The sequence below is a fragment of the Paracoccus sp. MC1862 genome, from assembly GCF_016617715.1.
In the GTDB taxonomy this organism is placed as follows: domain Bacteria; phylum Pseudomonadota; class Alphaproteobacteria; order Rhodobacterales; family Rhodobacteraceae; genus Paracoccus.
Genome location: NZ_CP067225.1, coordinates 2,122,678 through 2,235,794, shown reverse-complemented (window position 1 = coordinate 2,235,794; position 113,117 = coordinate 2,122,678). Strand labels below are relative to the sequence as shown.

Here is a 113,117-nt window from a genome sequence, read left to right as displayed (position 1 = left end):
GCCAGGGCCCGTGGAAGTTCGAGACCAGATACTGCGGCACCGCGAAGGAGACGCCGGCGACCAGGATCGGGGGCCAGACCTCGGCCATGCGGCGGAAGCCGACCATGGCCCAGATCAGCCAGAAGGGCACGATGAGCGAGAAGAAGGGAAGCTGGCGGCCGATCATCCCCGACAGTTCATAAAGGTCCAGCCCGGTCACGGCCGACAGCGCGATCACGGGCGTGCCGAGCGCGCCGAAGGCGACGGGGGCAGTGTTGGCGATCAGGCACAGGCCCGCGGCGGAGAGCGGCGAGAAGCCGAGGCCCATCAGCATGGCGGCGGTCACCGCCACCGGCGTGCCGAAGCCTGCCGCGCCCTCGAAGAAGGCGCCGAAGCAGAAGGCGATGAACAGCACCTGCATCCGCCGGTCGTCCGAGATGCTGCGGATCGAGCGCCGCAGGACGTCGAACTCGCCCTTCTCGTTGGTGAGCTGGTAAAGGAAGATGACGTTGAGGATGATCCAGCCGATCGGCATCAGGCCGAAGCCCGCGCCGTAGACGGCGGACATCGCCGCGAGGTCCGCCGGCATGCCGAAGCCGATGATGGCGACCAGCAGCGCCGTCACGAGGCCCAGCAGGGCCGCGATATGCGCCTTGACCTCGAAGATGCCGATGGCGCCGAGCAGGACCAGCACCGGCAGGGCGGCGAACAGGCTGGACAGCCAGATGTTTCCGAGTGGGTCGTAGACTTGCGACCAGACCATGAAGCGTTCCTTCGCTTGGGGTTGAGGGTAGGGGGCTGATGGGCGCGGCGGGTCACGACCGTCGCTTCGGCAGGTTCAGGTCGGCGGCCGCGTCCCCGGACGTTCCGGCGGCGGGGTTGACCGTCTCGCCCGGCGGCGAGCGGGGGTGGATGCTGCAGCCCGGCTTCGCCGCGTCCGCGCCGGTCCCGATCGCTCGCGCCGCCGCGGCGATCAGGTCGCCCGCGCTCGGCCCCACCATCGAGGCGCCGATCGCCCGGTCATCGGCTTCGTCGAAGATGACCCTGGCGATCCCTTCCGACCGGCCCGGCGACGTCGAGCGGCCCAAGGCGGCCAGGGGGAGCACGCCCCTGCCGATCCTGCGGCCCCCGGCCCCGGACGGGGTTTCGACCGCGCCGACCCGGGCGGCTTTGGGGTCAGAAGTCCGGTCCTCCATCATGTTTCCCGTGGCTGAAGGATTGTCAGGCGGATGCAGGGGATGGCGCAGGAGGGGACAGGGCCTGCCGTGCGGAGGCGCAGCGGTGGCGGCTTCCCAAAGGCCCCCGCCAGGTGGCGGGGCCGCCGGGGCAGTGACGGTCGTGGTCATTCTGCGCCGTCCTTTTGCCGAGACATGACCTGAGCCTACGCGGAGCCTTTCCGCGCGCAAACGATTTCGTGATAGTCTGTCCTCTTGATCTGCCCTTTGCTCAACCATGAAACGCAGAGGCGGCGATCCCTCCTGCTCAACGGAGCGGGCAGTGCGGTCGGGGGCCGTGCGCGGCCAGCCTCAGGGCTTCTTTGCAAGCGAACCCCCTGAAGCCGCGCTTGCAAGGCACAGGTATCCTGCTGGGTATGATCGGCATCCCCCCGCTCCCTTTGACCGCCCCTCCCGGCGTGCAACAGTGAACTTGTCATGAGAGGTCCATATTATTTTCCTCTCGGTCCGGTCAAATGTTTTGTCCGCTCTCCCGCATCAATGAGCGAGCTTTTGAGTGTGCTGAAGCTGCTCTGGAGCCTTGATACAAAGATCATCATTCCAAAATCATTCCATAACAGATGGTTGTTAAAATTTTTCTGCCGCTTGAACCTGACATTCCTGAGGTTAATATTATTGCCAGGCATTACCCTCGGAACAGCCTGAGAGGGCAGACCGATGATCGCAGTGGATGTTTTCGAACCCATCGACCACGAATCGGTGGTCCAGGTGGTCGTGGGAAAGATCGAGACGATGATCGTGGACGGGGTGCTGAAGGGCGGCGCCCGCCTGCCGTCCGAGCGCGAGATGGCCGAGGCCTTCCACGTCTCGCGCCCGAAGCTGCGCGAGGCCCTGCAGGTTCTCGAAAGCCGCAATCTCGTGACGGTCCGCCACGGCGACGGCACCTATATCGCCGAGCTTACCGGGCGGGCGATGTCGCCCGCGATGCTGGCGCTTTATGCGCGCCACGGCGAGGCGTTCCACGACTACCTGGAATATCGTCGCGAGCAGGAGGCCTTCGCCGCCCGTCTTGCCGCCCGGCGCGCAACGGCGGCCGACAAGGAACGCCTGTCCGCGATCCGGGACGAGCTTCGGGCCGCCTGGGACGCCCAGGACTGCGAGGCCGAGCAGGAGGCCGATTTCCGGCTGCACGGCGCGGTCGTGGACGCCAGCCACAACACCACGCTGATCCACATGATGGCCTCGGTCTTCGACCTGACCCGGCGGGGTATCTTCTACAACCGCGACCTGCTGCGCAGCATCGACGGCACCGGACGCAAGCTGCTGGACCAGCACCTCGGGATCATCTCGGCGATCGAGGCGGGCGATGCAGTCCTAGCCGACAAAGCCGCCCGCGATCACTTGGACTTCGTCGGGCAGTCGATCCGCCTTGGCCGGAAAGCGCAACGCCGCGAGCGCCGCGCCCGGATGCGGCTCAACTCGGCGGAGTGATCGCGGGCGGCCCGGTCCCACCTGGATGTTGCGGGTTCGGGCGAATGGCCCTGACAGCTTTCCTGCAGCAGTGCACCACAGGAACGCGCGGATGAAAAGATGCCGAAGGCGGGGGTGACCCTGCCTGAGGCAACCGTGATCGGGGGGATTCTTTTCCGAACCGAGGGCCTATGGCATGCCGCCATTCATCCCGCACTTGTGTGTGGCGGAAAGCTCAAGTCCGGCCTGTCCACGTAACCTTCTTGGCTTGCGAATGACATGACGGTCTCGATCGGTCGGCGGCCCATGTTGCGGTAGCCGAGATGCGGTCGTCCGATGCTGCAGTGGACAAGCCAGGCATCGAGATCGGCCTGGAGTGCTTCGACCCTATCGTAGAAGTTGTCGCGCATGGCTACGCGGAAGAACTCGTCGAGGATGGCTGTTGAATCGCTCGACGAAGCAGTTGGTGCGGGGTGTCCGGAGCTTGGTACTGCGATGCTCGATGCTGTTGATGTCGAGATGGAATTCGTAAGGATGCCGCTCAGTCCTGCAGAACTCGCGGCGATTGTCGGTGCGCACCGCCCCGACCGGCAGATCCAGATTGCGACAGAATGGCAGCACGTCATCGTGCAGCACCGCCACGGCGGCCTCAGGCTGCTTGGAAACATGAAGGAAGCCGAAGGCGCAAGAGCCATGGTCGTCAACGACTGCGTGCAGATAGATGCGGCCGATCCCCTTGATGTTGCCGAGAAAAAATGTCCCGGCTGACAGTAACTCGCCCGGCGCGCGGAACTTTCGACATGGCGCTCGCGGAACCAAGGATTGAGCTTCTCGATAAAGGCGGCTTGCTCCGGGGTCAGGCCGACTGCCTTCTCGGCATTGGCCTGCTCCAAGGCCAGCCAGCGATCGGAGGTTTTGCCCAGCCAATTCTTGTTGAGGATCTTCTGGATAGTGATTGCCGAGACCCGGATGCCCTCCAGCGCCAGCCGATTATCGGGAAAACAGTCCACCGGACTGTTTTCTGATCCTCCTCATACCTCGAACCGGTTGCAGCCATGAGCCGGATGCGCCAGTGCCAGGGTCCGGATACGCTCCATCGTCTCCGGCGGCGTGGTCTGCGGGTGGTTCTTGTGGAGCGGCGGCAGGTCCTTCAGCCCCTCGACGCCCTGCGTCGGGAACCGCCATTTCCATTCGTAGGAGCTGGTCCGATCAAGACCTGCTGCCGACAGCCCTCGGCGACGTTCCCCACTGCTTCGCCAGTTCCAGCACACTCAGACGGTGCTGCGCCAGCTTCGTGTCAGCATCCTGCTTCCGCGGCAACAGAGCCTTTGTCGGCTGATACATGACCCTTCCCCCTTCCCAAAAAAGTAGGGAAGAAGGTTAAGTGGACAGACCCGAAGCTGACCTTGGGGGCAGGCAAGGGATAGCACGCCGCCGCGTTCGTTGCGGCCCTGCGTGCGGACGCTCGCGAGGCCCAGATCGCCTTTGTGCTGAAGCACGCGGAGGGCTGCACGGCCGTCGACGAGGTTTGCCGCAGTCCGCGCATTGCACAGACGGGAAGCAGCCAGGCGACCTTTTCTACCTAGCGCAAGAAATACGCCGGGTTGATGCTGTCAGGAGATCCGGCTCGGGCAATCTGTACAGGGGGGTTGAGTGGATCATCCGGGCGACCTCGGCATGATGCCGGGGGCGGGCAGAGGCCATGAGCAGACGACCGGGCCGGAACCACCGCCCGGCTTTCAAGGCGCAGGCAGCGCTGGCCGCCATCAGGGGCAGGAAGACGCTGGCCGGACTGGCCGGGCAGTTCGACGTGCATCCGGACCCAGGCCACGCAGTAGCGCAGGCAGCGCCTGGACGGCGCCTCCGGGGTGTCCGGGGCGCGGGGGGGCGGCCGCGGTGGATCCGGCATCGGCGGTGGAGGTGAGCACGCTGCACGCGAAGAGCGGCGAGCTGACGCCGGGGAAGGATTTCTTGTCCGGCGCGCTCGGGCCGGGGCCGGTCTGCTGCCGGGCGCAGGACGATGATCGACCGCGACCATGGGCTGGGCGTCAGCCGCAAGGCGAAGGTGCCCGGGATCAGCCGGGGGCCGCGCCTGCTACCTGCCGCGGCCTGCCTCGGCCGCCGATCCCGCGCTCATGCGCCGGATCGACGCACTTCATCCTGAGCATCCCTTCGCGGGCAGCCGGATGCTGAAGGGCCTGTTGCGGGCGGAGGAACACGAACCGGGCCGGCTTCACGTCTGCCCGCTGAGGAAGGGGATGGCGAGCCCGGCGCTCTGCCGCCCGAACACGTCAAAGCCGGTGCCGGGCCACAAGATCTCTCCTTGTCTGGTGCGCCATCCGGCAGTGACGGGGCCAGGCCAGGCCTGGGCAATGGACAATCACCTCCATTCCGATGGCGAGGGCTTTGTCCACCTGACCGCCGTCCTCGGCTGGTTCAGCCGCAAGGTCCTCGCCCGGCGGCTGGCGATCACGCGGTCACCGGACTTCTGCATCGAGACCCTGAAGGACGCGCTCGGCCGCTCCGGCCGACCGGAGATCTTCAACAGCGACCAGGGCTCGCAGTTCACCGGTGTGGCGTTCATCACGGCGCTGAAGAACGCCAGGGTCGCCATCAGCATGGACGGCAGGGGGTCGGCCCATACGCCGAGGGCGCGGCAACGCCTTCGTCGAGCGGCGCTGGCGGACGGTGAACCGAAGGACCGCGCAGCGAAATACAGAGGAGGTGTCCCGGCGCCCCTGCGGCAGCGTCTCCGGGACCGGGGCCTCGATCGGCCGCTATGTGGGCTTCTGCAACAGCACCAGGCCGCATTCGTCGCCCGGCGGGCAGACGCCTGATCAGGCCTGTCTCAGGCAGACGATGCCAATCCCGGCGGCGGCGCTACCAGGACGGAGATCCACTTGGCAGCACACCCGACACTGGTCAGACGAAGCAAAACAGATCTGACTTGCGCGGTGCTCCGGGCGAAGCGGTCGAGCTATCACTACAAGGGTCGGCGCCGTCCGCAGGCCGCTTTGACAAAGCGGATCAAGGAATGAGGAGGATCAGGAAATGATCCGGTGGATCATTCCCCGACGAATGCCGAGACACAGACACGGGTGCGTTACGGCTACCGCCGGATCAATGTGCTGCTGCGACGCGAGGGTTGGGAGATCAACGCCAAGCGTGTCTACCGGCTCTACAAGGAGTTGGGCCTTCAGCTGAGGAACAAGGTGCCGAAACGGCGGGTGAAGGCGTAGCTCCGGGATGACCGCTGTCCGCCGGTCCGGGCCAACGAAACCTGGGCCATGGACTTTGTTCATGACCAACTTGCGACCGGAACCAGGATCCGGATCCTGACAATCGTCGACACCTTCTCGCGCTTCTCCCCGGCCATCGTGCCGCGGCCCGGATTCCGTGCCCCGGACGTGATCGCCGTCCTGGAACAGGTCGGCCGGGAGATCGGCCTGCCCAGGACCATCCGGGTCGATCAGGGCAGCGAGTTCATCTCCCGCGACCTGGACCTCTGGGCCTATCAGCGCGATGTGACATTCGACTTCAGCCGGCCCGGCAAGCCTACAGACAACGCGTTCATCGAGAGCCTGAACGGCAAGACCAGCTCTCCTATCTCTCCTACCTCTCCGCCATCCGCTTCGGAACGGCCGGGGCGCTGCGGGGTTGACCGTGTGGCTGCCCTTGTGCGACCCGCGGGGGGCGGCCATTGCCGAAACGCCCGTCCAGCCGAAAGACCACGCCCATGTCCCGTCCCGCCGCCCAGCGCCTGTCCTTCTTTCTTCTGATGGGGGTGACGCTTTACGCCTCGCTCTTCGGCGCGGGCTGAGGGCGGGGCGATGGCGAAACGGTTCGGCGGCAAGTTTTCCCCGGGCGCGGGGCGCGGCGGTGACGGCGTGCCCGCGAGGCCCGCGCCGGGCGAGGTGCGCCATCCGCATGAAGGGCGGACCAAGTGGATCACTGCCATGGCCTCGCCCTTCCTGCTGACGGCTTTCTTCCAGGGCGATCCGGTAGTGATGGCGACCAGCCTTGCGGGGTTCGGCATCACCGCGGGGGCAATGTGGATGACGCGGGAAGGGCTGCAGGCCGAGGCCGCCTATGACGCCCGCCGCGTGGCCCGCAGGCCCGCGATCCCGCGCAAGCTTTTTGGCGGCATCCTGACGGGGCTGGGTCTGGCGGTCGGTTCGGCCGAGCCGGGGGCGCTGGGGGGCGCGCTGGCAATCGGCTTCACCGGCTCGATCCTGCACTGGCTGACCTTCGGCACCGACCCGATGGCCGACAAGGGGATGGAGGGCGTGGACAGCTTCCAGCAGGACCGCGCCGCCCGCATGGTGGACGAGGCCGAAAAGCATCTGGCCGGCATCACCGACGCCATCAAGCTGGTGGGCGACCGGCGGCTAGAGGCCCGGGTGGGTATGTTCGCCGCGACCGCGCGGAACCTGTTCGACCGGGTGGAACAGGACCCCGGCGCACTGGCTGCGGCGCGGCGCTATCTCGGCGTCTACCTGATCGGCGCCCGCGACGCGACGGTGAAGTTCGCCGATCTCTACCAGCGCACCCGCGACGAGGGCGCCCGCCGGCAATACGAGGCGCTGCTGACCGACCTCGAAGCCAGCTTCCAAGCGCTGCAGCAGCGGTTGCACCAGGGTGGGCGCACCGACATGGACATCGAGATCCAGGTGCTGCGCGACCGCCTTGCCCGCGAGGGCGTCCGTCCGCCGGAAACCGCGGCGCTGGAGGACCGCAGCGATCCGACCCTGGACGACCTGTTCCGCATCCCCGAGAAACAGCCGCGCCGGTAAGGCCATGCCGCGCTTTGCGCTGAAGATCGAATATGACGGCGGACCCTTTGCCGGCTGGCAGGCGCAGGCCGACCGCGCCTCGGTTCAGGGTGAGGTTGAACGCGCCTTGGCGGCGCTGGATCCCGGCTTCCGGGCGGGCGCGCGGATTGCCGCGGCGGGACGGACGGACGCCGGGGTTCACGCGACCGGGCAGGTTGCCCATGCCGACCTGTCGCGCGACTGGGACCCCTTCCGGCTGGCCGAGGCGCTGAACTGGCACCTCAAGCCCGCGCCGGTCGCGGTGCTGGCCGCGGCGCGCGTTGCCGACGATTTTCACGCCCGCTTCTCGGCGCAGGGGCGGCGCTACCTGTTCCGGCTGCTGTCGCGCCGGGCGCCCGTAACGCATGACCGGGGACAGGTCTGGCAGGTCGCCCATCTGCTGGATGCCGGGGCGATGCGGCAGGGCGCGGCGCATCTGCTCGGCAACCACGACTTCACCACCTTCCGTTCGACCATGTGCCAGGCGGCAAGCCCGGTGAAGACGCTGGACCGCATCGAGATCGAGGAGATCGTGCTGCCCCATGGCGCCGAATACCGTTTCCACCTGTCGGCGCGCTCCTTTCTGCACAACCAGGTCCGGTCCATCGTCGGCACGCTGGAACGGGTGGGCGCGGGGGCATGGGAACCCGGCAGGGTGCGCGAGGCGCTGGACGCCCGCGACCGCGCCGCCTGCGGTCCGGTCTGCCCGCCGCAGGGCCTGTATCTGGTGGGGGTGGATTATCCGGCAGAGCCGTTTTCCAATCCTTCGGACCCCTCCTCCCGCTGACAAGGCATTGCGAATGATCGCCGGCTGGCCGAACTGCAGGACGGCGCCTACTTGCGCCCCCGCCGCCGCGGCCTTTCGTCCTTGTAGAGGATGATGAGGACCGTGCGCCAGATGATCCACAGATCCAGTGCCAAGGTCTGGTTCCGCTGATAGATCAGGTCGATCTTCAGCTTGGTCGGCAAGCAGCGGCGGGCATAGGCCCTCTCGGTTTCCTCGGCGCTCTTGCAGCGGCCGAGAATGCGGTCCTCGTGCCGGTGATAGATTAGCGTCGCCAGGCCGGTGACGCCCGGACGGCTTTTCAGCACTTGCCCATAGGCGGCCGGATAGCGATCAACATATTCCCCGATCGTCGGGCGCGGGCCGACAAAGCTTATGTCGCCCCGAAGGATATTGAACAGCTGCGGCAGTTCGTCGATCCGCGTCCGGCGCAGGAAATGCCCGAATGGCGTGATCCGCCAGTTCTTGTGCGCCCCAGTCACGCCGAAATCGTCGTCTTGGCACAGCATGGTGCGGAACTTGATCAGCCGGAACGGCTGCCCCGGCGCCCGCATCCGTTCCGAGACATAGAAGACCGGCCGCCCTTCGAAGGCCAGCAGCAGCCCGGCGACCAGCAGCATCAGCACCGACAGCGGCACCAGCAGCAGAAGCGCCAGCCCGACATCGAACAGCCGCTTGCCCGGCGTCATCCCGATGCCGGGCAGGCGCGGGATGCCGGCCGAGGCGATCGCGCCGGCATTGCCCAGCGGGTCCGGCCCGTGGAACGGGGCAAGCCCGATCTTTTCGCTGTTCCAGTCGGGTTGGATCGTCACTCGCTCGGTCACCCTCGATCGGTCACGGCCGGGACTCTTTCCCGGCGTTAGCATAGTGGGGGTCCGATGCAAGTGCAGCGCCCGCCCTTTTCCTGGGGGGTTGAGAAGCTGATGCAGTTTTGCGACTCTGGTTCGGCGGAATCTGGCCGAGCTACCGAAGGAACGGGCGATGAGAAAGTTTCTGGTCGTGCTGGATGACAGCAAGGAATGCCTGAATGCGATCCGCTATGCCGCGCTGAGGGCTGCGAACACCGGGGGCGCGGTGCAGGTGCTGTCGGTGATCCCCGCCGAGGAAATCCAGCACGGCTTCGGGGTGGCCGATGTCATGCGGGCCGAAGCGCGCGAGCGGATCGAGGCGCAGTTCGAGGTCTTCGCCAAGTGGATGCGCGACCGCCCGGGGGTCGAGCCGGAACTGGTGGTCCGCGAGGGCGATCCCGGGGCCGAACTGATCGCCCAGATCAGCGACGACGCCGCGATCGCCATTGTCGTGCTGGCCGCCGCCGCGGGCGGCAGCGGGCCGGGGCCGCTGGTCACGCGGCTGATGCGTGAGATGGCCTCGCTGCCCTGTCCGCTGACCATCGTGCCCGGCGACATCTCGCGCGAGCGGCTGGAGCAGATCACCTGAGCCGTCGGTCCCCCCGGCCTTGACTTGGCCGGTCCCGGGACCATATCGGACGGGACCGAGGAGCACCCGATGTTCATTCAGACCGAAACCACCCCGAACCCCGCCACGCTGAAGTTCCTGCCCGGCGAAACCGTGCTGGGCAGCGGCACCGCAGACTTCCCCGACGCGGGTCGTGCGGCGGCAAGCCCGCTGGCGCAGCGCATCTTCGCGGTGCCGGGCGTTGCCGGCGTCTTCCTGGGCTCGGATTTCGTGACCGTCACCAAGTCCGACGCGGCGATCTGGGACCAGATCAAGCCCTCGATCCTGGGCGCGATCATGGACCATTACCAGTCGGGCGACGCCGTGCTGGCGCAGTCCCAGGTTGCGGCCTCGGGCGGCCATGCCGCCCATGACGGCCCCGACGCCGAGATCGTGGGCCAGATCAAGGAACTGCTGGACACCCGCGTGCGCCCTGCCGTGGCGCAGGACGGCGGCGACATCACCTTCCACGGCTTCGACCGTGGCGTGGTCTACCTGCACATGCAGGGGGCCTGCGCGGGCTGCCCGTCCTCGACCCTGACGCTGAAGATGGGGATCGAGAACCTCCTGCGCCATTACATCCCCGAGGTCACCGAGGTTCGCCCCGTTGCCTGACGGCCTTCGGGTTCTAGGCTTCGACACGTCGGCCGCGCATTGCGCGGCCGCTGTCATTTGCGGCGACCGCGTACTGGCTCAGGGCGTCGAGCCGATGACCAAGGGCCAGGCCGAACGCCTGTTTCCGCTGCTCGAAGAGCTTCTGGCCGAAGCCGGCCTGTCCTGGTCCGACCTGGATGCCATCGGGGTGGGCGTCGGTCCGGGCAACTTCACCGGCATCCGCATCTCGGTCGCGGCGGCGCGCGGGCTGGCGCTGTCGCTGAACATCCCCGCGGTGGGCGTCTCGGCGACCGAGGCCGTCGCCTGCGATGCGCCACGCCCCTGCCGGGCCGTGGTGCCGCTGCGGGGGGAGGAGGTGGTCTGGCAGGATTTCGGTCTATGCCCCAATGTTCCGGCAAAAGGGGATGCGGCGGATCCGCCTGTCGCGGCCGACGGCCTGCCGGCTGGTGCCGCCTGGGCCGAGGACAGTGCCCGGACAGGGGCTTCAAGCGGCATGGATCATGCAGGCTCCTCCGAAGCGGCTGCCGAGGTCATGCGCGAGGCCTCGGACCATGGACATTCCGAAAAGCCCGCCCTGCCGCCGCACCACTCAGTCATGGCGCGATCATCAGGAACCCCGCACCGTGATTCCCCGATGCGCGATGATGGCCTGCCGGATGGCGCTTCAGGCTTCGCCCCTGCGGAACTAGGTGAGGAGCCGCCGCTGGCGGGATCTGTCGCGCCTGACCAGCCCGGGAGGGCGCCTTCCACGCCCCATCCCAGCAGCGACCCCCATGGCCCGGTGCTTTCCGGAAGGGACCGGCTTCCGCCCGGCCCGCCTGTCTGCCTGCCGCGTCATCCGGTCGCGGTCGCCATCGCGCGGGTGGCGCTCGGGCGTGTGGCAGCGACCGGCGGGACTATGGCCCAGCGTCATGTTCCCAGACCGGCGCCGCTGTATCTTCGCCCTGCCGATGCGGCCCCGCCCCGGGACCCTCCGCCCGTGATCCTGCGATGACTCCCGGCGAGCTTGCCGAGCTTCACGCACGCTGCTTTGTCACGCCGCGACCTTGGACCGAAGCCGAGTTCACCGCGCTGCTCTCATCCGCCGCCTGCGTGCTGCATGAGACGGCGGGCGGCTTCCTTCTGGGCCGGATCGCAGGAGGCGAGGCCGAGCTTCTGACGCTTGCCGTCGATCCCGCCGCCCGCCGGGCCGGACGCGGGCGCGACCTTGTCCGCCGCTTTCAAGCGGCCTGCGCCGCGGCAGGCGCAGAGGCCGCGTTCCTCGAGGTTGCGTCCGACAATGCCGCAGCGCTTGCGCTCTACCGGGCCTGCGGCTGGTCGCCGGCAGGCCTGCGGCGGAACTATTATGCGCCCGGCGTCGATGCGGTGGTCATGCGGCATGCGCTTTCAGGCTGACGGCCTGCTCGTCACCGGCAACCATGCCTGATCCGTCGTCGGCCATTCTGTCCAGGCGTTCGTGTCACAGGAAACCTCGGGCAAATGCCTGCACGAAGCGGGCCGAGGTCGCTGAACCGCCGCTTGTTCGGCGTAACCAGCACAGTGCCGAGATTCCGCGACGCCATGGGGGGCGTGCTTTCCCGTTTACAGCGATGATGCCTGTCGGTCTGGAACCTCCAGCCGTTACGGTCGGCAGGCCGGGCGCTGCGGGAATGCAGTCCAGCGGACTCCCCCGGCCCTGAATGAATCGCATGAGCCGGGAAGTGGACCGGGCAACAGCCGAAAAGAAGAAGAATGCGAGGATTCCTGCGTTCTCCTGCGCGAAGGTCCACAGATGAGCGGCAGTTCTGCTCGATGTCCTGACCGGACCTGTCCGACGGGGGGACAGAGTGTCGATGCAAGCTACTGGAAGAAGTCACGGCGGACCGCCGCCTGACCCTGTCATTGCCATCACGAGCATGACTGCGCTGCACCCGGCTTCTGCCGGGATGCCCTGACCGGGTTCCGGGACTCGCCGCATCAGCAAGATCCCTTGTCGATGATGCAACCCGGCATGTCAGCGAACACCTGACGGACCGGGCCTCCCCTTGCAGTCGGCAGTAATGGTTCCCGAAGGTCGCCCAGCAGATGGTCCGATCAGGTCTGGAAGCCGCCCGGATGGCAGTCCCCCGCTTTGACGGGAATACACGCCGGTGCTGGACGTGCGCCCTGTCATTCGGGTGCGGCAGAGGTCTTCCCCAGTCGGCAGTTGTTGCCCCTGCCGGGACCGGGTTTCAGGGCATGGCGGAGGGAGGCATCCGCAGCGGGAGCCTTCCCGGGATGCTGCGAGTCTCGGACCCCGTGTTGCCACTACCTGAGCCCGTCAATTTCTCCGCTCCGCCTTCCTGCGTTCCTGATCCTCCTTCAGTTGCTGCAGGCGCGACAGTGCCTCGGCGCGACCAAAGGCGAGCGTGGCGGCACGTTGAGCGGCCGCAAGACCGGGCTTCATTCGTGCCAGCGCGATCTCGGCACGTTGCGCCTGGCCGGTGCGGTAAGCCACCACCGCCGTCGTCAGCCGCCACTGGTCCAGCCTGTCCGCACCAGGCGTAGCGATCGCCTCGGCCAGATCGGTGCGAAGGGCATCGATCTGACGCTGCATGGCCTCGGCATGAACGCGATAGGCGGCATAGCGGCGCAGGTCCGCGTCCGCCTTGATGCGCGCCAGACGCGCGAGCGCCTCGAGTTGTCCGCTCTTCCCGCTCATGACGGGTCCGACCGGATCACCGGCGATCGCCTTGCATCAGCACCAGCCTGGCCAGCAGTGCCGCACCCTTTGGTCAGGCTGCCGCAGCAGCCGTGTGCGGGCAGGAACCGGCCATGCGCCGGGTCGCGCGGGCGGCTGGCACGGACCCGGACCTGCTCCATGCCCTGCACCGTAGGGAACAAAGACAGGGCCGGTGCTGACGAAATGCCGTCAGTGATCCGCGAGGCCCGCATGGGCGCGGCGTTGTGCCTGCAGCGCGGCACAGGGCGGTGCCATGCGGCAAGGCCAGTCATGTCGCGGCCCCTTCCAGATCGCCCTCGTATCCCCGGCGCGCCTTGGCGCGCATCGCTTCGGCAAAACGGATGGCCGCGGCGACGGCGCCGAACTGGACATGGGTGATCTCGTCCCCGATCCCGAGCGTCGCGTGCAGCGCGCGCGCGCAGGGGGGATCGGACCAGACGGGGACCTTGTGGTCGCGGGCACGCTGGCGGATGCGGGCGGCGACTTCGTCCACGCCCTTGGCAAGACAGACAGGCGCCCGGCCGCTGCCCCGTTTCCATTCCAGCGCGACCGCATAATGGGTGGGGTTCACGATCACCACATCCGCCCGCTCAACATCCGCCAGCATCGAGCCGAGCGCGAGATCGACTGCCTTCTGCCGCCGCGCCGCCTTGAGATGGGGGTCGCCCTCGCTGTCCTTGTGCTCGTCCTCGACCTCTTTCCGGGTCATCCGGTTGCGGCGGCGAAAATCGAAATGCTTCCACAGAAGGTCGACGCCCGCGAAGACCAGCGCCACCGCCAGCGCCAGGATCAGCACCTGCCGGATCAGGATCGGCAACGCCTGGGTCCAGGCGGTCGCGCCCATGCGGGCGGCCTGCGCGATCGTCTCGCCCAGCGTGGCAAACAGCAGCGCGCCCCCTGCGGCGACGCCGCCCAGCTTGGCAAGCGAAATTGCAAAGGTCACAAGCCCGTTCCTGCCGAACTTCTGGGCCGCATTCCTGAATGGGTCCACGCGCTTGAGATCGGGGGCCAGCCGCAAGGGCGTGAAGACCAGCCCGCGCTGGATCACCAGCCCCGCCAGGACCAGCGCCGCCGGGACCAGCACCGTGCCGAGAACGGCGGCGACAGACAGAAGCCCCAGTGACCGGGCCAGGGCGTCGGCACTTTCGGGCAGGGGTTCCCCACCCAGGGTCCGCTGGGCCAGGCCGAGCCATGCGGGGATGACGGTCGCACCGGCCAGAATGAAGGCGCCAAGAAAGCCCAGATAGGCCAGCGCGGTCGTCGCCTCGGCCGAGCGCGGAATGTCGCCCTTTTCGCGCGCGCGGCGAAGCTTCTGCTCGCTCGGCTCGTGCTGGCGGTCGTCCTTGTCCTCGTCACCGCTCATCGCAGGTCCGGCAGTTCAAGCGACAGCACGTCCCCGGCCCAGATCGACAGCAGGCCCGGCATCAGCAGCGCCAGCGCCGCAAGCGCCAGCAGGATCGCGGCAGGGGCGGCCACGAAGACCACCGGCATCGCGGGCATCACGCGGGCAACCACGCCCGAGAGCAACTGGAACAGCAGGCCGCCGAGGATGAAGGGCGAGGCGAGCAGCAGCGCCAGCGTGAAGCTGTGGACAACCAGCATCGGGAACGCGGGCCAGAGCGCCCCGATCTCGGGCCAGAGTCCCGGCGGCTTCACCGCGAAGCTGTCAGTCAGAACCTGGCAGATCATCACCGGCAGGCCCATGGCCATCAGGACCGCCAGCCCCGCCATGTGCATGAGGTTGCCGACCGGATGCGGCGGCATGTCGTCCGAGATCCCCAGCAGCGCCGACATCGAGGCGCTTTGGGCCAGCGCCGTCGAGGCCACGTCCAGTGCCATCGCCACCACCCGGACCATCAGGCCCAGAACCAGCCCCGACACGATCTCGGCGGCCATGAGCGCCGCGAGTTGCAGGGGCGCAGGCGGCGGCATGGGCCGGGCGGCGCCGGCGTAAAGCGGCGTCAGTGCCATCGCCGCGGCGACCCGGACCCGAATCGGCAGGAACCGTTCTCCGATGCCCGGCATCGCCAGCAGGCAAGCCTGGATGCGGGCATAGACCAGCAGAAGCGGCGTCAGCCAGAGAAGGAGGTCAGGCATCACGGCTCGATCGTGCCGACCAGCCGGATGCGGGCCTGCGGATCGACCTCGTCGATGCCGAGAACCGGCCAGGACAGCCCCGCGCTCTTCGCCATCGCGCGGATCAACCGGCGGCGGTGGTCAGGGACGACCAGCGCAGGCTGCGCCTCGGGCGGCAGGCCGGATGCGGGAAGGCGCAGCTTTTCCGTCAGGCGCTGGATCAGCGGCGGCGTGATCGCCCCGGCGGTGCGGCCGGGTTCTGACTCGGCGCGCAGGAACTCGGATTCCCAGCCCGGATGCAACTGCATGACGTCAAGCTGCCCATCCGGGTCGGCCAGCGCCCCGGTGATCTGGCCGCGCAGGCGGCGGCGGACGAACTCGGCCGCGATCTCGGGGTCGGGCGAGCGGCTTTCGTGGATGCCTTCCACGATCAGCGCGAGGTTGCGGATCGAGATGCGGTCATCGAGCAGCAGGCGCAGCACTGCGAGCAGTTGCTCGGGGGCGACCTTGTCGGGGATCATGCTGTCGAAGACGCGCTGGTAGGCCTGTGCCCGCGTTTCATCCGACAGCGAGCGCAGTTCCTGCATCAGCCGCTGCAGCGAACCGAGCGTCAGCAGCGCCGGCATCTGCGACTTGACGGTTTCCATCAAGTGGGTGGACAGCACCTCCATTGGCGTCACCACGCTGGCACCGGAAATGGCGGCCTCGTCCTGGCGGGCGGGGTCGATCCAGCGGGCGGGGCTGTCATAGACAGGCTCGCGCGTGCGTTCGCCGGGAATATGGGCCAGCAGTTCCTCGGACCCCAGAGCGAGGATCTGGTGGGGGTTCAGCCGCCCGCGCGCCCGCACGACGCCGTGGATGCGGATGACATATTCGCCCGGCGCGCTGCTGAGGGCGTCGGTGATCCGCACCTCGGGCAGGATGATGCCGAAGCTGCGGGCAATGTGGATGCGCAGGTTGTTGATGCGCCCGCTGAGGCCCCGCGTCGGGTCCAGCGCCGCCGCGATCAGGTCGGCGCCGATTTCCACGCAGATCTCGTCGGTATCCAGCACGTCGCCGATGCGCGGCCGGGCCGCCGCCGCAGGGGCCGTGTCCTTCGCCTCCTCTGACGCGGCGGATGGGCGGGTGGCGTTGCGCCAAGCGAACCATGCGGCCACCCCGGCGATGGCCAGGAAGATCAGCGTCGGCATCCCCGGCACGAAGGCCAGCACCGCCATGCCTCCGGCGGCGATCGCGGGCGCGTGCCAGCCTTGCGCGATCTGTTGCGATAGAAGATCCGCCGTCGACTCGGTTGAGCCGCCGCGCGACAACAGCAGCGCCGCCGCCATCGAGGTGATGAGCGCCGGAACCTGCGTCACCAGCCCGTCGCCGATGGTCAGTTGTGAATAGGTGGACAGCGCTTCGCCCGCCGGCATCCCGTGAGAGATCAGCCCGACGCCAAGGCCCACGAAGAAGTTGACGGCGGTGATCAGCAGCCCGGCGATGGCATCGCCCTTGACGAACTTCGACGCGCCGTCGAGCGAGCCGTAGAAGCTGATTTCCCGCTGGTCCTGCGCCCGGCGGCGCTTGGCTTCGTCATGGGTGATCGCGCCCGAGTTCAGGTCGCCGTCGATCGCAAGCTGCTTGCCGGGCAGCGAATCGAGCGCGAAGCGGGCGGAGACCTCGGCCATCCGCCCCGAGCCCTTGGTGATGACCATGAAGTTCACGATCGAGATGACGGCGAAGACCGTGATCCCGACCATCAGCGAGCCGCCTGCGACGAATTGCGCGAATCCGCTGATGACCTCGCCCGCCGCATCCGGGCCGGTGTGGCCTTCGGTCAGGATCAGCCGGGTCGAGGAGACGTTCAAGGACAGCCGGATCAGAAGCGAGATCAGCAGCATCACCGGGAAGGCCTGGAAGTCGGTGGGCTTGTGGACGACACTCGCCATCACGAGGATCAGCATCGAGGTGGCGATTGACAGCGCGATGCCCACGTCCAAGAGCGCGGCCGGGATAGGGATGACCATCGACATCACCACCAGCACCAGCGCGCCAGTGATGATGAGCGGCCTTGCCGAGGCCGACAGGCTCTCGCTTGCCGGCGCGACCGCGGTCATGGCTTGTCCCCGGCCGGGCCTGCGGGGGCGATGACCCAGTCCACCGGCATCACCACGTCGGCCAGAAATCCCGCCCGGCGCAGATGGACGATGACCAGCAGCCGCTGGTCTGGCGGCAGGGCCTGCAGATGGACGGGGAAGTCCGGCGCAAGCTCCTCTCCGGCCAGCAGCCGTCCGGTGGCGTCGTCGATGAAGGCGCTCGCGGCGGGGCTGAGCGCTTGGGCGGCGGCAAGGGCAAGGGCCACCAGCATCACGCCGCCTTCCTCATCTCGCGCAGGGCGGTCTCGACCTCGGTGAAGCTGGGGCGCAGATGCTCTGGCGCGGCCTGGCGGCCGACCTCGACGCAAAGGTTGGTGGCATGCTGGTGCAGGCCCGCGATCAGGACCGACTTGATGACCTCGTAGAAGGCGAGGTCCTGCTTCATCACCGCCGCCAGCCGCTGCGCCAAAGGCGCGACCAGCCCGTAGGCGAGGAACACGCCGAGGAAGGTGCCGACCAGCGCGCCGCCGATCATGCCCCCCAGCACCTCGGGCGGCTGGTCGATCGAGGACATGGTCTTGATGACCCCCAGCACCGCCGCGACGATCCCCAGCGCGGGCAGGGCGTCGGCCATGTTCTGCAGCGCGTGGGGGACATGCATCGCCTCTTCCTTCATCAGGTTGAGCCGCCGCGTCAGCATGTCCTCGACCTGGTAGGGGTCGTCGTAGTTGAGGCTGGCCGAACGCATCGTGTCGGCGATCAGCGAGACGGCATCCTCGTCCTTCAGGATGTTCGGATAGGCCTGGAAGATCGGGGAGTCCTCGGGCGCCTCGATGTGCTGTTCCAGTTCGACCGGGTTGGCGCGGGCGATCTTCAGCAGTTGGAACAGCAGGCACAGCATTTGCGTGTTGTCCGCTTCGTGCCAGCGCGCCCCCTTGAAGGCGCGGATGATGCCGGGGACCGTGTGCTTGAGGACGGCGCTATCGTTCGACAGCAGGTACGACCCCACCGCCGCGCCGCCGATCATCATCATCTCGAAGGGCAGCGAATGGGTGATGACCGCCATCTTGCCGCCGGCGAGGATATAGCCGCCGAAGACCATGGCGAAGGTCAGGACAATGCCGATGATGCCGAACATGGGCTTCAGTCTCCGGTCGGGCGGGGGGCGCCCATGTGGGCGGTCAGGATCGCGGCATGGCCGGGGTCGATCTGGGCGATGATGCGCGCGCCGGCGTCGGGCTGGACGCGCGTCAGGATCTCGGCCGCGAAATCGGGGGGGAGGGCCGCGAGGATCGTCGCCGCCTCGGCGGGCTTCATCGCGTCATAGACGGCGATCAGCCGCTCGATCCCTTCGGTCCGGCCTGCCTCCTGCCCGGCGCGCGCATTGCCCAGCGCGCCCTTGGCCTTCTTCAGCGCGGCCAGGCGCGTGGTGATCTGTGCCTCGGCCGCCGCCAGTTCCCGCTTGCGGCGTTCCAGATCGGCAAGCGCCCGGTCCACCGCGATCCCCCGCAACCGCAGCGTTTCAGCCAGCGCCACCGCCTCGGGCACGTCGGTGCAGCCGTCGAGCAGCGGCGTAGCGGCCGCCTCGGCGGAAAGCGCGCGGGCGAGCCGGTCCCCTTGCGCGATGGCGAGGCCGGCGACAAGGGCGACCGCGCCGCCCATCCAGAACAGGCGATCAGGCATCCTCGGCCTCCTTCATGCGGCGGCGCCGGACAGGTCGGCGCGGCGCCAGCGGCGGCATGAACTGCTGCTGCAGCGCCCAGTAGGCGCGTTCGGACCTGGCCTTCTCGATCTCGCGCGCGAGCCCGTCCGAGGCGGTGGTCGCCCCCACCTGCGCCGCCGCCAGTGCCGCTTCCAGCCGGGCGATCTCAGCCGCCATCACGGCGATGGCGCCGCCGAGGCCGGTTTCGAGGTCGTTGAGCTTGCGCAGCCGCCGCGCGAGCAGGTGGCAGTAGCCCGCCACCGCCAGCGCGGCCATGACCAGCGCGGCCTGAAGGATCATGGGAATCGTCATTGGATGCGGAACTCGGTGATGAGAAGGTCGCGGACCGCGGCCTCGCCCAGGATGAAGCCGGTGCGGGTGGCGAGTTCGCCGCGCACGATTTCCAGGATGCCGCGGCGGCTGAAGGCACTGGCGTCGATCTGCGACAGGAAGCCGTTATAGCTGTCCAAGATGCGCGGCATCAGCAGCCGCGCCTGATCCAGCCCGGTCGGCTCGACCTCGATGATGACCGACAGCGCCAGCGTCTGCGTGCGCTCGCCGGGGATGGTCAGCACGATCCGCGGCACGTCGAGGAAGGTGGCCGCAGGGGCGGCGGATGCGGCTTCGGTCGCAGGCTCGGCAGGTCCCAGCAGCGATAGCGGCGACCAGAGGCCGGTGAGTGTCGTCCCCAGTCCGGCCGCGAGCGCCAGCATCGGCAGCGCCAACGGCAGCAGCCGGCGCAACAGCGGCCTGGCCGGGGTCTCGGGCGATGCGCTGATGTCGGTCATCTGATTCTCCGTCCTGTGGGACCGGATTAACAGCCATGGGCTAACCGATTCTTAATGGCCGCCATGCCATGACGATTGCCGTCGGACCGAGAACGATTCGAAAGGGTATCGCGGGATGCAGAAGCTTGCCGAATACTGGGGCGAACGCAGCAGCAGCCAGAAGCAGCTGATCGCGGCGGCGTTCCTGCTGACCTTCCTTGCCGTCGGGGCCTTCGCCTTGCTGGCCAACCGGACGCCGATGGCGCTGCTTTATTCCGGCCTCGACCCGGCGCGGGCGGGCGAGGTGATGGCGGAACTCGACAAGACCGGGGTGCCGTCCGAGATCCGGGGCGACGCGATCTGGGTTGATGCGGGCGAACGCGACCGGGTGCGCTTGGTGCTGGCGGGGATGGGGCTGCCCTCGGCAGGCGGGGCGGGCTACGAGATTCTGGACGGAATGTCGGGCTTCGGCACGACCTCGCAGATGTTCGACGCCGCCTACTGGCGGGCGAAGGAAGGTGAGCTGGCCCGCACGATCCTGACCGTGCCCGGCGTCAAGGCGGCGCGGGTCCATATCGCGGCCCCCGCCACGCGCGGCTATCGCCGCGACGCGGGCGGAGCGGCCTCGGTGACGGTGACGATGGGCGTAGGCAGCTTGGACGCCAAGCAGGCGCGATCCTTGCAGTTTCTGCTGTCCTCGGCGGTGCCGGGGCTTGACCCCGAGCGGGTGAAGGTCATCGACAGTGCCCGAGGCATCGTCTCGACCGGAGAGGAAACCGTCGCCGCCGACCGTGCCGCCGAGATGAAGCGCAACGTGGAACGCATCCTCGAACCGCATGTCGGCCCCGGAAACGCCATCGTGGAATTGAATCTCGACCTCGTGACCGAGACCGAGCAGCTTTCGGAACAGACCTTCGATCCGAACGGCCGCGCCCTTGTCTCGCAGGAGAACGAGGAGACCACCGACCAGTCCACCAACAGCGAACAGGGGGCGGTCACGGCCTCGTCGAACCTGCCGGAAGGCACGGGCGCGCAGGGCGAGCAGAGCCGCTCTACAAGCTCGGAGACGCGGCAGCGGCAGAACTATGAGGTGAGTCGGGTCACGCGCGAGATCCTGCGCGAGCCCGGCGCCACCCGGCGGCTGACGGTGGCGGTGCTGGTGAACGGCACGCCACAGCGCGTGGCCGACGGGAGCGAAGCCATCCTGCCCCGCAGCGAGGTCGAGCTTGAGGCGCTGCGCGAACTCGTGGCCTCGGCGGTGGGCTTTGACGAGGAACGGGGCGACGTCATCACCGTCAAGTCGCTGCCCTTCTCGGTCATGGGAACAGACGGCACGCTGGCCGAGCCGGGCGGCATCATTTCGCGGCTGGCGCTGAACGATCTCGCACGGCTGGCCCTGATCGGGTTCTTCGCGCTGGCGGTCGCGATGGTGGTGATGCGGCCGATCCTGCGGTCGCGGGCGGTGCAAGCGCAACTGGACAACTCGGGCGCGGCCTCGGGCGAGATCCTGCCCCCTGCATCTGCGGCACTGGCGGCCGAAGCCGTGCCGGCCCTTGTCCCGGTATCCGCCGATCTTGACGTGATGCCGCCTGCGGCCCTTGCCGATCCTGTGGCACGCCTGCGCGAACTGATGCGCGAGCGGCGCGAGGAAAGCGTCCGCATCCTGTCCGGCTGGATCGCCCAGAAGGAAGAGACATGATGGGCGCGGTGCTGCAACTCGAGCGTTTCGACCGCGAGCCGGTCGAGCCTTTGCCCGCCGTCTTTGCGCAAACCGATCTGGACGCTGCCTTTGCACGCGGGCTGGACGAGGGCCGAGGGCTGACCGAGGCCCGGCAGGTGGCTGCGCTGTGTGACGCAGTTGATGGTCTTTCCCGGCGGCTTGACGCCGAGCAGGCGGCGCGCGGCGCGGCCGGCGCAAGCGACGTGAGAAGGATCGCGCCGCTGATCGAGGCACTGCTGGACGCAGTCGTCCCGGCCGTCGCGCGCGCCCGGCTGCAGGGCGCGCTGCTGGAGGAGATGCTGAAGCTTTCCTCGGCCGTTCCGTCCCTGACTGCCCGCATCCGCTGCGGTCCCGATCTTGCGGCTTTCGCGGCCGCCTGCCTTTCCGCGACGGGGGCGGCGGGGATCGAGATCGACCCCACGGCGCCTGAAGGAACCGCCGAGGTTGAACTGCTGGGCGGCCGCATCGCCTGGGACATGGCGCAGATTGCCGCCGAGCTGCGCAAGCTCGTCAACGAAGTGACGGAGGTGGAGTGAGATGGAACCCGAACACAGCCTGATCCCGACCGAGCAGATCCAGATCGAGATCGCCATCCGCATCGGCCGCACCCGGCTGTCGGTGGCCGATCTGGCGCGACTGCAGGCCGACGACGTGCTGCCGCTTGAACAGGACACGGCGGATGGCGTCGAGATCTGCATCGGCGAGAAGGTGGTCGCGCGTGGCGAGTTGGTCGAACATGGCGGCGAGGGCCGCCTGGCCGTCCGCATCCTGGGTCCGGCGGCATGAGGCGAGGGCCTGGTCCGGGCATCGGCCGCGCTCGGCCTGCCGCAGACCGGCCGAGCGCAGGGCGGGAATGTCGCGCGCACCCGGCATGGCGGCGCCTTGGCGGGCAACTCCGGGCGCTGCGTCCTGCCATCGTCCATCTGCCGCTCTCCGCCCGCCGCCACTCTCTGCCACAGTCGAGCGGTCCGGGAACCGGACACCTCTGCCCTTCGCTTGCGGGCTGTGGCTGGCGAGTGCCGGCCCCTCGCCCTGTCCTTCGGCCCGAGGCAATGCTCTTTCGCTTGTGCCGACAGCCATGCGGGCGCGATCCGGATTTGCAGGCAGGCAAGACATGCAATGTCCTTCGCTGCTGTGGAGCGGCGCACGGGAACCTCCCGACACCGGGGGATGCTGCCGCCCCTCGTCGTCCGTGCGCGCCTGTTCCGGTGGCCTCCGGGTCGGGCAGCGTTGCCGGGCGTCCGCGTCGAGGCTCGGACATGGTGGATCGGCTGCAATCCACGCGGCCGGTGCAGCCACGTCGTCGCGGTTTATCCGCGCGCGTTCGGCCCTTTGTCGGAGCTCTCGGGCTTGCAGTCCTTCCCGGCGCGGTGATGGCGCAGGGCCTGTCGGACCTTGCCGCCGGTGCCGCAAGCGGGGTCGGGCAGAACGCGGTGATCCTTGTCCTCGGACTCACGCTGTTGTCGCTCGCACCCGGCATCGCGATCATGGTGACCTGCTTTCCCTTCATCGTCACGGTGCTGTCGATCATGCGGCAGGCGATCGGGCTGCAGCAGTCGCCGCCCAACATGCTGATCGTCAGCCTCGCCATCTTTCTCAGCTGGTATGTCATGGACCCCGTGCTGCGGGATGCCTGGACCGCCGCCGGGGCGCCCCTGCAGCGGGGCGAGATCACGCTCGACACCGCCTTCGAGCGCGGGATCGAGCCGTTCCGCCGCTTCATGTCGGACCGCATCGACCCCGACACCATGGCCGCGCTTGCCGAGGTCGCGCCGCAACCCGAAGGCGCCCCGCCCTTGCCCGAGGCGTTTGACCCGCAGGTGGCGCCGCTGTCGCTGCTGGTGCCGTCCTTCATGCTGACCGAGATTCAGCGCGCCTTTGCGATCGGCTTCCTTGTCTCGCTGCCCTTTCTGATCATCGACCTGGTGGTGTCGGCGATCCTTATGTCGATGGGCATGATGATGGTGCCGCCCACGGTCGTGGCGCTGCCCTTCAAGCTGGCGTTTTTCGTGGCCGTGGACGGCTGGAGCCTGATTGCGGCGGCGCTGGTCCGGGGCTATCAGGGAGGATAAGCGTTTTCCCGAAGGCACGAGCCGACTTGCGCCTTCAAAAAGGGCATCCGGGGCGGAAAAAGGCCGCGCGAGTGCGCCCGGCAGGTCGTTGGCAGCTGCCGGGGCGCAGGATGTCAGGGAATCCGGATCTCAAGGGTGGATCGGGAACGCCGCCTGCCCGCGAAGCAGGGTACTCAGGGGATCGGCGGCGGTTAAAGGATAATGGCTCAGGCGAGCAAGGAGGCCCGTGCATGGCTGGGGAACGCAGTTCGCTATCCGCCAGACGCGCGAAACGGCCCGACAAGCGGCTACGGTAGAAGGTGACTTTCCTGTGGGGGTAGCCGCATCCGCGAGGAAAATCGGAAAAGCCTCGTCATCCGGCTGGATCATATGTGCCCCTGCCGTTCGCTCGACGCCGCCGGGGAAGCGTCGGCCGCTGTTGCAGGGATGCAGCCACAGGACGCCCGCGTTTGTTCTGGTCCGATGGCCTTTTGCAGCGGGCACTGGACATCCCGCCCCGGTCCTGGTGTGCCGCCGACGTCGTCGCCACTGTCGCAGTTGCAGGCGCAGTCCCCGGGCCGGGACCTTGCGGCTCAGGCCGCCAGACCCCGCGATCCCATGTCGAGGAATTTCTGCCGGCGGTCGCGGATCAGGTCGGCGGGCGACTTGCCCTGCAGGTCGCGCAGCAGGCGGGCGATCTCGTCGCCGACGGAACGGATCGTCTCGTCGGGTTCGCGCTGGGCGCCGCCCAAGGGTTCCGGGATGACGGCGTCAATCACGCCCAGCTTCTTGAGGTCCTGCGCGGTCAGCTTCAGCGCCTCGGCCGCCTCGCGCATCTTGTCGGCGTCCTTCCACAGGATCGAGGCGCAGCCCTCGGGCGAGATTACCGAATAGATGGAATGTTCCAGCATCGCCACCCGGTCCGCCGTGGCGAACGCCACCGCGCCGCCCGAGCCGCCCTCGCCGATCACCACGGAAACCAGCGGCACGCCGATCTGCAGGCATTTCTCGGTCGAACGCGCGATGGCCTCGGACTGCCCGCGTTCCTCGGCGCCCTTGCCGGGATAGGCGCCGGGGGTGTCCACCAGCGTGATGACCGGCAGGCGGAAGCGGTCGGCCATGTCCATCAGCCGGATCGCCTTGCGATAGCCCTCGGGCCGGGCCATGCCGAAGTTGCGGTGGATGCGCGAGCGGGTGTCGTTGCCCTTCTCGTGCCCGATCACCACCACCGCCTGATCGCGGAATCGTGCCAGGCCCCCCATCACCGCATGGTCGTCGCCAAAGGTGCGGTCGCCCGCCAGCGGCGTCCATTCGGTCAACAGCGCCTCGATGTAGTCGATGCAATGCGGCCGGTCGGGATGGCGCGCGACCAGCGTCTTCCGCCAGGGATCGAGGCTGCGGTAAAGTTCGCGCAGCAGGTCCTGCGCCTTGCGGTCCAGCGCTGCCGCCTCTTTCTCCAGATCGACGCCTTCGCCCTTGCGCGCGAGCGCCCTCAGCTCCTCGGCCTTGCCTTCCAGGTCGGATAGCGGCTTTTCGAACTCGAGATAGGTCATGCGCGGGCCTTTCGCTGATCGCCGCCTATATGCGGGGCAGGCCCGCAAATTGCAACGAAGCGCGGCCTTCCCGCGCTTGCCAGCAGGGCGTGTCAGGCGCGTCCTTGGAAAGCAGCCCGAGGTGCCCATGCCCGCGATCCTTCCGCGCCTGCATCCGCCCCGTCCCGATTTCCCCAACGCCGCAACCGCCGCCGAGGAGCAGGCGATGACGCGCCATGCCGCCTGGTGGCAGGAGCGGGCGGACGCAGGGCAGGCGGTCGCGGTCGGGCCGGTGCTGGACCCGGCCGGCGTCTGGGGCCTTGCCATCATCCGGGCCGAAAGCGAGGCGGTTGCCCTGAAGCTGGCCGAGGACGATCCGGCGATCGCCGCCGGTTTGGGCTTCCGCTATGCGGGGATGCAGATGGGCGGTCTGATCCTGCCGGGGATCTAGACCTGCCAGCGATCCAGAGCGGCCTCGTCCTCGTCCTTCGCGGCGACCCAGCCGCGTGAGCCGTCCGGGCCGATCTCGCGCTTCCAGAAGGGAGCGCGGGATTTCAGCCAGTCCATCAGGAAATCGGCGGCGTCGAAGGCCGCGCGCCGGTGAGGGGCGGCGGTGGCGACCATCATGATCGGCTCGCCAATGTGGATGCGGCCATGGCGGTGGACGACCAGAACGTCGGTCAGGGCGAAGCGGTCTGCGGCCGCCTGCGCGTGGTCGGACAGGGCGCGCTCGGTCATGCCGGGGTAATGCTCGATTTCCAGCGCCGTCAATCCGTTGTCGGCGCGCACGAGGCCGGTGAAGGTCACGACCGCGCCCGCACCCGCGCCGAAGCCGTCCGTCAGGGCGGCGGCGTCGAAGGGCTCCGCCTGGAGGAGGACGCGCATCAGCCGCCCGTCATCGGCGGGAAGAAGGCGACCTCGCGCGCATTGCCCAAGGGCGCGTCCAGATTGGTCAGCGTCTGGTCCACCGCGACCCGCACGGCGCCGAGGTCGGACAGCGCCGCCGCGTGGCGGTCGCCGCGGGCGATCAGTTCCGCCACCAGCTCGCGCACGGTGGCGGCCGAGGTTTCCACCCGCTCGCGCGGCGCCCCGATGCGCTCGCGCAGCCAAGCGAAGTAAAGGACATCCAGCGTCATCGCACATCCCTCAGCCAGGGCCGGGCCTTCTGGAAATAGTCCCAGCCGGTGATCGCGGTCAGGATCGCGGCGATCCACATCAGGACCAGCCCCAGATGCGTCGCCAAGTCGGACCAGTCGCCGCGCCAGACCCGCCCTACGCCTACCCGTGGGGACAGGCCTCTTTCATAATAGTCGATGCCCGTTCCCAGGAACATGACGGCAATGGCGATCATCTGGGCTGTGGTCTTCCACTTGGCAAGGGGCGTGACCTTCAGCCGGCCGGCGTCCGCCCCCAGGAACTCGCGCAGGCCGGCGACGAAGACCTCGCGGAAGAGGATCACGGTCGCGGGCAGGATCAGCCAGGGGTTCATGCCGGAATAGCCGGTGATGACCACCAGCGCGATCACCACCATGGCCTTGTCCGCGATCGGGTCCATGGCCGCGCCGAAGCGGCTTTCCTGCTGCCAGCTTCGGGCGAGATGGCCGTCGATCCAGTCCGTCAGCGCCGCCAGGACGAACAGCGCCAGCGCCGCGAAATCGGCGAAGGGCCGGCTGAGGAACAGGAACATCAGCGGCACGGCCGGAGCCGCGAGCAGCCGCATCAGCGTCAGCAGGTTGGGCAGGTTCCATCTCATGGCGCGCAGGCTAGTGGCTTGCCGAGGCGGGCGGAAGAGCCTGCGGTCACTTCTTCGTTTTCCCGTCCGCCGAGTCCTCGCCGAACAGCCCCTTGAGGCCGCGGGCCATGAGGTTGCCGACCTTGGGCCTGCGCGCCTGGATGAAGGGCAGGGGGCGGCAGACCTCCATCGCGGCGATGCCGACGCGGGCAGTCAGCGCGCCGTTGACGACACCCTCGCCGAAGCGGCGGCTGAGCTTGGCAAGGATGCCGCCGCCCGCGACCGTGTGGATGAGGTCGTCGCCCGCCGCGACCGCGCCGGTGGCGATCAGGTGGGTGACGACGGTGCGGGCGAGCCGCCAGCCGCCCACGGCGCCTGCGCGGCCGCCATAGATCTCGGCCATGCGCCGGATCATCCGCAGGTTCGCGGCCAGCGCCGTCAGCACATCGGCCAGCGCCAGCGGGATCAGCGCGGTCGCGGCGGCGACAGTGCGCGAGGCGGCCTCGATCTCGCGCCGGGCAAGCTGGTCGAGAGGGGACAGCAGTTCGGCTTCGGCCATCGCCAGCAGCACCTCGGCGTCGAAGCTGTCGTTGCGGCGGCGGGTAACGTTCTGCCGCGCCCGCGCCATTTCGGGGCGGCGGGCATAAAGCGCATCGAGCTTGTCCAGCACCTTCTGCGCCTCTGCCAAGTCGCGGGCGGCAAGTGCCCGGCCTGAATCGCGGTGGATCTCGTCGATGCGGCCCAGCCGCGCCCAGGCGGCGTATTCGCGGATTGCCAAGGCCAGCGTCGCCAGCGTGAAGGCGGCAAACAGGCCCACGCCGATCCAGCCCAGCACCGGCGAGCGGGCCATCAGGTTGTCGAAGAACTCCAGCGCCGCCATGGACAGAAGGAATGTCAGCAGCGCCGCAAGCGTGTTCAGGAAGAAGCCTGTCACGCGGGAAGGCCGGCGGCCGACGATCCGCGTCACCAGTTCCATCGTGCGCGGGCGGGGCAGGGGAACGGTCAGCCCGTCGTCGATGGGCGGCGCATCGGCAGGCGAGGGGTCGGGAGGAGCGTCCTTGAGGCGAGGGGCACGGGCATCGCGGGGCGGCTCGCGCCGGGCGGAGGCGGGGGACTCTCTGGGCGACGCGAGGGCGGGACCGGGGTCCGGGGCCGGTTCGGTCCGCTCAGGGCGGGGCGCGGGTTCGTTGGGGGCGGATGATGCCGCGGGACCGTATTCGATCAGAACCGGGCCACGGCGCGGGGGCTGCGGGGCGTCAGCCATGGTGCTGCCTCCGCAGGGTCGGCATGGGTATCCGGGCCAGAAAGAAGCTCACAGCCGGTCTCCGATCAGAAATTCGGCGGCGCGGTCCAGCCGGATATGGGGCGGGCCGTCGCCGGGGCGGAGCGTGTCCGGGGCGGGGGCGAAGTTCATCACGGCATAGTCGGCGTCAAGCCAGCGATGCGCCCCCTCGGCGGCAGGGCGAAGGAGATCGGCGGGGTTGTCGGGCAGCTCACCGGGGTAGAAGGCGGCCTTGCGGCCGTCCATCAGGGTGCCGCGGACGGCGGGCAGGTCCTGGCCGTCCTGGCGGATGATCTCCTCGGTCGTGGTGCGAAGGGCGGCGATGGCCAGCGAATCGGTACGGGCACCCTGGAAGTCGGCGCGGTCGCGCGCCTCGCGCAGCATCGCGGTCAGGATGTTCGACAGCCGCGCGTGCTGCAGATGGTGCAGGTGGTCGGCCTTGGTCGCGGCGAAGAGGATGCGTTCGACCCGACGCGTGCCCAGCAATTGCGACAGCCAGCCGATGCGACCGGGGCGGAAGGCCGAGAGGATGTCGGCCATGGCGCGGCGGGTGTCCTCGACGGCGCGGGGGCCGGCGTGGATCGCGCCGAGCACATCCACCAGCACCACCTGCCGGTCGATGCGGGCAAAATGGTCGCGGAAGAAGGGCTTCACCACGCGCGACTTGTAGGCGTCGAAGCGGCGGCGGAATTCCTTGTAGAGCGGCGAGGACGCCAGCGTCTCGGGCAGGGGGGCGAAGGTCAGGGCGGGCGAGCCCTCCATTTCCCCCGGCAGCAGGAAGCGGCCCGGCGTGGTGTCGGAAAAGCCTGCGTCGCGGGCGGCGGCGAGATGGGTCGTGTAGGCGGCAGCCAGCCGCTGGGCCAAGGGCTCGGCAAAGCGCGCCTGCGCGTCGATGCCCGCAAGCTCGGCGCGGTAATCCTCGGCGCCGGGACGGCCCTGCATCCGGTCGAGCGTTTCGGCCGACCACTGGGCGAAGCTGCGCTCCATCAGGCGCAGGTCCAGAAGCCACTCGCCCGGATAATCCACGATATCCAGATGGATATTCTGCATCCCCCGAAGGCCCGACAGCAGCCCGCGCGGCTGGACCCGCAGCGACAGGCGCAACTGGCTGACAGCGCGGGTGCCCTCGGGCCAATGCGGATCGGGGCCGGTCAGCGCCGCAAGGTGGCGTTCGTAGTCGAAGCGCGGCACCGTGTCGTCGGGCTGCGGCTGCAGCCAGGCGGCGCGGATGGTGCCGTCAGCCGCGGCACGCAGGCCCGGCATCCGGCCCCGGTCCAGCAGGTTCGCCACCAGCGAGGTGATGAAAACGGTCTTCCCCGCCCGGCTGAGACCCGTGACGCCCAACCGGATGACCGGATCGGCCAGCCCCAGCCCGCGCATCAGGCTGCCAGTGGTGTCGGACAAGGCCATGCGGTCCCCCGTGGAATCAACGGCCTGTCAGATAGGCAGTCGCCGTCTCAACGACCAGAGCGGGCGTTGGGTTCAGGCAGGGGCGAAGGCGGCGCCCCTTCAGGCGGCCTGCGCCGGTTCCATATCCTCGCTGCTTTCCACGATCGCGGCCAGCAGCTCGGCGGTGCGGTCGAGCCTTTCGCGCGGGTCCTCGATCGCCTCGCGCAGAACGAGGCAGTCCTCCTGGCGCTCAAGGCCTTCCGCGTCCGGCGCCACTCCTTCGCGCGGGTAAAGGACGATGCCCGCCGGACCGGCGACGACGCGGGCAATGCCTGCCGCATGGGCGGCCTCGCGCAGGCGGACGATCTGCAGGAGGGTGCGGGCCTCGGGAGGGATATCGCCGAAGCGGTCCTCGAGTTCCGCTTCCAGCAGGTCCACGGCTTCCGAGGAATCCATGCGGGCAAGGCGCATATAGATTTCCAGCCGCGTATCCGGGTCGGCGATCCAGTTTTCCGGCAGCCGCCCCTGCAGGCCCGGTTGCAGGTTGGGAATCCATCGCTGGTCTGCGCCGCCCCGCGCCGACAGGGCGTCGGCCAGAAGCTGCTGGTAAAGCTCGATCCCGATCAGCTTCATGTGGCCCGCCTGTTCCTCGCCCAGCAGGTCGCCCGCCCCGCGCAGGTCGAGGTCGCGGGCGCTGATCTCGAAGCCCGCGCCCAGCCGGTTCAGCGTTTCCAGTGTCCGCAGCCGCTTGAGCCTCAGGTCCGGGATCGTCTTGCCGGCCTCGGTGAAGATCAGCATGTGGGCGCGCTGGTTGCCGCGCCCTACACGGCCGCGCAACTGGTGCAGTTGCGACAGGCCGAAGCGGTCGGCCTTGCAGACGACCATGGTGTTGGCCTGCGGCACGTCCAGCCCCGCCTCGATGATGTTGGTGGCCAGAAGCACGTCGCCTTCGCCGCGGGAAAAGCGGATCATGGCCTCGTCGATCTCGGCCGCGGGCAGCTTGCCATGGGCCTGCAGGATCTCGAAGCCGGGCAGAAGCTCGCGCAACTCGGCGGCCATCAGCTCCATGTCCTCGATCCGGGGGACGACGACGAAGCTTTGCCCGCGCCGGGCGCGTTCGCGCAGCAGGGCCGCGCGCAGGCTGGCCGCGTCGAAGGGCGCGACGGAGGTGCGGATCGGCTGACGCCGCGCGGGCGGCGTGGCGATGACCGACAGCTGCTGCAGGCCCACCAGCGCCGATTGCAGCGTGCGCGGGATGGGCGTCGCGGTCAGGGTCAGGACATGGCCTGCGGACAGGTCGCGCAGCTTCTGCTTGTCGGCGGTGCCGAAGCGCTGCTCCTCGTCGATGATGACGAGGCCGAGGTCCTTGTAGGCCACCCCCTTGCCCGCGACCGCGCCTGTCCCGATCACGATGTCGATGGAGCCGTCCGCCAACCCTTCCTTCACCGCTTTCTTCTCGGCGGCGGTGGACAGGCGATGCAGGGCGCCGACCCTTTTGCCCAAAGGGGCGAAGCGGCGCCCGAACGTCTCGACATGCTGGCGGGCCAGCACGGTCGTCGGGGCGGCGACGGCCACCTGCCGGCCTTCCAGCACCGCGACGGCGGCGGCGCGCAGCGCGACCTCGGTCTTGCCATAGCCCACGTCGCCGATCACCAGCCGGTCCATCGGCTTACCCGAGGCAAGGTCGTCGCGCACCGCGTCGATCGCGCGGGCCTGGTCGGGCGTTTCCGTGAAGGCGAAGCCCGCGGCGAAGCGTTCGTAATCCGCCGGCTCGCCTTCCAGCACCGGGGCCTGCTGCCCCTTGCGCGCCTCGGCCAGTTCGGCAAGTCCTTTCGCGGTTTCCGCCACCGCAGCCTCGACCTCGTCCTTGCGCTTGCGCCAGCTCGACCCGTCCAGCCGGTCGAGCGTCACCGCCTCGGGCTCGGCCCCATAGCGCCAGATGCGGTGCGCCTGAAGGACCGGGACCAGCCGCACGCCGTCCGCCGCATAGGTCAGGCGGATCGCCTCGCCGGGGTCGCCCTCGCCCAGGTCGGGCAGGGGCTCGATGCCCGCGACCACGCCGATGCCGTGGTCCTCATGCACCACCACGTCGCCGATGCGGATGCCGACCTGGTCCAGCAGCGTCTGGCCCGTGGCGACGGCATCCTCGCGCAGGGCGCGGCTGCCCAGCAGGTCGGCGGCGGCGACGGCCAGTACGCCCTGACGCCGGAAGCCGCGCTCTGCGGGCATGGGAAGGGAAAGCAGGCTGCCCGGATCGGCCTGTATGACCTCCTCCCACGAATCGGCGGCGCGGATCGTGCGTTCCAGAAGCCTCGCCGCGCGGCGGGACAGGAAGCGCAGGTCGCGCTCGCTGCCCAACAGGACCAGCCGCTCGCCCGCATCGAAGGCGGCGTGGGCGGCGCGGGTGAAGGCGCGTTCGGGCGCGCGGCTTTCGACGAAGCGCGGGGCTGGGTCGCCCGCGCGGTCCAGGTCCAAGGTCTCGCCGCCCTCAATGGAAGCGGCCCAGGCGTCGTCGGGCAGCACGCGGCGCAGGGCTGCCGCACCGCCGATCTCGGCGGCCAGCTTCAGCACGTTGCGGCGGCGCTTGTCGGCGGCCGGCGAAAGCACCAGCCGCGCGCCGGGCAGGTGGTCGGGCAGGGCGCAGCGTGCGTCGCCCAGGGGCGGCTCGATCGCGGGCGCAATGGCGCAGGAGTCGACTTCGGACAGCGTTCTCTGATCGACGAGATCGTAAAGACTGATCCAGGCGACCTTGCCCTCGGCGACCTCGATCCGCACCGGATTTTCCGATTGCGCGGGGAAGACATCCAGCACCTGACCGCGCAAGGCAGTCTCGCCCGGCTCGTCCACGCGGTCGTCCTCGGCATAGCCCAAGGCCAGGATGGAATCGCGCAAGGAAGGCAGGTCGATGGCGGTGCCCACCGTCACCCTCAGCAGTTCGGCGGGAACCTCGGACGGCGCCGGCCAGGACAGCGCCAAAGCGTCTGCCGTCGTGATCAGGGCGGCGGGCCCGCCCTCGTGGCCGCGCAGCCGCGACAGCCCCGCGTTGCGCAGGCCGATATTGGCGGGCGAGGCGGGCGAGCTGTCCCCCGGCAGCGCGTCGCTTTCTGGCAGCAGGATCACCTGCGCGTCAGGCGCGGCGACGGCCAGCGCGCGGGCGACGGCGAGGGCATCGGTTTCCGTTTCGGCGGCGAAGATGATGTCGCCCTGCGGCAGCTGCTCGGCAAGGGCTGCAGCGCATTCGGCGTTTCCAAGGCGGCCGTCCGCGCGGCCGGTCTTTGGGGATCTGGGCATGATGGCTTTCGGGCGAAGGGTCGGAGGTCGGGCGTCCGGGACCTGGCCCGTCCGCGCCAGCGTCAACCAGCGGCGCGCATCCGGGTTCCCCGCGGGTTTGCACCGCCGCACGTTTTGCGCCACCACACGCGCCATGACCGACGCCCTTCCCATTGATGACGCAATTCCCGCTCTGCGCGAGGCGCTTGCGGACCATGGCCGCGCGGTGCTGGTGGCCCCGCCCGGCGCGGGCAAGACGACGCGGGTGCCGCTGGCGCTGCTCGATCTGTTCCCCGGCCGCATCGTGATGCTGGAACCCCGCCGCCTTGCCGCTCGCGCCGCGGCCGAGCGGATGGCCATGAGCTTGGGCGAGGCCGTGGGCGCGACCATCGGCTACCGCATCCGGGGAGAGTCGGTGCCCGGCGCGCGGATCGAGGTCGTGACCGAGGGCATCCTGACCCGCATGATCCAGTCCGATCCCGACCTGCCCGGCATCGGCTGCGTGATCTTCGACGAGTTCCACGAGCGCAGCCTGAACGCCGACCTCGGGTTGGCGCTGGTCTGGGAAAGCCGCGCGGCTTTGCGGCCCGATCTTTCCGTGCTGGTCATGTCCGCCACGCTGGAGGCGGAACCTGTCGCGGCGCTGCTGGACGCAGCACCTGTGGTGCGGTCACTGGGCCGGGCCTTTCCGGTGGAAACCCGCTGGCTCGGCCGGCCGCTGCCTGCGGGCGCCAGGCTGGTCCCCGAGGCCGCCCGGCTGATCGCCGAGGCCGAGGCCGAGACGCGCGACAGCGGCGGCACGATCCTGTGCTTCCTGCCCGGCGAGGGCGAGATCCGCCGCGTGGCCGCGATGCTGGACGGCCCTGCCGAGATCGTGCCGCTTTTCGGCGCGATGGAGTTGTCGGCCCAACGTGCCGCCCTCGCGCCTCCCGGCGACAGGCGGCGGATCGTGCTGGCGACCTCCATCGCGGAAACCTCGCTGACGATTCCGGGGGTGCGGGTGGTGGTGGATGCGGGGCGCGCGCGGCGGGCGCGCTTCGATCCCGGTTCCGGTATGACGCGGCTGGTGACGGAACGCGTGAGCCGCGCCGAGGCTGAGCAGCGCCGGGGCCGCGCAGGCCGGGTGGCGCCGGGCATCTGCTACCGGATGTGGACGCGGGCCGAGGAGGGCGCGCTGCCCGCCTTCGCCCCGCCCGAGATCGCCACCGCCGATCTGGCCGGGCTTGCCTTGGAATTGGCGGCATGGGGGTCCGGGGAGGGGCTCGCGTTCCTGACCCCTCCCCCCGCCGCCGCGCTCGCCGAGGCGCAGGCGCTGCTGAAGGATCTGGGCGCGCTGCGGGTGGGCCGCATCACCCCGCATGGCCGGGCGCTGGCCGCGCTTCCCTTGCATCCCCGGCTGGGTCACATGCTGCTGACGGCCGGGCGCGAGGCGGCGGAGCTTGCCGCGCTGATGGCCGAGCACGACCCGGTCCGGGGCGCCCCCGCCGACCTTGCCCTGCGGCTTCAGGCCATCCGCGATCCCCGCGCCTATGCCGAGCGCCACCCTTGGCCCGCCGACCGCGGCGCGGTCGAGCGCATCCGCGCGGAAGGCCGCCGCCTGCGTCGCCTTGCGCCCAAGGTCCCGGTGATGAGCCTCGGCAAGATGGCGGCGCTTGCATACCCTGATCGGATCGGCTTGCGCCGCAAGGGGGATGCGCAGCGCTATGTGCTGTCAGGAGGCAAGGGAGCGGTGCTGGCCGAGAACGATCCGCTGGGGGCGAACCAGTTGATCGTGGCAACCGACCTCAACGGCGACGCCCGCGAGGCGCGAGTGCGGATGGCGGCCGCGCTGGACGAGGCGGACCTGCGGGCGCTTTACGGCGACCGGATCGAGGCGGTGGAACTGGTCGAATGGTCCCGCCGCGAGGGCCGGGTGCTGGCCCGCCGGCAGGAGCGGCTGGGGGCGCTGGTCCTCTCCGACCGGGCGCTGGATGACCCCGATCCCGAGGCAGTGGCGCTTGCGGCATGGGAGGGGCTGCGCGACCTCGGCCTGCCCTGGACGCCCTCGGCGCGCCGGCTGCGGGCGCGGATCGCGCTGGTGGCGGATATGCCCGAGATCAGCGACGCGGCGCTGCTGTCCGACCCCGGCTGGCTGCTGCCGTGGCTGGGCAAGGCGCGCACGGCGTCCGACTTGCGGGCGCTGGACCTGACCGAGCCGCTGAAGGCGCTGATCGGCTGGGGCGGCCAGCGGCGGCTGGACGAGGCCGCGCCGGCGGCGTTTACCACGCCGCTGGGCCGCCGCATTCCCATCGACTACGACGCCGAGACGCCGACCATCGAGGCGCGGCTGCAGGAACTGTTTGGAGTCACCCGCCACCCTATGGCGGGCGGCCGCCCCCTGCGCATCCAGATGCTGTCGCCGGGCGGCAAGCCCATCGCGGTGACGACCGACCTGCCGGGCTTCTGGGCTGGGGGCTATGCCGATGTCCGCAAGGATATGCGCGGCCGCTATCCGCGCCATCCCTGGCCCGAGGACCCCATGACGGCCGACCCGACGGTGCGCGCCAAGCCGAGGGGGACGTGAAAGAGGGGGCTTTGCCCCCGCCGCACTGCGCGCGGCTCCCCCAGGATATTTGGGCAAAGAAGAAAGACCATCCGAGTGGCTCATGGCCTGATCTCGACCTCGATGCCGAGGGAGCTATGGGCGAAAAGCTCGCGAATTTCCGGGTTGGTGACGGCGATGCAGCCGGCGGTCCAGTCGCCCTTGACCCTGAAGCCTTCCTCCACCTGATTCGGCTGGCCGTGGATCATGATGTCGCCGCCCGGATCGACGCCTTGCGCTTGGGCGCGGGTGCGGTCCTCGGGGCGGGGGTAGTCCAGCCCCAGCGACAGGGTGAAGCTGCTGCGGTCGTTCAGGCGGTCCACCTTGAAAATACCCTCGGGGGTCTTGCCGTCGCCTTGTTTCACCTTGTCGCCCGTGGGCGCGAAGCCGAGGGCGATGGGCATCACGCGCGGGTTGCCATCGCGCTGGAAGATGGTCATGCGGCGGGCGGATTTCTCGACCAGAATGCGCTGAACCGGGCTGGTGATCGCCGGCGCGGGTTGGGGGATGCGGATGTCCGGCAATCGCGGCGGGCGCGGGATCGGGATGTTCGTGGTCGGCGGCGGCACTGGCAGCGGCAGGGTTGGCGGCAACGGCACCGGCAGGGGGATCCCGCCGGTCCAGGCGAGCCACCCGGCCAGAGCCACCGCCCCCAGCGCGGCCATGCGCAGCGGCCTCATTGCAGGTCGGCGAAGGCCTCGCGCAGGCGGGATGCCGCCTCGGCCACCCGCGCGCGGGGCGTGGCGAGGTTGAAGCGCATGTGACCCGCGCCGCCCAGGCCGAAGCTTTCGCCGTGGTTGGCTGCGATCCGCGCGCCCTGTTCAACGCGGCGGTGGATTTCCGCGGGCTCCATCCCGGTGCCGGTGAAGTCCACCCAAGCGAGATAGGTCGCCTGCAGGGGCATGGACCGGATGCCGGGAATGGCGTTCACGGCCTCGTCGAAGATGCGGCCGTTGCCGGCGATGTAGTCCACCACCGAGTCCACCCAGGCCGTGCCCTCGGGCGAGTAGGCCGCCGTCACCATCTGTAGGCCGAAAAGCCCGGGCGAGATGCCCAGTGCCATCATCCGCGCCTTGTAGCGGTCCCGCAGCGTCTCATCGGCGATGATGGCATTGCCCAGATGCGCGCCTGCGATGTTGAAGGTCTTGGTTGCCGCCGTCAGCGTCACCAGGCGGTCGGCGATCTCGGGAGCGGCCAAGGCCGTGACCGTGTGGCGTGGAGTGCCGGGCAGGACGAGGTCGTGGTGGATCTCGTCCGACACGAGGATCAGGTCGCGGGCGCGGCAGAATTCGGCGATCTCGCGCAGTTCCTCGGGCGACCAGACCCGGCCGCCGGGGTTGTGGGGCGAGCAGAGGATCAGCATCCGCTCGCGGCCGGTCAGAATTGCCTTCCAGCCATCCCAGTCCAGCGCATACTGGCCGTCGCGGACAGCCAGCGGCAGTTCCGTCACCGTGCGCCCGGCAGCTTTGATGACGCGGGCGAAGGCGTGGTAGACGGGCGTCATCAGCACCACCGCATCGCCTGTTTCGGTGAAGGCATCCACCGCCAGCGCCGTGCCGTTGACGAGGCCGTGGACGGAGAGAATATGATCCCGTTCCACCTGCCAGCCGTGGCGGGTCCGCATCCACCAGCGGATCGCGTCGAGATAGGGCTGGTTCACGCCGGGATAGCCGTAGACGCCGTGGGCGACGGTTTCTTCCAGCGCCCGGCGGACGCCGGCAGGCGCGGCGAAGTCCATGTCGGCGACCCACATCGGCAGGGCGTCGGGCGCGTCCAGCCCGAAGACCGTGCCCATGTCGTCCCACTTGTTGCACATCGTCCCCCGCCGCTCGATGGGCGTGTCGAAGTCGGGGGCGAAGTCGGGGTCGGCGAAGCGGTCGGGTCTGTTCATGGGGGTCTCCTGTCACGCGCGCCCGACCATAGCGGCTTGTTGCGCGGCGGGAAGCCTTGTCCTATGTGCGAATGCCATGACGCGCCCCATCCTTCTGTTCCCCGATCCCCGGCTGAAGAAGCCCTGCGACCCCGTGGGCCTGATCACGCCCGAGATCGAGGCCCTGGCCGGTGACATGCTGGCCACCATGTATGCCGCGCCGGGCGTGGGCCTGGCCGCGCCGCAGGTGGGCGTGCTGAGCCGCCTGTTCGTCATGGACTGCACCAAGGACGCGCAGGCGCCCCGCGCGCCGCTGGTGATGGTGGACCCCGAGATCGTTTTCACCTCGGAAGCGCTGAACACCTATGAGGAGGGCTGCCTGTCCTTCCCCGAGCAATATGCCGATGTCACGCGCCCGGCCGAGGTGCGGATGCGCTGGACGGGCCTGGACGGAAAAAGCCACGAGCGGGACTTCGACGGGCTCTGGGCGACCTGCGCGCAGCACGAGTTGGATCATCTGAACGGCAAGCTCTTCATCGACCATATCGGCCCGATGAAGCGGCAGATGATCTCGCGCCGCATGACCAAGATGAAGCGCGAGATGGCGCGGGCCTGAATGGCGGTCCGGTCCTTCGTCCCCTATGCCGACCGGCGGCTGCATACCGCCGCCGCGCCCGTCGAGGCGGTCACGGACGAGATCCGGGCGATCTGGGACGACATGATCGACACGATGGAGGCGATGCCGGGCCTGGGCCTTGCGGCGCCGCAGGTGGGCGTGATGCTGCGGCTGGCGGTCGTGGATGCCTCGGAGGGGCGGGGGCAGGCGGTGCGGATGGCGAATCCGCAGATCCTGCACGCCTCGGTGAAGCTGCGGTCGCACGAGGAGGCCTCGCCCAACCTGCCCGGCGTCTCGGCGGTGATCGAACGGCCGCGGGCGGTGACGGTGCGGTTTCTCAACGAAGGCGGAGAGGTCGAGGAGCGGGACTTCGTGGGCCTGTGGGCGACAAGCGTGCAGCACCAGATCGACCATCTGGACGGGCGGGTCTATGTGGACCGCCTGTCGGCGCTGAAGCGGCGGATGCTGGTGGCGAAATCGGCGAAGCTGGCGCGCAGGTAGAGGCGCCGGACCGGGGCGCTGTCCCACTCGCCGCTGCCTTTTTCGCTGACAACAGTCTGCCGGACTGTTTTCCGGGCGCTCAAAAGCTCAGGATATTTCACGAAGAAGAAAGAGGGGAGCGGGTGATGCGCGTCGTGTTCATGGGGACACCCGATTTCTCGGTTCCTGCGCTGCAGGCGATCGCCGCGCGGCACGAGGTGGTCTGCGTTTACTCTCAGCCGCCGCGGGCGGCGGGGCGGGGGCAGAAGCCCCGGCCCTCGCCGGTGCAGGCAGCGGCCGACGCCTTGGGCATCCCGGTGCGGAGTCCGGTGCGGCTGAAGGGGACCGAGGAGCAGGCGGAGTTCGCGGCGCTGGGCGCGGATGTGGCGGTGGTGGTGGCCTATGGGCTGATCCTGCCGCAGCCGCTGCTGGATGCGCCACGGCTCGGGTGCCTGAACATTCATGCCTCGCTGCTGCCGCGCTGGCGGGGGGCGGCGCCGATACATCGGGCAGTGATGGCGGGGGATGCGGAAACCGGCGTCGCTATCATGCAGATGGAGGCGGGGCTGGATACCGGCCCGGTGCTGGCCGAGGCGAAGACGCCCATCGGACCTGAGGAGACCACGGCCGACCTGCACGACCGGCTCTCGCAGATGGGCGCGGCGCTGATCGTCGATGTGCTGGACCGCCTGCCGCTGCCCGCCGTGCCACAGGCCGAGGATGGCGTGACCTACGCCGCCAAGATCGACAAGGCCGAGGCGCGGATCGACTGGACCCGGCCTGCGGCTCAGGTGGACCGGCTGATCCGGGGCCTGTCGCCCTTTCCCGGCGCCTGGTGCATGGCAGGCGGCGAGCGGCTGAAGCTGCTGCGCGCGCGGCTAGCCGAGGGGCAGGGCCCGCCGGGCAAGGTGCTGGGTGGGTTCACCATCGCCTGCGGCACAGGCGCGGTCGAGATCACCGAACTCCAGCGCGAGGGCAAGCGGCCGATGCCCGCCGCCGAGGCGCTGCGGGGGATGGTGCTGCCGGCGCGGCTGGAATGAAGGTCGGCGCCCGATCGGAGGTCCGCCGATGGAACCTTGCTCGGCAGCCCGGACCTGCGACGAGGGAACAAGGCTTCCGGCCTCGGACTTGATGGCAGGTTTCCGTTCCGGTGGGAACGCTGCCTGGCTATGCGCCCATGGTCCTTTGACAAGTCGGGCATGACTTTCACCCTGTGTCCAGCGCAGGGCCTTGCGCCCATGAGGGACAGCCCGCCCTGTCGCATCGCTTGAGCCGACGAGCCCCTGTCTTGCCGAGAGGAAAGGCCCGAGGCCGCTCGTTCGGGCGATGATGTCTCCTTTTGCCAGCAGGCCGGGCAGGGTTGCAGATGATCGTGAAGGCCCGGCACTTGCCTGGGCGCAGCGCCACGTTCCGCGGCCGCCGGGACGGGCGGAATGCGGAATGCGGCAACAGGCACAAGAGGACAGCGCGCCCTTGTCGCCGCGGCTGCGGTCCGCCTTCGGGTCGGTGGGCTTCCCGTGAAGCCCGAATGCGGATAACGGGCGAGGCATGAGCCTGCGCCCGCATCTGACCGCCACCTTCCTTCTCGGCCTGCCGCTGGTGGGCACCCATGTCAGCCGGATGCTGATCGGGGTGACGGACACCGTGCTGATCGGCCGCTACGGCGTCGATGAGCTGGCGGCGCTGGTGCTGGCGACCTCGTATTTCTTCATCCTGACGATGCTCGGGTCGGGCTATGCCTTGGGCGTCATGGGGGTGATCGCCAGCGCGCGCGCTCGCGGCGACGCGGTCGAGGTGCGGCGGGCCACGCGGATGGCGCTGTGGCTGTCGGTCCTCCATTCCCTGCTGATCGTGCCGCTTCTGTGGTGGTCGGGGCCGATCCTCTCTGCCTTGGGGCAGGAGCCTCGGATCGCTGCGCTGGGGCAGGAATGGCTGCGGGCGATGATCCCCGCGATGCCCGCGGTGCTGGCGGGGATGGTGCTGAACAGCTATCTCGCGGCGCTGGGGCGACCGAACCTGGCGCTTGTCGTCAACCTGATCGGGCTGCCGATCAATGCGCTGTTCAACTGGCTGCTGATCTTCGGGGAATGGGGGCTGCCGGAACTGGGCGTGCGCGGCTCGGGGATCGCCAGCCTTTCGGTCAACTGGATGCAGCTTGCCGCGCTGGCGGCTTGTGCCGCCTGGGTGCCCGAGGGGCGACCCTATCACCTGTTCCAGCGGTTGTGGCGGCCGGACTGGGCGGCGTTCCGGTCCGTCTTCGCGCTGGGCCTGCCGATCGGGCTGACGCTGGTGGCGGAAACGGGGATGTTCACCGGCGCCAACGTCCTGATGGGCTGGTTCGGGGCCGAGCCACTGGCCGCCCATGGCATCGCCCTGCAGATCGCGGGTCTGACCTTCATGGTGCATCTGGGCATTTCCAATGCGGCGACGATCCGGGTGGGATCGGCGCACGGGGCGGGGGACCCGCAGGGGCTGCGCCTGGCGGCGCTGGCGGCGATCCTGCTGTCGGCGGGCTTTGCGCTGGTCCCGATGGCCGCTTTCCTGACGATCCCCGAGGCGCTGACCGGGCTTTACCTCAACCCCGCCGACCCGAGGGCGCCGGTGATCGTGGCGCTGGCGGCCTCGCTGATGCTTTACGCGGGGCTGTTCCAGCTGGCCGACGCCATGCAGGCCATCGCGCTGGGGCTGCTGCGCGGGGTGCAGGACACGCGTGTGCCGATGGTGCTGGCGGTTGTCAGCTACTGGCTGATCGGCCTGCCTGCCGGCTGGCTGCTGGCCTTTCCGCTGGGGATGGGGCCGCCGGGGCTGTGGCTGGGACTGCTGGTCGGGCTGACCGCCGCGGCCGCGCTGCTGATGACGCGGTTCTGGCGCTGGGCGGGGGCACAGGGCGCCGCTCTGGCCCGCGCGCCGCAAGCCCGCTAGACTGGCCCGCGCCCCTGCCTTCGAGAGGTTCCCATGCGTCCCGTCTTCGTCCAGTTCCGCTGCACCCCCGGCAAGACCTACGAGGTCGCCGACGCCATCTACGACCGGGAGGTGGTGAGCGAGCTTTACTCGACCTCGGGCGAATACGACCTGCTGGCCAAGGTCTATGTCCCCGAGGATGAGGACGTGGGCCATTACCTGTCCGAACGGCTGTTCGACATTCCCGGCATCAACCGGACGCTGACGACGATGACCTTCCGCGCCTTCTGAGGCTCAGCCGATCATCCAGGCAAGGGTCGCGGCCAAGACCCCGGCAGCGGGCAGCGTCACGACCCAGGCGGCCAGCGTCCGCAGGACGGCGGCGCGGCGCACCAGTTGAAGGCGGCGCAGTTCCTCGGGTGGCAGCGGCTTGCGGGCGCGGGTCCGGGCGCTGCGGAAGCGGCGCTCCTCCCATTCGCGGTAGAAGCCGACGCCGAAGACGCCGCCCACCGCGACATGGGTGGTGGACACCGGCATTCCCAGCCGCGTCGCGGCCAGCACCGTCAGCGAGGTCGCCAACGATACGCAAAGCGCGCGGGCGGTGTTCAGCCGGGTAATCCGGCTGCCGACCATGTGGACGAGCCGCCGGCCGAACAGCAGCGCGCCCACCGCGATCCCGGCGCCGCCCAGCGCCAGCAGCCGGATCGAGGTCGGCTCGGCCTGCGGCCACAGCTCGGTGGACCGCCCCAGCACTGCAAGCGGCGCCACGATGTTGGCCACGTCGTTCGAGCCGTGGCTGAATCCCATCAGGATCGCCCCCAGCACCAGCGGCGGTCCGAGCATCCGGTCGAGCATCTGCCGGCCGGGATGCCCGGCCGCGATCTCGTCCGCCATGCGGATGCGGGCGAAGACGACGGACGCGGCGCTGACCGCGAAGGTCGCGCCAAGGACGACGGGTGCGCCGACGCCGCTGAGCGAAAGGGCGTTGAGGGTCAGCACGGCGGCGATGCAGCCCACGACCCATGGCAGCAGGCGCGCGGCCGCGCGGGCGCGGTCCGGCGCGCGGTGGATCGCCCGGCGCAGCACGGCCAGCAGCGCCGCCCCCGCCAGCGCCGCGACGATGGGCGCGGCAATCCATGCGGTCGCGATCCCGGCCAGCCCGCGCCATTGCAGCGCCCCCGGTCCGAAGACGACCAGCCCCGCGCCCGAGATGCCCCCGACAATAGCGTGGGTGGTGCTGACCGGCGCCCCCGCCCAGGTCGCCAGCGTGATCCAGATGGCGGCGGCCAGCATCGCGGCCAGCATGACGGTGGCAGGCTCGGTTCCCTGATGCATCAGGTCGGCGGGCAGGATGCCCGTGGTCAGTGTTTCGGTGACACGTCCTCCGGCCAGCATGGCGCCCGCGATCTCGGCCAGCGCCACGAGGATGAGGCCCGCGCTCATCGAGATCGCGCCCGCGCCGACCGGCGGGCCCAGCGCGTTCGCCACGTCATTGGCCCCGATGGACAGCGCCAGGAAGGTCGCCACGAGCATCCCCGCGACCAGCATGCCCGACAGGGCGGCGCCCGCCAGCGTCCCGACGATCGCGACCACCGCCGCAAAGGTCAGCGCAAGGCCCAGCCGGAAAACGGCGCGCGTCGAGTGAAGCCCTGCGCTTTCGGCATTCGCGACCCGGTCCAGATCCTTGTCGAGAATTCGGAACTCGGCCATCCGCGCCCTCAGGCGCGCGTGGAAAAGGGCGCGGCCGGGCGGCGGGGCGCAAGCGTGGACAGCAAGGCGGCAAGCTCGGCCTCGGACACCAGCCCGGCCGCCTTTTCAGGGGCGAACCAGCGCCGGGTGCGCTGCGGCTGTTCGGGCCAGCAATCAGCCAGCGCCTCGACGGGGACAAGAAACACCCTGACCTCGACCGGGATGGCGAAACCCCGGTCATGCGTCTTGTCGTAGTGATAGATGCCCAGATCCTCGGCCGCATGGGCGTGGACGCCCGCTTCCTCCCACGCCTCCTGCAGGGCGGCCTGCGCCAGGGTGCGGCCGGGCATGGGCCATCCCTTGGGGATGATCCAGCGGCCGGTGTCGCGGCTGGTGATCAGCAGCACCTTGCCCGTCGCCGGATCGCGGCAGATCGCGCCGGCCTGTAGCCGGGGCGTGCGGGCGCCGAGAAACCGGGCGAGCCTGCGGCGCAGGTCCTTCATCCGTCCTCCGCCGTGCCTGCAGGGCCGCGCAGCGCCTTGATGGTGCCCCGCTGGGCCTTGGCGGCAAGCCTGCGGCGCTGGCTGCCCAGCGTCGGGCGGGTGGCGATGCGGGGGCGGGGCGCGGCCAGGGCCGAGCGGATCAGGTCGGCCAGCCGTTCGCGCGCGATTTCGCGGTTGCGGGCCTGGCTGCGGGTGTCCTGCACCTGGATAAGGATGGCGCCATCCCCGGTCCAGCGCCGGCCCGCAAGCCGCCGCAGCCGCGTCTTGACGGGAGCGGGCAGGTGAGGCGAGCGCTCGGCCTCGAAGCGAAGCTCGACGGCGGTCGAGACCTTGTTGACGTTCTGTCCCCCGGGTCCCTGTGCGCGCGTGAACTGCTCGAACAGTTCCCAATCGGCGATGGTGATGGTGTCGTTGATCCGCAGCATGGATGAAAGATGCAAATCCGGGACCGGGATGAAAAGGGGCGAAAGGGTGATTCAGGCGAACTTCCGTGACCTTGCGGGGCGAATCGGCAGCCTGCGGGGGCACCGGGCGGGGTTTCTTCTTGCAGGGTGATCGCGGCTTTCTCTATTCCTTGTCGTGACTGTCAGGCTTGCAGGCGCCGGAAATGGAACCCTTGCGGGAGGCTGCGCCAGCGTGGAAGCAGGCCCTCAGCCCCGATCATGCTGCCTGCGAAGCCGACGCGCTTCCGCCCTTGACCGCCCGTGCCAGCACCGCGACCGACACCGGCCCCGCGCCCGCCGCCGCAAGCGCCGAGGCGGCTGCCCCCAGCGTCGCGCCCGAGGCCATCACGTCGTCGATCAGCAGCACCGGCCTGCCTTCCAGCCGCAGCCGGACCCGCGCCGCCACCTCAACCGCGCCCTCGACATTGGCGAAGCGGTCGGCGACCGAGCCGTGGTCCTGCATCGGCGTGTGCCGGGTGCGGCGCAGCGCCGCAGCCTCAAGCCGCAGCCCGTGCGCCCGCGCCACCGCCGCCGCCAGCAGCGCCGACTGGTTGTATTTTCGCGCCATCATCCGGCGCGGATGCAGCGGCACCGGCACCACCAGCATGTCCGGCCGCAGCAGAGGCCCCGCTGCCGCAGCCAGCCACCGCCCCAGCGAGGGCGCCAGGTCGGGCCGGTCGCCATGCTTCAGGGCCAGCACCAGCCTGCGCCCGCTGCCCGCATAGACCACCGCCGCGCGGCCCCTGTCCCATGGCCGGGCCACGGACAGGCATTCGTCGCAGGCAAGTCCCGCCTCCTCGCCGCCGTCGCCGGGCAGGGGGATGCCGCAGCGCTCGCAATGGCAGGCGCCGATGAACTCGGCCTCGCGCCAGCAATCGGGGCAGAGCGCCCCGTCCTCGGCCACGCCCGCCCCGCAGTCGAGGCACTGCGGCGGGAACAGAATCGCCCGCCCCGCTTTCATCACCGAGCCGAACGACCTAAGTTGCAGTCCCATGTCCGCTTCTCCCCCTGACTTCGACGGCCCGCCGCGCCTGACCGACCGCACCGCGCTTTCGCGCAACCGCGCCCGCGCGGCCCGCATCGGGCGCGAGGACTGGCTGCATGCGCTGGTCCGTGACGAGATCGAGGATAGGCTGTCAGAGATTAACAGGACGTTTACGGCACCTGCCGTGGTGACCGGAAATCCCGCTTTCTGGACCGCCGCCATGCCTGCGGCCCGCGTCGTGGGGGACGAGCCGGTGCTGGCGCTTCAGCCCGGTCAGCATGATCTCGTGATCCACGCGCTGGCGCTGCACTGGGCCGACGATCCGGTGGGCCAGTTGATCCAGTCGGCCCGCGCGCTGGTTCCAGATGGCCTTTTTATCGCCGTGCTGCCGGGGGCTGGGACGCTTGCCCCCCTGCGCGCCGCCTTGGCGCAGGCCGAGGTCGAGGTGACCGGCGGCCTTTCCCCCCGCATCGCCCCTTTCGGCGAAATCCGCGACCTCGGCGCACTGGTGACGCGGGCGGGGCTGGCCCTGCCGGTGGCCGACCAGATCACGCAAGCCGTCAGCTACCGCGACTTTCTCCACCTTGCCCGCGACCTGCGCGCGATGGGGGAAACCAACGCGCTCGACCGCCGCCTGCGCCATCCGACCCGCCGCACGATCCTGCGGCGCGCGGCGCAGATCCTTGCCGAAACCGCCCCCGACCCGCAGGATCCCGGCCGCATCCGGCTGGGGCTGGACCTGATCTTCCTGACCGGATGGGCGCCTGCCGACAACCAGCCGAAACCATTGCGCCCCGGCTCGGCCCGAACCAGCCTTGCCGCGGCGCTGAGCCAGAGGACCCCATGAACCAGCACGCCCGCCCCCAGGACCCGAGCCAGCCGCGCCACGCCCCCGCAGACCATCCCGCCTTGCCGCAGCCGAAGATCGGCATCCTCGTCGCCAACCTTGGCACCCCCGACGGCCACGACTACTGGTCGATGCGCCGCTATCTCAGCGAGTTCCTGTCGGACCAGCGGGTGATCGACTATCCGAAATGGAAATGGCAGCCGCTGCTGCAGGGGATCATCCTCAGCAAGCGGCCCTTCACCTCGGGGGCGAACTACCGGTCCATCTGGAACAACGAGGCCAACGAAAGTCCGCTGCTGACGATCACCAAGGCCAAGGTGGCCAAGCTGCGCCAGACCTGCGCCGAACGCTGGGGCGACCGCGTGATCGTCGATTTCTGCATGCGCTACGGCAATCCCTCGACCCGGTCGGTGGTGGACGGGATGGTCAGTGCGGGCTGCGACCGCATCGTCTTCCTGCCGATGTATCCGCAATATGCGGGCTCGACTTGGGCCTCGGCGAACGACCAGTTCTTCCGCGCGCTGATGACGCAGAAATGGCAGCCCTCGGCTCGCATCTGCCCGCCCTATTTCGACCGTCCCGACTATATCGACGCACTCGCGCAGTCGGTCGAGCGCACGCTTCAGGGCCGACGCCCGCAGAAGCTGGTGGCTTCGTATCACGGGATGCCGAAGCGCTACCTGCTGGAAGGCGACCCCTATCATTGCCAGTGCCAGAAGACCTCGCGCCTGCTGCGCGAGCGGCTCGGCTGGCCCGAGGACTCCATCGACACCACCTTCCAGTCGGTCTTCGGGTCCGAGGAATGGCTGCGGCCCTATACTGTCGAGCATGTGGCGGACTTGGCTAAACGCGGCATCGCCGACATCGCGGTGATCTCTCCGGCCTTCAGCGCCGACTGCATCGAGACGCTGGAGGAGATCAACGGCGAGATCCGCGAGGCCTTCGAGCACGCGGGCGGCAAGGGCTTTACCTACATCCCCTGCCTGAACGATGACGACGCCCATATCGCCGTGCTGACCGAGGTGATCGCCGAGAACATGGCCGGCTGGGCCTGACCTTGGGTTGCGGCGCGGGCCTGCCTATATCGGCAAGCAACGCCGCGCCGCACCTTTGGCGCGCAGATTTCCGAAAGGCCACCATGACCACCATCAACCAGATCGCCTGGGACGATACCGTTCTGCCCTTCCAGCTTGACCGCTCCGGCGTGCGTGGCCGCGTGGCCCGTCTGGACGGTGTGCTGGAACATATCCTGTCGCGCCACAATTACCCTGCGCCGGTCGCGGCGCTGGTGGCCGAGGTTGCGCTGCTGGCCGCGCTGATCGGGCCGACCATCAAGCTGCGCTGGAAGCTGTCGATCCAGGTGCGCGGCAACGGCGCCGTCCGCACCATCGCCGCCGACTACTACGCGCCGTCGTCCGATGGCGGTCCCGCGCGCATCCGCGCCTGGGCCAGCTTCGACGCGGAGCGGCTGGACGACCGCCCCGCCTTCGAGCAGATCGGAGAGGGCTATTTCGCCATCCTGATCGACCAGGGGGCGGGCAACCTGCCCTATCAGGGGATCACGCCGCTGTCGGGCGGGTCGCTCTCGTCCTGCGCAGGGACCTATTTCGCCCAGTCCGAGCAGATTCCGTCCAGCTTCACCCTGTCCTACGGGAAAAGCCGGATGGCGGGGGATGCGGAACGCTGGCGCGCGGGCGGGGTCATGCTGCAGACCCTGCCGGCGCAGCCGATGGACGCGGGCAAGGGCGGCTCGGGCGAGCATGGGCTGATCGAGGCCGCCGACATCCTGCAGGGCGTAGAATCCGAGGACTGGAACCGCGCCAACCACCTTTTGTCCACGGTGGAACCGATCGAGTTGATCGGGCCGTCCGTCGCGCCCACGGACCTGTTGGTGCGCCTGTTCCACGAGGAAACGCCGCGCGTCTTCGACCCCCAGCGGGTCGAGTTCGGCTGTTCCTGCTCGGCCGACCGGGTGCGGGGGACGCTGTCGATCTATTCGGCCAAGGACATCCGCCACATGACGACGGACGAGGGCACCGTCACCGCCGACTGCCAGTTCTGCGGCGCGCATTACGAATTCGACCCCGCCTCGCTGGGCTTCGAGGCCACGGTGGACGCCGAGGGCAATGTCCTGCCCGCCGAGGCGTCGGAGGAAGGCCGCTGATGCTGCAGGCGGCCGAGGTGCGTGAAAGACTCAAGCGGGCGCTCGATGTGCCCGCCGGGGCGACCTCGGACTTCGACCAGAACGGCTCTGTCCCGCCGGGGCTTGAGGCGCGGCCTGCGGGCGTGCTGGCCGCCTTCCACGAGGACGGACGCCTGCTGCTGACCAAGCGGGCGAGCGGGCTGCGCCACCATCCCGGCCAGATCGCCCTGCCGGGCGGCAAGGTCGATCCGGGCGACGCGGATGAGATCGCCGCCGCGTTGCGCGAGGCGCGCGAGGAGGTGGGGCTGGACCCCGCGCAGGTGGAGGTGCTGGGGGTGCTGCCGCCACATCGCACCGTCACCGGCTTTGCCATGACGCCCGTTCTGGCAATGATCCGGGGGCCTTTTACCCCGGTGCCCGAGGCAGGCGAGGTCGAGGAGGCCTTTACCGTCCCCTTCGCCCACATCGCCGATCCGACGAACTACCGGCTGGAGCGGCGGCTTTGGCGTGGCGGCTGGCGGTCCTATCACGTCGCGCCCTGCGGTCCCTATTACATCTGGGGCGCAACGGCGCGGGTGCTGCTGGCGCTGGCGAAAAGGCTCTCCGCATGAGGCTGCCCGAGGCGATCACGGCGGACCCCTCGCTGCGGCGCGTGCTGGCGGCGCTGGCCCCGCACCGGGCGCTGGTTGTCGGCGGCGCGGTCCGCAACGCGCTGCTGGACGAGCCGGTGGACGACATCGACATCGCCACCGATGCGCGACCTGAAAGGGTGATGGACTTGGCGAGGGCCGCGGGGCTGAAACCCGTGCCCACGGGGATCGAGCATGGCACGATCACCGTGGTCGCCGACGGGCGCGGCTTCGAGGTCACGACCTTCCGCCGCGACGTGGAAACGGACGGACGGCGCGCGATCGTCGCCTTCTCGGACCGGATCGAGGAGGACGCGGCGCGGCGCGATTTCACCATGAACGCGCTTTACGCCGAGGCTTCGGGCGAGGTGCTGGACCCTGTCGGCGGACTGCCCGACCTTGCTGCCCGGCGCGTCCGCTTCGTGGGCGACCCGGACGAGCGCATCACCGAGGATTATCTTCGCATCCTGCGCTTCTTCCGCTTCCATGCCCGTTACGGTCGCCCCGGTGCGGCGGACCCCGAGGCGCTGGCGGCCTGCGCGCGCCATGCCGGCGGGCTTGCCCGCATTTCGCGCGAGCGGATCGGGGCCGAGATGCGGAAGCTCCTGTCCGCTGCCGATCCGCTGGAGGCCGTGCGGCTGATGGAGCAGGCCGGTGTTCTTGCGCAGGTCCTGCCGGGCGCAGGGTCCGAGGGGCTTGCTGCAATGATCGCCGTCGAAGCGGGGACTGTCTGCCCCCGCACCCCCGAGGGTATTTCAACCAGAAAGAAGGACTGGGAGCTGCGGCTTGCGGCTCTTGCAGCGGCTGACGCGGTGGATGCGCTGCGTCTTTCACGCGCTGAGGCAAGGGTGCAGGAGGAGTTGCGCTCTGATCTGCCGCTGGCCGAGGCGGCCTATCGGCTGGGGGCCGGGCGTGCGGAGCAGTTGGCGGTGCTGCGGGCTTCGCGGAACGAGGAATTGCGCCAGGACTGGCGCGAGCAGATCGCCTTCGCCGCGGGGCAGGTGCTGCCGATTTCCGCCGCCGACCTGTCGGATCGGCTGTCGGGGCCGGCGCTGGGACGCGGGCTGCGCGCGGCCGAGGCCGCATGGATCGAGGGTGGTTTCCTGATGCCTGCGCCCGCGCTGGTGGACATCGCGCTTCTGGCAGGAGAAGGCCCATGATGCTGCACCAGACCTTCGAGCGGCTGATCGACGCATTCCGGCCGGCCGACGGGCCGCCGCCGCGCACACTGCTGGCCTTCTTCCGCTGGGCGCTGTCGGGCGCCTGGGGGGGCTTGGGGGTCGCGGCCTTCGCCTCGGCTCTGTCGGGCGCGGCCGAGGTCGCCTCGGCCACGCTGCTGGGACTGGTCGTGGATGCGGTGGCGCAGTCGGGGGGGCGGACGCTGGTCGATCACGGCTGGCTGATCGCCGCTTTCGCCGGGTTCTTCCTGGTCCTGCGGCCTGCCATCATGGGCCTGTCGGCGGCGTCGTCGAACGTCATCATCGGCCCGAACATCCTGCCGCTGGTGCTGTCGCGCCTGCACCGCTGGACGATGGGCCATGCCGTCACCTTCTTCGACAACGACTTCGCCGGCCGCATCGCGCAGAAGCAGATGCAGACCGCCCGGGCCGTCACCGATGTGGCCAGTGAGATGGTCAACACCGGCACCTTCGCCCTGTCGGCGGTGCTGGGCTCGGCCATCTTCCTGGTGACGATCGACGCCTGGGCCGCGCTTGCGCTGGTCGTCTGGCTCGGGGTCTATCTGGCGCTGATCCGCTTTTTCCTGCCGCGCGTGCGGGCGCAGTCCAAGGGACGCGCCAGCGCGCGGGCCATGATCACCGGGCAGGTCGTCGATACGATCACCAACATCAAGACCGTCAAGCTGTTCGCCAGCGCCGAATACGAGGACCAAGCGGCCCTTGGCGCGATGGAGACCTTTCGCGACCGCGCCATCGACTTCGGCCGGCTGAACACCTGGTTCCGGCTGTCGTTGACCATCGTGTCAGGCATCCTGCCGGTGGTGCTGGTCGGCGGAGCCGTCATGATGTGGCAACAGGGGCAGGCCACGCCCGGCGACGTGGCGGCATCCGGCGCCATCGCCATGCGGCTGGCGCAGATGACCGGCTGGGTCAGCATGGCGCTGATGGGCATCTGGGGATCCATCGGCGAGGTCGAGGACGGGATGCAGACGCTGTCGCCGCCGCACAGCCTGGTCGATGCGCCCGACGCGGTGGACCTGGGCCGGCTGCGCGGGGAGGTCGTCTTCGACGGGATCAGCTTCGCCTATGGCCGCGAGGAAGGGGGCATCGGGGATCTGTCGCTGCGGATCGCGCCGGGCGAGCGGATCGGCATCGTCGGGGCCTCGGGCGCGGGCAAGTCCACGCTGGTTTCGCTGCTGTTGCGGCTTTACGACGTCGAGAAGGGTGCGGTCCTGGTGGACGGCCAGGACGTGCGCCGCGTCACCCAGCAGTCCCTGCGCCAGAACATCGGCATGGTCACTCAGGATACGGCGCTGTTCAACCGCTCGGCGCGCGACAACATCCTTTATGGCCGACCGGGCGCCTCGGAGGAGGAGATGGTCGCCGCCGCCAGGGCCGCCGAGGCGCATGACTTCATCCTGGGCCTGCAGGATTCTGCAGGCCGCAAGGGCTATGACGCGCATCTGGGCGAGCGGGGGGTGAAGCTCTCGGGCGGGCAGCGGCAGCGGATCGCGCTGGCCCGCGCCTTCGTCAAGGACGCACCGATCCTGGTGCTGGACGAGGCCACCAGCGCACTTGACAGCGAGGTCGAGGCGCAGGTGCAGGAATCGCTGCACCGGATCATGCAGGGCAAGACCGTGCTGGCCATCGCGCACCGCCTGTCCACCATCGCCGAGATGGACCGGATCGTGGTCATGGACGATGGCCGCATCGTCGAGCAGGGGCGACACGCCGAACTGCTGGCGAGGGGCGGCCTTTATGCCCGCTACTGGAACCGCCAGTCGGGCGGCTTCCTGGGGACCGAGCCCGAGGAGGCGCAGGCCGCCGAATGACCCACTGGACGGTCGAGCGGCTGGGGCGGCGCGGCGACGGCGTGGCGCTGCGCGGGGACGAACGCGCGCTCGCGCCCCTGACGCTGCCGGGCGAGCAGATCGAGGGCGAGGCCAAGGCGGGGCGCATTGCCCGGCCGCGGATCGTGACGCCCTCGGCGGATCGCGTGAAAGCGCCGTGCCCGCATTACAAGGTCTGCGGCGGCTGTTCGCTGATGCACGCGAGCGACGGCTTCGTGGCCGGATGGAAGGCGCAGGTGGTGCGGAATGCGCTGGCCGCGCAGGGGATCACGGCCGAGATCGCGGAGGTGCACACCTCTCCGCCGCGGTCGCGCCGCCGGGCGGTGCTGTCGGGGCGGCGGACGAAGGCGGGGGCGCTGATCGGGTTCCACCAGCGCGCCTCGGACGTGATCGTGGATGTGGCCGAGTGCCTCGTGGTCCGGCCCGCGATCCTGGCCGCGCTGCCCGACCTGCGGCGGCTGGTGAGCCTTGGCGGCTCGCGCACCCGTGAGCTGTCGCTGGTGGTGACCGAGTCTGCGGCGGGGCTGGACGTCGCGGTGGCGGGCGGCAAACCGATGACACCGGGGCTGTTGTCGGATCTCGCGGCGCTGATGAACGCGGCGGCTTGGGCGCGGCTCGACTGGGATGGCGAGGCGATCGTGGCGCGGCCTCCGGCGATCTCCTTCGGGCGGGCACAGGTGGTGCCGCCGCCGGGCGGGTTCCTGCAGGCGACGGCGGAAGGCGAAGCCGCGCTGCTGACCGCTGCGCGCCGGATCGTCGGCCCGGCGCCGCGGATCGCCGACCTGTTCGCCGGCGCGGGAACCTTCACCCTGCCGCTGGCCGAAACCGCCGAGGTCCATGCGGTCGAGGGACTCGCCGCGCCCCTGGCCGCGCTGGACGCGGGCTGGAGGGCCGCGCCGGGGCTGCGCCGCGTGACGACCGAGGTTCGCGACCTCGCCCGCAGGCCGCTGCTGCCGGATGAACTTGCGCGATTCGACGCCGCCGTGATCGATCCGCCGCGTGCAGGGGCGGCGGCGCAGGCCGCCGCGCTGGCCCAGTCGCAGGTGCCGGCCGTGGCCTGGATCAGCTGCGATCCCGTGAGTTTCGCCCGCGACGCCCGGACCATGGTCGAGGGCGGCTACAGCCTGGGCCGGATCGAGGTCGTGGACCAGTTCCGCTGGTCGCCCCATGTCGAACTGATTGCGACTTTTACGCAATAGCGCGAAGAAAAATGCCGAGGATCGTCATTGCTGGCAGTTGGCGGAAAACCGCCGGTTGTGGTAACTCTGGATCAAGAAAACGCAAATAAGCGATTCTGGGGCAGTGATGATCTCGACTATCCGCAATTTTGTTGCGCTGACCGCGCTTGTCTTGCTGACAGCCTGCGGTGGCGGCGCCAAGCAACCTGTCAGCAAGTTCCGCAGCTACAGCGGCCCGCCCGTGACCCAGATCGTGGTCGAAAAGGGCGACCGGCAGATGTTCCTGCTCAGCGGCAGCACGGTGCTGAAGGCTTATGACATCGGGCTGGGCTTCCAGCCCATCGGCCACAAGATGTACGAAGGCGACGGCCGCACACCCGAGGGCATCTACTACATCAACCGTCAGAACCCCAACAGCGCCTATCACCTGTCGCTGGGGATTTCCTATCCTGACCCGACCGACAAGGCGCGGGCGATGATGCTGGGTCAGCAGCCCGGAGGGGATATCATGATCCATGGCCGCGGACCTAATGGCAACAAGGCCACGGCGCGTGACTGGACCGCAGGCTGCATCGCGGTGAACGATCGGGAGATCGAGGAAATCTTCTCGATGGTCCGCCCCGGCGTTCCGGTCGTGATCTATCCTTGACGATCGCGTGGCCGGGGCAGGTCGCGCCAAGGCCCTTGCCAGACTGCCGGGTCGGCTGCTACCAAAGTCGCGGACGACGGGAGACGCTGGCGCAGGCCAGGGCCGAAGGAGCAACCGCCCCGGTAAACTCTCAGGCAGAAAGACCGCGTCCGCATAAAACTCTGAAGAGTGGCTGTCCGCAGGGATGGCCCGCCGAAGGATAACGATCTCAGGCGCCCCGGCGGGGCAGGGACAGAGGGGGCATCGACACGCGGCCGCACGCCGCCAAGGGGAGATGCCATGACCGAACTGCGCCGCACGCCGCTTTACGACCTGCATACCGAACTCGGTGCCCGGATGGTGCCTTACGCCGGATGGGAGATGCCGGTCCAGTATCCCATGGGGGTGATGGGCGAGCACCTGCACACCCGCAAGGCCGCCGGGCTGTTCGACGTCAGCCACATGGGGCAGGTGATCCTGCGCGGCGAGGGCGCGGCGAAGGCGCTGGAACGCTTGGTGCCTGCCGACATCATCGGCCTTGCGCCGGGGCGGCAGCGTTACGGACTGTTCACCAGTGAGGACGGCGGCATCCTTGACGACCTGATGATCGCGGGCAAGGGCGACCACCTGCTGCTGGTCGTCAACGCATCCCGTGCGGAAGCTGACATCGCCCACATGACCGAGGCCGGGCTGGCGCCCGAGGTCGTGACCGACCGCGCCCTTCTGGCGCTGCAGGGACCGGGGGCCGAGCGGGCGCTGGCCGCGCTGGTGCCGGGCGCGGCCGATTTGCGCTTCATGGATTCGGTCGATCTGCCCTGGGAGGGCGAGGTGCTGTGGGTCAGCCGCTCGGGCTATACCGGCGAGGACGGGTTCGAGATCAGCATCCGCGCCGAACGCGCCCTGGACTTCGCCCGCGCCCTGCTGGCGCAGGAAGGCGTGGCCCCTATCGGCCTCGGCGCCCGCGATTCGCTGCGGCTTGAGGCGGGGTTGCCGCTTTACGGCAACGACATGGATGCCACGGTGTCGCCCGCGCAGGCGGGCCTCGGCTGGTCGATCCCCAAGGTCCGCCGCGCGGGCGGAGCGCGCGCGGGCGGCTTTCCGGGCGCCGACAAGATCCTGCCCGAACTGGGAAAGGCCGCGCATATCCGCCGCGGGTTGCGCCCCGAAGGCCGCGCGCCCATGCGCGAGGGCACCCCGATCTACGCCGGTCCCGAAGGCGGCGAACCTGTAGGGCGCATCACCTCGGGTGGCTTCGGCCCCTCGGCCGGGGTGCCCATTGCGATGGCGACGCTGGCCGCCGGGATTGCCGAGGGCACCACCGTTTACGCCGAACTGCGCGGCAAGCGCCTGCCGGCAACGGTCGCGCCCATGCCATTCGTTCAACCCACCTACAAACGCTGAGGCGCTCATGCTGAAATACACCCCCGAACACGAATGGCTGCGCGCCGAGGGCGATGAGCTTGTCATCGGCATCACCGCCCATGCCAGCGAGCAACTGGGCGACGTGGTCTTCATCGAGCTGCCCGAGGTCGGCCGCGAGGTCGAGGCCGGCGAGGAGATCGTGGTGATCGAATCGGTCAAGGCGGCGTCCGACATCGTGTCCCCGGTCGCGGGCACCATCACCGCCGTCAACGAGGCGCTGGCCGATGCGCCGGGCGACGTGAACTCGGACGCGATGGCGGCCTGGTTTTTCCGCGTCAAGCCGGCGGACGGCACGTCGCTGGACGGCTTCATGGACGAGGCCGCCTATCAGGAACTGATCGGCTGAAATGTATAAACGCGCTCGGATATTAGGTCGGCGCGGTGGCTGGACGGCTGAAGTAGAAGGACGCGAACTCGCCGTCCTGCATAACTCAATCTGGCAGCGCTCACGTCCCTATTATCGTGACTCCTACGATCCTAAGTGTCTCGGCGGGAAAGAATATATGCGCCTCACAGCCGCATTGCGGACCCACGATGCTGTAGTGATTCAACATGACGTCAGCGCGTCGGATCTAACGCGTGACGGCTATGTGGGAGTGTTTCGCTTTCAGGATCTCGCCATAACAGACGCTGGTGAGATTTCTTTGTTGGTCACCGAGCGTCTAGGATGAAACAGAACGCATGACCCGCTGGAACCCGACCTCCTACAACCCCGATGATTTCGCCAACCGCCGTCATATCGGCCCTTCGCCCGCCGAGATGGAGGAGATGCTGAAGGTGGTGGGCGTGGACAGTCTTGACCAACTGATCGAGCAGACCGTGCCGGAAGCGATCCGGCAGGACGGATCGCTGGACTGGCCGGCGCTGTCCGAGCGCGAGCTGCTGGCGATGATGCGCGAGGTCGCGAGCCAGAACAAAGTGATGACCAGTCTGATCGGGCAGGGCTATTACGGGACCGTCACGCCTCCTGCGATCCAGCGCAACATCCTGGAAAACCCGGCCTGGTACACCGCCTACACGCCCTATCAGCCCGAGATCTCGCAGGGGCGGCTCGAGGCGTTGCTGAACTACCAGACGATGGTGGCCGACCTGACGGGGCTGCCGGTGGCGAACGCCTCGCTGCTGGACGAGGCGACGGCCGCCGCCGAGGCGATGGCCATGGCGCAGCGGCTTGCCAAGTCGAAGGCCAAGGCTTTCTTCGTCAGCGAGAACCTGCATCCTCAGACGATCAGCGTGATCGAGACGCGGGCCGAGCCGCTGGGGATCGAGATCATCCGCGGCAAGCCCGATGACTGCGATCCGGCGCAGGTTTTCGGCGCGATCTTCCAGTATCCCGGCACCTTCGGCCATGTCCGCGACCTCACCCCGCACTGCAAGGCGCTGCACAAGGCGGGCGCGGTTGCGGTGGCTGCAACCGACCTGCTGGCGCTGTGCCTGCTTAAGGAACCCGCCGCAATGGGCGCGGATATCTGCGTGGGCTCGGCCCAGCGTTTCGGCGTGCCGATGGGCTATGGCGGCCCGCACGCGGGCTTCATGTCCTGCCGCGACGAGATGAAGCGGGCGATGCCGGGCCGCATCGTCGGCGTTTCCATCGACGCGGCGGGGCGGCAGGCTTACCGTCTGGCCCTGCAGACGCGCGAACAGCATATCCGGCGCGAGAAGGCCACGTCCAACGTCTGCACAGCGCAGGCGCTGCTGGCTGTGATGGCGTCCTTCTATGCGGTGTTTCACGGGCCGGTGGGCCTCAAGGCGATCGCGCAACGGGTGCACCTGAACGCGGTCACGCTGGCGAATGCCCTAAGGTCGGCCGGGGCCGAGGTCGAGACGGACGCCTTCTTCGACACCTTCACCGTGCGGGTGGGTGTCGGCCAGATGGGCATCCTCGCCGCCGCCGAGCAGCGCGGGATCAACCTGCGCCGCGTCGGCCGCGACCGCGTCGGCATCAGCGTGGACGAGACGACGGATGCGGGCGTGATCGCGCGGGTGCTGGATGCCTTCGGGATCACCGAAATGGCCGAGCCCGCAACGGGACCGGCCATCCCCGACGACCTGCTGCGGGAAAGCGACTACCTGACCCATCCGGTCTTCCACATGAACCGGGCAGAATCCGAGATGATGCGCTACATGCGCCGCCTGTCGGACCGCGACCTGGCGCTTGACCGGGCGATGATCCCGCTGGGGTCCTGCACGATGAAGCTGAACGCGGCGGCCGAGATGATGCCGCTGACTTGGCCCGAGTTCGGGATGCTGCACCCCTTCGCCCCCGAGGCGCAGGCCGCCGGCTATCACCGGATGTTCGCCGACCTGACCAACAAGCTGTGCGAGATCACCGGCTATGACGCCTTCTCGCTGCAGCCGAACTCGGGCGCGCAAGGGGAATATGCGGGGCTGCTGACCATCGCCGCCTATCACAAGGCGAACGGAGAGGACCGCGACATCTGCCTGATCCCGGTGTCGGCGCATGGCACCAACCCGGCCAGCGCGCAGATGTGCGGGATGAAGGTTGTGGTGGTGAAATCGGCGCCCAATGGCGACATCGACCTTGAGGATTTCGCCGACAAGGCTGCGAAGGCCGGCAACAAGCTGGCAGCGGTGATGATCACCTATCCGTCCACGCATGGCGTCTTCGAGGACACCGTGCGTGACGTCTGCCGCATCACCCATGAACATGGCGGGCAGGTCTATATCGACGGCGCCAACCTGAACGCGCTGGTGGGGCTGGTGAAGCCCGGCGAGATCGGCGGCGACGTGAGCCACCTGAACCTGCACAAGACCTTCGCCATCCCGCATGGCGGCGGTGGCCCCGGCATGGGGCCCATCGGCGTCAAGGAGCATCTGGCGCCCTACCTGCCGGCCGATCCGCGCGAGGGGGCGGGGGCGGTCTCGGCCGCGCCCTGGGGGTCGGCCTCGATCTTGCTGATCTCGTGGGCCTATATCCGCATGATGGGGGGCGCGGGGCTGACGCAGGCGACCCGCGTGGCGATCCTGAACGCGAACTACATCGCCTCGCGGCTGGCGGGGGCCTACCCGATCCTGTTCATGGGCAACCGTGGCCGCGTCGCGCATGAATGCATCGTGGACACCCGCGTCTTCGCCGAGCATGGCGTGACCGTGGACGACATCGCCAAGCGTCTGATCGACAACGGCTTCCATGCGCCGACCATGAGTTGGCCCGTGGCAGGCACGCTGATGGTGGAACCGACCGAGTCCGAGACCAAGGCCGAGATCGACCGCTTCATCACCGCCATGCTGGCGATCCGGGACGAGATCACCGAGGTCGCCGAGAGCCGTATCAGCGCTGAAGCCAGCCCCCTGCGCCACGCCCCCCACACGGTCGAGGACCTGGTCGCCGAATGGGACCGCGCCTATTCGCGCGAGCAGGGCTGCTTCCCGCCCGGCGCCTTCCGGGTGGACAAATACTGGCCTCCGGTCGGGCGGGTGGACAACGCCTATGGTGACCGCAACCTGATCTGCACCTGCCCGCCCTTGGAAGCCTATGCCGAAGCAGCGGAATAGGCCGGTCCGATCCTCTGATCGCAGAAGCCGCGCCTGCATGGCGCGGCTTTCTTCTGCCGGGATGGCCGGTGCCATCACCCCGCAGGAACCGCATCCCTGTCGGGACGTTTGCCCAGAGTCATGAACCGAAAGGAAAATACCTCATGAAGGGCATCATCGCCTGGTTTCTCGGCATCCCTGTCGTGGTCATCATCCTGCTTTATGTCGTCGGCATCTTCTGATCGCCCATGGCGCTGAAGCTGACATGCCTGAGCTGCGGTCAGGTCAACCGCACCCCGCGCGAGCGGCTGTCTGCCGCTCCCAAATGCGGCGTCTGCGGGGCGGGCCTGCTGCCGGCCAAGCCAGTTTCGCTCGACTTCGCCATGCTTGAAAAGGCCGCCCGCACCGACGACCTGCCGCTGCTGGTGGATTGCTGGGCGCCGTGGTGCGGCCCCTGCAGGATGATGGCGCCCGAGTTCGAGAAGGCGGCAGTCCTGCTGCAGGGCACCGCGCGGCTGGCCAAGATCGACACCCAGTCCCATCCCGACGCCACGGCGCGCTGGAACATCCGCAGCATCCCGGCCTTCATCCTGTTCCAGAACGGGCGAGAGCGGGCGCGGCTGGCCGGCGCAAGGCCGGCGGCGCAACTGACGGAATGGGTCCGGGAACAGATTGCGGCGGGGTGAACGCGGGCGCTTGACAACCCCCGGACGACCCGTCAAATAGCCCGCCTGTGGGGCCGTAGCTCAGTTGGTAGAGCGCGTCGTTCGCAATGACGAGGCCAGGGGTTCGATTCCCCTCGGCTCCACCAATCTTCTATGAAGTTTTGTAAATAAACCAAGCCACTAGGCTGTGCCTAGATGCGTGACATCCCACAATTTATCCCACACCACGCGCCGGATGGTAGCGGATTTTGCTGCATCTTGCCGGACGATAACCCGCCCAGGTTTAAGCGCCCCTGCCCCTTCCGTGACCGGCGGTATCGATCCGTTTTCACCGAAAGCTGCTCGGGAAGGTGGGTAGGCCTTGCACAAGGGACCGCAGGACTGCTTGTCCGCGGCCAGGGTGAAAAAAGGTCAGATTCGCTTGCCGGAAACCCGTGCCGACCTCATGCGCGGATTATCTTTCCCGCCTTTGATTTTCTCACGGCCAAGCGGCCACTCCGGCACCAGAACGCCCCGCCCTGGCTGAGGTGAGGCATCCCACTCGCCAGAGTGCCGCCAACATGCAGCGTGGCAAGTCAGGTTTTGTCAGGTTTGTGGGATGCTGCGCGGGTCTGGTTCAGGGCGAACAGGCGGGCAAGGATTTCGTCGTCGGTCAGCTTGCCCTCACGCCAGTCATTGCCCCAGCCGTAGGCTTCGGCCACGGCGGCATCCAGATCCTTGTGCGCGTGGTCCAGCCACGCCGGGCGGACGTTGTAGAGGTTGGTCAGGGTGCGCTTCTTCAGTTCCCGTTCCGCCTTGTCATCCACGGGCAGGATGCGGTCGGGATAGCCGGGGACCACCTCGGGGACGCGCCGTACCAGGTCGGGCGGGTTGAGCCAGTTTCCCCGCAACTCGTTCAAGCGCGTGGCTGCGGCGGCGATGGCCTGCGCGCGCGGATCGGAGGCATAGTTGGCCGCGGGAATGTCGGGGGCCAGCCCCTCTGGGAAGGGGAAGGTTTCGAAGGTGGTTGAGGAAGTATAGCGAGGGCGGTCCTCAAGCGAGGTGCCCATCCGCAGCGACCAGAGTTCGTGAAAGCGGGAATGCAGTATGCCAAAAGTGGTGTCGTCATCGCGGGCTACGGCAATAATCGCGGAATCGGGTATAGTGCGGACGTCAAGCCAAACGAACAGCCGGTGCTTGGCAACACGAGGTGTTATGATAATACGCGCAAGCCCTGCCGATGCCGCCCAGAAGTCTTGTCGCGGTCGCTCATGCACCCACCAACGGGCTGCATAACCCCTGTCCTGCCTAGCTACTCGCTCCGCTTTGACGTGGGCTTCGGCAAATGAAAACGGCGCTTCGTAGAGCGCTGCATCGGCTTCGGTCATCGTCCAGCCGAAGTCTATAATCCACTTCCCAGATGAGCGCCGAGTTACGTCCATGCCGTTTATCCAGGGTCTGAGCACTTCCGCATTCGGCTTCCCATTGGGATTAAGAGGCCGGCTCAACCACTTGCGCGCTAGTTCGCCAGGCACGTCGAACGCGCCCCCTTTGGTGTCGCCCATGAACGCCACACCCGCGTTCTCGCTAAGCTGAGTGGCCGCCGTCAGGTCCACCGCCGCTATCCCTTTGCGGTGAGGCGTAAGGTCAGAGTGGATTGCCTCCACCTCCTCGCCGTTGTGATGGATTGGGCCTTCCCCGCCTCCATCGAAGCAGATCATCGATACGCGAACCGCCGCACCGTCCAGAACCCAAGGCTCATCCTCCCATGCATTGAAGATGCGTCCTCCAACGATTGCTTTCTCTAGCGTCGCCCGGTTTGCGCCGCCCCGGATCGAGTTGGTAGCCACCAATCCGGCGCGAGACAGACGCCCTTCCCGGATCAACGCACCAGCCTTGGCGACCCAGTAAAGTACGAGGTCGGCCTCGGGGCGCACCTTTCCCGCGTAAGCCGCAAAAAGCCGCTCCACCTCGTTATCACCTAGGTTTGCCCGCAGGCGCTTGCCCCCTAGGAATGGTGGGTTGCCCACGACGACATCGGCCGTGGGCCAGTCGGCAGCGCCGTCAGGTCCCAGCACCGCGTCGCGGTTCTCAATGGTCGCAAGCGGGCGCAAGATCGGGTTGCGCGCGGCTTCGAAGCCATTGCGGCGCATCCACTGGATTTCCCCAATCCAGACGGATACCCGCGCCAGCTCGGCCGCATAAGGATTCAGCTCGATCCCGAACACGCACTCCGGTCCGACGCGGGGAAAGCCGCGCGGCAGACCCAGCGCCTCGGCGTCCAGGTTGACCCGGTGTTCCAGGTCCTTGAGCGACAGCAGCGCCAGATACAGGAAGTTGCCCGATCCGCAGGCGGGGTCCAGCACCCGAAAATTCGCCAGCCGTTCAAGGAAGGCTTCCTTGATGCCTTCGGCCTCCTTGTGGGCGCGGGTGCGGGCGGCGGGGCTGCGCGCCGCGGCCGCCTTGTCCAGCGCGGCGCGGATTTGTGCCTGCGCGGTTTGCCATTCCGCCAGCAGGGGGCGGATGATGACCGGCTCGACAATCTGCATGATCTTGTCGCGGTCTGTGTAATGCGCGCCAAGCTGGCTGCGCTTGTCCGGGTCAAGGCCGCGCTCGAACAGTGTGCCCATGATCGAGGGGTCGATTTCCGACCAGTCCAACCGGGACGCAGCCAGCAGTTCGTTCACGTCCTCGGCTTCCAGCGGCAGGGCCTCGGCATGGTCGAACAAGCCGCCGTTGAACCATTCCACCTGTTCAAAGCCGATCATGCCGCCAGACTGCATCGCAGCAAACAGGGTCGCGGCATGGGTCTGGAACATCTGCGACTGGCGCTGGGCGTGTTCGATCATCCGCTGGAACATGCGGTCGGGCAGTAGGTTCACGTCCTCGGCAAACAGGCAGAAGATCACCCGGTTGACGAAATGTGCAACCTCATGGGCCTCGTGCCCCCGGCGGCGCAGGTTCATAGCAAGGGCGGCAAAGCGGCCAGCGGCTTCCTCGGTCAGTCCTTGCCGGGTTTTGGCGGGCCGCAGGCGGTCCGGGTCGGTGAAGGCGGCTTTCAGCAGGTCGCGCTTGGCCGCGTCGGCCAGTTCGTCCAGGGCGATGTCATGGACCTCCTGGACCGTGTTCGTCCAGTTGGTGTGCACCTGGATGCGGTCCATGTCCGACACGATCAGCAGCGGCGGGTTCTCCAGCGCCACGGCATATTGCTGAAGCTGGGCAAAGGCGGCTTTCAGGTCTTTCCGCTTGCCCTTGTATTCCCAGGCAAAGCAGCCGCGTCGCCACACGTCCGCCCAGCCTTCCCCGCCGCTTGTCTTGGTTGCTCCCTTCTCGAAGGTGAACCAGTCGCCCTTGGGGTCGGCCGTCACCGGATCGTCAATGTCCAGCAGGCGGCAGAGGTCCAGGAAATGCGCCTGCGATGCGCTGCGCTCCTTCAGTTCGACATTGCGCCACTTGGCGATGAAGGCGTGCGGCGTCATGGCGTCCCCTTGGTTGGCCGGGGTATATGACCGGGCACAAACGGGCGCTGCAAGGAGGGGTTGCATGGTGACAGAATGGGACGCGCTTGCCGCCTATAACGAGCGGGTGAAGCTGTTTGCCGGGTTCATGAACGCGCTGGGCATCGGCATGATCGGCTTTGCCGTCCTGCGCCCGCTGGCGGACAGCCTCACCAATGCGTCATGGGCAACGGCCTGGTGGACGGGAACCGGACTCGCAATGCACGGCGTTCCACACTACATTCTAGGCAGGCTGCGTAGAGAGGTGAAGGAATGACACTCTTTGAGTTCATCGTCCCCGTCATCGCGCTTGCGGTCGCAGGCATCGGCGTCCTTGTGCTGCGCCGGGAAGAAAAATCGCTCGACAAGCCCAGCACGCGGCATCACCCGGCCGAATGACGGCAACCACGTCAGGGACTTGCAAGAGGGGGCTTCGGCCCCCTTATCGTGCAATGCGCCCTGTCAGGTTTAAGCCCCCGGCCCTGTCCCTCTGACCGGCGACCCAGCTGCGTTTTCACCGAAAGCTGCTCGGCAAAGTGGGTAGGGCTTGCACAAATGGCCCAGCCTGGGGGTTCTGAAAGTCTGGCGCCCTCCTAGCCCTGACCGGCTGCGTCCTGCACCATGAACGCTAACACAGGTTTTCCACTTACGCGCGCGCAAGGCGGGCTGCGGCGATGCCGAACCGGGGATACCCCCCTTTCAGGGCTGCTTTCAGTGTAGAGGGAAGGGGCGCGCGGGCGAACCGATTTGGCCCCCTCTCTTTTTATGGGGGGCGCTCTCGCCTGCCTCCATCCGGCGGGGGCGGCTGAAAGTCAGCCGCTCTTGCAGCCCTGACCGGCGGCATCCTGCGCCTGCGCTAAACCGCGATAAAAAAGGTGCGCGATTCTGCCGGGCGCAGCCCCTTGAAGGCGCCCGGAAATCAAGCCCCAGGGCATCACCCCATGCGCTTGATTTCCTTTTGTTTGTTTATCAGGCGGCCCGCCCTGCGCCTCTAAATCGCCCTATTTTACCGTGCAACTTATACCGGCTCTGATGATGTGACCGCCCCCCGACGGCATCTGATGTGCCAAGGTGGGTCTGCAACGATCCACAAAGGGGAGCGGTCATGTCGGAGATTATCACGGTCGGGCTCGATCTGGCGAAGAATGTATTCCAGGTGCATGGAACTGACGGCGCAGGACGAGCCGTTCTGCGCAAGAAGATACGGCGAGGGCAGGTGCTGGAGTTTTTCAGCCAGCTGCCCTCTTGCGTCGTGGCGATGGAAGCCTGTGGCGGCGCTCACTTCTGGGGCCGGGAAATTGGCAAGCTGGGGCATGAGGTGCGGCTGATCCCGCCGGCCTATGTGAAGCCGTTTGTGAAGCGCCAGAAGAATGACATGGCGGACGCCGAGGCCATCTGCGAGGCGGCTATGCGACCCACCATGCGCTTTGTTCCGGTCAAGAGCGAAGAGACGCAGGGCGCGGCAATGGTCTTCCGGGTCCGGGAGTTGCTGATCCGGCAGCGCACGCAGGCGATCAACGCATTGCGCGGCCATCTGACCGAGTTCGGTCAGATCGTGCCACAGGGAGCGGCCAACGCTGCGCGGCTGATCGCGATCGTGGAGGATCCGGATGGCGCTCTCCCTGCTGATGCCGTCCCCACGCTGAAGGCTTTGATCGCGGCACTCACGCATCTGGAGGCAGAGATCAGGAAGCTCGATGCCGAGATCGCCCGGCGCGCCAAGGAGAATGACGTCGCCCGGCGACTGATGACGGTGCCGGGCATCGGGCCGCTGATTGCCACGGCCATCGCTGTTCTGGCGCCGCCACCCGAGACGTTCCGCAAGGCACGCGACTTTGCCGCCTGGCTTGGTCTTGTGCCTCGGCAGCATTCGACCGGCGGCAAGCAACGTCTCGGAGCAACGACCAGAATGGGCGAACGATCCCTGCGACGCCTGCTGATCATTGGCGCCAACAGCGTGGTGATCAAACGTAACGTTCACAAGGAAGCGCAGCCCGGAACATGGCTGGGCAGCCTGCTGTTGCGCAAGCCACCGATGCTGGTGCGGGTGGCTTTGGCGAACAAGATGGCGCGGATCGTCTGGGCCTTGATGGCTCGGGGTGGCATCTACCAATCTCCGGTCGCAGCGGCGTAAGCCGCCGCAGATCGCGAGGACGTCGGAGCGGAAGAGGGCAAGGAGCAGTTTGGCGCAACAGTTGTGAGACGGGATCGGGAAAACCAGTGTGCAACAGAGTGCCTATGAGCACGCGGCTTTGATCTGGACCCGACCTTCGAACACCATACGGGCCCTGCGGCATGGATCGCGCCGCATCATGAGGCCGGACACATGTCAGCACCCGACAACGCGCCAAGATCAGCTTCAAAATCCCTCTTGCGCTTGGGGCGGTTACACATGTTGCACAAATGGTCTGATGGCCGTTGTTCCCCCTTTCCCCGGACAGACTCATTCCACAGCTTCAGTGACGGGTATGCCGAGCGCGGTGTAGCCGTTCAGGACGGCAATCCGGACCTGAAGTTCGGCGACCTGACGATCGAAGTCCCGCGCCATGAGGCGTTGCCCCAGAAGTTTCACGCAATGCATCTTCGTCTCGACGCGGCTCCGGCGGTGGTATCCACTCCATCTTCGCCAAAGCGTGCGGCCCAGGTATTTCGCAGATCGCAGAGCCTCGTTGCGCGCCGCGGCCCCGGCCGTGACAGCCTTCCATGGCTTTGCGTTCCTGCGGGGCGGGATCACGGCGTGAGCGCCGCGGTCGGCGATCGCATCGTGGCACTTGCGGGTGTCGTAGGCACCGTCAGCCGTAACGCTGCCGATCTCCTCGTCCGCCGGGATCTGGTTGAGCAGATCTGGCAGGACCGGGGCGTCACCGATGTGGCTCCCGGTGATCTCGATGGCCCGGACTTCTAGCGTTTCCTCGTCGATCCCAATGTGAATCTTGCGCCAGATACGCCGCTTCGGGCCGCCATGCTTGCGGGCGTGCCACTCGCCTTCGCCTTCGACCTTGATCCCGGTGCTGTCGACCAGCAGGTGCAGAGGTCCCTTGGAGCCCCGATACGGGATGTTGACGGCCAGGGTCTTCTGGCGCCGCGACAGCGTGCTGAAGTCAGGCACCGTCCAGTCGAGGCCGATCAGGCGAAGCAGGCTCTCGACGAACCCTGCCGTCTGCCGCAATGCCATGCCGAACAGCACCTTCATGGAAAGGCAAGTCTGGATGGCGGCATCGCTGTAGGTCTGCTGTCGGCCACGTCGACCTGTCGCAGCCGCCTCCCAGCTCATCTCGGGGTCGAACCAGATCGTCAGCGAGCCACGGCGCTTGAGCGCTTCATTGTAGGCCGGCCAGTTCCTGGTCTTGTAGGTCAGGCGTGTGGGTTTGCTCATGTCGACCAGCTACCATGCTGACTCACGACATGAGTCACTGAAGGGATTTGTGCAACATGTGTAACCGCCCCAAGCGCAAGAGGGATTTTGAAGCTGATCTTGGCGCGTTGTCGGGTGCTGACATGTGTCCGGCCTCATGATGCGGCGCGATCCATGCCGCAGGGCCCGTATGGTGTTCGAAGGTCGGGTCCAGATCAAAGCCGCGTGCTCATAGGCACTCTGTTGCACACTGGTTTTCCCGATCCCGTCTCACAACTGTTGCGCCAAACTGCTCCTTGCCCTCTTCCGCTCCGACGTCCTCGCGATCTGCGGCGGCTTAGAGCGCCTAACAAAACCTTCTGATCTGGTTGAGGCAGATGAGGGCGCAGCCGAGGATTACGAAGGCCTCGTGAATGTCGGCGCGTCGCTCATAGCGGATAGTCAGACGGCGGAAGCGGTTGAGCCAGGCAAGCGTTCGTTCGACGACCCAGCGGTGGCAGCCCAACCTCTCGCTGCTGTCCACTGTCCGCCGAGCAATGCGGGGCATGATCGCGCGGGCGCGGCATTCGGACCGGCAACGATGGTTATCGTAAGCCTTGTCGGCGTGGAGCTTGTCGGGGCGCTTGCGCGGGCGGCCGCGACCGTGGCGCACGCCCGGCACGGCATCGAGGGTGGGCGCCAGCATCAGGCTGTCATGCCGGTTGGCTGGACTCAGGCGCACCCCGAGCGGGGTGCCTCTCCGGTCGACCACAAGATGGCGCTTCGTGCCTGGTTTGCCGCGATCCGTCGGGTTCGGGCCGATCTCGGTGCCCCCCTTTTGGCCGCCACGGCGGCGCTGTCGAGGGAGGCCCGGCTCCAGTCCAGATGTCCGGCATCCGATAGGCGCTCCAGCAGCATGCGGTGGAGCCCAGCCCAGATGCCGGCCGCTTGCCAGTCCCGCAGCCGGCGCCAGCAGGTCATGCCGGAGCAGCCGAACTCGCGCGGCAACATCTCCCAAGGGATGCCGGAGCGGAGCACGAAGAGGATGCCGGCCAAGGCCAGCCGGTCATCGCAGCGGGGACGGCCGCCCTGGGGCTTGGGCCGCGGCCTCGGCAGCAACGGCTCCAGCGCCGCCCACAGATCATCGGATACAAGGGGCTTGCTCATGTCCCCTAACGCACGAGAGGCGGTTTTGTTAGGCGCTCTTACGCCGCTGCGACCGGAGATTGGTAGATGCCACCCCGAGCCATCAAGGCCCAGACGATCCGCGCCATCTTGTTCGCCAAAGCCACCCGCACCAGCATCGGTGGCTTGCGCAACAGCAGGCTGCCCAGCCATGTTCCGGGCTGCGCTTCCTTGTGAACGTTACGTTTGATCACCACGCTGTTGGCGCCAATGATCAGCAGGCGTCGCAGGGATCGTTCGCCCATTCTGGTCGTTGCTCCGAGACGTTGCTTGCCGCCGGTCGAATGCTGCCGAGGCACAAGACCAAGCCAGGCGGCAAAGTCGCGTGCCTTGCGGAACGTCTCGGGTGGCGGCGCCAGAACAGCGATGGCCGTGGCAATCAGCGGCCCGATGCCCGGCACCGTCATCAGTCGCCGGGCGACGTCATTCTCCTTGGCGCGCCGGGCGATCTCGGCATCGAGCTTCCTGATCTCTGCCTCCAGATGCGTGAGTGCCGCGATCAAAGCCTTCAGCGTGGGGACGGCATCAGCAGGGAGAGCGCCATCCGGATCCTCCACGATCGCGATCAGCCGCGCAGCGTTGGCCGCTCCCTGTGGCACGATCTGACCGAACTCGGTCAGATGGCCGCGCAATGCGTTGATCGCCTGCGTGCGCTGCCGGATCAGCAACTCCCGGACCCGGAAGACCATTGCCGCGCCCTGCGTCTCTTCGCTCTTGACCGGAACAAAGCGCATGGTGGGTCGCATAGCCGCCTCGCAGATGGCCTCGGCGTCCGCCATGTCATTCTTCTGGCGCTTCACAAACGGCTTCACATAGGCCGGCGGGATCAGCCGCACCTCATGCCCCAGCTTGCCAATTTCCCGGCCCCAGAAGTGAGCGCCGCCACAGGCTTCCATCGCCACGACGCAAGAGGGCAGCTGGCTGAAAAACTCCAGCACCTGCCCTCGCCGTATCTTCTTGCGCAGAACGGCTCGTCCTGCGCCGTCAGTTCCATGCACCTGGAATACATTCTTCGCCAGATCGAGCCCGACCGTGATAATCTCCGACATGACCGCTCCCCTTTGTGGATCGTTGCAGACCCACCTTGGCACATCAGATGCCGTCGGGGGGCGGTCACATCATCAGAGCCACTTATACCCCGTGAAGGGGTCACGGCAGCTTAAGGTTTTCTAAGGAGGAAAGCGGGCCTCCGGCAGGCAGCGTAGCTGCCCTCATTTGCCCGAGGCATTTTTGGGTTCGGCCAGGAGCACGAAAGTTGACAGCGCTTTCAGGCGGGGTGTTGAGTGCGATGAGGATACGGGTATCCGCGGGGAGCGATATGAGAGACGTTCAGAAATACTCAGCCGAGTTGATTGGCACTTTCTGGCTGACCTTCGGCGGCTGCGGGTCGGCTGTGCTTGCAGCGGCATTTCCAGAGGTCGGTATCGGCCTTCTCGGTGTGTCACTGGCTTTCGGGCTTACGGTGCTGACAATGGCCTATGCCATTGGTCACGTGTCAGGCTGCCACCTCAATCCTGCTGTAACGGTGGGACTCGCGGTCGGGGGGCGCTTTCCTGCCTCCCAGATTCTGCCTTATATCGTGGCGCAGGTAATTGGTGCCATCCTGGGCGCGTTCGTGCTCTACCTCATCGCCAATGGTGCCCCCGACTTCGATGCCGTCACTTCCGGGTTTGCCGCTAACGGTTATGGCGAACACAGCCCTGGAGGTTACTCTTTAGGCGCAAGCCTGGTGGCAGAGGTGGTGCTGACCATGATGTTTCTGTTCATCATCATGGGTGCAACCCATGGCCGGGCACCGATGGGCTTTGCTCCCATCGCCATAGGCCTCGGCCTCACCCTCGTTCACCTTATCAGCATCCCCGTGACAAACACCTCGGTGAACCCGGCGCGCAGCACTGGGCCTGCTCTCTTCGTAGGCGGCTGGGCGTTGGGTCAGCTCTGGCTGTTCTGGGTCGCGCCTCTTATTGGCGGGGTACTCGGCGGCGCACTCTACCGTTGGGTCAGTGCGGAGCCGGACGAACCTGTGGTCGGTGGGGTTCGCAGCAAGGGTTAATACTTGTCGCTCGAATGAAGCGCGTCGGGCATGCAATATCTGCCCGACGCGGGATGGGCACGCACTACGTCCGTAGTCCCCACCCCTAACAGTCTATCCCGCGCGCGTCGGCGTCTGGAAATGAAGCCCGGGCCTTCGCCTTTCGGCGGGAACGGGCGGCGCGCTTGCGGCAGCCTTCGACACAGTAGCAGGCATCGGCCCGGCGAAACTCGGGCACGGGGCCGCCGCACCAGCGGCACGCCCATCCATTCGCGGCCAGGTTCCGCAGGATGCGCTTGGCGCGGGCCATGCGCTGCGTGCGTCCCGACAGCATGAAGGTTTCCACCAGCACACCCCAGCCGTGCGGGCGTTCCTCGATGGTGATGCCGTGCGGGTCAGGGGCGGGCATGGGCGGGGGCCTTTGATAAATCGCGGGTCACAGCCGGGTCAGGTGCCTGATTGTCGGTCGATGCGGAAACTGACTTGTCCCGCGCCTTGGCCCAGCGGCGGCGCTGGGTGTCGCGGATGCGCTCGATGCCTTCGGGCGTCCGCGCGCCGGTGGACAGCCCCCCGTGAAACTTGCAGCGGCGCTTGCCCGGCTCGGACTTGTTGCGGCAGGGCGTGCCCTTGCGGGTCTTGGCCCCGCAGGGGACACGGCGGCGTGCGGCGCGCTGGGCCTCGCGTTCCCGATACGCGGCGAGCTGACGTGCGGCCCAGGCGTCCACATCCGTGAAAGGCGATAACACCCCACCCCCGCGCGCGTGCGTATCGGTCCCGAAAACCGGCCTCGGGATATACCAGCCCAGCGCCTCGGCCATGCGCTCTACCGCCCAGCCGCGCGGGTCCAGATGCGGGGCGGCTTCCCAATACTGCACCGCCGTCCGGCCAACCTCCGCCTTCGCGGCAAGCTGGCGCTGGGTCAGTCCGGCAGCCTTGCGACGGGCGGCCAGTTCCGCCCCCTTGGGTCCGTTGTGTCGCTTCATGCGCAGGGCCTTCCGCTCAGGCAGGCAAGCGCTGTGTCGCGGTCCTGCCATTGCCAGCACTTGCCGCAGAACAGCCGCCCTTTCGGGCCGTGGCGATCCATGTCGGACAGGGCGTCCCATTGCTCGCGGCTCACCCAGACGCCGCACCACGTCGCCACCATGCCACCGTGAACGGGAACAGCCGGGGCGCTGGGCGCAGGGGGCGCGCAGACGGGCGCGGTTTCGCGCTCCCGCCCGACTGACGAAACTGACACAACTGACAAAACCGGCTGGTGTTGTGCTGCTTGGCCCGCACCTTCAACCTTCGCGGGGGTTTCGTCAGTTTCGTCAGTTTTGGCCTTTGGCTTTCGGGCCAGACGCGCCGCCTCAAGCCAGCGGCTCATGCCTGCGCCTCGTGAACCGAAGGGTTGACGATGAACAGCCGCAAGGGGCGGCCCCCGTTCGGCCCGGCAGGTTCGGTGACGGCGCGGATCAGGTCGGCTTCCTCAAGCATGGCAAGGGCCGGGTTGATTTCCCCCATGCCTGCGAGTCCCGCGCGCTGCATCCGGCGCACCTCGCGCGCGGTGAAGCGTTCCCAGCCCATGTCCCGCACCAGCGCCACCAGCCGCCGCGCAGCCCGTTCCGCTTGCGGCACGCTGGCCGTCCCGTAGGCCCGCCGTGCCATCGGCAGGGCGTAGCTGTCCAGGAAGTGGCAGGCGCGGCCAAACTCGGCCGGGCCAATCCCGCGCTGGGCCGGGTCCGGCTCCCCATCGAAGGCATGGCCGATTGCGGCCAGCACCAGCGCCAGACGCGCAGCCATACCCGGCAGCTTGCCAATGAAGGACAAAAGCAACCCTTCGGCCCCGGCTTCCCATCCGGCGCAGGTTTGCCGCCAATCGTTCATCATGGCTTGCGCGGCATCATCGAAGGGCACGAACCACGGGCGCGGCTCTCCATCCTCCCCCAAGGGCATCTGCAGGGCGGTCAACCGGGACATGGCTGCATCGGCCAACGCGTCGGACGCGAACCGCTCAGGCTGGCGCACCGGCACGCGGGCGGGCCAGATCGGCAGGAAGCGGGCCAGCAACCCGTCGTCGCTGGCCTTGGTCAGCAGGTCCGCCAGGCGGTCGGGCTGGATGCCGCCCAGCGCCCCGATGGTCAGCCGCCCTATGGTCAGGGGTGCGCGGCCCATGCGCTCCACCGTGAAGCCGCGCCCGCCAAAGGCTTCCAGCCAGAACGCCCGGTCTGACCCGCCATTGCGGCTTTCCATCATCAAGAGCCATCCGGCCAGCTCGTCGCGCATTTGCAGGAACCCCTTGGGCTGAGCCTGCGCGATGACGCCCAGCCGCTCCACCGTGCCATCGTTCACGACAAGGCGGGGAATATGCGGGGCAGTTCCGGCGTCGGCTTCCTTCGGCAAGGGTGGCGGCGGGTTGCCCTTGTCCAGTGCGGCGGCGGCTTTCTTTTCCCACACGGCCTGCGCCAGCTTCGCCAGCCGGGCGCGCTTCTCCCAGGCGTCCAAATCCGCTTGAGCCGCTTCGCGCAACGGACGTTCGGCCCGGCGCAGCGGGGCCAGCACCGCATCAATCGCCGGACTTTTCCCGGCGGACGGATTGCCGATGCACATGGTCCAGATGATTGGCGGCTCGGCCCAGCCCTGCCAGGGCGACACCCAGCGGGCGTTCCCCATCGTCGCGCCGGTGACGGACAGCAGCGCCGCCAGCACGTAGTCCGGGGGCGCGCCTGCCCCCTCTGCGGTGGCTACCACCCATTCGGTGGCGCGGGGCGTCAGCACCTCGGCTAGCGGCAGGGACGGCGGGGACGGCAGGTCAGGGCGCAGGAAGCGGCGGTCAGCTTCCGGCCATTGCGCCTTGAAGGGGATGGGTTCGGGCGCGAAGTATCCGGGCGCGTTCATACGGCGGCCCCTTTCAGCATGAGAATGTCGTTCCAGTCCCGGCCATCCGGGGCAGGTAGCAGGCTCACGGTCCAGCCAAGGGCGGATGCGCGCTCGGCCAGCTTGTGCGCGGCTTCACGGCCTGCCGTGTCACCGTCCGGGGCGATGGTCAGCTTGTGCGGAATACCGTCCGGCAGACGCAGCCCGGCCATGCCGGGGGCGGACAGGGCGGCCCAGACGGTTGCAGGGCCGCGCAACAAGCCGCTGGACAGGCTCAAGGCCGTCTCGATGCCCTCGGCCACCACCAGCGGCCCCTCGGCCTCAGCGAGTCGCACCGCCCCGCCCAGCGCCGCGCCAAGCATCGCCTTGGGCGGGTCCACCTCGGCCTTGCCGGTGCCGTCCGGGCGCAGGTAGGTCCGATGCACGGCCAGTCGCGGCAAGCCGTCCACCCGCGCGACCATTGCGGGCAGGCGCTTGGCGGATGCGTGCCAGCACGCGGGATGAAAGCGCAGGCTGTCCGGCAGGGGGCAGGTGATGCCCCGCCCCCGCAGGTAGGTTTCCGCTGGGGTGCCGTGAACGGGCAGCGCCTCGTTCCAGCACGCCAGCGCCTGCCGTTCCCGCTTCACGGCCTCGGCCTCATCCTCGGCCCGGCGGCGGGCAATCTCGGACGCGCTGGGCGGCTGGGGCCGGGCGTGCCGGTCGAGAAGCCCCCGGTCCCGCAAGGCGGTCAGCACGTCAAAGAAGCTGCACCCGGTCTTGCAGTTCAGCAGCAAGCGCCCGTCCGGTGCATCGGCCAGCGTCAGGCTGGGCCGACGGTCCCCATGCGCAGGACAGCAGGCCAGCCCATAGGTGCGATACCACTTGCCGCGAAGGGCGAGGGTCAGGGCGCGCGCGTCAGTCATGCGCGGCCCTCCGTCCCGGCGAAGGCGCGCACCGTGGCGATGCGGTCCTGTCCCTGCTTCACCAGCCGGTCCACGTCCGCCTGCACGCCCAGCCGCTCGGCCAGGTGCAACAGGGAACCCCCGGCGACGGCCATGCCCTCGTGCAATGCGTCCAGCGTCTGGCCAACGTCGCGGAAGGACGTGCGGTCGGTGCGCTTGATAAGGTCGCGCGAGGCAAGGGCGATGCCAACGGCGGCGGCAATCAGTTCGGCGTTCGTCGGTTCGCGCTCACTCATGGCCGCACCCCCAGATAAAGGCGGCCAGCAGCGCAGCGCGGTCGGCGTCCAGCCCGTAACGCTGCATCAGCAGGGCAATGCGAAGCGCGGTCATGCGGCACCGCCTTCACGGCCTGCCGTGACATGGCAACGCAGCACATAGCGGGCGTGATGCCCCGCGAAGGGGCCGCCGTGCTTTTCTGTGATGGTGTCGATTGCCACGCCCAAGGCGCGCAGGTTGTGGATGTAAGCCGCCCAGCGCGGGGCGGGGTTGTTGATTGGCGTGCAACCGTTTGGGCCTGCCGCCATCAGCGCCTCAAGCGCCCACCGGTCGCGGCCTTTGGCGATAATCAAGCAAGGGGCATCGCCCTCGCAGCGGATGGTGAAAGCCCTTGCGGGCCATTGCCTTTGGAAAGTCATGGTGCGTGCGTCCTTCGCCTTGTCGGCAAAGGGGGCTGACGCTATAGGTCAGGGCATCCAGAACCGCCGAAACGAATAGCGCCGTCGCCCCCTTGTCCGGGCGGCGGTTTCTCGTTTCAGGCGGCGCGGGCGCTGGGCCGATTCGCCAGCCACTCGGCAACAACGGCTTCCGGCCAGGCGACGGCACGCGCGCCCAGCTTCACGGGGGCTGGGAAGTCACCAGCAGCCACCTTGGCATAGATGGTCGAGCGGCCAAGGCCGGTTGCCTGCACCACATCCGGCAGGCGCATCATTCTGATATTCACGGGTAAGCCCTTCCTCGTTCCTGTGACGGGCCACCCGGCTAGATACGCAAAGCGTAATTCAGCTTGCCGGATGGCCCCGATTCTTGGCAGGAAGGGGTTGGAAGTGACCGGCAAAGTCTTTCCAACCCCGGCCCGCAGCACTTTCGCCAGTGCTGCGGGCCTTCCTGTTTAAGCGCATTGCCCCGTCTGCGGGGGTGCTCTTGCCGGACTGCACGAAGTCTTGCGCGTTCCCGGTGTGTGCTATTGTTGTTGATGTTCGACCGCGGTCAAGCGCCCGCGAGGCCTCAGGCCTTCAGCGAGCGGCGCAGCAGGTCGATTTCCTCAGTTGTGCGGAAGGCAATCTGTCAGTCTTGCGGCCCCACCTTGTTGTTTGAGCGGTAGGAATAAGGCCTGCGGAACTGTTCGGTTTTGGAGTGCAACGCATCACTGTTCGGCTCCAAGTTGGTGATGGTGGAGTGTGCGGGGTTAGCTCTACGGCGACATGGCAATTGCTCGACCGAGACCTTGCGACCCATTGCTCCTTACGCAATCCGCACCACCTTTCCGGCTGATTCCCCTGCCACATAACCGGCCCATGCGTTCATGAGTCGGCGGCGCTTGTCGAACAGGTCGGAACGGGAATAGGCGCGCTCCACCTCGGACCCGACCAGATGCGCCAGGCAGGCTTCCGCGACCTCGCGGGGAAACGTGGTCTTGTCCTGCGCCCAGGTGCGGAAGGATGTGCGGAAGCCGTGAACGTCCACCGGATAGCCCAGCCCCTTCACCGTCTTTGACAGGGCCACATCCGAAAGCGGGCGGCCTCTCTTCGCGCCCGGGAACAACCTGCCGGAACCGCCGAAAAGGTCGCGGGCCTCTTTTAGAACCTCGATAGCCCGAGGCGACAGCGGCACCCGATGCGGGCGCTTCATCTTCATGCGAGCGGCGGGAATGGTCCAGGTTGCCGCGTCCAAGTCGATTTCGTCCCACGTCGCGTCCCTCACTTCTAGGGAACGCATGGCGGTGAGTATCGCAAACTCGATTGCCCAGCGCGTCTGCGGCAATGCCCCGCACCCCCGAAGGACGGTCAGAAAACCGGCAACCTCGGCATATGGCAGCGCCACCCGATGGGCCTTCACCTTCGGCACCTTAGGCAATGCGGTTGTAATGGCGTCCGCCGGATTGTCCTGCCGCCACCCCTTCGCCACGGCCCATTTCAGCACCGTGCCGATGCGCTGGCGCACCCGGCGGGCGGTTTCGTGCTTCGCGGTCCAGATGGGCGTAAGAACCCCAAGCACATCGGCGGCGGTCACGTCCGAAACCCGCAGATGCCCGATGCGCGGGAAGGCATACAGTTCAAGCGACGTGATGAAGTCCTGCCCGTGCTTCACGTTCCGCCATGTCGGCAAGTGCAGCCGGTGAACCTCGCGCGCGGATTCCTCGAAGGTCAGGACGGCGGCCGCCTCGCGCTTGTCCCGCAGGGGGTCGCCACCGGCCGCGGCCTCCCTGCGATTGCGCGCGGCCAGTTCACGCGCCTCGGCCAGCGATACGGACGAAAGCGACCCCAGCCCTAGGTCGCACCGCTTGCCGCGGATGGTGATGCGCTGCACCCAACGCTTCGCCCCCGTCGCGGCGACGACAAGGAACAGCCCGTTCCCGTCTCCATACTTGCCCGGCGTGGTCAGGTTCCTGATGCCTGTTGCCGTCAGCTTCGCCATAATCACGTCCCACGGTTTGTCCCACGCACAATGTGGGATATGGCTGGACGTTGCAAGACACTATCGGATTACAGATGAAGGAATATGCTAGTGTTTGCAGGCATATCTGGATGGCATCGGACGGCTGAAAGCAAAGGTTCGGTGGACCTCGGCTCCACCAGAACACTAGGAAATCAGCCTGCCTTGATGCGTCGTTCCATGCGGCGGGCCTTTTCGCGCAGCCACAGATGCGCGGTCAGCCACAGCGCCGCGATGGTCCACAGGTCCACGCCCAGCCGCGCCGCGCCCTTGGGCAGGCTCAGCGCCATGGCGTCGCCCAGGACCGACAGCAGCACGCAGGCGACAAAGGCCACCAGCCCGCCCTTGCCGATCGTCCCCAGCGCCCGACCCGGGGCCGTCCCCGCCGCCCAGGCGAACAGGTCCGACAGCGGCACCGCGACCAGCCAGCTTGCCGCCATGATCGCCACATAGCGCACCCAATCCAGCGACCATTTGTCCACGCTGCCCACCGCGTGCCACATGATGTCGGCCAATCGCTTGCCCTCGGGACCAAGGCGCCACAGCGTGACCATCGCCAGCGAATAAAGCGTGATCGCCACCGAGATGGCGGTGAGCCAGCGGCCATGGCGGCGCAGGACCGGCATGAAGCGGTGGCGGAAGGCCCCCATCGCCACGCCCGTGTGGAACAGAAGCTGCCAGCCGAAGGGGTTGAACAGCAGCCCGCCCTCGACCCGGTGGTTGGGCAGGGCGGCGTTCAGCGGCACGGCCATCAGCCAGATCGCCGCCGAGCCGACGAAGAACGCGACCGGCCAGCGCAGCATCAGCGGCACCAGCATCGGTGCCAAGGCCAGGACGATGACGTAAAGGGCCAGCACGTCCAGCAGGTTCGGCTGCAGCCACATCAGCGCCAGCGTTGCGATATAGCCAACGGGCACCTCGATGATCCAGCGGGCGTATTCGTTCCAGATCGCGGTGTGGCGGAAACCCAGTTCCAGCAGCCCGCGTGACAGCAGCGCCAGCAGGATGCCGCCGAGGACCAGCGCCAGCCAGACCTGTCCGGCGCGACGGGCAAAGCGCCATTGCGCGGCCAGCCGGCCTTCGGCGCGCTCGACCTTCATCCAGACAAGGCCCACGAGGAAACCCGACAGAAGCACGAACAGCTCGGCCGCGTCGTAGACGGCGAAGTTGGTCAGGGTGAACTGCCGCAGTACGCCCACCGGCATGTGGTTCAGCATGATGCAGACCAGCGCGTAGCCGCGCAGCATGTCCAGCGAAACGATCCGGCTCATTTTGGCAGCGCGGCCCAGCGGTCCAGAAGGCGCGGGTCCGACAGCAGGGCGGCACGCTCGGGGCGGTCGAGGAAGGCCAGTGCCTCGGCCTGCGAGGCGGCGGCGGCGATCTTGGCCTCGGCGGCGATGGCGGGCAGACGCTCGGCCGCTGGCGCGTCGGGCACGGGCGGCAGCAGTGCGATGTGACGGGCGCGGGCGCGCGGGTCGCGGCCCAGCAGCGGCGTGTCCCCGACCGCCGGGCGCAGGCGGCGGACATGGGCGGTGCTGGCGGCGATGACGGGCGGCGGCACCCGTTCCTCGGGCGTGACCAGCAGCCCGGCCATCCGCGCCCAGCGGCCGAAGACCGGCGAGGCGGTCCAGCGCGAGATGGCCGGCGACAGGATCAGCCCGGCGAGGATCGGTGACAGCCAGATCGCCAGCCCCGGCGACAGCGACACCGCCACCACCAGCGTCACCACGCCCGAGACGACATGGATGCCGTGCCGCCGCAGCACCAGCCCCCAGGGCGGCATTGAGCCCTTGCGGACCTGGCTTTCCCAGCCGGAGCTCTTTCCCCGCAGAATTTCAAGGATCTGGCGCGTCTGAATCAGCATCTGCACGGGCGCGATCAGCGCCGACATCACGGTTTCGAACAGCGCGCTGAGCAGGACGCGTGAGCGGCCGCCCGCCGCGGCCGCCAGCGGCCGCTGCCAGGCCCGTGCCACGGCGACGAACTTGGGCAGCAGCAGCAGGCTCATCGCGGCGACGAACAGCCAGACCATGCGGCGGGCGTCGAAGGTCGGCCATTCGGGGAAAAGCTGGTAGCTTTGTGGAAAATACTCGGGCCGCGACAGGATCACGTTGGCGGTCAGCGCCAGGCCCACGAGGATCATCGCCAGCCACACCGGGCTCATCAGGAAGCCGAGGACGCCGACGGCGAAATGGACGCGGCTGATGGCGGTGAAGCCGCGGGCGCCGACCAGCCGCAGGTGCTGCAGGTTGCCCTGCGCCCAGCGGCGCTCGCGCACGGCCATGTCCAGCAGGGTGGGGGGGCAGCCCTCGTAGCTGGCGCGCAGGTCCCAGTCCAGACGGACCTTCCAGCCCGCGCGCCGCAGCAGCGCGGCCTCGACGAAGTCATGCGACAGGACGGTGCCGCCCCAGGGGGGCGCGCCCGGAAGCTCGGGCAAGCCGCAGCAGGCGGCGAAGGCCGGAACGCGGATCATCGCGTTGTGGCCCCAGAAATTGCCGTTGTCGCCCGACCATGCGGCGACACCCCGCGCGATGGGCGGGCCATAGACGCGGCCCGCGAACTGGATCACGCGGGAAAACAGCGTCTGCCCCCCGACCAGCACCGGGATCGTCTGGATCAGGGCCAGCGCAGGATCTGCCGTCATCCGCGCGCTCATGGCGCGGACGACCTCGCCGCTGACGACGCTGTCGGCGTCCAGCACCACCATCTGGTCATAGCGCCCGCCCCAGCGGCGGACGAACTCGGCGATGTTGCCGGCCTTCCGGCCGGTGTTGTCGGTCCGCCTGCGATACCAGACGGGCAGGGGGCAGGTGTCGCGCAGCGCGGCGATGCCCAGCGTCTCGGCGGCGAAGACATCCGGGTCTCGGCTGTCGGACAGCACGAATATCTCGGCCCGGTCAGCCATGCCGGCCTGCGCCAACTCGTCGGCCAGCGCGCCCAGCATCCCGAGGCTGTCGGCCGTGTCCTCGTGGTAGATCGGCATCAGGATGGCGACCCGCGCCCCGCCGGGGTCCGCGGGCGTGACGGGAGGGCGCGCGATCAGCCCCGCCAGCAGCGAGCAGAAGCTGAAGCCGACCCAGCCGAAGGTCAGGGTGAAGAAGGCCAAGAGCGCCCATTGCAGCGGCAGGATGTTGGCTCCGAAGGCGACCATCATCTGCCAGCATCCCGCGACGGCGATCGCGGCCGCCCCGCCGAAGGCCAGCAGCCGCGCAGCCAGCACCCGGCCCGAGGCCGGCGGGCGCGGCGGCCCCGATGGCGGGGGCGCGCGGAAATCCTGCAAGGGCATCGCCAGCGGCGCTTCCGGCGGGACCGGCGGCATCCGCCCGATCCAGCCGCCCGCCTGCGCCCCGGGCATGGCCGGTGCGGCACCCGGCGCGGTCCCGGGCGGGCGCGCGAGGCCGGTCAGAAGCGGGGGATCGGTGCGGTCCAACCGCTCATCCCCTTGTCCAGCGGTGAAGCCAGGTTTCGCTCAGACGACCTTCGGGGCCTTCCAGCCGGGCGGTGATCTCGGCCAGGTCAACGCGGTCGGGCCGGAACTCGAAGGCGAGCCGCAGCAGCCCCTCGTCGGGCAGGCGGACGACATAGGGATGCTCGACGCTGCCGGCCGAGGTGCTGACCACGGCGGTCGGATCGGGCTGATCGCGGAACAGGTCGAGGTCGAAGTCGATGAAGAAGCTGCGCGCCCCCTGCGCGTTGACCGAGCGGCCCGAGCGCGTATGGCGCACCCGCGCCACCGGGAAGCTGTCGCCCGGCGTCGCGCCGAAACGCTGGCCATAGGCGAAATCATGGCGCACCCCGGCCAGCAGCGGCTGGGCGGGCTTCCAGAAACTCACGATGTTGTCGTGGAACTCGCTGTCCAGCGGGATTTCCACCAGCACCACCGCCCCTTCGCCCCAGCCCTCCGCAGGCTCGATCCAAGCCGAGGGGCGCAGTTCGTAATGCGCCTCGGCGTCCTGATAGTCGTCGAAGTCGCGGCTGCGCTGCATCAGGCCGAAGCCGCGGGGATCACGGTCCGCAAAGGCCGAAATCTGCAGCGTCGCCGGGTTGTTCAGGCCGCGCCAGAGGCGCTGGCCCGAGCCCGTCACCATCTCGAGCCCGTCGCTGTCGTGGACGGCGGGACGATAGTCGTCGAATGTGCCCCGGTCGCCGGGGCCGAACCAGAACATCGAGGTCAGCGGTGCCACGCCCACATCCACCAGGTCGCGCCGGGGGACCAGCGCCGCGCGGGTCGCCACCATCGTGTTGTCGCCGACCGTCAGCACGAATTCAAAGGCGCCAGAAACCGAGGGGCTGTCCAGCAGCGCGTGCACCGTGACCGACTGGTTCACCGGGTCGGGGGTATGCACCCAGAACTCGCGGAAGAAGGGGAACTCCTCGCCTTCGGGGCTGCCGGTGCCAAGGGCGAGGCCGCGCGCCGACAGGCCATAGCGGTTGCCGCGGCCGAGGACGCGGAAATAGCTCGCCCCCTGGAAGACGGCCAGTTCGTCCAGGAATCCGGGATGGTTCAGCACCGTCCGCAGGCGGAAGCCGGACCAGCCCATGTTGCCGGGCGGCATCTGCGCCGCATCCGGTGGAAAGGTGTTCTCGTCGAAATCGAAGACCGATGGGTCGAAGCCCAGCGGCCGGACGACGCCCCCTTCGACCAGATTGATCCGCACTGCCTTGGTGAACAGCATGCCCGGCGGCAGCAGGTCCAGCCCGAAGCCCGGAATATCGGCCCAGGGATCGGCCTCGCGCCGGAAGCGGATGCCGCGATAGGCGTCATAGCCGAGGTCGCTGAAGGGCGGATCCAGCGTGGAAGGCGGTTCCACATGGGCCGCGCGGGCAAGGTCGGTGGCGATCCGCGCCACCTCCTCGAAGCCGAAGGCCACAGGGACGGGCTCGGAAGCGGCGGGGACCGCCTGCGCCAGCCCGAGGCGCGGCACCATGACGCCGCTTGCCAGCGCGGCGGTCATCGTGCCCATGAAATGACGACGTTCCACGAGTATCCTGATCCGAGGGGTGCGGCGGTTTCCGAAGCATTAGAGAATGCCCCGTCACCCTGCAAGATCACAAGGTTAGTCGCGCCGGGCCGGGCGGGATGCCGCCACGTTCTCTATGCGCGAGTGGCGCAAGTCTCACTCGCCTAGTAGTCGCGTTCGAAGAAGACCCCCAGTGTGCTTTCCCCGTCACTTGCGACCGATCCGCGCGCGGTGATCGCCTCATTCACGTCGAGATTCAGGTTGATGCGGGACCTTCCGTCGGCATCGACTGAAACATCGCTGTAAAGATTTCGTGACAGGTAGCGCCCCGCCCGGACCGAGATGTTGCCCTCGTCATCCGTGGCCAGGTCCAGGTCGTCCAGACCCGCGGCGTTGCGCAGGTTGCCGACCAGACCCTCGCCCCCCCGGCCCGCCAGCACCGCCACGGCATTGGCAAGCTGCGCCGCCTGCAGGGGCGAGATCGTCTCGATCCCGCGGCCGAACAGCAATTGCGACAGAACCTCCTCCTCGGGCAGTTCGGGGTCCGACTGGAAGGTGATCTCGGGGTCGCGCAGGTCGCCGTCGATGATGATGCGGGTGGTGATCCCGTCCTGCTGGGTTTCGGCCACCAGCCGCAGCACCGGCACGAGGCTGCCCTGCATCTCGATCAGCCCCTCGGTCATGTCGAAGCGGCGTCCCAGCAGATCCACCCGGCCCCGGATCAGTTCAAGCTGGCCGATGGGGATGACGTTGCGGGCGGTGCCGGTCAGGCGGATCTGGCCGCCCAGTTCCGCATCGACGCCGCGGCCGCGCACGAAGACTTGGTTGGGCGCGTTGATCGTCACGTCCAGCCGCGCGGGATTCGCGGGGGGCGTGGCGGGGGGCGCGACCATGCCGGCGATGCGGCTGTCGGCGCTGGGAAAGGGCAGCAGCCCTGCCTTGGCGCGGGTGGCGCGCACCGGCGGGCGGTCGTTCAGGTGGATGATGTCGGGGATCGCCCGGCCGCCCAGCCCGGTGTTGGGGATGCGGAACTCGACCGTGCCCAGGGTGATGGTGCCCGCGACCAGCGGCCCGTCCGCCGCGTTGCCGGAAATCGAGACGGTGCCGCTTGCCACGGTTTCGTAAAGATTGGGGTCGCGCAGCACCACCTGGTTCAGGGTCGCCTGCAGGTCCAGCGTGGTGCCGCCCCGCAGGTCGACCGGCCCCGTGACCGTCAGCGTTCCGCCTTCGGCGATGGCCCCGGTCGCGTCGATGGTGATGAGGCCGCCGTTCAGGTCGGCCGTGGCGGTCAGGTTCTCGACCGACAGGCCGATGTTCGGGTCCGACAGCCGGGCGCCGGGCAGGCTGATCCGGCCGGTCACGTTCTCCAGCGCGGGCGCTCCCTGCAGGCGCAGGTCGAAATCGACCTGCCCCGCGATGGACCGGGTCCGCAGCATGGGGTTGGCCAGCGCCGCGTCGCTGATGCCCGCCACGCGGATGTCGGCGGTCGAGAAATCCGCCGCCGCGCTGCCGGCGATGGTGGCGCGGGTGCCGCCCGGCGCGGTGGCCGCCAGGTCCAGCACATAGCCGGTCCCGGTCTGCCCCACGCTGCCCGAAACCGTCGCCGGGCCCGTCAGCCCCGGCACCAGCAGCGCCAGGTTCGACAGCGCCGCATCAACGTCCAGCGCGGCGGGCGAGCCTTCCGCGCTGATGCTGACCTGTCCGTTCCGGGCGTTCAGCCGCTCGATTCCGACCGGGCCGCGCGCCGGCAGAAGCGCCGCTACGTCGAACTGCGTCGTCCCCGCAAGCAGCCGGTCCGCCTGTTCGTTCCCGACCCGGAGGCCGGTCGCGCTGCCCTCGGCCGTGACCCGGCGGCCGCCCTGCGCATCGGTCAGCCGGGCGGTGGCGTTCAGCGCCCCGCCCATGCCGCCGCCAAGAAAGCCGAGGCTGTCGGCCCGCAACTGCGCCGTCACGTCGGTCTGCCCGCCGCCCAGGGTGCCCTGCGCCGTGGCGTTCAGCCGGGCGTTGTCCACCACCGCCTGCTCGATCGTCAGCACACCGTCGCGCTCGGCGCCCCGCAGGATCAGTCGCGTCTCGCCCGCAAGCGCGGCATCCGCCTGCGCCTGCCCCAGCGACAGGTTGTTCGCCACCCCGTCCACCACCAGCCGCCGCACGCCGGTGCCATCCTCGGCAAAGCGGCCCTGAGCCTCGAACGAACCGCGCCAGCCCATGCCCAGCGCCGACAGGTCGCGCAGGTCCACCTCGCCGCTGACATCCGTGCTGCCATTGCCGATGGTGCCAGAGATGTCCGCGCGGGCGCTGGGGTTGTCCACCAGCGCCTGCTCGATGGTGAAGACCTGGCCCGCCTGCGTGCCGCGCACCGTCAGCCGGGTTTCCCCGGCCAGCACCCCGTCGACATTGCGCTGGCCAAGCGACAGATCCTGCCCGGTGCCGTCCACCGCCAGCCGCCGCACCCCGCTGCCGTCGTCCTGCAGGCTGCCGTTTACGCGCAGCGCGCCCTGCCATCCCCGCCCGAAAGCGGCGAGCGAGCGGATCTCGGCGCTGCCGCTCAGGTCGGTGACATTCTGGCCCAGCGTCCCTGCGACCTGCGCCTGCATCTGCCGGTTCTCCAGCCGCAGGTCGTTGATGGTGATGGCCCCTTCGCGCTGTTCGGCGGACAGACGGAACTCGGTCGTGCCGGTCAGGGCGCCGTCCACGTCCTGCTGGCCCAGCCGCAGGTCCTCGCCGGTGCCCGTGATCTCGATTGCCCGGGCACCGTCGCGGGTGCTGACGCGGCCCGTGGCCTGCACCGCGCCCGACATCTCGGGGCGCAGCGCGGTCAGCGAGGGAACCTCGACTTCCAGCGCGGCGTCCAGCACCTCGCCGAAGCTGCCGGCGCCTTCCACCACGATCTGCGGGTTCGCCAGCCGGAAGCTGTCGATGACGAAGCTGCCGTCGCGTTCCTGCGCGACCGCGGTCAGTTCGGTCTGTCCCTGCAAGGCGGCGTCCAGTTCGCTGATGCCAAGCACCAGGTCGGTCGCCATCCCCGAGACGCTGACGCGCCGGGCGCCGGGCGCGCCGGTCACGGTTGCCTCGGCCTCCAGCCCGCCCGCCATCGCAGGATCGGCGTCGGTCAGGCTGGCCAGCCGCAGCGTCGCCCGCAGGTCGGTCGCGGTCGAGCTTATGAGGCCCATAGCCTGGCCCGTCAGCCGTTGGGAATCGACGCTGAAATCGCGGATCTCGATGCCGGTCTCGTCCCGGCGGGCGCTGGCGGTGATGCTGATATCGCCTGCAAGCAGTCGATCAAGCTGTTCCTGATCGACTGTCACATCCATGCCGTTCAGCGTGATTTCCGCGTCAAAACCGCGGGTCAGCAAGGTGTAAAGCCCGCTGACCTCGGCCGAGACCTGCCCTGACAGCGGGCGCCCGGCCAGCGCCGACAGATGCGAGGCGTCCTCGTAGGCCGCGTCCAGCGTGCCCGAGACGGTGATCCCCGACTGCAGACCGTCGATCAGGATTTCGCCGCCCAGCCCATAGTCGCGGCCCGACAGGCTGAAGCCCGCAAGCTCCAGCGCGTTGCCGGGGGTGAAGTCGAAGCCGGTCTCGCCCGAGATGCTGCTGCCCAGCGCGGCCTGCACGCCCGCGTCCGACAGCGCAAGGCCCTCGGCCCCGAAGCCGATCCGGCCAAGCACCGCCTCAAGCCCGCCGTTTTCCATGACGACCGAGCCGCCGCCGTTCAGCGTCAGCGCGCCGATGCGGTTGGCGCCGCGCGTCACGTCGCGGATGCGGCCGTTCAGGGTCCAGGCGTCGCTTTGCGCGGCGTCATAGCTGATCTGCAGGTTGCCCGACTGCACGTCGATGGGTTCGCCCCGCAGGGGCAGGCGGGCGGGCAGGGTGGTGGCGCCCGCATCCTCGCCCAGCGTCATCAGCAGCACCACCGACTGCGGCGCGCCCTGGTCGTTCGTCGTGACCGAGCCGGTGAGGTTCAGCGATTCGGTGTCGATCAGCAGCGCCGGGATCGACAGGCGGCCGTTCTCGCCCCGCCAGCCTTCGGCCAGAAGCTGCGACTGCGCGCCGAAGAAGGCGCGGTTCTCGGGCGGCAGCAGGCTTGCCACGTCGCCGCTGAGTTCCAGCCGGAAGGCGGTGCCGGGGGTGCCGTCCTGTCCCGGCTCGGCGTGGGCCGAGGCGCGGCCGGTCACCCGGTCCTGCCCGTCCGTCGCCAGCCGAAGGCCCGCGGAAAAGTCGCGCAAGGGGCCTTCGCCCCGGATCTCGGCCTGCACGGCCGGGCGGTCGTGAAGTTCGACGAGATTGGCGAACAGCCCGCCCGCGTCCTCGTCAAGCCTCAGGTCAAGCCGCAGGACCGTGGTTTCGTTGGAATAGGATGCGTCCACGGCAAAGACGCCGCGCTTGCCGTCCACCCGGTTGATCGTAAGCTGCGCCGCGCCCTCGCCGCCCGCGAGGTTCATCGAGCCATCCACGGAGACCACCGCCGCCTCGCCGATGATCGGCTCGCCCAGCGCCACCCGGGCGGCGCTGAGGCGGGCGATGTTGATGCCGACGGGCAGGGTGGGCAGGGCGAATTCCCTCGCCTCGGCCGTGGGGCCGGACTCGCCGCCACCGGGCAGGCGAGGGATGATGATTTCCCCGGCCGAAAGCTCCTGGATGTCGATGCGGCGGGCGAACAGCGCGGAACGGTTCCACTGGATCGCGCCGTTGCGGATGGTGATCCAGACGCCCTCATCATCAGCGATGGTCAGTTCCTCGAAGGTCGCGCGCGAGGAGAGCGCGCCCTGAAAGCCCCGGATCTCGACCTGCCGGCCGGCATCCGAAAGGTTGCGTTCCAGGAAGCGGGTGATGAAGCCACGGTCATCCTCGACCTCGGCGGAAATCGCGGCGGCGTCAGTGGCGATGTCGCCGGTCTCGGCCGGGGCGGGCGCAGGAGGGTCCTGTGCGGCCACCGGCGACAAGGGCAGCAGCAGTGCGAATGCCACGGCGGCAAGAAGCTTTTTCATCAGAACGCCTGCCCGAGTCCAAGGTAAAGTTGCACGCCGTCGCCAGTGTCGCCGCCTACCGGGCCTGCCACGTCCAGCCTGAGCGGCCCGATAGGCGTGTCATAGCGCACCCCCAGCCCCGCGCCCCCGTGCCAGTCGGTTTCGCCGTCGAAGGTGCTGTCGGCCCAGACCCGGCCCGCGTCGGCAAAGGCGACGACGCCGATGCGCGGGCGGACCTGCACCCGCGCCTCGGCGGTCAGGTTCGCCACGCTCATGCCGCCGGTCTTGACCGTTGTCCCCTCCGGTCCCTCGATCACCCGCACGCCCAGCGATTCATACGGCTGGCCACGGACCGAGCCGCCGCCGCCCGAATAGAACAGGTAGTCGCGCGGGGTTTCCTCGATCTCCGGCCCCCAGATCGACCCCGCCCGTGCCCGGCCCGCCAGCGTGAAGCGGTCGTCCGTGCCGAAGCTGCGATAGGCGCGGCCCTCGCCGACAAAGCGCAGGCCCGATCCGGCCTCGTCGTTCAACCCGGTGAAGGGGGTCGCGGTGCCGGTCAGCCAGGTGCCGCGGCGGGCGTTCGTCGGCTCGTCCCGGCGATCCCAGGTGACCGAGGTCGGCAGCGCCAAGACCTCGAAATCCGTGGTGCCAGTGTCGTCGGTCACGCGCGAGCGGCGGTATTCCAGCGTCGTCTGGCCGGTCAGCCGCTCGCTTGGAAGCCAGGTCAGGCCGAAGCCGAAAACGCCGAGGTCGAGGTCGTAATCCTCCTCGCGCAGCCGTTCGGCCCGCGTCTCGACGGATGCGGTGATGTCGGGGGCGATGGTGGCGGGCCGGTCGATCCGCACCCCCAGCTTGTAGTCGCGCCCCGAGGTGCCCGATCCGAGGTCCTTCGCCTCGGCATCCACCCGCAGCCGTTCCGCACCCCCCAGCAGGTTGCGGTGCATCCAGTAGCCCGAGACCAGCGCGCCGTCGTGGCTGCTGATCTCGAATCCCGTGCCGATGCGGCGGGGGCGCTGTTCCAGCACGGTCAGGTTCACGTCCATGCTGTTGTCGGGGTTCAGCGCCTCGGCTTCTTCCAGGTTGATCGAGGAAAAGACGCCGGTGCGTCGCAGGCGGCGGCGGACCTCCTCCAGCGTCTCGGGGTCGAAGCGGTCGCCTTCCGGGAAGCCCGCGATCTTGTAAAGCCGCCGGGTGCTGAGCCGTTCGTTGCCGGTGGCGCGCAACTGGCCAAAGCGGACCAGCGGGCCGGGCGTCAGGGCGATGCGGCTGTCCACGCGGTGGATTTCATGGTCGGCGATGATCTGGGTCGCGGCGACATCGGCCTTGGCATGGCCCTGGTCGCGCCAGCCCGTGACCCCGGCGCGGGCGGCCGTGCGCATGTCCGAGGTGCGGGCAATCTCTCCGACCCGGTAGTCCTCGGGCAGTTCGGTCCCTTGTGCCACGGGCGCGATGTCGGCGCGTGCATAGCGGAAGGCCTGCCCCGGATCGACGGTCACGACGACCTGCCGGACAATCTGCGGCGCGTCCAGCGGCGCGATGCCTGCGGCCTCGACCCCGTCCAGCCGGATGTCGATCATCGCGTCGTAATAACCCTCGTCGTAGAGCAGCCCCAGCAGACGGGAATAATCCGCCCGCGCCGCCGCCAGCACGTCCTGCGCGGTATAGCGTCCCTCGACCAGCGCCCCGGTGATGCGCGAGGTGTTCCGCAACTGCCGTTCCAGATCCTCGTCGCCGGTGGTGACGCGGAATTGCAGGTCCACCGGCGCGTTGGCCACCGGATCGCCGCGCGAGAACAGCCCTGAGAATGGCGAGGACGCGGCCGATCCGCTGCCGGTCTGCGCTGCCGCCGTGCCGGCCAGCACGCATCCTGCCGCAGTGGCCGCGACAGTCATCATCCACCAGTTCGTCATCTGCCTGTCCGCCGCCCGACGTTATTATTTTGAGTCGAGTGTTGCAGGGACCGGGCCTGATTTCCACCCTTCCAGACGATCGCAGCGGTTTTTTCCCAAATGATTTGTCCAGCAATATCAGGCTGCCCTGCAGGCCCTCACAGCCTTGTCAAGCGACTTTTTCATGCCATCTTGGAACTTGGTCCCGACCGTGGCCGTTTTATCACGACGCAGATGAACTGCCCTGAACATCAAGAAAGGCGTGTCCCATGCGCTTTCGCCATATTGCCCTTGCCGCCGCCATTGCCACCATCCCGGTTTCCGCCGCGCAATCCGCCATCCTGCCGTCGCCGGCCCTGAGTGCGCCCGTGAGGGGCTGGACCGCCGTTGCCGGCCTGTCTGGCCCCGAGGTGGTCGAGCTTGCCCGCAGCCTGCCAGTCGAGGCCGAGGCCAGCGGCAACTTGCCCTGGTGCGATGCAGCCCCGGTCATCAGCGGCGCACTGAAGGCCGAGTTCGAGGAGAACCTGATCGCCCGCCGGGCCGACGGCACCCAGCTTTGGGGTTCGGACCTGATGGGGACGTGGACGGTTCTGCTGGAACGCGCCGACAATACCAACTGCGTGATCGCTTCGGGGATCGGCTATCAGGACGGCGTCGATCCGGGGGCCTTCTATGCCAAGGTGGGCCTGATCTGATATCGGGAACACCGCGTCAGCGTCGAAGCCGCGTTGCCTTTCGGGGCGGTCTGTGACAAGGGCCGGCCTTGTTCCATTCCCCATGAGGCCTTCGATGAATCAGGTAGCCCCTCAAGACTATCTTGTGCGCGACATCAGCCTTGCCGAGTTCGGCCGCAAGGAACTGGACATCGCCCAGACCGAGATGCCGGGCCTGATGGCGCTGCGCGCCGAATTCGGCGCGGCGAAGCCCCTAGCGGGCGCACGCATTGCGGGCTCGCTGCACATGACGGTGCAGACGGCCGTCCTGATCGAGACGCTGGTGGCGCTGGGGGCCGAGGTGCGCTGGGCGTCCTGCAACATCTATTCGACCCAGGACCATGCCGCCGCCGCCATTGCGGCCACAGGTGTCCCGGTCTTCGCCGTCAAGGGCGAGACGCTGGAGGAATACTGGACCTACACCGACCGCATCTTCCAGTTCCGCGACGGCGCGAACATGATCCTCGACGATGGCGGCGACGCCACGATGTATATCCTGCTCGGCGCACGCGTCGAGGCCGGAGAGATTGACCTGATCGCCGCCCCCCAGTCCGAAGAGGAAGAGGCGCTGTTCGCCCAGATCCGCAAGCGGATCGACCAGACCCCCGGCTGGTTCGCCCGCCAACGCGAGGCGATCCGCGGGGTTTCCGAGGAAACCACCACCGGCGTCCACCGCCTTTACGACCTGCACAAGCAGGGCCGCCTGCCGTTCCCGGCGATCAACGTGAACGACAGCGTCACCAAGTCCAAGTTCGACAACAAGTATGGCTGCAAGGAATCGCTGGTGGACGGTATCCGCCGCGCGACCGACGTGATGATGGCGGGCAAGGTCGCCGTCGTCTGCGGCTATGGCGACGTGGGCAAGGGCTCGGCCGCATCCCTCAGCGGCGCGGGCGCGCGGGTGAAGGTCACGGAAGTGGACCCGATCTGCGCCCTGCAGGCGGCGATGGACGGCTATGAGGTCGTTGTGCTGGAAGATGTTGTATCTACCGCCGACATCTTCGTGACAGCCACCGGCAACAAGGACGTGATCCGCATCGAGCACATGCGCGAGATGAAGGACATGGCCATCGTCGGCAACATCGGCCACTTCGACAACGAGATCCAGGTCGCCGCCCTGCGCAACCACCGCTGGACCAACATCAAGGACCAAGTAGACATGATCGAGATGCCCTCGGGCAATCGGATCATCCTGCTGTCGCAGGGGCGCCTGCTGAACCTCGGCAACGCCACCGGGCATCCGTCCTTCGTCATGTCGGCCAGCTTCACCAACCAGGTGCTGGCGCAGATCGAACTGTGGACCAAGGGCGACGAGTATCAGCCCGGCGTCTACATCCTGCCCAAGGCGCTGGATGAAAAGGTCGCGCGGCTGCACCTGGGCCGGATCGGCGTCAGGCTGACGGAACTGTCGCGCGATCAGGCCGATTATATCGGCGTGCCGGCTGACGGCCCCTTCAAGTCCGAGCATTACCGCTACTGATGCGCCTTCTCTGGTGGATCATCGGGATCCTGGCTGTCGTCCTGGCCTTCGCCGGGACGGTGCTGCCGATCGTGCCCACCGTGCCCTTCCTGATCGTGGCGGCCTTCGCCTTCAACCGCTCGTCGCCGCGGTTCCACCACATGCTGATGACGCATCGGGTCTTCGGCCCGCAGATCCGGGACTGGCAGGAACACCGGGCCATCGACCCCCGCGTCAAGGTGATCGTCTGCGTCAGCATGGCGATCGGGCTGTGCATAAGCTGGTTCATCCTGCCCCATCCCTTCTGGGCCGTGCAGGTAGCGGTTCTGGCGGCGGTCGCGGTCTTCATCGTGACCCGCGCCAACCCGCCGACGCATCCCTGAGCCTCAGCCGCCCCGGATCAGCCGCTTGATGCCCGCCACGTGATCCTGCGTCGCGCCCAGCGCGTCGGCGGCCAGTTCCTCCGCCGTCTCCATCAGCGCGTTCCCCGGCACGATCCGGTCCAGCAGGCCCCAGCCCAGCGCCGTTTCCGCCTCGATCCGCTGCCCTGCCATCAGGATCATCGCCGCCCGCGACGGCCCCGCCAGCGCCGCCAACCGGGCGGGGTCCGAGGGCTGCGGCAGAAAGCCCAGCTTCATCACCGGGTAGAAGATGCGCGCCTCGGGCACCGCGATCCGCAGATCGCAGGCCAGCACCATCCCCAGCGCGCCCCCGGCCGCCGTTCCGTTCAGCGCGGCAATTGTCAGCGCAGGGGCCTCGGCGATAGCGGCCGACAGTTCCTCCCACAGCGGCGAGGTTGCAAGCCCCGCCCGCGCGGCTTCAAGGTCGGCTCCGGCCGAGAAGACGCGGCCTTGCCCCGTCAACACGATGGCGCGGGCGCCCTGGGCCGAGGCGTCACGCAGGGCGGCGATCAGCGCCTGGATCATGCCCTCGGTCAGGGCATTGGCCTTGTCGGGCCGGTTCAACAGGATCGTGAAGAACCCGTCCCGCGTGCAATTCGTTTCGATCAAACCCACTGCCTCCTTTGATGCGGCGCCCGGATATGCGAGATTCGCCCTGCCGCGACCAACCACGCCGCCGACGTTTCTTGAAGGAATCGCTTTATGTTCTTGCGAACGACCACCTCTGTACTGGCCGTGCTGGCCTGGGCGGCCCCCGCGATGGCCGATGTCACCCCTGCGGAAGTCTGGCAGAACTGGGTCGAATACTACAAGGCCAACGGCTACACCGTCACCGAGGGCGCGCGGGACGAGGCGGGCGAGACCCTTACCCTGCGCGACGTGGTGATCGGCTACGAGGTGCCCGAGGACGAGACGCGGGTCGAGTTCCGCACCCCCGAGATCACCCTGACCGGCACCGGCGACGGCCGGGTGCGGACCACGCTGGCGGAAACCACGCCCGCGACCGCAAGCTTCCGCAATTCGGACGGAGAACAGGTGACGCTGAACGGATCCCTGACCGCGCGGGACACCGAGATCGTCTCGGGCGGCACCGCCGCCGACATGACCCATGACACCCGCTCGGGCGAACTGACGCTGGCGCTGGATACGGTGCAGACCGGGGAAGAGACGCGCCAGGTGCCGGTCACGCTGAAGCTGCTGAACGCCACCAGCCGCCAGCAGATCGTGGATGCCGACCTCATGCGCTTCGACGCGACCATGGCCGCCGAGCGGGTCGAGTTCGCCGCCGCCTATGCCGACCCCGAGGATGCGGAGTCGCCGGGCCGGGTCAACGTGACAAGCTCTCTGACGGGGCTGCAGGGTTCCAGCACGGGCACCATTCCCAAGGGGGCGGATGCCTCCGAGGACATGGCGGCCGCCTTGCGGGCGGGCATGGACGTGAGCGCGACGATCTCGGCCGGACCGGGCAGCCTGGACCTGGACTTCGCCGGGAAGGACGAGGAAGGGCAGGAGGACACCGTCCGCGCCAACTCGGCCCTGCAGGGGTTCGAGGTGACGCTGGCGCTGGGACCGGACGGGCTGAAATACCAGGGCGCGCTCGATTCGACCCGGACCGAGCTGACCGTCAGCGACCTGCCCGCGCCGATCAGCTATGCCATCGAGGAAGGCACCTTCGACGTGCAGTTCCCCGTGCTGAAAGCCGACGAGCCCGCGCCCTTCAAATTCGCATATTCCGTCGCCGGGCTGACGCTGGCCGACAGCGTCTGGGACCTGTTCGACAGCGCCCGCACCCTGCCGCGCGACCCGGCCAGCATCGACATCGACCTGACCGGGTTGGTGCGCGTGGCCATGGACCTGTTCGACCCGGCGCTGATGGCCGCGGACGGGCCGACCCCGCCCGGCACCGACGAGATGCAGGCCGACGGCAGCGCCGCGCTGCCCGATCCTGCCGAGGAGGAGGCGCCCAGCCCCTTCGAGCCGGTGCAGGTCACCATTAACCAGTTCGCCATCGACGCGCTGGGCGCCAGCATCGACGCCTCGGGCGAGTTGGCGGTGCCGGAAGGCGGCGACCCGGACCAGCCGGTGGGCGCGGTGAATGCGCGCCTTGAAGGCATCGACGGCCTGATCGACCGGCTGGTGCAACTGGGCGTCATCGCGCAGGAGGAAGTCGCGGGCTACCGCCTGATGCTGGCGCTGTTCGCCCGCCCCGCGCCCGAAGGCGGCGACGCCATGGTGGCGGATTTCGAGTTCCGCGAAGGCGGCCAGATCTTTGCCAATGGCCAGCAGGTGAAGTAACACCGGGCATCGACGCCATATCGCGGGGGCCGGCGCCGTCCGGCCCCTTCGCGCATCCAAGGGAAGGCATGTCCATGACCCGATCCGACCCCCATGACCTCGCCCGGCTGACCGGGGCGCTGCTGTCAGCCGCCCGCGCGGCCGGCGCGACCGAGGCCGACGCCCTGGCCGTCTCGGGCGAGTCGCTGTCGGTCGAGGTCCGGGGCGGGGCGCTGGAACAGGCCGGGCGCGCCGAGGGCGTCGAGATCGGGCTGCGGGTGATCGTCGGCGGCCGGCAGGCCTGCGTCTCGGCCAGCGAACGGTCCGACCGCACCATCCGCGAGATGGCCGAGCGCGCCGTGGCGATGGCCCGCGAGGCCCCGGTGGATGACAACGTGGGGCTTGCCGACCCCGCCCAGCTTGCGCGCGACCGCGACGCGGCGGCGCTGGAACTGGACGACGGCGCGCCTGCGCCGGAACCGCCCGCGCTGCTGGACATGGCGCTCAGGGCCGAGGCGGCGGCGCGGGCGGTCGAGGGCATCAGCATGGTGGAATCGGCCGGCGCCTCGGCCATGCACCGGCGGATGTGGCTGGCGGGCACCAACGGCTTTTCAGGCGGCTACGACCGCAGCAGCCACGGCCTTTCCGCCGTCGCCATCACCGGCGAGGGTCTGGGGATGGAACGCGACTGGGCGGGCGAGGCCCGCGTCTGGGCCGAGGACCTGCCCTCCCCCGAGGAGATCGGCCGCCTTGCGGGCGCGCGCACCGTGGCGCGCAAGGGCGCGAGGAAGCCCCCGACCGGCGCCTTCCCGATCCTTTACGACGAGCGTGTGGCGGGGTCGCTGCTCTCGCACCTGCTGTCGGCGGTGAACGGCAGCGTGGTGGCGCGGGGGTCGAGCTGGCTGCGGGGCGACATGGGCCAGCCGGTGCTGCCGCCGGGCTTCGACCTGTCCGAGAACCCGCGCCAGCCGCGTCATCCGGCCTCGCGCCCCTTCGATGCCGAGGGGCTGGCGACCGCCCCGCGCATGATCGTGGCGGATGGGGTGCTGCAGGGCTGGACGCTGGATCTGGCGACCGCCCGCAAGCTGGGGATGGCCTCGACCGGGAACGCCATGCGCGGCACCTCCTCGCCGCCCTCGCCGGGGATCACCAATGTCGCGCTGACGGCGGGAAAGGCCAGCCCCGAGGACCTGATCCGCGGCATGGGGCAGGGGCTGGTCGTGACCTCGATGCTGGGGGCCTCGATCAACGCGACGACGGGGGATTACTCGCGCGGCGCGGCGGGCTTCTGGGTGGAGAACGGGCAGATTGCCTATCCCGTGAACGAATGCACCATCGCCGGGAACCTGCGCGAGATGCTGATGCGGATCACCGCCGCCGATGACCTGCCCGACTGGCGCAGCCTGCGGGTCCCAAGCCTTCTGGTCGAAGGGATGACCGTTGCCGGAAGCTGACCTCGACCTGATCACCCGGGCAGCCGAGGACGCCGGGCAGATCGCCTTGGCCCATTGGCGCGGCGAGTATCGCCATTGGGAAAAGGACGCAGGTGCCGGTCCCGTGACCGAGGCCGACCTGGCCGTGAACGCCGCGCTTGAGCAGGTGCTACGCGCCGCCCGTCCCGATTATGGCTGGCTCAGCGAGGAAAGCCCCGAGGACCCGCGCCGCGCGGATGCCGCCCGCGTCTTTGTCGTCGATCCCATCGACGGCACCCGCGCCTTTATCGCCGGCGAGGACGGCTTTGCCGTAGCGGTGGCCGTGGTCGAGGATGGACAGCCCATCGCCGGCGTCGTCCACCAGCCTGCCCGCGGCGTGACCTATGCGGCCGCGGCGAATGGTCCCGCCACCCGCAACGGCCAGCCGATCCGCCCGCGCGCCGCGCGGCTGGAGGGCGCGGAGGTGCTGACCACCAAGGCGGCGCTGGACCCGATGTTCTGGCGCGGCGGGCGGGTGCCCCCGTTCAGGCGCAGCTTCCGGCCGTCGCTGGCATGGCGGCTGTGCCTTGTGGCCGAGGGGCGGTTCGACGCGACGCTGTCGATGCGCCCGGTCTGGGAATGGGACATCGCGGCGGCAAGCCTGATCGCCGAGCGGGCGGGCTGCGGCGTGACCGACCGGCGCGGGCATCCCCTGCGCTTCAACCGGATGCCGCCACTGGGGGACGGGCTGATCGTCGCAGCCCCTGCGTTGCACCGCGAACTGATCGCGGCGCTGGACGTTGAGCCGCCGGAACTCGCGGGGCTTGGAACCGGAAAGGCCGCAGGATGATCCGACTGCCCCCCGAGACGCTCGACCGCCTGGCCGATGCGATCAGCTTTCAGCCCGACAACGAACCGGGTCGCGTCTTTCGCGAGGCATTGGGCCGTTTCGCTACCGGCGTTACGGTGGTGACGACCACGGGGCCGCAGGGACCGGTGGGGATGACGGTCAACAGCTTCACCAGCGTCTCGCTGGACCCGCCGCTTGTGCTGTGGTGCCCGGCGCGGTCTTCCTCGCGCCACGCGATCTTTGCGGATACCTCGGCCTGGTCGATCCATGTGCTGGGGGCCGAGCAACTGGACATCTGCCTGCGCTTCACCCGTGGCGGTCCGCAGTTCGAGGGGCTGGAGCTTGGCAAAACCGCGCTGGGCACGCCCCTGATCCCCGGCGTGGCGGCCCGTTTCGACTGCCACGCCCATGCGGTCCATGACGGCGGCGACCACAGCCTGCTGCTGGGCCGGGTGGCCGAGGTCACGGTCGGCGGGCCGGACGACCATCCGCTGGTCTTCGCGGCGGGCCGCTTCGGCGCGTTCCAGCCCGGCGAGTAGGCCTCAGCCCAGCGGCTCAAGGTCCGGCAGGGGCTCCAGCGGCGGCAGCGGGTCCAGCGTGAAGATCGGGTCCGTGCGCGGCACGCTGGTGCGGACTGTCGCCCCCGGCCCGCCCAGCGTCGCGATCTGCGCCGCAAGCTGGGCGATGGCCGCGTTCTGGGCGGCGGCGATGGCGCCGGGCGCGGCGGGGGGATTTCTTCCGCTGGCGGGTTGCGCCCCGGGGATCGGAACGGCGATGTCGAAGTTGCGGGCATGGTTGGTCCCGCCCGCGCTGTCCTGCGAGACGTAATAGCGCCCGCTCAGCCGGTAGACCCCCTCGCGCTGCGCCAACGCCTTTTCCACCCGCACCAAAAGCCTCCGCCGCGGTGGCTCGGCCAGCGGCCAGGGCTCGGCGATCACCGTCGCCCCCGACATGTCCGAGATCGCGCGGGCGAGCGTCAGGGTGAAGGCGCGTTCCGGCACATCGGCCCACAGGTTGCGCGGATTCGACCGCACCGCGCCGTCGGCGGTCTGCCAGGCGATCTCGCCGTTCCCGGCATATTCCGGCAGCGACACGTCGGCCAGCTCGGCGGTCCCGAGATTGTTGGCCACCCGCATGGCCGGGGTCGGCGGGTCGATCAGGAAGCGCGCCGTCTTTTCGGGGTTCGAGCAGCCGGCCAGCGCCGCAAGGGCCAGAAGCGAGATTGCAAGGCGCATGGTCTTATCGTCCCAGGATAAAGGCGCGCGGGTTGCGCTCGATGGAGGAAGCGAGGCTGCCGAAGGATTCGGCCGCCCGGCGCAGGCTGCGCAAGGTGTTGACGGTTTCGGTGTTGAAGGCGCCCCGGTCGCCATAGGCGGCGATCACCGCCTCGGCCCGCGCGGCAAGCTGCTGGAAGCGCAGCGACAGGCCGGGCAGGGTGCTGGCCGCCTGCGCGATCTGGTCGGCCGCCCGCCGCGCCGATTGCAGCGCCGCGTTCAGGTTGCCGGCGGCGCCGCCTTCGCGCAATTCGTTCATCAGCGCCGAGGCCGCCTGCAGCGTGTCCGACAGGTTGCGCGGCAGTTGTTCGGCATCCTCGCTGCCCAGCATTGCGCGCAGGTCCTCGATCAGGCCAGTGGCCGAGGCGCTGATGCCGGCGAAGTCGAACTCCTCGACGGCGATGGCGGCTTCCTCCATCTCGGCCACCATTTCCGGCACGTCGGCGGCAGCCTCGGTGACGGCGGCGGCGGCGGCGCTGGCCTCGTCCATGAAGCTGGCCACGCGTTCCGCGATCCGGCCCTCGCGCATGTCGGCGGCAATCGCCCCGATGTCGCCCGCGGCGGAACCCAACTGGTCCACGGCATCGCCCAGCCGTCCGGGCAGGCTGCGCGCGGCATCGGTCCCCAGCACGCCGCGGATGTCATCAACCGCCGACTGGATCGAGGCGCCCAGGCTGGCGAAATCGACCTCGCGGATCGAATCCGTGGCGGTTTCCACGTTCTCGGCGATCTGCGGCAGGCGGTCGGCCACGCCGTTCAACTTGCCTGCGATCTCGTTGGCCGTGGCGGTGGCGCCGGCCACGTTTTCCACCACGCCCGAGGCGCGCAGTTCCTGCGTGGCGCTGCGGATCTCGGTCATCGTGACATTCGCCTCGTCGATGGTGCGGCGCAGCGATTCCGGGATCGCGCGGGTGTCCTGCGAGCTTGTGATGGCGGTGACGCTGTTCATCATGTCGGTGGCGGATTTCAGCAGTTCCTCAAGCCTGAGGTTGCCGATGCGGGCCATGAAGCCCTGCGCCGTGGTCGAGATGTCCGACAGGTCCGGGGGCGCCGAGGGGATGATGGGATAAGGCTCGGCATTCGTAACGATCCGCGCGGCGGGCACGTCGGGCAGGTCCACCAGTTCCACCATCAGCGAGGTGCCGAGGAATCCCGCGCCGGTCACGCGGGCGCGCAGGCCCTGTTCGACGCCGCCGGCCAGGAAGGCCAGCGCGTCCTCGGGTCCCGCATCGTCCGGCAGGCCCATGCGCTGCGGAGAGACCGCCAGCGTGATGTCTTGCAGCACCTGTCCCAGCTGGCCATCGGGTCCCTCGGTCACGCGCACCGAAAGGCCCGTGACCCGTCCGACGGTCAGGCCCTGGAACTGGACGTCCGCGCCTTCGGTCAGCCCCCGCACCGCGTCCGTCATCAGCATGGTCAGCCGCAGTTCGTCCTGCGGCGAGGCGGCGAACAGGCTGTTGCCGGCCGTCTGCCGGTCGGGCTGCAACTGGAACACATGGCCCGCCTGCACCGGTTGCCCGCCCGAGGACAGGGTCGCGAACTCGGCCCCGCCCTGCAGCAGCGAGGACAGCGAGCTGACGTTCAGCGATATGCCCTGCGCCCCGAGCGACACCGAAAAGCCCGAGGTGTCCCAGAACACCGTTGTCGTGGTCAGTTGCTGGTCATGTGGCGCCTCGATGAAGACGTCGGCCACCACGGATTCCTCGTCTTCCGACAGGCGCAGGTTCTGCATCTGCCCGACCGCGAGGCCGCGATAGAAGATCGGGGAGCCCTCGCTCATCCCCGAGGCGTCGCTGGCGGCAAGCTGCACCCAGGTGCCCCGTTCGTTGCTGCGGGTCAGGGGCGCGCGTTCCAGCCCCTCGTGAACGCCGAGTTCGGCCGTGCCCGGCTCATTGTCCCACCAGCCCTCGATGAAGGCGCCGGTCAGCACGGTGTCGAGGCGCGAGATGCCCTGCGCGGAAACCTGGGGGCGGACGATCCAGAACTCGGCCTCGTCGTCGATGAACTGGGCAATGTCCTTGTCCACGCGGATGTCCACGATCACCCGTTGCAGGTCGGGAGTGAAGCGCACGGCCTCGACCCGGCCCACGGGAATCTCGCGGAAGCGCAGCTCGGTTTCGCCCGGCGTGATGCCGGTGGCGTCGTTGAAGGCGACCGAGATCTCGGTCCCACGCCCGGTGTAGGCGTTCCAGGCCAGCGCCATCGTGACCAGAAGCGCGATGATCGGCACGGCCCAGATGACTGAAACGCTTGCGCGGGCCGCGCGGGCGGCGGTGCGGCGCACGGGGCTGGCCGGGCGCAGCGGCGCGCTGGCCGCATCCGTGCGGGTTGTGTCGTCCTGCGGAGGCATGTCGGTCATTCGGCGGTCTTGTCCTTGCGACTGCGAAGCGGCAACCCGCGCCAGATCAACCGCGGGTCGAAGCTGAGCGCCGAAAGCATGGTAAAGGCCACCGACAGCGCAAAGCTGGCGGCGGCCGGGCCGGGGTGGATCGAGGCCACAAACCCCAGTTGCACCAGCGCCGACAGGATCGCCACCACAAAGACGTCGATCATCGACCAGCGGCCGATGAATTCCACCGCCTCCAGCGCGCGCAGGCGGGTGTGGGCGGCCTCGACGGTGGCGGGCTTGCCCGCGACGCGGGCAAGCCAGGCGATCACGATGAACTTGCCGATCGGCACCACGATCGAGGCCACGAAGACGATCGCGGCGACACCGTAGCTGCCGTAATGCATCAGCGAGACCACGCCACCGAGGATGGTGGATTCGGTGTTTCCCCCAAGCCCCAGGAAGGTCTGCGTGCTCATGATCGGCCACAGGTTCGCGGGGATGTAGAAGATCAGCCCGGCCAGCCACCAGGCCCAGACGGCCTGCAGGCTGCCGCGGTCGGGCAGGACCAGCCGCGCGCCGCAGCGCCCGCAGACAGACGTTGCTTCCGGCCAGACCCGGCCGCAACCGCGGCAGCCGACAAGCCCGGCGCGGTGCGCGGTTAGGATCGGGGCGTGGTGGGACGGCCCGTCATGGCGGCTCATCCGGCGGTATCCGGGGCAGGCTGCGGGCCTTCGGCCATGCGGCGGTCGCGGGCGGCGGCCTCGGCGTCGGGCACGACCTCGCGTCCGTCGGTGAAGGCGCCGCGGTCTTCAAGCGTGTCCCAGATCGTCGCCGCGCAGGTGAAGACGTCGCTGGCTGCGCCGACCACGATCAGCGCGCAGAAGGCCCAGAAGGCAGGGCCGAAGCTGATCGTCGCCAGTCCTCCCACCTTGACCAGCGCGACCGAGGTGCCGATCACGAAGATCTCGGCCATCGACCACGGCCGCAGCAGTTCCGACAGGCGGAAGGCCGCGCCCGCATGGCGTGCGGGCCGGCCCTGGCCGCGCAGCGGCAGCAGCACATAGACCAGCAGCACCGCCCGCAATGTCGGCAGGCCCACGATGAAGGCCAGCACCGCCACCGTCAGCGGCATCAGCCAGCCGTCCGAGAAGGCCATCGCCACCCCGAAGAGCGAGGTCGCATTTCCCAGTCCCATGCGCGAGATTTGCAGGAACGGAAAGAACACTGCCGCGACCATCAGCACCAGCGAGGTGAAGGACAGCGCCACGATCTGGGTGAAGGCGCCCTCGCGCGGGCGGGCCAAGACGTGGCCGCAGCGGATGCAGGCGGCCTTCTCGCCGTCATGCAGCTCGGTCTCGACATGCAGCGCGTCGCAGCGCGGACAGGCGATCAGCCCCGCGCCAGTCCGCATGTCATATTGCCCCGCCTCGATCATGGGGCCAAGATAAGCCCGTCGCGCCGTCGCGCAAGCGCGCCGCTGCGTCTGCCTGTGCTTGCCCCGGCCTGCGGCGCTGCTAGCATCGCTCGCCACAAGGGAGGGGTGTCAGGATGCACGATGTCGTCATCGCAGGCGCAGGCAGCGCCGGCTGTGTTCTGGCCGCAAGGCTGTCCGAGGACCCGCGCCTGCGCGTCCTGCTGATCGAGGCGGGCGACAGTGATCGCTATCCCTGGATCCACATCCCGATCGGTTATCTTTACTGCATCGGCAACCCGCGCACCGACTGGATGTATCACACCGCCCCCGATCCGGGACTGCACGGGCGGCAGTTGCTTTATCCCCGGGGCCGGGTGCTTGGCGGCTGCAGTTCGATCAACGGGATGCTGTATCTGCGGGGGCAGGCGGCGGATTATGACGGCTGGCGGCAGATGGGCTGCACCGGCTGGGGCTGGGACGATGTCCAGCCCCTGTTCCTCAAGTCCGAGGATTATTTCGCCGGTGCATCGGAACATCACGGCGCGGGCGGGCCGTGGCGGATCGAGCGGCAGCGGTTGCGCTGGGACATCCTCGACGACTGGGCCAAGGCTGCGAACGAGGTCGGCATCCCGGCGACGGAGGACTTCAATACGGGCAACAACGAGGGCGTGGGCTATTTCAAGGTCAGCCAGAAGGCAGGCTTCCGCGTTTCGACCGCCCGCGCCTTCCTGCGTCCGGCAATGCGGCGGCCGAACCTGACGGTCCTGACCGGCCGGCACGTCCGCCGCGTCGTCTTCGAGGGCCACCGTGCCGTCGGGCTGGAGCTTTATGCTGACGGCCGCGCGGAAATCCTGCGCGGCGGCCAGATCGTGTTGAGCGCGGGTGCCATCAACACGCCCCAGATCCTGCAGCTTTCCGGCATCGGTCCCGGCGCGCTGCTGCAGGAGATGGGCATCCCCGTGCTGCGCGAGGCCCCCGTGGGCGAGAACCTGCAGGACCACCTGCAGCTGCGCTGCAGCTGGAAGGTGTCCGAGGCGCGGACGCTGAACCAGCTTGCCCGCCGCTGGTGGGGCAAGGGGATGATCGGGGCCGAATACGCCTTTCGTCGCACCGGCCCGATGAGCATGGCGCCCAGCCAGCTTGGCGCCTTTGCCCGGTCCTCGCCCGACGTGGCGACGCCGGATCTGGAATGGCACGTCCAGCCGCTGAGCCTGGAAGCCTTTGGCCAGCCGCTGCACGACTTCGCGGCGATCACGGCCAGCGTCTGCCACCTGCGGCCCGAAAGCCGGGGCCATGTGCGGATCGCCTCGCCCGACCCCATGCGTGCGCCGGTGATCGCGCCGCATTACCTGTCCACGCCCGGCGACCGGCTGACCGCGGCCCGCGCGATCCGGCTGACCCGCCGCATCATGACGCAGGCTCCGCTGACGAAATACCGACCCGAGGAGTTCAAGCCGGGGCTCTCCTATGAGAGCGACGAGGAGTTGGCCCATGCCGCCGGGCTGGTGGGCTCGACCATCTTCCATCCCGTGGGCACCGCCCGGATGGGCGCGGACGAAGGCGCGGTCGTGGACCCGCGCCTGCGGGTGCGGGGCGTCGAGGGGCTGCGTGTCGTGGACGCCTCGGTCATGCCTGCCATCACATCCGGCAACACCAATGCGCCGACGATCATGATCGCGGAAAAGGCGGCGGTGATGATGACCGAGGAAATGCGCGGCATTTGATCCGTTAACGCCCCCGCAGGATTTGGTCTGCTAGACCCGCCCTCGTGCAGTTGAGGGTAGCCGATGCCGTCAGACAGGAACGCCCCGCCGATCATCATCAGGCGGGTTCAGGGTGGGGCCGAGGCCGGCCACCACGGCGGCGCGTGGAAGGTCGCCTATGCGGATTTCGTGACCGCGATGATGGCCTTCTTCCTGCTGATGTGGCTGCTGAACGCCACCACCGAAAAGCAGCGCCAGGGGCTGGCCGAATATTTCGACCCGACGATCGTGAACTCGACCTCGGGCGGCGCCACGGGAATCGACGGGGGAAAGTCGGTCGAGCCTCCGGCGGACCATTCGGCCGAAAGCGTCTCTGGCGACCAGCAGTTGCAGGAGATCCAGCGCGCCCTGCAGGATGCGCTGACCGGCAGCGGGGCGGAATCGATGCAACGGGTGAACCTGCTGCGTCATGTGGTGACCCGGATGACGGATGAAGGGCTGGTGATCGAACTTGGCGATGTCGCCCGCGCGCCCCTGTTCGAGGGCGACAGTCCGCAGCCCATGCCGGTGCTGCGCGACCTGACCGCGATCCTCGCCACCGTTCTGGGACGGGTCAGGAACCAGGTCGCGATCGCGGGCCATGTGCGGGGCTTCCCCGAGATGCTGATCGAGAATCCGGTCTGGCCGCTGTCCGACCAGCGCGCCCATGCCGTGCGGGAACTGCTGGTGCAGGGGCGGCTGGACCAGTCCCGCATCCAGCGCGTCACCGCATATGGCGACAAGCGGCCGAGGAACGCGAACGCGATGGACCTGGCCAATAACCGGATCGAGGTGATTTTACTCAGATGAGGTCTGCAAGGGTGGTGGCGTTAGCGGGAAATTAAGCCATCGCGGAAATCATGCAGCGAATGACGACTCAAACAGGGTGATCCGAATGTCGATTTCCTCGTCCCTCAATGCCGGGGTTGCCGGACTGGCTGCAAATGCGACGCGGCTTGCCGGGATCTCGGACAACATCGCGAACTCCGGGACGTTCGGATACAAGCGCGTGGACACCGACTTTGAAAGCATGGTGATCAACCAGGCGCGTGGGGCCGGGCTTTATTCGGCAGGCGGCGTGCGGGCCACTACCTCGCGTCTGATCGACGAAAAAGGATCGCTGGTGGCATCGTCGCACCCCCTCGACATCGCCACGTCGGGGCGGGGGATGCTGCCGGTGATGCCCTCGGTGCTGCTTGGCAGCGGCATGGGGGACCGGCAGATGATGATGACCTCGACGGGTTCGTTCCGCCCCGATGCCGAAGGTGTCCTCAGGACCGATTCGGGGATGGTGCTGATGGGCTGGCCTGCGAATCTCGATGGCTCGATCCCGGTCCATCCGCGCGACTCAGTGGGCGGGCTGCAGCCGGTGGTGCTGACCCAGAACCAGACCTCGGCCGACCCCACCACGCGTGTCACCCTGGGCATCAACCTGCCGGCGAACGCGACCCGTCCTGGCGCGGCGGGCGTGCCGGAGACGACGGCGGTCGAATATTACGGCCCCCTCGGCCGGTCCGAGAACATGTTCATCACCTTCACGCCAGCGATCCCGACCGGTCCCGCCGCCAGCAACGCCTGGAAGATGGAGATTCGCGACGGCAACGGCCCCGCCGCCAGCGTCCTCGGCAGCTATGAGCTGGCCTTCGACGGCAGCCATTCCGGCGGCGGGACGCTGCAATCTGTGACGACGCTTTCGGGGGGCGCCTATGATCCCGCGACTGGCGCGCTGTCGCTGACGGTGCTGGGCGGGCCGGTGACGATGAACATCGGCCGGCCCGGGGATGTGGGTGGGCTGATGCAGCTCGACAGCGCCTTTGCACCCACGAACATCACCAAGAACGGCTCTCCCGCCGGGCACCTGACGACTGTCGAGATCGACGAGCACGGGATGCTGCGGGCGGCCTATGACACCGGCTTCATCCGCACGATCTACCAGGTCCCGCTGGTCGATGTGCCGAACCCGAACGGGCTGATCGCGCTGAACAACCAGACCTACCAGGTTTCGCCGACCTCGGGTTCATTCTACCTGTGGGACGCGGGCGACGGGCCGACCGGGGCGGTCGAGGGCTATGCCCGCGAAGCCTCGACCACCGATGTCGCGGCCGAACTGACCGACCTGATCCAGACGCAGCGCGCCTATTCCTCGAACGCCAAGGTCATCCAGACCGTGGACGAAATGCTGCAGGAAACCACCAACATCAAGCGCTGAGCCGCTGCGGGATAGCCGGACATGAGCCTGTCGAATGCCCTGACGAATGCGGTCTCGGGCCTGGTGGCCGCCTCGCGCGGGACCGAGGTCGTGGCCTCGAACCTCGCCAATGCCGCCACCCCCGGCTATGCCCGGCGCGAGTTGCAGATGGCGGCGCGGCCGCTGGTTTCCGGGGGCGGAGGCGTGCATGTCGATGGCGCCGTGCGTATGGTTCAGGGCGCGGTTCTTGCGCAGGCCCGCCTTGCCGGGGCCGAAACGGCGCGTGCGGAAACGCTGGCGGGATTCCACAAATCGGTCTCGGACGCGATCGGGGTGCCGGGCGAGGCGGGATCGCTGACCACGCTGCTGTCGCAACTGGACGGCGCGCTGGTTGCGGCGGCGGCCCGCCCCGAAAGCGAAGCCGGGCTTTCGCAGGCTGTCTCGGCCGCGCGTGATCTCGCCCGCGCCTATAACACGCTGGGCGCCCATGTGCAGGACGCCCGCAGCGCCGCGGACCGCGCCATCGGGGCGGATGTCGAGGCGCTGAACTCGGGGCTGAAGCGGATGGCCGAGCTGAACCGGCAGATCACCGTCCAGATGGCCGGCGGCAAGGATTCGAACGCCCTTCAGGACGAACGCCAGCGGATCATCGACGGGCTGTCGCTGGTCGTCCCGCTCAAGGAACTGCCGCGCGAGGGCGGGCGGGTGGCGTTGTTCACGGCGGAAGGGGGCGTGCTTCTGGACGGCTTCACGCCCGCCAGCCTTGAATTCACGGCCGTCGGACTGGTGACGGCCGACATGAGCGCGGGTTCACCGGCGCTGGGCCTGCTGAGGCTGAACGGTGAGCCTGTTCCCCCTGGGCAGATGGGCCGCTTCGCCGGCGGCAGGCTGGCGGCGAACTTCCAGATCCGCGATCTGGACAGCCCCCTGGCGCAGGCGCGGCTGGATGCCGCCGCCGCCGACCTGCACGACCGCTTCGCCGCCGTCACCCCCAATCCGACGGCGGGGGCAATCGCGTCGGGGCTGTTCACTGATGCCTTCTCCGGCGCGCCGGGTCTGGCGCAGCGGATTGTCGTCAGCGCGGCGGTTGATCCGGCAGCAGGCGGGGCCGTCTGGCGACTACGGGACGGAATGGCGGCGGCGGCGCCAGGGCCGGTCGGAAATGCGGACCTGCTGATGCGGATGCAGGAAGCGCTGGGCGGGCTGCGTGCCGCGCCGGGCATCGGTGCGGTGCCGCGCAGCGCGGCGAGCCTCGCGGCCGAACTGACCTCGCTGGCCGCCTCCGGCCGGCTTTCGGCGGAACGCGACGTGACAACCGCAACGGCGCAGTCCTCGACCTACGACACCATGCTGCGGCAGGACGGCGTGGACAGCGACCGCGAGATGGAGACGCTGCTTGCGCTTGAACGGGCCTATGCGTCGAACGCCAAGGTTCTGCAGACAGTGGATGACATGATCCAGACGATACTGAGGCTGACATGACGGGTTTCACTTCGGTCGGCGACCTTTCGCGTTCTGTGCTGCTGAGGCAGGCGAACGCGCACCTCAGGTCGCGCCTGCTGACACTGACCCAAGAGGCGGCGACGGGCCTCAGGTCGGACGTCCCCGCGGCGCTGAACGGGCAGATGGGTCCGCTCGCGCAGCTTCAGGACCGGCTGTTGTCGCTGCAGGCGCATGAACAGGCGGCTGCCTTGGCGCGATCCGAGATGGACGGGCTGCAAGGCGCGATGGAGGCGATGCAGAAGCTGGGCGCGGGTCTTCTGCCAGCGGGCAACATGGCGGACGCCACGAGCCTGGGGATAAGGGTCATGGAAGCGCGACAGGATTTCCATTCGGCTGCGCGGCTGCTGAACGTCTCGGTGGCGGGGCGGCATGTCCTGTCGGGAACGGCGGTCGACACGCCGCCGCTGTCCGGCCCGGCCGACATGCTCGCCGGTGCCAGGGCGCAGGTTGCGGGCCTGACCGATCCCGCCCAAATCGCCGCGGCGCTGGACACCTGGTTCGCCGCGCCCCCCGGCGCCGGAGGCTTCGCCGACGCGCATTTCCATGGCAACACCAAGGCGCGCGAGGTTCCGGTCGCGCCGGGCGAAACGATCCGTCTTGAACACAACGCGCTTGACCCTGCCTTCCGAGATCTTCTGAAAGGTCTGGCGCTGGGGGCGCTTGCAACCGATCTCGGCCTGTCGGGCGCGCAGAGCGCTGGGCTGCTCGACGAAGCCGGCAGAAGGGTTGCCGCTGCAACAACCGCCCTGACCTTGCAGCGGGCGGATCTGGGCTTCCAGGAGGCGGCGCTGGAACGCGCCGCAGCCCGAAGCGCGGCTGAAACGACGGCGCTTTCACTCGCCCGATCCGACATGCTTTCGGCCGACCCCTATGAAACGGCGACCGCCCTGAACCAAGCCGAAACGGGCCTGCAGAATCTTTATGCGCTGACCTCGCGGCTGTCGCGCCTTTCCCTGACGGATTACCTCTGATGGCGTATCTCACGCGGCTCATCGCGCTACTTGTCCTGCTGCCGGCGCTGGCCTGGGGGGCGCCGGTCCGCATCAAGGATCTTGCGACGGTGGATGGCGTCCGGGGCAACGACCTGCTGGGCTACGGCCTCGTCATCGGCCTGAACGGCACCGGCGACAGCTTGCGGAACACGCCTTATACCGAGGAGATGCTGGGCAGCCTGCTGGAACGCCTCGGCGTCAATGTGACCGGCGAGAGCTTCCGGCCCAAGAACGTCGCCGCCGTGATGGTGACGGGAACGCTGCCGCCCTTTGCGCGGGCGGGCGGCCAGATCGACGTGACCGTGTCCGCCATTGGCGATGCGAAAAGCCTGCTGGGCGGCACGCTGATCATGACACCGCTGAACGCGGCGGACGGCGAGGTCTATGCGGTGGCGCAGGGCTCGATCATCGCAGGCGGGGTCTCGGCGGAAGGAGATGGGGCCTCGGTCGTCCAGGGGGTGCCGACTTCCGGCCACATCCCCTCGGGCGCGCGGGTCGAGCGTGAGGTCGATTTCGACTTCACCCGGATGACCAGCTTCCGCCTGGCCCTGCGGTCCGCCGATTTCACCACCGCCGCGCGGATCGAGAAGGCGATCAACGACGACCTCGGCGGCGGCGTGGCGACGCTTCTGGACGCGACGACGATCTCGATCGATTCCGCCGGTCTCGGCACGGTGAACCCCGCACGACTGGTCGGGCGGATCGAGAACCTGCTGGTCGAGCCGGAAAGCCGCGCTCGCGTGGTCGTCGATCACCGCTCGGGCACGATCGTAATGGGCGAGGAGGTGCGCATCTCGCGCGTCGCCGTCTCGCAGGGCAACCTGACCCTGCGGGTCCGCGAGACGCCGATGGTGTCGCAGCCCAATCCCTTCTCGCCGGGCGAAACCGTGGTCGTGCCCCGCACCGATGCCGAGATCACGCAAGAGCCGGGGATCGGCTTCGCAGAGGTCAGCGGCGAATCCTCGCTGTCCGACGTGGTGGCAGGGCTGAACGCGCTGGGGGTCCGCCCGCGCGAGCTGATCGACATCCTCAAGGCGGTCCACGCCGCGGGGGCGCTGCATGCCGAGTTCATCGTGAACTGACGGGGAATAAGGTGGTGTATCGGCAGGCGCGCCTTGGTCTGGCTTGCACATGCCGACTTTGCCGAGGGAGGGCGATCCGACGAAAGGGGCAGTGCTGCTATGGCTGCCGCGAGGGCGAGACGCTGCCGATGTAGCTGCCGCATCGATCCAAGTGCAAGAGGGTGCGGGCGGGTGGCCGCGGTTGCCCAAGGTCAGGACCGGCCATCTAAGCCAGAAGATGACGGCGGCAGTGCACAGGCTGAGAGGAACAGGTCCCCGCAACGTGTGTGGGGAAGCGCGATGCTTTTCCGGCCCTTCAGGCGTGAAGGCGTTCTCGACGGGGCACCGTTTCTTGCAGAGCCGTCGGTTGTGGGATGTCGGTCATCCACTCCGGGCCTCCCCTGCGTCTTCGGGAAATGCGCCGAAGCCGATCAACCTGTTCGTCCGTCAGCCAGAACTGCATGCTCATCAAGTCTCCGGAAGTCGGGTCACATGAACCGGCTACCTCAATGAACCACTAGAGTCCTTGCCGGTCCTGACACGAGAGGCGCGACTTGCAATGACCTGTGTGGCCGGAAGGAGAATGAAGCGTCGCTGCAGTGACTGCCCGGCAGGGCGCTTGATCTACCGCTGGGGCGCGTGACCGGCATGGCCTTGCTCGCCTGGAAACGGGCTCGCGCGGACGCTCACAGGCCATCGTGCATAGTGGCGTTGATCCGGATCCTGCCCCAAGCCAGTGCCCGGATGCGGGGAGGGCGTCCCGCTTCCGGTGCAATCGGCATGTCGCAGGAACCAGCGGTGCCGCTGAACGCAGCGCGGCTGGTCTCAGCCTCCCTCACCTCTGTCCGACACCCCCTTCCCGGCAAGACCGGGCAGGGAGAGCAGCCGGTTCGTCACGGGCTTGCCGTCCAACGTCACCCTCAGCCCGCCATCCTGCCGCGTGACCGCCATCTCATGGGACATCCCCTCGATCGAGATAGTCGCGCTGAAGCCCGGCCAGCCGTCGGGCAGGCTCGGGTCGATCTCGATGCCTTCGGGACGGCGGCGGATGCCCAGAAGGCCCTCGACGGCAGCACGGTAAAGCCAACCGGCCGAGCCTGTGTACCAGGTCCAGCCGCCACGCCCCATCTTGTCGCGGGCGGCATAGACGTCGGCTGCCACGACATAGGGTTCGACCCGGTAGATCTCGGCCGAGCGGGCGTCGAGCGCATGGTTGATGGGGTTCAGCGCGCTCAGCAGGTGGTGGGCGCGGTCTCCGTCGCCGCTGCGGGCCAGCGCATAGACCATCCAGGCGGCGGCATGGGTGTACTGCCCGCCGTTCTCGCGCACGCCCGGCGGATAGGACTTGATGTAGCCGGGTTCGGCCTCGGTGTTCTGGAAGGGTGGGGTGAACAGCTGCAGAAGCTGGCCGTTGCGGTCGAAGAGCTGCGCCAAGGCGGCGTTGACGCCGTCCTGCGCCCGGTCCGCCCGACCTGCGCCCGAGATCATCGCCCAGCTTTGCGCGATGCTGTCGATGCGGCATTCCGGGCTGCCCGCCGAACCGAGCGGGGTGCCGTCGTCGAAGAAGCCGCGGCGATACCAGGCGCCGTCCCAGCCGGCATCGTCCAGCGCCTGCGCCACCCGCCGGGCGTGAGCCTCCCATGCCTCGGCGCGGGCCTCGTCGCCGCGGGCGCGGGCAAGCGGGGCGAAGGCGGCGATGGTGTCGCAAAGGAACCAGCCCAGCCAGACGCTTTCGCCGCGCCCTTCCTCGCCCACGCGGTTCATGCCGTCGTTCCAGTCGCCACCGAGGATAAGCGGCAATCCATGTTCGCCGGTCCGAGCCATCGCAAGGTCCAGCGCACGGGCGCAATGTTCGTAGAGCGGCGCTTCCTCGCCCGCGGGCTGGGGCTGGTAGAAGCGGTCGTGCTCGCCCGGTTCAAGCGCCGGGCCGGAGATGAAGGGCACGGTCTCGTCAAGGATCGCGGCGTCGCCGGTGGCTGTGACGTAAAGGGCGGTGATGTGGCCCAGCCAGACCACGTCGTCCGAGATCATCGTCCGCACGCCTGCGCCGGTGCGCGGCAGCCACCAGTGCTGGACGTCTCCTTCGGGGAACTGGCGCGAGGCCGCGTTCAGGATCTGGCGGCGGCAAAGCTGCGGATCCTGCAGGATCAGGGCGCTGGTGTCCTGCAACTGGTCGCGGAAGCCGAAGGCGCCCGAGGCCTGGTAGAAGGCCGTGCGCGCCCGGATGCGGCAGGCCAGCGCCTGATAGGGCAGCCAGGTGTTGACCATCAGGTTCAGCGCCGGGTCAGGCGTCTGCACCTGCAGGCGGTTCAGCACCTCGTCCCAGCCCGCGCGGGCCGAGGCCAGCGCCCGATCAGTCCCATCCGGCGCGAGTGCCGCGCGCAGCACGTCGCCGATGTCGTCCTGCGGGGCGTTGGCAAGGACCAGCGTGGTCGCCACGGCCTCGCCCGGCTGCAGCGCCAGCGGGATGCGGAGGGCTAGGCAGGGATCGCCCGCCGCATCCTCCTGCGGCCATGACTGCAGGGCGGCGGGATGGCGCAGGTCCCCGAAACGGCCAACGAAACCGGCGCGGTCGCCGCAATGGGCATCCGCCGGGCGGTCGCAGGCAAGGGCCGTGATCCGGTTCGCGTGTTCGGTCGAAAAGGCGTTCCGCGCCAGCGTCGCGTTCAGCAGCGGATCAAAGAAGGTCTGCACCATCGGCGCCGTGCGGGTGCGGTCGGTGCCCAGCACCAGTTCCGCGAACGCCATGACCTGCAGGTTCAGCACCCGCCCGCTGCGGTTCGTGACCGTCAGCCGGGTCAGCCGCGCGGGGGCCGCCTCGGCCAGCGTCATGACGGCCTCCACCGTCACCCAGCCGTAATCAGCGGTGAAGCGCGAATAGCCCAGCCCATGGGCGATCTCGTGGACGGCCGCAGGATCGTCCGACAGCCCCAGGAAGGGCGTCGCCGTCCGGCCGGTCGAGGGATCGTGGATCAGCAGCGCCTCGCCGGGACGGTTCGTCACCGAGTCATTCGACCAGGGCGTGATCTGGTAGTCGCGCGAGTTCACCGCCCAGGTATAGGGCGCGCCCTCGGCCGAGACATGGAAGCCGAAATCCTCGCGCGCGATCACGTTGATCCAGGGATGCGGGGTCGGGCGGTCATGGCCCGGACGCAGGACATATTCGCGCCCGTCGGGCGAGAACCCGCCAAAGCCGTTCCAGAACATCAGGGGCGAGCGCGAAGGCTCGGCGGGCTTCGGGTCGCGCCGGTCGATCAGCACCGGCGCCCGGTTGCGGGGCAGGGCGGCGGGCACCGCCTCGCGCAGCCGGTCGATCTGCTCGGCCAGCCGCCCGTTGCGGGTGTGCAGCATGATCCGCGCGGCCGAGACCAGCGTGTCGAAGCTGGCCTTGCTGATCTGGTCGCGGCGGACCGCGTGGACATGGCGGGGCGCGTCCGGCCCCGCTGCCTGCCAGGCGGTATCGACCAGCATCTGGATGGCGTGTTGCAGGTCCTGCACATAGCTCGACGCGCGCTCGTTCAGGATCACCACGTCATGCGCGACGCCGCGATGGCGCAGGAACTCGTGCATCCTCAGCGCCTCGCGGATGATGGGCAGGTCGGCCTCGTCGTCGGTCCGCAGAAGCAGGATCGGGTCGTCGCCTGAAATGCCCAGCGGCCAAAGGTCCGACTGCGGCCCCAGTTCCGTCCGCCGCTTGGGGGTGGCCGCCAGCCGCAGATCGGGCCAGATCAGCAGCGCCGCGTACGAGCGGAACAGCTTGGCCTCGTCCAGCGTCACATGCAGGTGGCGCAACTGGACCTGCGAATAGGTCCAGGCCAGCCGCAACTCGTGTTCGAAGACGGCAGGGCGGGCGAAATGCGCGGCCATGCGGTCGCGTTCCTCGGCGGTGTCGGCGATCAGCGTCCAGAAGACAAGCGAGACGCTTTTGCCCGCGGGCACCCGCACCCGGCGCCGGATGGCGAAGACCGGGTCCAGCGTGTGCCCGTGCGCCCCCGTCAGCGTGGCGCCGCGGTCGAGTGCCGCGGGATCGCGGATGCTGCGCCCGCGCCCGATGAAGGCGCGGCGGTCGGTTTCCGCCTCGGCCCCCGGCGTGATCGCGCCCTCGGGACCGGCGACCAGATGGGCCATGTGGACCGAACGGCCCCTGGGGTCGCGCGGCCGCCGGTCGGCGGCGATCAGCGTGCCGCCGTCGCGGATCTCCGTCTGCACGAACATCTTGGAAAAGGCCGGGTGGGCCCGGTCCGAGGCCGGGTTGTCCAGCACGATCTCGCCATAAGAGGTGATCTCGATCGTCTTGTCGGACCCCGAGCGGTTCCGCAGCGTCAGCCGCCGCCCGTCGGCATGGCCGCCCGCGGCGGCGATGACCTCGAGCCGGCTTTCGATGGCATTGGCGGTCTTGAGGAACTCGGCCTTGTGGTCGGCGAAGACGACGCTGGACCGCTCGTCTGTGCCCGCGCAGGGGGAATGGGTGGCTGACCACCATTCTCCCGACTGCATGTCGCGCAGGAAGACGAAGATGCCGCCGTCGTCCATCGTCGGATCGGGCGACCAGCGGTTCAGCGCCACGCCCCCCAGCACCGACCGTCCGGCACCGGTCGAGGACAGGATGGTCGAGAAGGGACCGTTCGACAGCAGCGCAACCTCGCGGTCGGCGCGGGCGGGTTCGTCCACGGCAGTCAGCGTGTCGCCGTTGCCTGCGGTTCCGCGCCGGCCCGCCGCGCTGGTGGACGGTGTGCGCGTCACCGGGGTGATGTCGCGCGGCGATTTTTCCTGCAGCAGCAGCTCGGATGCGCGGACCACCGGATCGGCGTGGAAGCGTTCGCGGTGGATGCCGTCCATCACCGTGTTGGCGATGGCCATGATCGACATGCCGTGGTGGTGCGCCATGACGTTGCGGACGATCTCGTGCTTGCGGCCCTCGCGCAGTCGCGCGGGGGCGAAGTCCACGGCGTCGTAGAAGCCGTACGGCCCTTCGGCGCCCATCTCGCGCAGGCGCGCAAGGTTGCGGGCGGCGTCATGCGGGCGGATCTGCGCGGCCAGGATCGTGGCATAGGGGGCCACCACATATTCGCCGTAAGCCCGTTTCAGCGCCAGCACCGGCACCCCGAAGGCGTAATACTGGTAGTTCATCTGCCGGTCGCGGGCGTTGAAGGCGCTTTCGGAAATGCCCCAGGGCACCCCGTGCGACCGGCCCCAGTCCATCTGGACCTGCACCGCCATCATGTTGGAATGGTTCAGGATGCCGCCCTGCCGTTCCTTCAGCAGCAGGGGCGGCATCAGGTATTCGAACATGCAGCCCGACCAGGACAGCAGCACCCCCTGGTGGCCGACTGTGGCGAAGGGGCGGCCCAGCCGCGCCCAGTGTTCCTTGCTGATGTCGCCCTTGGCGATGGAAAGGAAGCTGGTCAGCCGCGCCTCGGATGCCAGCAGGTCGTAGGAGCTTTCGTCGAGCTGGTCGTCCAGCGGTCGGTAGCCGATCGACAACAGCATCTTGTCCTTCTGGACGAACAGGCCGAAGTCCATCCCGAAGGCCAGCGCCCGCGCCCGTTCCGCCAGCAGCCGGGTCCGCAGCATGAAGACCTCGATCGCCTCGCGCCCCTCGGGAGCGGGGGTCATCACGTCGCGCGCGTCGCGTTCCAGCAGATGCGCCCAGGCCAGCACCTCGGCGGCCCCGCCCTGGGTGGCGGCGTCCAGTTCGGTCGAAAGCCGGGTGATCTCGGCGGCGCGTGTGGTCAGTTGCGCGGCCGCGATCGGGTCCGAGACGGGGCTGCCGTTGGTCTGTTCCAGCGCCGCCTGCATCCCCGCCACGGCGCCGTCCAGCGCTGTCTGCAGATCGCGCAGGCTGCGCCGGCCCTTGTCCAGCGCCTCGAGTTCCAGCGCCAGGTTCGCCAGCGCGTCCTTCAAGCCCCCGGTGCGCCGCCTGCGGACCGAAGGAGCGTCGTCGGCCCAGACCCGCAGCCCTGCCGACAGCGCGATCAGAAGCCCCGCGAGGTTGCCGCTGTCCACCGCCGAGACATAGGGCGCAGGCAGCACCGCGAGGTTGCGGGTGTCGTACCAGTTGAAGAAATGGCCGCGGAAGCGGGCCATCCGCTCCATCGACGAGATCGTCGCGTCGATCCGGTCCATTGCGCTGTCCAGCCCGATCCAGCCGAAGTCGCGGGCCGACATCACCGACATCAGGTAAAGCCCGATGTTGGTGGGCGAGGTGCGCTCGGCCAGCTTGGGCTCGGGGTCGGCCTGCCAGTTGTCGGGGGGCAGGTGGTTCGTCTCGGGGCCGACGAAGGCCTCGAAATAGCGCCAGGTCCGGCGGGCGATGCGGCGCAGCTCGGCCTCGTCCCCGGGGGGGACGATCAGCCGGTCCTCGGTTTCCAGGGGGCGCGAGGCGCGGTCCATGATCCAGGGGGAGGCGATCCAGATGCCGCCGATCACCAGCGCCACCGGCAGAGCGACCGGGTTCAGGACCGCGGTGGCAAGGATGCCCAGCGCGCCGATGACGGGCGAGGCGGCCATGCGCCGG

97 protein-coding genes, 1 tRNA gene, 3 pseudogenes and 1 riboswitch (2 of these 102 only partly in view) are annotated in these 113,117 nt (G+C 68.7%); of the genes and pseudogenes, 51 read left to right on the top strand and 50 right to left on the bottom strand.

What is annotated here, in order from left to right:
• Both JGR78_RS11020 and JGR78_RS11015 read right to left on the bottom strand, forming a co-directional pair.
• Positions 1-742 carry the start of an L-lactate permease gene (locus JGR78_RS11020; protein ID WP_182793073.1) on the bottom strand. It extends 950 nt beyond the left edge of the window, so only the first 742 of its 1,692 coding nucleotides appear in the window; the start codon lies at positions 740-742; its stop codon lies beyond the left edge, outside the window.
• 52 nt (positions 743-794) lie between these two features.
• Positions 795-1,175 carry a hypothetical protein gene (locus tag JGR78_RS11015; protein ID WP_220495422.1) on the bottom strand — a complete coding sequence of 127 codons (381 nt, stop codon included), beginning with the start codon at positions 1,173-1,175 and terminating at the stop codon, positions 795-797.
• Between the two features lie 696 nt (positions 1,176-1,871).
• On the opposite strand from JGR78_RS11015, the gene JGR78_RS11010 reads away from it, so the two are divergent.
• Positions 1,872-2,645, top strand: a complete 774-nt coding sequence (locus JGR78_RS11010; RefSeq protein ID WP_182805724.1) for a FadR/GntR family transcriptional regulator — start codon at positions 1,872-1,874, stop codon at positions 2,643-2,645.
• Positions 2,646-2,830: 185 nt separating this feature from the next.
• Here JGR78_RS11010 and JGR78_RS11005 read toward each other — a convergent pair.
• Positions 2,831-3,968: pseudogene (locus JGR78_RS11005) on the bottom strand (helix-turn-helix domain-containing protein).
• 358 nt (positions 3,969-4,326) lie between these two features.
• Between JGR78_RS11005 and JGR78_RS11000 the strand changes: the two are divergent.
• The 4 genes and pseudogenes from JGR78_RS11000 to truA form a co-directional block, all read left to right on the top strand.
• Positions 4,327-5,504: pseudogene (locus JGR78_RS11000) on the top strand (DDE-type integrase/transposase/recombinase); the annotation flags it as partial.
• A 68-nt stretch (positions 5,505-5,572) separates the two neighbouring features.
• Positions 5,573-6,217 (top strand): annotated as a pseudogene (locus tag JGR78_RS18175) (DDE-type integrase/transposase/recombinase); the annotation flags it as partial.
• Between the two features lie 237 nt (positions 6,218-6,454).
• A complete protein-coding gene (locus JGR78_RS10985; protein WP_182790818.1) occupies positions 6,455-7,417 on the top strand; it encodes a 5-bromo-4-chloroindolyl phosphate hydrolysis family protein in 963 nt (320 codons plus the stop codon).
• 4 nt (positions 7,418-7,421) lie between these two features.
• Positions 7,422-8,222 (top strand): tRNA pseudouridine(38-40) synthase TruA, encoded by an 801-nt coding sequence (gene truA, locus JGR78_RS10980; RefSeq protein WP_182804985.1) that lies wholly within the window; start codon positions 7,422-7,424, stop codon positions 8,220-8,222.
• Between the two features lie 47 nt (positions 8,223-8,269).
• Here the strand turns inward: truA and JGR78_RS10975 are convergent, their stop codons facing one another.
• Entirely contained in the window at positions 8,270-8,908 is a 639-nt protein-coding gene (locus JGR78_RS10975; protein WP_182804996.1) for a sugar transferase, read from the bottom strand.
• A gap of 292 nt (positions 8,909-9,200) precedes the next feature.
• Between JGR78_RS10975 and JGR78_RS10970 the strand changes: the two genes are divergently transcribed.
• From JGR78_RS10970 to JGR78_RS10955, 4 genes are all read left to right on the top strand, one after another.
• Positions 9,201-9,656, top strand: coding sequence for a universal stress protein (locus JGR78_RS10970; protein WP_182804983.1), 456 nt, complete (start codon positions 9,201-9,203; stop codon positions 9,654-9,656).
• 69 nt (positions 9,657-9,725) lie between these two features.
• Positions 9,726-10,289, top strand: coding sequence for a NifU family protein (locus JGR78_RS10965; RefSeq protein WP_182790815.1), 564 nt, complete (start codon positions 9,726-9,728; stop codon positions 10,287-10,289).
• Positions 10,282-11,283: a tRNA (adenosine(37)-N6)-threonylcarbamoyltransferase complex dimerization subunit type 1 TsaB gene (gene tsaB, locus JGR78_RS10960; RefSeq protein WP_182804981.1), complete on the top strand. Its 1,002-nt coding sequence runs from the start codon at positions 10,282-10,284 to the stop codon at positions 11,281-11,283. The genes JGR78_RS10965 and tsaB overlap by 8 nt, the downstream gene beginning before the upstream one ends.
• Complete coding sequence (locus tag JGR78_RS10955; RefSeq protein WP_182790813.1) at positions 11,280-11,684, top strand: GNAT family N-acetyltransferase; 405 nt, start codon at positions 11,280-11,282, stop codon at positions 11,682-11,684. Before tsaB ends, JGR78_RS10955 begins: the two co-directional genes overlap by 4 nt.
• A 904-nt stretch (positions 11,685-12,588) precedes the next feature.
• Here JGR78_RS10955 and JGR78_RS10950 read toward each other — a convergent pair.
• The 9 genes from JGR78_RS10950 to JGR78_RS10910 all read right to left on the bottom strand — a co-directional run bounded on the left by JGR78_RS10950 (position 12,589) and on the right by JGR78_RS10910 (position 19,634).
• Positions 12,589-12,969, bottom strand: a complete 381-nt coding sequence (locus JGR78_RS10950) for a hypothetical protein (RefSeq protein ID WP_182804979.1) — start codon at positions 12,967-12,969, stop codon at positions 12,589-12,591.
• Between the two features lie 289 nt (positions 12,970-13,258).
• Entirely contained in the window at positions 13,259-14,353 is a 1,095-nt protein-coding gene (flhB, locus tag JGR78_RS10945) for a flagellar type III secretion system protein FlhB (protein WP_182804977.1), read from the bottom strand.
• Complete coding sequence (locus JGR78_RS10940; RefSeq protein WP_182790810.1) at positions 14,350-15,087, bottom strand: flagellar biosynthetic protein FliR; 738 nt, start codon at positions 15,085-15,087, stop codon at positions 14,350-14,352. The genes flhB and JGR78_RS10940 overlap by 4 nt, the downstream gene beginning before the upstream one ends.
• Complete coding sequence (locus JGR78_RS10935) at positions 15,087-17,165, bottom strand: flagellar biosynthesis protein FlhA (RefSeq protein ID WP_182804975.1); 2,079 nt, start codon at positions 17,163-17,165, stop codon at positions 15,087-15,089. Before JGR78_RS10935 ends, JGR78_RS10940 begins: the two co-directional genes overlap by 1 nt.
• Positions 17,162-17,416 carry a hypothetical protein gene (locus tag JGR78_RS10930; RefSeq protein WP_182804973.1) on the bottom strand — a complete coding sequence of 85 codons (255 nt, stop codon included), beginning with the start codon at positions 17,414-17,416 and terminating at the stop codon, positions 17,162-17,164. The genes JGR78_RS10935 and JGR78_RS10930 overlap by 4 nt, the downstream gene beginning before the upstream one ends.
• On the bottom strand, positions 17,416-18,282 hold the full coding sequence (gene motA, locus JGR78_RS10925; protein WP_182804970.1) for a flagellar motor stator protein MotA: 867 nt from the start codon (positions 18,280-18,282) through the stop codon (positions 17,416-17,418). Before motA ends, JGR78_RS10930 begins: the two co-directional genes overlap by 1 nt.
• Positions 18,283-18,287: 5 nt before the next feature.
• Positions 18,288-18,827, bottom strand: coding sequence for a MotE family protein (locus tag JGR78_RS10920; RefSeq protein ID WP_182790806.1), 540 nt, complete (start codon positions 18,825-18,827; stop codon positions 18,288-18,290).
• Positions 18,820-19,146, bottom strand: coding sequence for a hypothetical protein (locus JGR78_RS10915; RefSeq protein ID WP_234450724.1), 327 nt, complete (start codon positions 19,144-19,146; stop codon positions 18,820-18,822). The genes JGR78_RS10920 and JGR78_RS10915 overlap by 8 nt, the downstream gene beginning before the upstream one ends.
• A gap of 8 nt (positions 19,147-19,154) precedes the next feature.
• A complete protein-coding gene (locus tag JGR78_RS10910; protein WP_182790804.1) occupies positions 19,155-19,634 on the bottom strand; it encodes a flagellar basal body-associated FliL family protein in 480 nt (159 codons plus the stop codon).
• A gap of 115 nt (positions 19,635-19,749) precedes the next feature.
• Here JGR78_RS10910 and fliF point away from each other — a divergent pair, with 115 nt between their 5' ends.
• From fliF to fliP, 4 genes are all read left to right on the top strand, one after another.
• Positions 19,750-21,312 carry a flagellar basal-body MS-ring/collar protein FliF gene (fliF, locus tag JGR78_RS10905; RefSeq protein ID WP_182804968.1) on the top strand — a complete coding sequence of 521 codons (1,563 nt, stop codon included), beginning with the start codon at positions 19,750-19,752 and terminating at the stop codon, positions 21,310-21,312.
• Complete coding sequence (locus JGR78_RS10900; RefSeq protein ID WP_182790802.1) at positions 21,309-21,869, top strand: hypothetical protein; 561 nt, start codon at positions 21,309-21,311, stop codon at positions 21,867-21,869. Before fliF ends, JGR78_RS10900 begins: the two co-directional genes overlap by 4 nt.
• Before the next feature lies 1 nt (position 21,870).
• Positions 21,871-22,119: a FliM/FliN family flagellar motor C-terminal domain-containing protein gene (locus JGR78_RS10895; protein WP_182790801.1), complete on the top strand. Its 249-nt coding sequence runs from the start codon at positions 21,871-21,873 to the stop codon at positions 22,117-22,119.
• Positions 22,120-22,706: 587 nt separating this feature from the next.
• Entirely contained in the window at positions 22,707-23,405 is a 699-nt protein-coding gene (gene fliP / locus JGR78_RS10890; protein WP_234450723.1) for a flagellar type III secretion system pore protein FliP, read from the top strand.
• A 572-nt stretch (positions 23,406-23,977) separates the two neighbouring features.
• On the opposite strand, the gene JGR78_RS10885 is transcribed toward fliP, so the two are convergent.
• Positions 23,978-24,937, bottom strand: coding sequence for an acetyl-CoA carboxylase carboxyltransferase subunit alpha (locus JGR78_RS10885; protein ID WP_182790799.1), 960 nt, complete (start codon positions 24,935-24,937; stop codon positions 23,978-23,980).
• 127 nt (positions 24,938-25,064) lie between these two features.
• On the opposite strand from JGR78_RS10885, the gene JGR78_RS10880 reads away from it, so the two are divergent.
• On the top strand, positions 25,065-25,367 hold the full coding sequence (locus JGR78_RS10880; RefSeq protein ID WP_182790798.1) for a YciI family protein: 303 nt from the start codon (positions 25,065-25,067) through the stop codon (positions 25,365-25,367).
• Here the strand turns inward: JGR78_RS10880 and JGR78_RS10875 are convergent.
• From JGR78_RS10875 to JGR78_RS10850, 6 genes are all read right to left on the bottom strand, one after another.
• Entirely contained in the window at positions 25,364-25,801 is a 438-nt protein-coding gene (locus tag JGR78_RS10875) for a molybdenum cofactor biosynthesis protein MoaE (protein ID WP_182790797.1), read from the bottom strand. The two genes, JGR78_RS10880 and JGR78_RS10875, sit on opposite strands and share 4 nt — an antisense overlap.
• Positions 25,801-26,046: a molybdopterin converting factor subunit 1 gene (moaD, locus tag JGR78_RS10870; RefSeq protein WP_182804994.1), complete on the bottom strand. Its 246-nt coding sequence runs from the start codon at positions 26,044-26,046 to the stop codon at positions 25,801-25,803. Before moaD ends, JGR78_RS10875 begins: the two co-directional genes overlap by 1 nt.
• A 2-nt stretch (positions 26,047-26,048) precedes the next feature.
• Complete coding sequence (gene pgsA / locus JGR78_RS10865) at positions 26,049-26,669, bottom strand: CDP-diacylglycerol--glycerol-3-phosphate 3-phosphatidyltransferase (protein ID WP_182790796.1); 621 nt, start codon at positions 26,667-26,669, stop codon at positions 26,049-26,051.
• A 46-nt stretch (positions 26,670-26,715) separates the two neighbouring features.
• Positions 26,716-27,912 carry a YcjF family protein gene (locus JGR78_RS10860; RefSeq protein ID WP_182804964.1) on the bottom strand — a complete coding sequence of 399 codons (1,197 nt, stop codon included), beginning with the start codon at positions 27,910-27,912 and terminating at the stop codon, positions 26,716-26,718.
• A gap of 48 nt (positions 27,913-27,960) precedes the next feature.
• Complete coding sequence (locus JGR78_RS10855) at positions 27,961-29,340, bottom strand: YcjX family protein (protein ID WP_182804962.1); 1,380 nt, start codon at positions 29,338-29,340, stop codon at positions 27,961-27,963.
• Between the two features lie 99 nt (positions 29,341-29,439).
• Positions 29,440-32,610 (bottom strand): helicase-related protein, encoded by a 3,171-nt coding sequence (locus JGR78_RS10850; protein ID WP_182804960.1) that lies wholly within the window; start codon positions 32,608-32,610, stop codon positions 29,440-29,442.
• A 133-nt stretch (positions 32,611-32,743) separates the two neighbouring features.
• Between JGR78_RS10850 and hrpB the strand changes: the two genes are divergently transcribed.
• Positions 32,744-35,152 (top strand): ATP-dependent helicase HrpB, encoded by a 2,409-nt coding sequence (hrpB, locus tag JGR78_RS10845; protein ID WP_182790792.1) that lies wholly within the window; start codon positions 32,744-32,746, stop codon positions 35,150-35,152.
• Between the two features lie 80 nt (positions 35,153-35,232).
• Here hrpB and JGR78_RS10840 read toward each other — a convergent pair whose 3' ends face one another.
• Complete coding sequence (locus JGR78_RS10840) at positions 35,233-35,835, bottom strand: murein L,D-transpeptidase family protein (protein WP_182790791.1); 603 nt, start codon at positions 35,833-35,835, stop codon at positions 35,233-35,235.
• A gap of 11 nt (positions 35,836-35,846) precedes the next feature.
• Positions 35,847-37,061 (bottom strand): MalY/PatB family protein, encoded by a 1,215-nt coding sequence (locus JGR78_RS10835; protein ID WP_182804958.1) that lies wholly within the window; start codon positions 37,059-37,061, stop codon positions 35,847-35,849.
• 76 nt (positions 37,062-37,137) lie between these two features.
• Here JGR78_RS10835 and def (JGR78_RS10830) point away from each other — a divergent pair, with 76 nt between their 5' ends.
• The 5 genes from def (JGR78_RS10830) (at position 37,138) to JGR78_RS10810 (ending at position 41,328) form a co-directional block, all read left to right on the top strand.
• Complete coding sequence (def, locus tag JGR78_RS10830) at positions 37,138-37,656, top strand: peptide deformylase (protein WP_182790789.1); 519 nt, start codon at positions 37,138-37,140, stop codon at positions 37,654-37,656.
• On the top strand, positions 37,657-38,157 hold the full coding sequence (def, locus tag JGR78_RS10825; protein WP_182790788.1) for a peptide deformylase: 501 nt from the start codon (positions 37,657-37,659) through the stop codon (positions 38,155-38,157).
• 125 nt (positions 38,158-38,282) lie between these two features.
• Positions 38,283-39,176, top strand: a complete 894-nt coding sequence (gene fmt, locus JGR78_RS10820) for a methionyl-tRNA formyltransferase (protein ID WP_182790787.1) — start codon at positions 38,283-38,285, stop codon at positions 39,174-39,176.
• A 508-nt stretch (positions 39,177-39,684) separates the two neighbouring features.
• Entirely contained in the window at positions 39,685-41,058 is a 1,374-nt protein-coding gene (locus JGR78_RS10815) for an MATE family efflux transporter (RefSeq protein WP_182790786.1), read from the top strand.
• A 33-nt stretch (positions 41,059-41,091) separates the two neighbouring features.
• Entirely contained in the window at positions 41,092-41,328 is a 237-nt protein-coding gene (locus tag JGR78_RS10810; protein ID WP_182790785.1) for an Lrp/AsnC family transcriptional regulator, read from the top strand.
• Between the two features lie 3 nt (positions 41,329-41,331).
• Here the strand turns inward: JGR78_RS10810 and JGR78_RS10805 are convergent, their stop codons facing one another.
• From JGR78_RS10805 to JGR78_RS10790, 4 genes are all read right to left on the bottom strand, one after another.
• Positions 41,332-42,747, bottom strand: a complete 1,416-nt coding sequence (locus tag JGR78_RS10805) for an inorganic phosphate transporter (protein WP_182804956.1) — start codon at positions 42,745-42,747, stop codon at positions 41,332-41,334.
• An 8-nt stretch (positions 42,748-42,755) separates the two neighbouring features.
• On the bottom strand, positions 42,756-43,229 hold the full coding sequence (locus tag JGR78_RS10800) for an NUDIX hydrolase (protein WP_182804954.1): 474 nt from the start codon (positions 43,227-43,229) through the stop codon (positions 42,756-42,758).
• The gene (arfB, locus tag JGR78_RS10795; protein ID WP_182790782.1) at positions 43,226-43,654 is read right to left on the bottom strand and encodes an alternative ribosome rescue aminoacyl-tRNA hydrolase ArfB; all 429 of its coding nucleotides are present in this window, start codon (positions 43,652-43,654) and stop codon (positions 43,226-43,228) included. Before arfB ends, JGR78_RS10800 begins: the two co-directional genes overlap by 4 nt.
• Positions 43,655-43,889: 235 nt before the next feature.
• The gene (locus JGR78_RS10790; RefSeq protein ID WP_234450722.1) at positions 43,890-44,666 is read right to left on the bottom strand and encodes a double zinc ribbon domain-containing protein; all 777 of its coding nucleotides are present in this window, start codon (positions 44,664-44,666) and stop codon (positions 43,890-43,892) included.
• On the opposite strand from JGR78_RS10790, the gene JGR78_RS10785 reads away from it, so the two are divergent.
• From JGR78_RS10785 to JGR78_RS10720, 14 genes are all read left to right on the top strand, one after another.
• Positions 44,665-45,504, top strand: coding sequence for an SAM-dependent methyltransferase (locus tag JGR78_RS10785; protein ID WP_182804952.1), 840 nt, complete (start codon positions 44,665-44,667; stop codon positions 45,502-45,504). The genes JGR78_RS10790 and JGR78_RS10785 overlap by 2 nt on opposite strands.
• Positions 45,501-46,559, top strand: a complete 1,059-nt coding sequence (gene hemH, locus JGR78_RS10780; protein ID WP_182804950.1) for a ferrochelatase — start codon at positions 45,501-45,503, stop codon at positions 46,557-46,559. Before JGR78_RS10785 ends, hemH begins: the two co-directional genes overlap by 4 nt.
• A gap of 83 nt (positions 46,560-46,642) precedes the next feature.
• The gene (locus JGR78_RS10775) at positions 46,643-47,668 is read left to right on the top strand and encodes an Hsp33 family molecular chaperone HslO (RefSeq protein WP_182804948.1); all 1,026 of its coding nucleotides are present in this window, start codon (positions 46,643-46,645) and stop codon (positions 47,666-47,668) included.
• On the top strand, positions 47,668-48,258 hold the full coding sequence (locus JGR78_RS10770) for a CoA pyrophosphatase (protein WP_182804945.1): 591 nt from the start codon (positions 47,668-47,670) through the stop codon (positions 48,256-48,258). Before JGR78_RS10775 ends, JGR78_RS10770 begins: the two co-directional genes overlap by 1 nt.
• Positions 48,255-49,436 carry a CCA tRNA nucleotidyltransferase gene (locus JGR78_RS10765; protein ID WP_182804943.1) on the top strand — a complete coding sequence of 394 codons (1,182 nt, stop codon included), beginning with the start codon at positions 48,255-48,257 and terminating at the stop codon, positions 49,434-49,436. Before JGR78_RS10770 ends, JGR78_RS10765 begins: the two co-directional genes overlap by 4 nt.
• Entirely contained in the window at positions 49,433-51,286 is a 1,854-nt protein-coding gene (locus JGR78_RS10760) for an ABC transporter ATP-binding protein (RefSeq protein ID WP_370576337.1), read from the top strand. Before JGR78_RS10765 ends, JGR78_RS10760 begins: the two co-directional genes overlap by 4 nt.
• Positions 51,283-52,503 carry a class I SAM-dependent RNA methyltransferase gene (locus JGR78_RS10755; RefSeq protein ID WP_182804941.1) on the top strand — a complete coding sequence of 407 codons (1,221 nt, stop codon included), beginning with the start codon at positions 51,283-51,285 and terminating at the stop codon, positions 52,501-52,503. The genes JGR78_RS10760 and JGR78_RS10755 overlap by 4 nt, the downstream gene beginning before the upstream one ends.
• Positions 52,504-52,609: 106 nt before the next feature.
• Positions 52,610-53,131: a murein L,D-transpeptidase family protein gene (locus tag JGR78_RS10750; protein WP_182790775.1), complete on the top strand. Its 522-nt coding sequence runs from the start codon at positions 52,610-52,612 to the stop codon at positions 53,129-53,131.
• Positions 53,132-53,198: 67 nt separating this feature from the next.
• Positions 53,199-53,286, top strand: a riboswitch (glycine riboswitch).
• Between the two features lie 124 nt (positions 53,287-53,410).
• Positions 53,411-54,511, top strand: a complete 1,101-nt coding sequence (gene gcvT, locus JGR78_RS10745; protein WP_182804938.1) for a glycine cleavage system aminomethyltransferase GcvT — start codon at positions 53,411-53,413, stop codon at positions 54,509-54,511.
• A 10-nt stretch (positions 54,512-54,521) separates the two neighbouring features.
• On the top strand, positions 54,522-54,878 hold the full coding sequence (gene gcvH / locus JGR78_RS10740; RefSeq protein WP_182804990.1) for a glycine cleavage system protein GcvH: 357 nt from the start codon (positions 54,522-54,524) through the stop codon (positions 54,876-54,878).
• A 335-nt stretch (positions 54,879-55,213) separates the two neighbouring features.
• The gene (gcvP, locus tag JGR78_RS10735; protein WP_182804936.1) at positions 55,214-58,048 is read left to right on the top strand and encodes an aminomethyl-transferring glycine dehydrogenase; all 2,835 of its coding nucleotides are present in this window, start codon (positions 55,214-55,216) and stop codon (positions 58,046-58,048) included.
• A 68-nt stretch (positions 58,049-58,116) separates the two neighbouring features.
• Positions 58,117-58,269, top strand: a complete 153-nt coding sequence (locus JGR78_RS10730) for a hypothetical protein (protein WP_182790871.1) — start codon at positions 58,117-58,119, stop codon at positions 58,267-58,269.
• 6 nt (positions 58,270-58,275) lie between these two features.
• Positions 58,276-58,713: a thioredoxin TrxC gene (gene trxC / locus JGR78_RS10725; RefSeq protein WP_182790772.1), complete on the top strand. Its 438-nt coding sequence runs from the start codon at positions 58,276-58,278 to the stop codon at positions 58,711-58,713.
• 49 nt (positions 58,714-58,762) lie between these two features.
• Positions 58,763-58,838: transfer RNA gene (locus JGR78_RS10720), tRNA-Ala, on the top strand.
• A 429-nt stretch (positions 58,839-59,267) separates the two neighbouring features.
• Here the strand turns inward: JGR78_RS10720 and JGR78_RS10715 are convergent.
• Positions 59,268-61,871 carry a class I SAM-dependent DNA methyltransferase gene (locus tag JGR78_RS10715; RefSeq protein ID WP_234450721.1) on the bottom strand — a complete coding sequence of 868 codons (2,604 nt, stop codon included), beginning with the start codon at positions 61,869-61,871 and terminating at the stop codon, positions 59,268-59,270.
• Positions 61,872-62,214: 343 nt separating this feature from the next.
• On the opposite strand from JGR78_RS10715, the gene JGR78_RS10710 reads away from it, so the two are divergent.
• The 3 genes from JGR78_RS10710 (at position 62,215) to JGR78_RS10705 (ending at position 64,302) form a co-directional block, all read left to right on the top strand.
• A complete protein-coding gene (locus JGR78_RS10710) occupies positions 62,215-62,445 on the top strand; it encodes a hypothetical protein (RefSeq protein ID WP_182804932.1) in 231 nt (76 codons plus the stop codon).
• Entirely contained in the window at positions 62,442-62,567 is a 126-nt protein-coding gene (locus JGR78_RS18440) for a hypothetical protein (RefSeq protein WP_255434890.1), read from the top strand. Before JGR78_RS10710 ends, JGR78_RS18440 begins: the two co-directional genes overlap by 4 nt.
• 706 nt (positions 62,568-63,273) lie before the next feature.
• A complete protein-coding gene (locus JGR78_RS10705) occupies positions 63,274-64,302 on the top strand; it encodes an IS110 family transposase (RefSeq protein ID WP_200559299.1) in 1,029 nt (342 codons plus the stop codon).
• A 309-nt stretch (positions 64,303-64,611) separates the two neighbouring features.
• On the opposite strand, the gene JGR78_RS10700 is transcribed toward JGR78_RS10705, so the two are convergent.
• From JGR78_RS10700 to JGR78_RS10690, 3 genes are all read right to left on the bottom strand, one after another.
• Positions 64,612-65,544 carry an IS5 family transposase gene (locus JGR78_RS10700; RefSeq protein WP_200559301.1) on the bottom strand — a complete coding sequence of 311 codons (933 nt, stop codon included), beginning with the start codon at positions 65,542-65,544 and terminating at the stop codon, positions 64,612-64,614.
• Positions 65,545-65,869: 325 nt separating this feature from the next.
• Positions 65,870-66,669, bottom strand: a protein-coding gene (locus JGR78_RS10695) for an IS5 family transposase (protein WP_200559300.1) whose coding sequence is annotated in 2 segments (ribosomal slippage) — positions 65,870-66,336 and positions 66,336-66,669 — 801 coding nt in all. Because the reading frame shifts where the segments join, the coding sequence is not laid out codon by codon here.
• A gap of 38 nt (positions 66,670-66,707) precedes the next feature.
• Positions 66,708-67,736, bottom strand: a complete 1,029-nt coding sequence (locus tag JGR78_RS10690) for an IS110 family transposase (protein WP_200559299.1) — start codon at positions 67,734-67,736, stop codon at positions 66,708-66,710.
• A 269-nt stretch (positions 67,737-68,005) separates the two neighbouring features.
• Between JGR78_RS10690 and aqpZ the strand changes: the two genes are divergently transcribed.
• Entirely contained in the window at positions 68,006-68,740 is a 735-nt protein-coding gene (gene aqpZ / locus JGR78_RS10685) for an aquaporin Z (protein WP_182804709.1), read from the top strand.
• An 85-nt stretch (positions 68,741-68,825) separates the two neighbouring features.
• On the opposite strand, the gene JGR78_RS10680 is transcribed toward aqpZ, so the two are convergent.
• The 14 genes from JGR78_RS10680 to JGR78_RS10615 form a co-directional block, all read right to left on the bottom strand.
• Positions 68,826-69,128, bottom strand: a complete 303-nt coding sequence (locus tag JGR78_RS10680) for a hypothetical protein (protein ID WP_182804707.1) — start codon at positions 69,126-69,128, stop codon at positions 68,826-68,828.
• Positions 69,115-69,702: a helix-turn-helix transcriptional regulator gene (locus JGR78_RS10675; RefSeq protein WP_182804705.1), complete on the bottom strand. Its 588-nt coding sequence runs from the start codon at positions 69,700-69,702 to the stop codon at positions 69,115-69,117. Before JGR78_RS10675 ends, JGR78_RS10680 begins: the two co-directional genes overlap by 14 nt.
• Entirely contained in the window at positions 69,699-70,085 is a 387-nt protein-coding gene (locus JGR78_RS10670) for a hypothetical protein (protein ID WP_182804702.1), read from the bottom strand. The genes JGR78_RS10675 and JGR78_RS10670 overlap by 4 nt, the downstream gene beginning before the upstream one ends.
• Positions 70,082-71,596, bottom strand: a complete 1,515-nt coding sequence (locus JGR78_RS10665; RefSeq protein WP_182804700.1) for a DUF3987 domain-containing protein — start codon at positions 71,594-71,596, stop codon at positions 70,082-70,084. The genes JGR78_RS10670 and JGR78_RS10665 overlap by 4 nt, the downstream gene beginning before the upstream one ends.
• Positions 71,593-72,477, bottom strand: a complete 885-nt coding sequence (locus JGR78_RS10660; protein WP_182804698.1) for a toprim domain-containing protein — start codon at positions 72,475-72,477, stop codon at positions 71,593-71,595. Before JGR78_RS10660 ends, JGR78_RS10665 begins: the two co-directional genes overlap by 4 nt.
• Positions 72,474-72,752 carry a hypothetical protein gene (locus JGR78_RS10655; protein ID WP_182804696.1) on the bottom strand — a complete coding sequence of 93 codons (279 nt, stop codon included), beginning with the start codon at positions 72,750-72,752 and terminating at the stop codon, positions 72,474-72,476. The genes JGR78_RS10660 and JGR78_RS10655 overlap by 4 nt, the downstream gene beginning before the upstream one ends.
• Before the next feature lie 90 nt (positions 72,753-72,842).
• Entirely contained in the window at positions 72,843-73,085 is a 243-nt protein-coding gene (locus JGR78_RS10650; RefSeq protein WP_234450720.1) for a hypothetical protein, read from the bottom strand.
• Between the two features lie 182 nt (positions 73,086-73,267).
• The gene (locus JGR78_RS10645; protein ID WP_234450719.1) at positions 73,268-73,456 is read right to left on the bottom strand and encodes an AlpA family transcriptional regulator; all 189 of its coding nucleotides are present in this window, start codon (positions 73,454-73,456) and stop codon (positions 73,268-73,270) included.
• A gap of 521 nt (positions 73,457-73,977) precedes the next feature.
• Positions 73,978-75,150, bottom strand: coding sequence for a site-specific integrase (locus JGR78_RS10640; RefSeq protein ID WP_182804691.1), 1,173 nt, complete (start codon positions 75,148-75,150; stop codon positions 73,978-73,980).
• A 173-nt stretch (positions 75,151-75,323) separates the two neighbouring features.
• The gene (opgC, locus tag JGR78_RS10635) at positions 75,324-76,439 is read right to left on the bottom strand and encodes an OpgC domain-containing protein (RefSeq protein WP_182804689.1); all 1,116 of its coding nucleotides are present in this window, start codon (positions 76,437-76,439) and stop codon (positions 75,324-75,326) included.
• Complete coding sequence (mdoH, locus tag JGR78_RS10630) at positions 76,436-78,598, bottom strand: glucans biosynthesis glucosyltransferase MdoH (RefSeq protein ID WP_234450718.1); 2,163 nt, start codon at positions 78,596-78,598, stop codon at positions 76,436-76,438. Before mdoH ends, opgC begins: the two co-directional genes overlap by 4 nt.
• 4 nt (positions 78,599-78,602) lie before the next feature.
• A complete protein-coding gene (locus tag JGR78_RS10625) occupies positions 78,603-80,150 on the bottom strand; it encodes a glucan biosynthesis protein (protein ID WP_234450717.1) in 1,548 nt (515 codons plus the stop codon).
• 143 nt (positions 80,151-80,293) lie between these two features.
• Positions 80,294-85,120 (bottom strand): translocation/assembly module TamB domain-containing protein, encoded by a 4,827-nt coding sequence (locus JGR78_RS10620; RefSeq protein WP_182804686.1) that lies wholly within the window; start codon positions 85,118-85,120, stop codon positions 80,294-80,296.
• Positions 85,120-87,009 carry an autotransporter assembly complex family protein gene (locus tag JGR78_RS10615; protein ID WP_234450716.1) on the bottom strand — a complete coding sequence of 630 codons (1,890 nt, stop codon included), beginning with the start codon at positions 87,007-87,009 and terminating at the stop codon, positions 85,120-85,122. The genes JGR78_RS10620 and JGR78_RS10615 overlap by 1 nt, the downstream gene beginning before the upstream one ends.
• 248 nt (positions 87,010-87,257) lie before the next feature.
• Between JGR78_RS10615 and JGR78_RS10610 the strand changes: the two genes are divergently transcribed.
• The 3 genes from JGR78_RS10610 (at position 87,258) to JGR78_RS10600 (ending at position 89,543) form a co-directional block, all read left to right on the top strand.
• Positions 87,258-87,683: a hypothetical protein gene (locus tag JGR78_RS10610; protein WP_182804684.1), complete on the top strand. Its 426-nt coding sequence runs from the start codon at positions 87,258-87,260 to the stop codon at positions 87,681-87,683.
• A gap of 94 nt (positions 87,684-87,777) precedes the next feature.
• Positions 87,778-89,181 (top strand): adenosylhomocysteinase, encoded by a 1,404-nt coding sequence (ahcY, locus tag JGR78_RS10605; protein ID WP_182790768.1) that lies wholly within the window; start codon positions 87,778-87,780, stop codon positions 89,179-89,181.
• Positions 89,181-89,543 (top strand): YbaN family protein, encoded by a 363-nt coding sequence (locus tag JGR78_RS10600; RefSeq protein WP_182790767.1) that lies wholly within the window; start codon positions 89,181-89,183, stop codon positions 89,541-89,543. Before ahcY ends, JGR78_RS10600 begins: the two co-directional genes overlap by 1 nt.
• A gap of 3 nt (positions 89,544-89,546) precedes the next feature.
• Here the strand turns inward: JGR78_RS10600 and JGR78_RS18170 are convergent, their stop codons facing one another.
• Positions 89,547-90,170: an enoyl-CoA hydratase/isomerase family protein gene (locus JGR78_RS18170; RefSeq protein ID WP_234450952.1), complete on the bottom strand. Its 624-nt coding sequence runs from the start codon at positions 90,168-90,170 to the stop codon at positions 89,547-89,549.
• Between the two features lie 93 nt (positions 90,171-90,263).
• Between JGR78_RS18170 and JGR78_RS10590 the strand changes: the two genes are divergently transcribed.
• The 4 genes from JGR78_RS10590 to JGR78_RS10575 all read left to right on the top strand — a co-directional run bounded on the left by JGR78_RS10590 (position 90,264) and on the right by JGR78_RS10575 (position 94,636).
• On the top strand, positions 90,264-91,856 hold the full coding sequence (locus JGR78_RS10590; protein WP_234450715.1) for a DUF2125 domain-containing protein: 1,593 nt from the start codon (positions 90,264-90,266) through the stop codon (positions 91,854-91,856).
• 74 nt (positions 91,857-91,930) lie between these two features.
• Positions 91,931-93,289 carry a TldD/PmbA family protein gene (locus JGR78_RS10585; protein WP_182790764.1) on the top strand — a complete coding sequence of 453 codons (1,359 nt, stop codon included), beginning with the start codon at positions 91,931-91,933 and terminating at the stop codon, positions 93,287-93,289.
• A complete protein-coding gene (locus JGR78_RS10580) occupies positions 93,276-94,097 on the top strand; it encodes a 3'(2'),5'-bisphosphate nucleotidase CysQ (RefSeq protein ID WP_182790763.1) in 822 nt (273 codons plus the stop codon). Before JGR78_RS10585 ends, JGR78_RS10580 begins: the two co-directional genes overlap by 14 nt.
• Complete coding sequence (locus JGR78_RS10575; protein WP_182790762.1) at positions 94,094-94,636, top strand: flavin reductase family protein; 543 nt, start codon at positions 94,094-94,096, stop codon at positions 94,634-94,636. Before JGR78_RS10580 ends, JGR78_RS10575 begins: the two co-directional genes overlap by 4 nt.
• Positions 94,637-94,639: 3 nt before the next feature.
• Here the strand turns inward: JGR78_RS10575 and JGR78_RS10570 are convergent, their stop codons facing one another.
• The 4 genes from JGR78_RS10570 to JGR78_RS10555 are packed head-to-tail and all read right to left on the bottom strand — an operon-like array spanning position 94,640 to position 99,135.
• Positions 94,640-95,332 carry a membrane integrity-associated transporter subunit PqiC gene (locus JGR78_RS10570; protein ID WP_182790761.1) on the bottom strand — a complete coding sequence of 231 codons (693 nt, stop codon included), beginning with the start codon at positions 95,330-95,332 and terminating at the stop codon, positions 94,640-94,642.
• 4 nt (positions 95,333-95,336) lie between these two features.
• A complete protein-coding gene (locus JGR78_RS10565) occupies positions 95,337-97,730 on the bottom strand; it encodes an intermembrane transport protein PqiB (protein ID WP_182804682.1) in 2,394 nt (797 codons plus the stop codon).
• A complete protein-coding gene (locus JGR78_RS10560) occupies positions 97,727-98,401 on the bottom strand; it encodes a paraquat-inducible protein A (RefSeq protein ID WP_182790759.1) in 675 nt (224 codons plus the stop codon). The genes JGR78_RS10565 and JGR78_RS10560 overlap by 4 nt, the downstream gene beginning before the upstream one ends.
• A complete protein-coding gene (locus tag JGR78_RS10555; RefSeq protein ID WP_182790758.1) occupies positions 98,398-99,135 on the bottom strand; it encodes a paraquat-inducible protein A in 738 nt (245 codons plus the stop codon). The genes JGR78_RS10560 and JGR78_RS10555 overlap by 4 nt, the downstream gene beginning before the upstream one ends.
• Positions 99,136-99,248: 113 nt before the next feature.
• Between JGR78_RS10555 and JGR78_RS10550 the strand changes: the two genes are divergently transcribed.
• From JGR78_RS10550 to JGR78_RS10525, 6 genes are all read left to right on the top strand, one after another.
• Positions 99,249-100,838 carry a GMC family oxidoreductase gene (locus JGR78_RS10550; protein WP_182790757.1) on the top strand — a complete coding sequence of 530 codons (1,590 nt, stop codon included), beginning with the start codon at positions 99,249-99,251 and terminating at the stop codon, positions 100,836-100,838.
• Between the two features lie 63 nt (positions 100,839-100,901).
• Entirely contained in the window at positions 100,902-101,666 is a 765-nt protein-coding gene (locus JGR78_RS10545; protein WP_182790756.1) for a flagellar motor protein MotB, read from the top strand.
• Positions 101,667-101,751: 85 nt separating this feature from the next.
• A complete protein-coding gene (locus JGR78_RS10540; protein WP_182804680.1) occupies positions 101,752-103,065 on the top strand; it encodes a flagellar hook protein FlgE in 1,314 nt (437 codons plus the stop codon).
• Between the two features lie 21 nt (positions 103,066-103,086).
• A complete protein-coding gene (flgK, locus tag JGR78_RS10535) occupies positions 103,087-104,526 on the top strand; it encodes a flagellar hook-associated protein FlgK (protein WP_182804678.1) in 1,440 nt (479 codons plus the stop codon).
• Positions 104,523-105,518 (top strand): flagellin, encoded by a 996-nt coding sequence (locus JGR78_RS10530; RefSeq protein WP_182804676.1) that lies wholly within the window; start codon positions 104,523-104,525, stop codon positions 105,516-105,518. The genes flgK and JGR78_RS10530 overlap by 4 nt, the downstream gene beginning before the upstream one ends.
• The gene (locus tag JGR78_RS10525) at positions 105,518-106,621 is read left to right on the top strand and encodes a flagellar basal body P-ring protein FlgI (RefSeq protein ID WP_182790752.1); all 1,104 of its coding nucleotides are present in this window, start codon (positions 105,518-105,520) and stop codon (positions 106,619-106,621) included. The genes JGR78_RS10530 and JGR78_RS10525 overlap by 1 nt, the downstream gene beginning before the upstream one ends.
• 804 nt (positions 106,622-107,425) lie before the next feature.
• Here the strand turns inward: JGR78_RS10525 and JGR78_RS10520 are convergent.
• On the bottom strand, positions 107,426-113,117 hold the 3' portion of the coding sequence (locus JGR78_RS10520; protein WP_200559298.1) for a GH36-type glycosyl hydrolase domain-containing protein. The gene runs 2,864 nt beyond the window's last position; only the last 5,692 of its 8,556 coding nucleotides appear in the window; its start codon lies off the right edge, out of view — the gene reads right to left on this strand; its stop codon occupies positions 107,426-107,428.

Excerpts from the sequence above, each read along its gene's own strand:
- JGR78_RS11015 (WP_220495422.1), bottom strand. The coding sequence starts at position 1,175 with ATGGAGGACCGGACTTCTGACCCCAAAGCCGCCCGGGTCGGCGCGGTC.
- JGR78_RS11010 (WP_182805724.1), top strand. The coding sequence starts at position 1,872 with ATGATCGCAGTGGATGTTTTCGAACCCATCGACCACGAATCGGTGGTC.
- JGR78_RS10985 (WP_182790818.1), top strand. The coding sequence starts at position 6,455 with ATGGCGAAACGGTTCGGCGGCAAGTTTTCCCCGGGCGCGGGGCGCGGC.
- truA (WP_182804985.1), top strand. The coding sequence starts at position 7,422 with ATGCCGCGCTTTGCGCTGAAGATCGAATATGACGGCGGACCCTTTGCC.
- JGR78_RS10975 (WP_182804996.1), bottom strand. The coding sequence starts at position 8,908 with ATGACGCCGGGCAAGCGGCTGTTCGATGTCGGGCTGGCGCTTCTGCTG.
- JGR78_RS10970 (WP_182804983.1), top strand. The coding sequence starts at position 9,201 with ATGAGAAAGTTTCTGGTCGTGCTGGATGACAGCAAGGAATGCCTGAAT.
- JGR78_RS10965 (WP_182790815.1), top strand. The coding sequence starts at position 9,726 with ATGTTCATTCAGACCGAAACCACCCCGAACCCCGCCACGCTGAAGTTC.
- JGR78_RS10955 (WP_182790813.1), top strand. The coding sequence starts at position 11,280 with ATGACTCCCGGCGAGCTTGCCGAGCTTCACGCACGCTGCTTTGTCACG.
- JGR78_RS10950 (WP_182804979.1), bottom strand. The coding sequence starts at position 12,969 with ATGAGCGGGAAGAGCGGACAACTCGAGGCGCTCGCGCGTCTGGCGCGC.
- flhB (WP_182804977.1), bottom strand. The coding sequence starts at position 14,353 with ATGAGCGGTGACGAGGACAAGGACGACCGCCAGCACGAGCCGAGCGAG.
- JGR78_RS10940 (WP_182790810.1), bottom strand. The coding sequence starts at position 15,087 with ATGCCTGACCTCCTTCTCTGGCTGACGCCGCTTCTGCTGGTCTATGCC.
- JGR78_RS10935 (WP_182804975.1), bottom strand. The coding sequence starts at position 17,165 with ATGACCGCGGTCGCGCCGGCAAGCGAGAGCCTGTCGGCCTCGGCAAGG.
- JGR78_RS10930 (WP_182804973.1), bottom strand. The coding sequence starts at position 17,416 with ATGCTGGTGGCCCTTGCCCTTGCCGCCGCCCAAGCGCTCAGCCCCGCC.
- motA (WP_182804970.1), bottom strand. The coding sequence starts at position 18,282 with ATGTTCGGCATCATCGGCATTGTCCTGACCTTCGCCATGGTCTTCGGC.
- JGR78_RS10920 (WP_182790806.1), bottom strand. The coding sequence starts at position 18,827 with ATGCCTGATCGCCTGTTCTGGATGGGCGGCGCGGTCGCCCTTGTCGCC.
- JGR78_RS10915 (WP_234450724.1), bottom strand. The coding sequence starts at position 19,146 with ATGATCCTTCAGGCCGCGCTGGTCATGGCCGCGCTGGCGGTGGCGGGC.
- JGR78_RS10910 (WP_182790804.1), bottom strand. The coding sequence starts at position 19,634 with ATGACCGACATCAGCGCATCGCCCGAGACCCCGGCCAGGCCGCTGTTG.
- fliF (WP_182804968.1), top strand. The coding sequence starts at position 19,750 with ATGCAGAAGCTTGCCGAATACTGGGGCGAACGCAGCAGCAGCCAGAAG.
- JGR78_RS10900 (WP_182790802.1), top strand. The coding sequence starts at position 21,309 with ATGATGGGCGCGGTGCTGCAACTCGAGCGTTTCGACCGCGAGCCGGTC.
- JGR78_RS10895 (WP_182790801.1), top strand. The coding sequence starts at position 21,871 with ATGGAACCCGAACACAGCCTGATCCCGACCGAGCAGATCCAGATCGAG.
- fliP (WP_234450723.1), top strand. The coding sequence starts at position 22,707 with ATGGCGCAGGGCCTGTCGGACCTTGCCGCCGGTGCCGCAAGCGGGGTC.
- JGR78_RS10885 (WP_182790799.1), bottom strand. The coding sequence starts at position 24,937 with ATGACCTATCTCGAGTTCGAAAAGCCGCTATCCGACCTGGAAGGCAAG.
- JGR78_RS10880 (WP_182790798.1), top strand. The coding sequence starts at position 25,065 with ATGCCCGCGATCCTTCCGCGCCTGCATCCGCCCCGTCCCGATTTCCCC.
- JGR78_RS10875 (WP_182790797.1), bottom strand. The coding sequence starts at position 25,801 with ATGCGCGTCCTCCTCCAGGCGGAGCCCTTCGACGCCGCCGCCCTGACG.
- pgsA (WP_182790796.1), bottom strand. The coding sequence starts at position 26,669 with ATGAGATGGAACCTGCCCAACCTGCTGACGCTGATGCGGCTGCTCGCG.
- JGR78_RS10860 (WP_182804964.1), bottom strand. The coding sequence starts at position 27,912 with ATGGCTGACGCCCCGCAGCCCCCGCGCCGTGGCCCGGTTCTGATCGAA.
- JGR78_RS10855 (WP_182804962.1), bottom strand. The coding sequence starts at position 29,340 with ATGGCCTTGTCCGACACCACTGGCAGCCTGATGCGCGGGCTGGGGCTG.
- JGR78_RS10850 (WP_182804960.1), bottom strand. The coding sequence starts at position 32,610 with ATGCCCAGATCCCCAAAGACCGGCCGCGCGGACGGCCGCCTTGGAAAC.
- hrpB (WP_182790792.1), top strand. The coding sequence starts at position 32,744 with ATGACCGACGCCCTTCCCATTGATGACGCAATTCCCGCTCTGCGCGAG.
- JGR78_RS10840 (WP_182790791.1), bottom strand. The coding sequence starts at position 35,835 with ATGGCCGCGCTGGGGGCGGTGGCTCTGGCCGGGTGGCTCGCCTGGACC.
- JGR78_RS10835 (WP_182804958.1), bottom strand. The coding sequence starts at position 37,061 with ATGAACAGACCCGACCGCTTCGCCGACCCCGACTTCGCCCCCGACTTC.
- def (WP_182790789.1), top strand. The coding sequence starts at position 37,138 with ATGACGCGCCCCATCCTTCTGTTCCCCGATCCCCGGCTGAAGAAGCCC.
- def (WP_182790788.1), top strand. The coding sequence starts at position 37,657 with ATGGCGGTCCGGTCCTTCGTCCCCTATGCCGACCGGCGGCTGCATACC.
- fmt (WP_182790787.1), top strand. The coding sequence starts at position 38,283 with ATGCGCGTCGTGTTCATGGGGACACCCGATTTCTCGGTTCCTGCGCTG.
- JGR78_RS10815 (WP_182790786.1), top strand. The coding sequence starts at position 39,685 with ATGAGCCTGCGCCCGCATCTGACCGCCACCTTCCTTCTCGGCCTGCCG.
- JGR78_RS10810 (WP_182790785.1), top strand. The coding sequence starts at position 41,092 with ATGCGTCCCGTCTTCGTCCAGTTCCGCTGCACCCCCGGCAAGACCTAC.
- JGR78_RS10805 (WP_182804956.1), bottom strand. The coding sequence starts at position 42,747 with ATGGCCGAGTTCCGAATTCTCGACAAGGATCTGGACCGGGTCGCGAAT.
- JGR78_RS10800 (WP_182804954.1), bottom strand. The coding sequence starts at position 43,229 with ATGAAGGACCTGCGCCGCAGGCTCGCCCGGTTTCTCGGCGCCCGCACG.
- arfB (WP_182790782.1), bottom strand. The coding sequence starts at position 43,654 with ATGCTGCGGATCAACGACACCATCACCATCGCCGATTGGGAACTGTTC.
- JGR78_RS10785 (WP_182804952.1), top strand. The coding sequence starts at position 44,665 with ATGTCCGCTTCTCCCCCTGACTTCGACGGCCCGCCGCGCCTGACCGAC.
- JGR78_RS10790 (WP_234450722.1), bottom strand. The coding sequence starts at position 44,666 with ATGGGACTGCAACTTAGGTCGTTCGGCTCGGTGATGAAAGCGGGGCGG.
- hemH (WP_182804950.1), top strand. The coding sequence starts at position 45,501 with ATGAACCAGCACGCCCGCCCCCAGGACCCGAGCCAGCCGCGCCACGCC.
- JGR78_RS10775 (WP_182804948.1), top strand. The coding sequence starts at position 46,643 with ATGACCACCATCAACCAGATCGCCTGGGACGATACCGTTCTGCCCTTC.
- JGR78_RS10770 (WP_182804945.1), top strand. The coding sequence starts at position 47,668 with ATGCTGCAGGCGGCCGAGGTGCGTGAAAGACTCAAGCGGGCGCTCGAT.
- JGR78_RS10765 (WP_182804943.1), top strand. The coding sequence starts at position 48,255 with ATGAGGCTGCCCGAGGCGATCACGGCGGACCCCTCGCTGCGGCGCGTG.
- JGR78_RS10760 (WP_370576337.1), top strand. The coding sequence starts at position 49,433 with ATGATGCTGCACCAGACCTTCGAGCGGCTGATCGACGCATTCCGGCCG.
- JGR78_RS10755 (WP_182804941.1), top strand. The coding sequence starts at position 51,283 with ATGACCCACTGGACGGTCGAGCGGCTGGGGCGGCGCGGCGACGGCGTG.
- JGR78_RS10750 (WP_182790775.1), top strand. The coding sequence starts at position 52,610 with ATGATCTCGACTATCCGCAATTTTGTTGCGCTGACCGCGCTTGTCTTG.
- gcvT (WP_182804938.1), top strand. The coding sequence starts at position 53,411 with ATGACCGAACTGCGCCGCACGCCGCTTTACGACCTGCATACCGAACTC.
- gcvP (WP_182804936.1), top strand. The coding sequence starts at position 55,214 with ATGACCCGCTGGAACCCGACCTCCTACAACCCCGATGATTTCGCCAAC.
- trxC (WP_182790772.1), top strand. The coding sequence starts at position 58,276 with ATGGCGCTGAAGCTGACATGCCTGAGCTGCGGTCAGGTCAACCGCACC.
- JGR78_RS10710 (WP_182804932.1), top strand. The coding sequence starts at position 62,215 with ATGGTGACAGAATGGGACGCGCTTGCCGCCTATAACGAGCGGGTGAAG.
- JGR78_RS18440 (WP_255434890.1), top strand. The coding sequence starts at position 62,442 with ATGACACTCTTTGAGTTCATCGTCCCCGTCATCGCGCTTGCGGTCGCA.
- JGR78_RS10705 (WP_200559299.1), top strand. The coding sequence starts at position 63,274 with ATGTCGGAGATTATCACGGTCGGGCTCGATCTGGCGAAGAATGTATTC.
- JGR78_RS10700 (WP_200559301.1), bottom strand. The coding sequence starts at position 65,544 with ATGAGCAAACCCACACGCCTGACCTACAAGACCAGGAACTGGCCGGCC.
- JGR78_RS10690 (WP_200559299.1), bottom strand. The coding sequence starts at position 67,736 with ATGTCGGAGATTATCACGGTCGGGCTCGATCTGGCGAAGAATGTATTC.
- aqpZ (WP_182804709.1), top strand. The coding sequence starts at position 68,006 with ATGAGAGACGTTCAGAAATACTCAGCCGAGTTGATTGGCACTTTCTGG.
- JGR78_RS10680 (WP_182804707.1), bottom strand. The coding sequence starts at position 69,128 with ATGCCCGCCCCTGACCCGCACGGCATCACCATCGAGGAACGCCCGCAC.
- JGR78_RS10675 (WP_182804705.1), bottom strand. The coding sequence starts at position 69,702 with ATGAAGCGACACAACGGACCCAAGGGGGCGGAACTGGCCGCCCGTCGC.
- JGR78_RS10670 (WP_182804702.1), bottom strand. The coding sequence starts at position 70,085 with ATGAGCCGCTGGCTTGAGGCGGCGCGTCTGGCCCGAAAGCCAAAGGCC.
- JGR78_RS10665 (WP_182804700.1), bottom strand. The coding sequence starts at position 71,596 with ATGAACGCGCCCGGATACTTCGCGCCCGAACCCATCCCCTTCAAGGCG.
- JGR78_RS10660 (WP_182804698.1), bottom strand. The coding sequence starts at position 72,477 with ATGACTGACGCGCGCGCCCTGACCCTCGCCCTTCGCGGCAAGTGGTAT.
- JGR78_RS10655 (WP_182804696.1), bottom strand. The coding sequence starts at position 72,752 with ATGAGTGAGCGCGAACCGACGAACGCCGAACTGATTGCCGCCGCCGTT.
- JGR78_RS10640 (WP_182804691.1), bottom strand. The coding sequence starts at position 75,150 with ATGGCGAAGCTGACGGCAACAGGCATCAGGAACCTGACCACGCCGGGC.
- opgC (WP_182804689.1), bottom strand. The coding sequence starts at position 76,439 with ATGAGCCGGATCGTTTCGCTGGACATGCTGCGCGGCTACGCGCTGGTC.
- JGR78_RS10620 (WP_182804686.1), bottom strand. The coding sequence starts at position 85,120 with ATGAAAAAGCTTCTTGCCGCCGTGGCATTCGCACTGCTGCTGCCCTTG.
- JGR78_RS10615 (WP_234450716.1), bottom strand. The coding sequence starts at position 87,009 with ATGACGAACTGGTGGATGATGACTGTCGCGGCCACTGCGGCAGGATGC.
- JGR78_RS10610 (WP_182804684.1), top strand. The coding sequence starts at position 87,258 with ATGCGCTTTCGCCATATTGCCCTTGCCGCCGCCATTGCCACCATCCCG.
- ahcY (WP_182790768.1), top strand. The coding sequence starts at position 87,778 with ATGAATCAGGTAGCCCCTCAAGACTATCTTGTGCGCGACATCAGCCTT.
- JGR78_RS10600 (WP_182790767.1), top strand. The coding sequence starts at position 89,181 with ATGCGCCTTCTCTGGTGGATCATCGGGATCCTGGCTGTCGTCCTGGCC.
- JGR78_RS10590 (WP_234450715.1), top strand. The coding sequence starts at position 90,264 with ATGTTCTTGCGAACGACCACCTCTGTACTGGCCGTGCTGGCCTGGGCG.
- JGR78_RS10585 (WP_182790764.1), top strand. The coding sequence starts at position 91,931 with ATGACCCGATCCGACCCCCATGACCTCGCCCGGCTGACCGGGGCGCTG.
- JGR78_RS10575 (WP_182790762.1), top strand. The coding sequence starts at position 94,094 with ATGATCCGACTGCCCCCCGAGACGCTCGACCGCCTGGCCGATGCGATC.
- JGR78_RS10570 (WP_182790761.1), bottom strand. The coding sequence starts at position 95,332 with ATGCGCCTTGCAATCTCGCTTCTGGCCCTTGCGGCGCTGGCCGGCTGC.
- JGR78_RS10565 (WP_182804682.1), bottom strand. The coding sequence starts at position 97,730 with ATGACCGACATGCCTCCGCAGGACGACACAACCCGCACGGATGCGGCC.
- JGR78_RS10560 (WP_182790759.1), bottom strand. The coding sequence starts at position 98,401 with ATGAGCCGCCATGACGGGCCGTCCCACCACGCCCCGATCCTAACCGCG.
- JGR78_RS10555 (WP_182790758.1), bottom strand. The coding sequence starts at position 99,135 with ATGATCGAGGCGGGGCAATATGACATGCGGACTGGCGCGGGGCTGATC.
- JGR78_RS10550 (WP_182790757.1), top strand. The coding sequence starts at position 99,249 with ATGCACGATGTCGTCATCGCAGGCGCAGGCAGCGCCGGCTGTGTTCTG.
- JGR78_RS10545 (WP_182790756.1), top strand. The coding sequence starts at position 100,902 with ATGCCGTCAGACAGGAACGCCCCGCCGATCATCATCAGGCGGGTTCAG.
- JGR78_RS10540 (WP_182804680.1), top strand. The coding sequence starts at position 101,752 with ATGTCGATTTCCTCGTCCCTCAATGCCGGGGTTGCCGGACTGGCTGCA.
- flgK (WP_182804678.1), top strand. The coding sequence starts at position 103,087 with ATGAGCCTGTCGAATGCCCTGACGAATGCGGTCTCGGGCCTGGTGGCC.
- JGR78_RS10530 (WP_182804676.1), top strand. The coding sequence starts at position 104,523 with ATGACGGGTTTCACTTCGGTCGGCGACCTTTCGCGTTCTGTGCTGCTG.
- JGR78_RS10525 (WP_182790752.1), top strand. The coding sequence starts at position 105,518 with ATGGCGTATCTCACGCGGCTCATCGCGCTACTTGTCCTGCTGCCGGCG.